Origin of the sequence: Sphingopyxis sp. PAMC25046, assembly GCF_004795895.1 — a bacterium.
In the GTDB taxonomy this organism is placed as follows: Bacteria; Pseudomonadota; Alphaproteobacteria; order Sphingomonadales; family Sphingomonadaceae; genus Sphingopyxis.
In genome coordinates this window covers 2,666,600-2,779,746 of record NZ_CP039250.1, presented here as the reverse complement: position 1 = coordinate 2,779,746, position 113,147 = coordinate 2,666,600, and the positions used below count along the sequence as shown (strand labels likewise).

Here is a 113,147-nt window from a genome sequence, read left to right as displayed (position 1 = left end):
TGCTCCGCGCGCGCGAGGCCATCGCGCCCGAACGCTTCACCTTCCACTCGTCGCGGATGCGGATGAAGAAGGTGACGAAGGAAGAACTCGCGGCGATGGATGCCGATTCCGATCGCTGCGCGCTCGAATTGTCCGACGCCGCGGTCGACGTCTTGGGCTATGCCTGCCTCGTCGCGATCATGAGCATGGGGGAGGGCTATCACCGCGTTTCCGAGGGGCGGTTGCACCAGCGCACGGTCGAAAATGGTCACCCCGCGCCGGTCGTCACCAGCGCCGGTGCGCTGGTCGAAGGGCTGCAAGTCCTGCAAGCGAAACGCATCGCGCTCGTCGCGCCCTATATGAAACCGCTGACCGAGATGGTCGTCGGCTATATCGCAAATGAGGGCGTGGAGGTCGCCGACTGGCTCGCGCTCGAAATCCCCGACAATCTGGAGGTCGCGGCGCAGGATCCGGCGAATCTGCTCGACCATTACAAGCGGCTCGACTTGACCGGCGTCGACGCGCTCGTCCTTTCGGCGTGCGTCCAGATGCCGTCGCTGCCGGCGGTGCAACGGGCCGAGGACGCGATTGGAAAACCCGTGATATCGGCCGCGATTTGCACGGCGCACCAGATGCTTACGCGGCTTGGACTGCGGGCCGAGGTTCCGGGCGCCGGCGCGCTGCTTTCCGGCCGCTATTGAGCCAAAGCCGATATCTGCCGATCCGGCACTTAAACACGGCATTCCACCACCGTAAAATATGCAAAATGCGACATTCACTCTTGCGGAGTGCGCGCGCGTTTTCGGCGTGTGACGACAAAGATGTTAACGATGATCTGCAACATGATTGAATTATATGACTAATTCTAGTATTGCGGTCGCGTGGGGATTGTGTGTTTTGCAGTATAGACAAGCACTTATGCTTGTTCAGCTGCTTCGATAAGGTGGACGGCATGAACCAACATCGCTTCTCGGATCCGGCAGAGGAGCGGGATATCGCCGCCAGCACCGATCGCCGCGAAGGCGATCGCTATCGCACGGTTTGGCGGATCGCCAAGGTGATGCGCAACGGCGATGCGGGTTTGTGGCGGGTCCGCAACATTTCCGACCGCGGCATGATGCTCGCGGCCGACGTCCCCATCGCGATCGGCGAAAAGCTCGAGATCGCGCTTTCCGATACCGTTACGATCCGCGGCGAGGTCGTCTGGTCCGATGCAGGGCGCTGCGGCGTCGCCTTCGACAAGGAAGTCGACGTCGCCGATGTGCTCAAGCAATTGGCGGCCGAGCAGCGCGCCATCGGCTATCGCCAGCCGCGTCTGCCGGTGCATACGAAAGCGCAGGCGGTGACCGATGAGGGCGCGGCGACGCATATCGAACTGGTGGACCTGTCGCAGAACGGCGCGGGCTTCGTCCATGATGGCCATTTCGAGGTCGGCAAGGAATTCGACCTCATACTTGCCGGCGACGTCAAGCGCCGCGCGATCGTACGTTGGTCGCGGGCCGGGCGGGGCGGCCTGTGGCTGACGCAGCCGCTCGACCGCGTCGACCTTGAAAGCATCCGCCGCTTCGAGAGCTGATGCTCAGGCGGCGCCGCGGACGATCTTCGCCCAAGGGTTAAGGTCGGGCTCGGCGATCTTTGTCAGCCGGTTGCGGTCGCGATGGAGGAAGGGCTCACCCCGGCCCTTCACCATCAAGGTCGTGTCGGACACATAGCTCCACGACCCGTCGTCGTGAAAATCGACCGTCAGTTGATAGGCGTCGGTACGAAAGGCGAGTTCGAGGAAGGTCGTCGAGCATATGCCATATTCGGTTTGGCCGCGCTCCGCCTTGACGACGAGTTGTTTCGCATCGGGCGCAGCGTGGCCAGCCGCGATTGCGATCTGGCCGCGGGGGATCGCGAGGGTCTGGAGGATCAGGCCCGTCGATGCTTCGTAGAGCCAGTAACCAACCTGATCGTGGAAGGCGATGTCCTCTTCGCGTGTGTTCACGTGCAGATGATAGCGCAGCCCATAGAAGAGCTGTGGGCCGTTCGCTTGCGGGTCGATCGGCTGCAGTTCGATCCGCTCATAATATTCGCGCGTTTCGGGGCCGTCAGCCTTGGGATTGATGTCGACCCCGCGCTGGCCTTCCCATATACCCGCAAGCCGGCGGAGAGGGCCCAGGTTGGCGAGCGTTTCGGGATCGACGTCCTCGGGCTCGGTGAAGATATCCGCGGGTAATTCCATCGCTTGCCCCCTTGCTGGCGATCAGATGTCCTCGACGAGCCGCCCGTAGAGCTGCGGACGGCGGTCGCGGAAGAAGCCCATGCCGGCGCGGTGCTTCGCAGCGCGGTCGAGGTCGATCGTCTCGACAAGCACCCCGGTTTCGGTGGCACCGAACGCCTGCGTCATGTCGCCCCACTCGTTGGTGATGAAGCTGTGGCCATAGAAATTCGCGTCGCCTTCGGGTCCGATGCGGTTCGCGGCGATCACCGGCATGCAGTTCGACACGGCATGGCCGTGCATCGCGCGGCGCCACATGCGGCTGGTATCGAGGTCGGCGTCATATGGTTCGGACCCGATCGCGGTCGGATAGAAAAGCAGCTCGGCACCCATCAGCGCCATCGCGCGCGCGCATTCGGGATACCATTGGTCCCAGCACACCCCGACGCCTATCCGCGTGCCGAAAACGTCCCAGACCTTGAAGCCGGTGTTGCCGGGGCGGAAATAATATTTTTCTTCATAGCCCGGACCATCGGGAATGTGGCTCTTGCGGTAAGTGCCCATGATGTCGCCGTCGGGGCCGATCATCGCGAGCGTATTGTAATAATGTGGCCCGTCCTTCTCGAAATAGCTCGTCGGGATTGCGACCTTCAGCTCTGCGGCGAGCGCCTGCATCGCGACGACGCTCGGATGGTCGGCCGTCGGGCGCGCGCTCGCAAACAGCTCTTCCTCCTCGACCTGGCAGAAATAAGGGCCCTCGAAGAGCTCGGGCGGCAGGATGATTTGCGCGCCTTGTCCCGCGGCGTCCTCGACGAGCGCGGAAACAGTGTCGATATTCGGTTCGACGGGGCCGGGCAGGGCAAGCTGCAGCGCGGCGACGGTGATGGTGCGGGTCATGCGGCGGAATATAGGGGGCTTCGCGCCTGATGCTAGCTCGGAAGCTGCTGACTCGAGCAATGGAAGCTGCCGCCGCCGACTATGATCCCGCGCGCGGGCACGCCGACCGCGCGGCGGTCGGGAAAGAGCGCGGCGAGGGTATCAATCGCGGCCCGATCGTTGGGAACGCCATAAGTCGGAACAACCACGACGCTGTTGCCGATATAGAAGTTCATATAGCTCGCCGCCGCAATCTCGCCGCCGATCTCGACGCGGCCGGGCGAGGGGAGGTCGACGATCTCGATCCCGCCGAACGCCGCTGTCCGCGCGCGCGCGTCGGCATAGATGGCGGCGTTGGGATCGTCATCGCCCGCCGCGACCGGCAGCGCCAGCCGGCCTTCGCCGACGAAGCGCGCGAGATTGTCGACATGGCCATCGGTGTGGTCGCCGACGAGGCCGTTGCCGAGCCACAGCAGCCGGTCGATGCCGAGCGAATGCTGCAGCCGCACCGCGATGTCCTCGCGCGTAAGCGTCGGGTTGCGGTTCGTATTGAGCAGGCATTCCTCGGTGGTGACGCAAAGGCCGGCGCCGTCGACGTCGATACCGCCGCCCTCGAGCACCCAGTCGAGATGCTGCGTCGGCAGGTTCGCTTGCGCGGCCAGGATCGCCCCGATCTCGCGGTCGCCGGGCATCACGAACTTGTTACCCCACCAGTTGAAGTCGAAATTGCGCGCCTCGCGCTGGGCGCCGGTGCCGACGATGATCGGACCCGTGTCACGCAGCCAGATATCGCCGAAGGGGGCGACGAACAACAGCACGCCCTCATCGACGAGCGCCTCTGCTATATCGGCATTGTCATGGTCGCGAACAAGCAGGTGCACCGTTTCGCCGCGCCCGCCGTCGTGGACGGCGTTCGCGAAGGCCGCGACATCGCGTCGCGCCGCGTCGATCTGGCCCGACCATTCCTCCGCCATGTGCGGAAAGCCGATCCAGACGGCGTCATGGGGTGCCCATTCGGCGGGCATGCGGTGCGTCATCGCGTGATAGTCCTTTGCATCGATGCCCGCGACATCGATCTTCTCGTCCAGAACGCAGCAATCCAGAATGGCCTCTGCCATTCTGGATTGCCGGAACATGGTGCTCCCCGCAACTGCGGAGGAGCGGTTGTCGTCGTTACTTGCCAGCGCGCGACTTGTCGCGGGCGGCGCGGAATTCGTCGCCCTCGACCCAGTTCGGCCATGCGTCGGTCATCGCGAGCATGCGGCCCGCAGCGTAATAGAGGCGCAGGTCCGACATCATGCCGCCCCAGTTGGTGATCGCCTCATATTCGTCGCCCGGCGCGTGATAGCGGTTCTTTTCATAGTCTTCGGCCGCTTTCTTGCCGGCCTCGACACCGCCTTCGACCAGTTCGTCGCCGCTGCCGAAGTTGAACATCGGCACGCCGAGCTTGGCGAAGCTGAAATGGTCCGAACGATAGTAAAAACCCTTTTCGGGCGTCGGTTCGGCCTTGATCGTGCGGCCCTCCATCTTGGCGAGCTTTTCGACATAGGCGTCGAGTTCGGACTTGCCGCCACCGACGACCACAATGTCCTTCGCCGGGCCGATGGCGTTCAACGCGTCCATGTTCACGCCGCCGACCGTCTGCGCGAGCGGGAAGACCGGGTTTTCGGCGTAGAATTTCGAACCGAGAAGGCCCGATTCTTCGGCCGTGACGGCAAGGAAGACGATGCTGCGGTCGGGCGCGCCAGCCTTCTGGAAGGCCTGGGCTAGCGTGACGAGGCCCGCGATACCGCTCGCATTGTCGACCGCGCCGTTGCAGATGTCGTCGCCCGCGACCGGCGTGCAGCGGCCGAGGTGGTCCCAGTGGCCGGTGTAGAGGACATATTCTTGCGCGCGCTTGGCGCCCGGCAGAACGCCGATGACGTTGCGCGACATCTTCTTCGAAATCGCGTTATCGAAGCTGAAGTTCGCCTTCATGCCGGTCAGCGCGACCGGCTTGAACCCCTTCTTCTTCGCGGCTTCGCGCAGCGCATCGAAATCCTGTCCGGCGCTCGCGAACAATTCCTTCGCTTTGGGCAGCTGGATCCAGCCGTTGGCGACAGTTTCCTTGGCGCCGCCGTCCTTGCTCTCGGCGAGATATTGGGTGCCGGTGTTGCTGCTCTCCACGACGTTCCAGCCATAGGCGGCGGGTTCGGTGTCGTGGACGATCAGCACGGCGGCGGCGCCCTGCCGCGCGGCTTCTTCATATTTGTACGACCAGCGGCCGTAATAGGTCATTGCGCGGCCGTTGAACTCGCCCTTGGCTTCCTTGGTCTGCCAGTCGGGGTCGTTGACGAGGACGACGACGGTCTTCCCCTTCACATCGAGCCCGGCATAGTCGTTCCAGCCCTTTTCGGGTGCGTTGATGCCGTAACCGACGAAGACGACGTCGCTGTCCTTGACTTCGGTCTTGGGCTGGACGCGCCAGCTGAACGCGACATAGTCCTTGGCATATTGCGCGGTGACCGGGGTCTTGCCGCCGGTGAAGCTCAGCGGGGTCGCGTTTTTCGCGGTGATCTCGACCAGCGGCACGTCCTGCGTCCACTTGCCGTTGTTCCCGGGCTTCAGCCCCGCTTCCTCATATTTCTTGATGATGTAAGCGACGGTCTTTTCCTCGCCCGCCGTACCCGGCGCGCGGCCCTCATAAGCATCCGACGACAATTCCTTGGTCACGTCCTGAAGCGTCGCGAGCGACAGTTCGGGGATTTCGACATCGGGAATGGCGGTGGCCGACGTGGCCGTCTTGTCCGACGCATTGCACGCGGCAACGGTCAGGAGAACCGCAAGCGCTGCGGTCGATCGGGGGAAACGAAGCATGAAAATTCCTCGGTTTTTCGTATTCGACCGCGGGCTTGTGCCAGCCCCGTGCCGGGGGCGCAAGCGCCGCTTGTGGCACTTTCGGCGCTTGGAAAAGCGGACGCCGGCTTTTAGAGAAGCAAAAGGGGACCGGATAACAGGGGGATGGATATGCGGGGGCGCTGGCTATATTTGCTGGGTTTGGGGATTGCCGCGGGGGCGGCGCAGGCGCAGGAGAATGATCTGGAGCGCCGCTTCGGGGCGCAGGAAGGGGTCGCGCAAGTGAGCCTGTCGCCCGACGGGCAGCAGATTGCATTCGTGGCGCCGAACAAGGGGCTGGCCAACGACCTCTATGTCGTCCGTATCGAGGATGGATCGGCGCCACAGCGTATCCTGCGAGCGAGCGGCGATCCCGAGACGCTCAGATGGTGCCGGTGGGCCACCGACGCTCGCATCGTCTGCCAGGTCGCGGGGAGGGAGAAGATCGGCGAATTCGTCTACGGCTTCACGACATTGATCGCGGTCGATTCCGCTGGCGGCAACGTCAAGACATTGAGCAAACGGCGCGGCGCCAATTCGATCGGCTTCGACGGGCGCGGCGGGAGCGTGATCGACTGGCAGCCTGGAACCCCTGATAGCCTTCTGATCATGCGCAGCAATGTCCGTGAGGCCAATCTCCACTCGGCATCGCTCCTGAAGAAGGATGAGGAAGGGATGGGCGTCGATTTGGTGGACCTGTCCGGAGACCTCATAAAAATTGCCGAAAGGCCCCAGCGTGATGCGGTCGAATATATCACCGATGGCCAAGGCAACATCAGGATCATGGGGGCTTTGACGGCCGCCGGAAGGACGGGCTACCCGACCGACCGGATACGCTATTTCTTTCGGGACGACAAAGGTGGAGACTGGCAATCGCTGTCGGCGTTCGATCTTGTCCGGCACAATGGATTCGACCCCTTTGCCGTCGATGCCGAAAGCAACCGGGCTATTGGTTTGGCAAAGGTTGACGGTCGCGATGCCGTCGTCGCAGTTCAGCTCGACGGAACGGGCAAGGGGCAGACATTGTTCCGGCACCCTCGGGCCGATGTGGATGGACTGGTTCAGGTTGGTCGCGACCAGCGCGTCATCGGTGCGACCTATGTTACCGATCGTCGGCAAATGAAACTGACCGACCCTCGTCTGTCGGATATGGCCCAGTCGCTTTCCAAGGCTTTGGGGGGACGCAGCGTATATTTCATCGACGCATCGGTCGGCGAGGCGCACTGGCTGTTATGGGCGGGCTCCGACACCGATCCGGGCCGTTACTATCGCTATACGCCGGGATTGAAGCAATTGCGGCCACTGCTTGAGGATCGCCCTGCGCTGGCCGATCTGGCGTTATCGCCCGTCCGGCCAGTTCGTTATCCAGCCGCTGACGGGACCATGCTCTCGGCTCATCTGACACTGCCGCCCGGCCGTGCCGATGCGGTGGGGTTGCCCGCGATCGTCATTCCGCATGGCGGATTGGCCGATCGCGACGAATGGGGGTTCAACTGGCTCGCGCAATATTTTGCCCAGCGCGGATATGCGGTGGTGCAGCCCGATTATCGGGGGCTGACGGGTTATAGTGAGCAATGGTTTCGCGACGGAGGTTTTCAATCCTGGCGCACTGCCATTGGCGACGTCAGCGATGCGGGGCGCTGGATCGTGGGAGAGGGCGCCGATCCAAGTAGGCTGTCCATCGTCGGATGGGGTTATGGCGGCTACGCCGCACTGCAATCGGGCGTCGTGGCGCCATCCTTGTTCCGGTCGATCGTGGCGATAGCGCCCATTACCGACCTTCAGAAGCTGAAAGACGCCAGCACCAAGTTCAGCAATAATTTGGTCATGCAGCAACTCCTCGGTTCGGGGCCCCATCTCCGCGAGGGATCTCCGGCACAAAATGCGGAGCGGATTCAGGCTCCGGTGTTGATGGTCGCCGGCGGGCTCGCTCATGACTCCACAATCGACCAGGTTCGCGCCATGCACGGCGCGCTGTCGACGGCCGGAAAAAAAGTCGAGCTCATCGAATATCCGCGCGTAGCCCAGGACATCGGCGACAGCGACGTTCGCGCCGAAATGTTGCGCCGTATCACGCAGTTCCTGCCGCGCTGACGCGCGCAAAGAAAAAGGGCGGCCAGATCGGCCGCCCTTCTGAATTGGTTCTTGGAAAGCCGATCAGCGCGAATAGAATTCGACGACCAGGTTCGGTTCCATCTTCACCGGATAGGGCACTTCGTCGAGCGTCGGAACGCGGACGAAGGTCGACTTGGTGCCGTCGATCGCCAGATATTCGGGCAGGTCGCGCTCGGGCAGGCTCTGCGCTTCGGCGACCAGCGCCATTTCCTGCGCCTTCTTGCCGAGGGTGACTTCGTCGCCCGGCTTCACGAGGCGGCTCGCGACGTTGCACTTCACGCCGTTCACATAGACGTGGCCGTGGCTGACGAGCTGGCGCGCCGAGAAGATCGTCGGGGTGAACTTCGAACGATACACGACCGCATCGAGGCGGCGCTCGAGCAGGCCGATCAGGTTCTGGCCGGTGTCGCCCTTCATGCGCGACGCTTCGAAATAATTCTTCTTGAACTGCTTTTCGGTGATGTCGCCGTAATAGCCCTTCAGCTTCTGCTTCGCGCGGAGCTGGATGCCGAAGTCCGACATCTTGCCCTTGCGGCGCTGACCATGCTGGCCGGGGCCATATTCGCGGCGGTTGACCGGGCTCTTCGGGCGACCCCAGATGTTTTCGCCCATGCGGCGGTCGAGTTTATACTTGGCGCTCTGGCGCTTCGACATATGTCGTCTCCAATATGCTGTTTGCCGAAGGATTTCGGCGGGTCCCGGGTCGCACCATATGGATGTCTCGACAGGCTCGACACCATATGCGACCGCCGCTTCACCGGGGTGCGGGGTCCATTGCGAAGGCGCGCGGTTAGACGGCGATTGGTGCAAAGTCAAGCTTTACAGCCGCTGCTCGACACAGCGGAAAAAGCCGTTAAAGGCAGCGCGCATGACGTCCGCCAAACTTCCCGAACAATGCGAAACGATGACCGAGGTCCGCGCCGGGGTCGATCAGGTCGACCGCGAACTCGTCGCGCTGCTCGTCCGCCGTTTCGGCTATATGGATGCGGCCGCGCGCATCAAGGCCGACCGCGACGCCGTTCGCGACGAGGCGCGCAAGGCCGAGGTGCTCGACAATGTCACGCGCGAGGCCGGGGCGGCCGGACTGGAGCCCGAGCGGCTGCGTGCGGTATGGAACGAACTGGTCGAACAATCGATCGCTTATGAGGCGATCGAATGGGACCGCCTTCGCACCGGCTGACGCGTCGGCGCTTAGTTGGTCGCGCCGGTTTCGGGCTTGTGGTCGGCGGCGTGCGCCTCTTCCTTCTGCGGAGCGGGCTCGGCGACGATACGGCACACGCGTTTCGGCACGGTGCTGCCGGTAACTTCGACTTTGGTGCAGACCTTTTTTGGCTTTGCCGCCTTGGCCGGAGGGGTGTCGGCTCCGTTGGCCGCGGTCGCGGCCAGAGCCAGGGAAAGTATTACGGAAATCATAAAGCTGTTCGCTCCTTGAAGGACCCGGCCTTCTAAAAGCGCGATGCGCCGTTGTCGAGATCAATACTCAACGCGGTCTTGGAGTTCGGCCAAGCGCGGTAATAATGCCGTGCATCATTCGGACGTCATTATAGGACCAGCCCGTCTTGGTCAGCGCGGTGCGCAGGGTGCGCAGCGTCATTTCGCGTCGTTCGGGCGGGAAGAAATAGCCGCTCTTGTCGAGGTCGCGCTCCAGGTGCTGGATGAATTCTTCGAGCACGCCATGCTCCGCCGGGGGATCGAGCGGCACTTCGGGCGGGCTCGCGAGCGCGACGCCTTTGGACCATTCATAGGCGAGCAGGATCACCGCCTGGGCAAGATTGAGCGAAGCGAATTCGGGGTTGATCGGCACGGTGACGATCTTGTGCGCCAGCGTGACGTCGTCGGTTTCGAGCCCCGACCGTTCGGGGCCGAAGACATAGGCCGAGCGTCCCGCGCCGGCATGAACCTCGCGCGCTGCCGCTTCCGGCGTCAGCACCGGCTTGGTGACGCCGCGCTTGCGCACCGTGGTGGCATAGATGGTCGTGCAATCGGCGACGGCGTCGGCGAGCGTATCGAAGACCTGCGCGCCGGAAAGCACAATGTCGGCGCCCGACGCCGCCGGCCCCGCATCGGGGTTGGGCCAGCCGTCGCGCGGGGCGACGAGGCGCAGTTCGGTCAGCCCGAAATTGAGCATCGCGCGCGCCGCCTTGCCGATATTCTCGCCAAGCTGTGGACGGACGAGGACGATGACGGGGGGCGGGGCGGCCGCGGTCATTTGATCGGCCGCGCCGCCTCGGTGATCGTCGAGGCGAATTCCTCGAAATCCTTGGCTTCGGTGAAGTCGCGATAGACGCTGGCGAAGCGGATATAGGCGACATTGTCGAAGCCCTTCAGCGCCTCCATCACCATCGCGCCGATTTGCTGTGCCTGCACTTCGCTTTCGCCGGAGGTTTCGAGCTGGCGCTGGATGCCCGACACCAGCCGCTCGATGCGCGCGCCGTCGATCGGGCGCTTGCGGCACGCGATCTGGACGCTGCGCATCAATTTCTCGCGGTCGAAGGGCTCGCGCGTCCCGCCCGTCTTGAGCACCGCGACTTCGCGCAGCTGGATGCGCTCGAAGGTGGTGAAGCGCGCGCCGCAATCCTCGCACTGACGGCGGCGGCGGATCGCCGCGCCGTCCTCGGTCGGACGGCTGTCCTTCACCTGGCTGTCTTCATGTCCGCAATAGGGGCAGCGCATAGGCTTAGCGTTTCACCCGCGAATAGAGCGCGATGGCGGCGCCAGCGAACAGGCCGACCGGCCAAGTCACGACCGGCAGCACCGCTCCCGCGATCGCGCCGACGACCCCGCCGGTCAGGACGGGACGCGTCGAGGGATGGTCCATCCCCTGCTTGCCCATTGCCTTGACCTCTTCGATCGAGAGCTCGATCAATGTCGGTTCCTCGGGGTGCTGGCGCGCCATCGATTCTATCCCTGATAGATGGGGAAGCGCTCGCATAGCGCGCGGACGCGGCCGCGAACATCCGCTTCGACATCGGCGTCGCCATGCTCGCCCTTGTCGCGCAGCGCCTCGAGCACGTCGGCGACCATGTCGCCGATTTCCTCAAACTCGGCGATGCCGAAGCCGCGCGTCGTGCCCGCGGGCGATCCGACACGGATACCGCTGGTCTTGACCGGGGGCAGCGGGTCGAAGGGAACGCCATTCTTGTTGCAGGTGATCGCGCTGCGCTCGAGCGCCTCGTCGGCGTCGCGGCCGGTGATGCCGAGCGGGCGGAGGTCGATCAGCGCCAGATGCGTGTCGGTGCCGCCCGCGACGACATCGGCGCCGCGCGCCTTGAGCCGATTAGCGAGCGCTTGCGCATTGGCGATGGTCGCCTTGGCGTAATCCTTGAATTCGGGACGCAGCGCTTCGCCGAAGGCGACCGCCTTGGCGGCGATGACGTGCATCAGCGGGCCGCCCTGCAGCCCGGGGAAGACCGCCGAATTGATGCGCTTGGCGATCGCTTCGTCGTTGGTCAGGATCATGCCGCCGCGCGGGCCGCGCAGCGTCTTGTGCGTCGTGGTGGTGACGACATGCGCATGCTCCATCGGCGACGGATGCGCGCCGCCGGCGACAAGGCCGGCAAAGTGGGCCATGTCGACCATCAGCAGCGCGCCGACATCGTCGGCGATTGCGCGGAAGCGTGCGAAATCGAGCGTGCGCGGATAGGCCGAGCCGCCGGCGATGATCAGCGAGGGGCGATGTTCCTTGGCGAGCGCTTCGACCTGATCGAAATCCACGAGATGGTCGTCGGGGCGCACGCCATATTGCACGGCGTTATACCATTTGCCCGACATGGCGGGTGGCGCGCCGTGCGTCAGGTGGCCGCCGGCGTCGAGGCTCATGCCCATGATCGTCGCGCCGGGCTTGGTCAGCGCGAGCATCACCGCGCCATTCGCCTGCGCGCCCGAGTGTGGCTGGACGTTGACGAAACCGGCGTCGAACAGCTGTTTGGCGCGATCGATCGCGAGGGTTTCGACCTCGTCCGACGGCGCGCAGCCCTGATAATAACGCTTGCCCGGATAGCCTTCGGCATATTTGTTGGTGAAAACCGATCCTTGCGCCTCTAGCACCGCCTTCGAAACGATATTCTCCGACGCGATCAGCTCGATCTGATATTGTTCGCGTTCGAGTTCGTGCTTCATCGCCGCCGCGACCGCGGGGTCGACCGTGCCGACGCCGTCGGTGAAATAGCCGGCCGATTTGATGGGCTTGTCGAGCGTGTCTGTGGTCATCGGCTGGTCTCCAGTTGGGCCAAATTGACGGGAGGATTGGAAAGCTTGTCGACGCGGCGCGCGTGACGGTCGCCGGCGAAATCGGTGGTGAGGAACGCGTCGAGGCACGCCTTTGCCATGTCGATGCCCGTCAGGCGCGCGCCCATCGCGATGACGTTCGCGTCATTATGCTCGCGAGCCAGCTTCGCCGACAGCGGTTCGGACACGAGCGCGCAGCGCGCGGCGGGGTTGCGGTTGACCGAAATCGAGATGCCGATGCCCGATCCGCAGAGCGCGACGCCGCGTTCCGCGCGGCCGTTGGCGATCGCTTCGCCGAGCCGGTAGCCATAATCGGGATAGTCGACGCTTTCGGGGCCGTTCGTGCCGAGATCCTCGACTTCGTGGCCGGCTTCGCGAAGCCAATCGGCGAGAGCGGCTTTCAGCTCCCAGGCGGCGTGGTCAGAGGCTATTGCAATGCGCATGATGCGGCTCCCGCGGGGCGATAGGGAATCGATGAGCGCCCTTTAGGCCAAGCCGCGCGGATTGGCCATAAGCGAGGTGGCAAATTTGTGACGCCGCCGATAAAGCCGCCCCATGTCCGACACGATCATGTCCATCCTGATGCTGACCGGCGTGCTGCTCACCGGCGGCGCCGTTTATGTTTTTCGCAAGGGCGACCGACGCCGCGCGCTGTTGATGCTGATCGCCGCGCTGGTGATGTTCGCGAATATCGCGATCTGGCTGGTGCCGGTGAAATAATAAAGATCCTCCCTGCCGCAGTGGTGGAGGGCAGCGACGTTGCGCCATTTGCCCCTCCGTCAGCGGCTGTGCCGGCTGCCACCTCCCCATGGCTTCGCCACAGGGAGGATCATTTCGTCAGCGGATCGGCGAATCGGGCGCGAGCCGCATATCCAGATAATTATCGAGCGACTTCATCAACTGGTCGAGCTCATGCTCGAAGAAATGGTTGGCGCGCGGGATTTCGTCGTGATGGATCGTGATGCCCTTTTGGGTGCGCAGCTTGTCGACCAGCTTCTGCACCGCGCTCGGCGGCACGATCTCGTCCTGCCCGCCCGCGACGATGATGCCCGACGAGGGGCAGGGCGCGAGGAAGCTGAAGTCGTACATGTTAGCGGGCGGCGCGACCGACAGGAAACCTCGGATTTCGGGGCGGCGCATCAAAAGCTGCATGCCGATCCACGCGCCGAAGCTGAAGCCCGCGACCCACGTCGTCTGCGCCTCGGGATGGATCGACTGCACCCAGTCGAGCGCCGATGCGGCGTCGCTAAGCTCGCCGATGCCGTTGTCGAACGTGCCCTGGCTGCGGCCGACGCCACGGAAGTTGAAGCGCAGCACCGCGAAACCGCGCGCGACGAAGCTCTTGTACATCGCTTGCGTGATGCGGTCGTTCATCGTCCCGCCGCCCTGCGGATGCGGGTGGAGGATCAGCGCGACCGGCGCGCGCGGACGCGGCGGGGGCGAGAAACGGCCTTCGATGCGGCCCTCGGGGCCGGGGAAAATGACGTCGGGCATGGGCGCACCTTCTATATGTCTTGGGCTTGCCAGTGATTCGCCGAGGGGCGGGGTGGCGGAGCGGGATTGGCGCCTATATAGAAAATAGGTCTCAACATGCAACTTTTGCGAATCGTTCGCAACAAGGACTTTCGCGCCGGATGATTTACCTCGACTATCAAGCCACTACGCCGCTCGCTCCCGAGGCGCGCGAGGCGATGCTGCGCTGGCTTGAGGGAGCTGGGGAAGGCGATGGTTACGCGAATCCGTCGAGCACGCACAAGGCCGGCCGCGCCGCCGCCGCCGCGGTCGAGGTCGCGCGCGATCAGGTTGCGGCGCTGCTGCCGAAGGGCGGACGCGTCTTCTTCACCTCGGGCGCGACCGAGGCGCTCAACTGGGCGTTGCTGCGCGGGGCCGAGGCGATGCCGGGCGGGGTCGCGGGGCTCAGCATCGAACATGCGGCGTCGCTGCAGTGCCTTGAGCGGCTGAACGCGACGATCCTGCCGGTCGATGAAAAGGGTCTGGCGCTGCCGCCCGATGACGCACTGATACCCGAAAATGGCATCGTCGCGACGATGCTAGTGAACAACGAGGTCGGGACCGTCCAGCCTGTCGCCGATTTCGCCGTTGCGGCGCACGCGAAGAACAGCTTGCTGCTGTGCGACGCCGTGCAGGGCTATGGCCGCGTCGCGATCCCCGACGGCCCCGACCTGATCGCGCTCTCGGCGCACAAGATTCACGGCCCCAAGGGGATCGGCGCGCTCTGGGTCCGGGACGGCGTCGATCTGCCGCCGCTGATGTTCGGTGGCGCGCAGGAACAGGGGATGCGTTCGGGCACCGTCTCGCCCGCACTCTGCGCCGGCTTCGGCGCTGCTGCGGCGCTCGCGGCCGAACGCTTCGACGCTGACGCGGAGCATGTCGAGCGCCTCTGGTCGCTCGCGCTCGACCTGCTGCCCGAATGGACGATCAACGGCGATGCGAACCGTCGCTATCACGGCAATCTTAACGTCCGGCGCGAGGGCGTGAACGGTCTTCGCCTGATGTCCGATGCCCGCGACATCGCCTTCTCGCTCGGCAGCGCGTGCGGCAGCGGGTCGGGCAAGGTCAGCCACGTCCTTCGCGCAATGGGCGTTAGCGAAGCCGACGCGCGCGCGTCGATCCGGCTCGGCTGGGGGCGCTATACAAGCGAGCAGGAATTGCGCGAGGGTCTCGATGCGATCAAGGCGGCCGCGCGCTTGCAGGGCGTCAACTGATGCGCGTCACATTCGTTCACGCCGACGGCAAGGCGCATACCGAGGCCGAGGCCAATCCCGGCGATATCCTGCTCGACGTCGCGCAGGCGCATCTGATGCCACTCGAAGGGACGTGCGAGGGCCAAATGGCCTGCTCGACCTGCCATGTCATCGTTGCCAAAGAGGATTTCGACCGCCTGCCGCCGGCGGGCGAGATGGAAGAGGATATGCTCGACCTCGCCGCCGGGGTGCGCCGCACCAGCCGCCTGTCGTGCCAGATCGTGCTGACCGACGATCTCGACGGGCTGACCGTCCATATCCCGGCCGAGAGCCGCAATATGCAGGGACCGCGCTGACAGCGGCGCTTGCATTTTCTTGCGCGCACCGCCATATGCGCCGCGGAAGTCGGGCGGACGTGGTCTTCGCCAACCCGGTCAGGTCCGGAAGGAAGCAGCCGCAACGAATTCGCCGCGGGTCGTTCCGGCTTCCACCCATTTCCCCCTTCGACAAGACTGCGGCGCGCCCCTAAGACGGGGGCATGGATGATTCCGCCGACGATGATACCCCGATGCTGGGAATGGATTTGCCCGAGACGGTGCCGCAGGCATCGAGCGGACCCTACCGCGTCCTTGCCCGCAAATATCGTCCGCAAACCTTTGCCGAACTGATCGGGCAGGATGCGATGGTGCGCACGCTCGGCAACGCGATTGCGCGCGACCGGCTGGCGCATGCGTTTCTGATGACCGGCGTGCGCGGGGTTGGCAAGACGTCGACCGCGCGTCTGATTGCCAAGGCTTTGAACTGCATCGGACCCGACGGGCAGGGCGGGCCGACGATCGATCCGTGCGGGGTGTGCGAACCGTGCCGCGCGATCACCGAGGGGCGCCATATCGACGTGATCGAGATGGACGCCGCGTCGAACACCGGCGTCGACGATGTGCGCGAGATCATCGAGGCGGTGCGCTATGCCGCGGTGTCGGCGCGCTACAAGATCTATATCATCGACGAAGTGCATATGTTGTCGCGCAACGCGTTCAACGCGCTCTTGAAAACGCTCGAAGAACCGCCGCCACACGTCAAATTCCTGTTCGCGACCACAGAGGTCAACAAGGTGCCGGTGACGGTGCTCTCGCGCTGCCAGCGTTTCGACCTGCGTCGCATCACCCCCGACATGCTGTTCGCGCATTTCAGCGCGATTTTGCAGAAAGAAGGCGTCGAGGCCGAGGCGCCCGCGATCTGGCTGATCGCCAACGCCGCCGAGGGATCGGTGCGCGACGGCCTGTCGATCCTCGACCAGGCGATCGCGCACGCAGACCTCGATGGCGGCGGCAAGATCAGCGCCGATCAGGTTCGCGTGATGCTGGGGCTTTCCGATCGGACCTCGATCGCGCAGTTGATGGCGACGATCCTCGACGGCGACGCGAGCGGTGCGATCGACCTCGCGCGCGGGCAATATGCGCTGGGAATCGAGCCGGTCGCGATGGTGCGCGGGTTGATGGACCTGACGCATGCGATCACGCTGGCAAAAGTCTCGCGCCACGAGGATCCCGCGCTTGCGGCATCGGACCGCGAACGCATCGGCGAATGGGCGCTAAAGCTCGGTTTTGCGCCGCTCAACCGGCTGTGGCAATTGCTGCTCAAGGGGCATGAAGAGGTGCTGCGCGCCAACAATCCGCTCGAACATCTCGAAATGTTGTTGCTGCGCGTGATCTATGCCGCATCGATGCCCGATCCGGGCGAGCTTGCGAAACTGCTCGAAAAGGGCGGCGTGCCGGCGACGCCGATGGTCGCGCCGACGCCGCCGGTACCGCAGGGCGACACCGCCACAGCACCGCCTGCAGAAACGCCGTCGGCCGAAACGCCGGCCTCGGCGCTGACGATCGCACAAATCCACCAGCTCCTCGAAAGCTCGGGTAATCACCAGCTTGCGCGGCAAGTTTATGACGATCTCAAGCTTGTCGAGCTCGAACCCGGGCTGCTTGTCTATGCGCCGGTGCCCGCACTCGACGGCGATTTCGCGCGGCGGCTTGGCGAAGCGCTGCTGAACCAGACCGGCAGCCGCTGGCAGGTTCGCGCGGGTGAGGGCGAGGCACGGCCGAGCCTTGGTCAGGTACGGCAGGCAAAACTCGACGACAATGACGCGCGAATCCGCGAATTGCCCGTTGTGAAGGCCGCCTTGGCCGCTTTTCCCGACGCAAGGCTTGTCGAGGACGACGACAATCGCCATAGGTTGAACCCATGAAATCGATCGAAGAAATGATGAAGGCGGCGCAGGAAGCCGCCGCCACCGTGCAGGCGCAGATGCAGGAGGCGCAGGCGAAGCTCGACAGCGTCGAGGTCGAAGGCGTTTCGGGCGGCGGACTCGTGAAGATCACCGCTACCGCGAAGGGCCGGATCAAGGCGATACACATTGACGATAGCCTGATCGTTCCCGCCGACAAGCAGATGCTCGAGGATTTGCTCGCCGCCGCGTTCAACGACGCGCGCGAAAAGGCCGACGCCGCGAGCAACGAGGAAATGGGCAAGATGACGAGCGGCCTGCCGCTCCCCCCGGGTTTCAAGCTGCCGTTCTGAGCCGGTCCCTAAATCCCTCTGGGACCGCGGCGTTCAGCGCAGCGACATTGAATGCGTGCGAAGTTACGCCATATTAGCGACGAACCACCTATAAGAAGGGCGGTGCGCCCGGTCGCGGCGCCCGTCCAGGAGCCGTAATGACGCAATCTTATCCCCTCCTTCCGCTGCGTGACATCGTCGTTTTCCCGCACATGATCGTGCCGTTGTTCGTCGGCCGCGACCGCTCGGTCGCCGCGCTCGAAACCGCGATGGAAAGCGACAAGGAAATCTTCCTCGTCGCGCAGCTCGATCCGGGCGAAGACGATCCGCAGCGCGACGATCTTTACGACGTCGGCGTGATCGCGACCGTCCTCCAACTGCTCAAGCTGCCCGACGGCACTGTTCGCGTGCTTGTCGAAGGCAAGGAGCGCGCGAAGCTGCTGTCGCTCGCCGACGAAGACAAGGCGGTGATGGCGAGCGTGAAGCCGATCGGCGACACGGTCGACGACAGCGTCGATACCGCCGCGCTGATGCGTTCGGTCGTCGACCAGTTCGAAAATTACGCCAAGCTCAACAAGAAGATGCCGGCCGAAACCGCGGTACAGCTGTCGCAAATCGAAGACGCCTCGCGCCTCGCCGATTCGGTGGCGGGCAATCTCAACATCAAGGTGTCGGACAAGCAGGCCTTGCTCGTCGAAGATGCGCCGTCGAAGCGGCTCGAAATGGTCTTCGCCTTCATGGAAGGCGAACTCGGCGTGCTGCAGGTCGAAAAGAAGATTCGCGGCCGCGTGAAGCGCCAGATGGAAAAGAGCCAGCGCGAATATTATCTCAACGAGCAGTTGAAGGCGATTCAGCGCGAGCTCGGCAACGACAATGGCGAAGGCGGCGACGACCTCGCCGAGCTGCAGCTCAAGATCGACAGCCTCAAAATGTCGAAGGAGGCCAAGGCCAAGGCGAACGCCGAGCTGAAGAAGCTGCGCGCGATGGCACCGATGTCGGCCGAGGCCACCGTCGTGCGCAACTATCTCGACACGCTGATCGGCCTGCCGTGGGGCAAGAAGTCGAAGCTGAAAAAAGACATCGCCAAGGCGCAGGCCGTCCTCGACGACGACCATTATGCGCTCGAAAAGGTCAAAGACCGGATCGTCGAATATCTGGCGGTGCAGGCGCGCACCAACAAGCTGAAGGGCCCGATCCTGTGCCTCGTCGGCCCTCCGGGCGTCGGCAAGACCTCGCTCGGCCGGTCGATCGCGAAAGCCACGGGCCGCGAGTTTGTGCGCCAGTCGCTGGGCGGCGTGCGTGACGAAGCCGAAATCCGCGGCCACCGCCGCACCTATATCGGCTCGCTGCCGGGCAAGATCGTGACCAACCTCAAAAAGGCCGGCACGATGAACCCGCTGTTCCTGCTCGACGAGATCGACAAGCTGGGCCAGGATTTCCGCGGCGATCCGGCGTCGGCGCTGCTCGAGGTGCTCGACCCCGAACAGAATGGCAAGTTCCAGGACCATTATCTGGAGGTCGATGTCGACCTTAGCGACGTGATGTTCGTCACCACCGCCAACTCGCTCAACCTGCCGCAGCCTTTGCTCGACCGCATGGAGATCATCCGGCTCGAAGGCTATACCGAGGACGAGAAGGTCGAGATCGCCAAGCTCCACCTGATCGCGAAGCAGGTCGAGGCGCACGGCCTGAAGGCCGGCGAGTTCGAGCTGACCGAAGAGGGGCTGCGCGACCTCATCCGCTATTACACCCGCGAGGCCGGCGTTCGTACGCTCGAACGCGAGATCGCGCGGCTGGCGCGCAAGGCGCTGCGCCGCATCCTCGAAGGCAAGGCGACCAGCGTTACCGTGACGCCCGAAAACCTGTCCGAATTCGCGGGTGTGCGCAAATTCCGCCACGGGATGGGCGACCTCGAAGACCAGGTCGGTGCGGTCACCGGGCTGGCGTGGACCGAGGTCGGCGGCGAATTGCTGACGATCGAGGCGGTTACCGCGTCGGGCAAGGGCCAGGTGCGCACCACCGGCAAGCTCGGCGAGGTGATGACCGAGTCGGTGCAGGCGGCGCTGTCGTTCGTAAAGGCGCGCGCCCCGGCCTATGGCATCAAGCCCAGCCTGTTCGCGCGCAAGGATATCCACATCCACCTGCCCGAAGGCGCGGTACCGAAGGATGGTCCGTCGGCGGGCGTCGGCATGGTCACCGCGATGATTTCGACGCTGACCGGGATCGCGGTGCGCCGCGATGTCGCGATGACGGGCGAAGTCACTTTGCGCGGCCGCGTCCTCGCGATCGGCGGGCTTAAGGAAAAGCTGCTCGCCGCGCTTCGCGGCGGCATCAAGACCGTGCTGATCCCCGAGGAAAATGAAAAGGACCTCGTCGAAATCCCGGCGAATATCACCGGCGGGCTGAAGATCATCCCCGTCAGCCACGTCGATCAGGTGCTGGCCGAAGCACTGGTGTCGCCGGTGGTGCCGATCGAATGGACCGAGGCCGACGAACTTGCCGCCTCGCCACCGGTGCCGCCAGGAAGCGACCCCGAATCGGCGATTCGGCACTGAGCCGCCGCCGATCGAGGACGTTTCACCCCGAGTTCGTCGCAAAATCGACGTTTTGGGACGTTTTTCGCCCTTTTTTGCTTTGACAAGACAGGGGCAAACATCGTTAGTGGCGCGCCATGGCTTCGGGCCATGAGAATCATTCAACCATAATGCAGGGGTTCCTTAGGCATGAACAAACAAGACCTGATCGCCGCCGTCGCCGATTCGAGCGGCCTGACCAAGGGTGATGCCAGCAAGGCCGTGGAAGCTGTCTTCGACGCGATCACCGGCTCGCTGAAGAAGGGCGGCGAAGTCCGTCTCGTCGGCTTCGGCACCTTCGCGGTCAGCAAGCGCAAGGCATCGACCGGTCGCAACCCGCGCACCGGCGAAACGATGACCATCGCGGCGTCGAACCAGCCGAAGTTCAAGGCCGGCAAGGCCCTCAAGGACGCCGTCAACTAAGTTGGCCCGCGCCTTTTGGTAAAAAACATCTCGGGTCGTGGCGCAAGCTGCGGCCCGATTTGTATTTGCCCGATGGATTGTGCGTGAAGATCGCGCAAATGGGCGTTGCATTCACCGCGCCAGCGGCTATGGACGTCCGGCTTTCGGACGCCGGACTTCGGTCCGCATCGGGACGGGCGCGTAGCTCAGCGGTAGAGCACACCCTTCACACGGGTGGGGTCACAGGTTCAATCCCTGTCGCGCCCACCATGGTCTTCCGGGCCATGGTGGAACCCGAACCGCGGCTGACCCGTCCATTCATCGCCTATTCAATGCTTTCGCGTTAGACAAACGGCCATGACCCGCACCCTGACCCTTTCGCTGATCTCCGCCCTGCTGCTGTCCGCGGGCGCCCCCGCGCTCGCGCGCGGCGATCGCGACCAGGACAATCTGCGTCAGGCGGCCGCGCAGGGGCAGGTGGTTCCGCTCAACAAGCTGGTCGCCGATATCCGTTCGCGCCCGCCCTACAACGACATGACCTATCTGGGCGGACCGCAGTTCGATGCGGGGCGGATGCTCTACAAGCTGAAGTTCATGGACGGCAGCCAGGTCGTTGTCGTCTATGTCGATGCCCGCACCGGCCGGATCGTCGGCCGCAATCCCTGACAATTCCCGGCGACCGCCCATTTCGTCGCAACGAGATTTTGCGATGGGCGTTCGGACTTGATACACAGTCGAAACATGCGGCCGCCCTGTTCGGCGTCGCAAAGGAAAGGCGCCTGAATGCGGATTTTGATTGTCGAGGACGAACCCACGCTGGGCCCGCAGCTCAAGGCGACGCTCGAGGGGGCGGGCTATGCCGTCGACCTTGCGACCGACGGCGAGGACGGCCATTTCCTCGGCTCGACCGAAACCTATGACGCGGCGATCCTCGACCTTGGGCTTCCCGAAATCGACGGGCTGACTGTGCTCGACCGCTGGCGCCGCGAAAAGCGCAATTTCCCGGTGCTCGTGCTGACCGCGCGCGACAGCTGGTCGGACAAGGTCGCGGGGCTCGATGCCGGCGCCGACGACTATCTGGCCAAGCCCTTCCAGACCGAGGAACTGATTGCACGGCTTCGCGCGCTGATCCGCCGCGCGTCGGGCAATGCGTCGAGCGAACTGATCGCGGGCGACGTCCGCCTCGACACGCGGTCGGGACGCGTTACGCTCGCGGGCGAGCCGGTGAAGCTGACCGCGCAGGAATATAAGCTCTTGTCCTACCTGCTCCATCACAAGGGCAAGGTCGTGTCGCGCACCGAGCTGATCGAGCATATCTACGATCAGGATTTCGACCGTGATTCGAACACGATCGAGGTGTTCGTCACGCGCATCCGAAAAAAATTGGGCGCCGACATCATCACGACGATCCGCGGGCTCGGCTATCAACTCGACGATCCGCAATAAACCATGTCGACGGCCGACGTCGCCCCGGAGGTCGAAACCGACCCGGACGCGGCAATCAAGCCCCTAGCCACGTCGGGCCGCATCACCGGCTCGCTGGCGCGGCGCATGATCGCGATCGCGGCCTTGTGGATTTCGGTGCTGCTGATCGGCGGCGGTTTCGCGCTCGATCAGGTGCTGAAGACCGCGATCACGCGTAATTTCGATTCGGGCCTCGAATATGTGCTGATCGCGATGATCCGCTCGTCGGAGATCGGCCCCGATGGCGAGGTGCGGCTGATCGAGCCGCTCGGCGACCAACGCTTTCTCGAACCGTACAGCGGCCTCTATTGGCAGATCAGCGGCGGCAATCAGGAACCCTATCGTTCGCGCTCGCTGTGGGAGCGCACGTTGAGGGCGCCGACCCCCCATGTCGACAACCAGATCCACACCTATGACAGCAACCAGTTTCCCGACGAGGAACTGCGCGTGCTCGAACGCAACGTCATCCTGCCGGGCAGCAGGACCAATTGGCGATACCAGATCGCGCAATCGCGCGAGGCCCTCGATGCGCAGGTCAGCGCGGTACGGCAGACGCTGATTCCCAGCCTCGTGCTACTCGGGCTCGGTCTCATCATCCTCGCGGCGCTCCAGACCTTCTATGGCCTGTGGCCACTGCGCCACATCCGGCGCGCGATCGCCGCGATGCGCGGCGGGCAGAATCGCCGCGTCACCGCGCCGCTGCCGCTCGAGGTGCAGCCGATGGTCGACGAACTCAACGCACTGCTCGCGCATAACGAGAAACAGGCCGAAGAAGCGCGACTTCACGCCGGAAACCTGGCCCACGCGCTGAAAACCCCGCTCACCGTGCTCGTCAACAGCGCGACGAGTTCGGATACCGAACTCGCCGAGACGGTGCGGCGCGAGGCGGCGACGATGCAGCGGCAGGTCGACCATCACCTTGCTCGCGCCCGCGCGGTCGGGCGACGCGGGGCAGCGCAGGCCCGCGCAGTCGTGTGGGACAGCGTCGGCAGCGTATCGCGCGCGGTCGCGGCGCTCTATCCCGATGTGCGGCTCGATGCCGCGGGCGACAAGGGCGTCATCGCGCGCGTCGAGCGGCAGGATCTCGACGAACTCATCGGCAACCTGCTCGAAAATGCCGCCAAATATGGCGGTGGCAGCATCTTCGTGACGATCGGGCGCGACGACAATATGGCCGAGATATTGATCGAGGACGACGGCGCGGGCATCTCGCCCGCCGACCGTTCGCGCATCTTCGACCGCGGCGTGCGGCTCGACAGCGGCAAGCCCGGGACGGGACTGGGCCTCGCGATCGTACGCGACGTGGCGGAGATTTACGGCGGCAATATCACGCTGGAGGAGAGCGAGGATCTGGGCGGGTTGCTGGTGCGGCTAAGACTACCGGCGGGGTAGGGTCAGGTCGTTGTCGGGGTGGTGAGGGGACACTCAAGCATTCGTCATTCCCGCGCCCCCGATCGTCCCGCCAATCGGTATCGTCGCTGCGAACCTTGCCGATAATAACGTCGATTTAATATACTCTTAGGGGGGAAGGAAATAGCATAGGGCATGTTCTGGGGCGACATGAAGCGATACTTTGATGCGCGGGCTTACGTCAAAGAGGTATTGCTGGCGCTTTGTTTTCTTTCGGCATTGCCTGCTATCGTCAATCGCTCTGCCGATCTTGTAGGCCCCGTCCCGCACGCGGGCTATGTGCTTCTCCTGGCCATATTGTGGGGCGGGCTCCTCGGCGCCGCCTACACTCCGCCGGCAATTTTGCGCTGGACCATTGCGTTCCTGCTAGCCGGGGCGGCCTATTACACGATCGTGTTCGAGCGCGTAACGACCGAATTCATGACCTACGACGCCTTCATCAACATGATGAATTCCGCGGCGTTCATCGGCGATGCCCTGGCGCAGAATCGGACGGCGTTTGTCGAAGCGGCGCCCCCCGCGCTGCTCCTGCTGGCGGCCATCGGAATAGCCCCGCGGCGGCACCTTCCGCTACCCCGATGGCTGGTCGCCGCGACGCCTTGGCTGGCTACATGCGCGCTGACGGGCCTGCTTTTCCTTCGCGGCGGCGACGGTGCGCGCGGACAGCCGCCGAGCTTCGCGCCGATCGCTTACCTGACGCTTGCCGGATATGAAAAAGCGACAGGTAACATTGGCGAGCGCCAGTCTGTTCGGCTTCGGCAGGCCCGCCGGCCGCTCAGCCGGAATATCATCCTCATCGTCGACGAAAGCGTCGCCGGCCAATATCTGGACATCAATTCGCCGGCCGGCGTCCCCACGCCACTCTCGAGCACCTGGCCATTCGCCCGCATTTACAACTATGGTCTCGCCGCGTCGGTCACCAATTGCAGCGTCGGCAGCAATGTCACCCTTCGCTACGGCGGCACGCGCAATGACTATCAGCGGATCAACGGCACGCAGCCCTCGATCTGGGCCTATGCCCGCCAAGCCGGACTGCGCACCGTCTATATCGACAGCCAGCGAACCGGCGGCGCGCTGCAAAACATGATGAGCGGTGAAGAGCGCGCGCTGATCGACCACTTCGTCCAATTCGACAATGTGCCCGTGGAACAGCGCGACCGGGCGGCGGCGAGCGAAATCATCCGCGAACTAGCCGATCATCGCCCGAAATTCATTCTCGTGAACAAGGTCGGTGCCCATTTCCCGGTTCATGACAAGTTTCCGGACGCTTACCTGCGCTATGATCCGGTTCTGCCACGCGGGCGATACCGGGATATTTCCGATACCGGCAGCCGCGCGGGCTTCGCCGGCGGAGCGGAGGACTGGGTCCGTTACCGCAATTCCTATCGCAATACGTTGCTGTGGAATGTAGGGGCGTTCTTCGAAACGCTTCGCGACGAGGCCGATTTCTCGCAGACGACGATGATCTACACGTCCGACCATGGCCAGAATCTGCATGAGCGGGGCAATCCCGGACTTTCCACCCATTGCAGCGTCGATCCCGTCCAGGAAGAAGGCGTCGTTCCGCTGGCGGTGATCGACGGCAACCGGGGTTCAGGCGTGGATTGGCACCGGGATGTCGCGCATAACCGTCACCGGTCGAGCCACTATATGATTTTCCCGACCCTTCTGGAACTGATGGGTTATGATCCGGGCGCCGTTGAAAAGCGCTATGGGCGGGCGCTGAACGAAGCTTCGCACGATCCTGTGAGCTTCAACAAGTTGTTCAACGCGCGGCTCAATCGCAAGCCGGAGTGGGTCGCGATCGATCCGGCAAGCGTCGTTCAGCCGCCAAGCGCCGACATTCGCGACAATCCTGATCGCGGTCTGCGGTAAGGTCGGCATGGGCGACGCACGGCCGACTGTTCGGCAGGAATTGGCTCGACATTCGGCTCAAAATTAACCTTATCTTGAATCGCCGCGATTAGTGGCAAACCGCTGACAGACCGAAAGATTGTCCATGACAGTGCGCCTGCTTCTTCTGATCCTTGCAAGCGTCAGCCTTTCGGCACTTGCGCAGCTAGCCCTCAAGATCGGGACCACGGCAGCCGCCGGCGGCCGATCGACGGGCATCGGCGGAGAGATTGGTGGCCTCGCACAATCCCCGATGATCCTTCTGGGCCTCGGTCTATACGGCATCGGAGCGCTGCTCTGGCTCTTCGTCCTCGGCCGCGCACCGCTGTCGCTGGCCTATCCCTTCGTCGGGATCGGCTTCATCCTGACGATGCTTGCGGGCGCCTTCTGGCTGAACGAAAGCATCAGCGTCGCCCGCGTTGCGGGAACCCTGCTGATCGCCATCGGCTGCGTGTTGGTCGCGCGCTCGGCGTAAATCCCGTGACTTCCTCACCCCCAAGTTTTCGGCCCGCGACACTGGAGCTGTCGCCGCGAGCCTGCGTGACCCTGCTCGCCGCGATCATCCTTGTCGCCGTGGCGCTGAGAGCGGCGGGCGCGTGGGTCCTGAAGCATCCGCTCGATAGCGATCCGCTCGCCTATTTCACGATGGCTCAAGGCCTCGCCGAACGCGGCGAACTCGCCGATATGTACGGCCAAAAGGCTTTCTACAGCGCCGGCTACCCCTTGCTGCTGGCTCCCTTTTTCAAGGCTTTGGGCAGTTCGGTCGGCGCGGCGATAGCGGTCAATCTGCTTTTGTGCGCGGTCAGCATCGGGTTGATCTACCGGCTCACGATCGCGCTGTCCGGACATCGCGGCGCGGGACTGATTGCCGCCGCCATCTATGCTTTGTGGTTTCCGGGCATCTGGAACGCGACGATGCTGGCAAAGGAAAATCTCTCGACCCCGTTGCTGCTTGGCATCGCCCTGTGCGCGGTCGGGATCGCGCGCGGCGAACGCCCGAGGGGCACTGCGCTGGTCGCCGGGCTGTTGTGGGGGGCGGCGTTGGTCACGGGCGGTTCGGCACTGCTGCTCTGCTTCGGCGTCGCCGCCGCGCTGCTGATCCTCTGGCGCGCGCGGGGCAGCTTTGCGCCGGCCTTTTTCTCGGGGCTGTGCTTCATCGTCGGCGCGGCGGTGATGCTCGCGCCGTGGCTCTACGCGACCGACCAGATGGTCGGCCGCCCGGTCCTCACCACCAACGCCGCGTTCAACCTGTATCTCGGCAACAACCCCGCTGCGACCGGCAAGTTCGTGAGCATCGCCGACACACCGCTGGCAAGGGATTGGGACGCAATGCGCTTGCGCCTTGGCGAGGTCGACAATGCCGACCGCCTGCAAGCCGAAGCGCTCGACTGGATCGAAGCGAACCCCGGCCGGGCGGCGGAACTGGCCGTGCTCAAACTCGTCTATTTCTGGCAACCCAATCTTCCCGATGCGAACGACTTCGCGGCGTCGAAGGCCATCGCCTCGATGCGGCTCTTCGAGGTTGCGCAATATGGGCTGATCCTGCTGATCGGGCTGCTCGCCTTTCGTTCGCGGCAGGTCGCAAGCGACGGCAAATGGATTTTTGCCGCAATGATCGCCGGCTTCTGGCTGATTCACGCCGCCGCCTATATCATCACCCGCTACCGCGATCCGGCGATTCCGCTGCTGATCGTCATGGCAGCCATACCGGTCGCGGCCTGGATCGAGCGGTTCGCGGCGCAAAGGGCCCTGCGCAATGCTGGATGAACAACCCGACCCCGCTCCCGATAGCGTCAACGAGGCCGTGCCGCTGTTCGTCGACGTCGACGGGACGCTGACGCGCGCGGATATCTCGCTTGAAAGCTTCGTGCGGATCGGGCGATCGGGCATGGCCGCGCTGATCGCGGTGCTGGCGTGGCTGGTCGCGGGCCGCGCCGTCGCCAAGACGATGGCCGCGCGGCGCGACCGCATCGATGCCGCGCGACTGCCTTACCGGCAGGAGGTGCTACATCTCATCGAACAGGCCAAAGCCGAAGGCCGCCCGGTGATCCTCGCGAGCGCCAGCCATTGGCGGCACATCCGTCGCATTGCCGATCATCTGGCGCTTGCGGACCCGGTCATCGCAACGCGTGGTCGCTCCAATCTGAAAGGCGCCGCCAAGCTGGCCGCAATCCGTGCACGCATCGGTCCCGATACGCCGTTCGACTATGTCGGCGACAGCCGCGCCGACGGCTGCCTGTGGCGCGAAGCGCGGCGTGGCTGGTCGGTCGGCCACGTTCCGCCGCGATCGGGGGTCGAACGTCTAGGCGACCCGCGCCCCGGCGCTGCCCGGGCCATTGTCAAAGCCATGCGGCCCCACCAATGGGCCAAGAACGCACTGGTGATCGTTCCCGCGCTGACGTCGGGCGAATTCACGAAACCCGCGGTATTGCTCACGGCGGTGGCCGCCGCTTTGCTCATGTCGCTGATCGCCTCGTCGATCTATTTGTTGAACGACCTGCTCGATATCGACTCCGATCGCGCGCATCGTACCAAATGGAAACGGCCGCTCGCCTATGGCGATCTCCCGATCCCCGCCGCGCTCGGCTTGTCGATGCTTCTCGCGGCCGTCGGTCTTGCCGGGGGATGGCTGTTGGGTGGCCCGGAACTGACCTTCTGGCTCTTGGCCTATATGGCCATCACGACCGCCTATTCGTTTCGGCTGAAGGCGGTGATGGTCGGCGACGCGATCGTCCTCGCCTCGCTCTACACGATCCGTATCTGGATCGGCGCGATCGCGATCGGGGTGGCACTCAGCTTCTGGCTGTTGCTCTTCTCGGTATTCCTGTTCCTGAGCCTCGCCTATCTGAAACGCTATGTCGAGATGCGCGACGCGATCGAACCCGGGCGCCTGCTGAGCGGGCGCGGTTATGTCGGCGGTGATCTGGACGTAGTGATGATGTCCGGAATCTCGGCCGGAATGGTTGCGATCCTCGTGCTCGCTCTGTTCGCGCATGACCCGGAAACGGCCGAACATTATGCGCTGCCTGAAATGCTCTGGCTGCTCTGCCTGCCGCTGATCTACTGGCTGAACCGCATCTGGATGATGGCGCGGCGCGGCGAGGTGGAGGGCGACCCGGTGGCCTTCGCGATAAAGGACAGGCGAAGCCTCTTCGTCGGCGTCGTTATGGCGTGCGTTTTCCTTGGCGCCCTCTACGGACCGGCCGCCGTCCATCTGATCGCCGATTGAGGGCGCAGAATCGAGCCGAGGCTCAAGGGCCTCTCGACGCCTGTTTGATCAACAGCGTATCGATCCCGCGGCTGTAAGCTATCGCATAGCCCCGCAAGCGGGGAACGCTCCCGGCATGGAGTCCCGCGATCCACAATGCGTTGAAATCCGCTTGTGCCATGCTTCTCATTCGCTCGCCGAGGACAAGCCGGTCCGGCGCGTCTTCGGGGCAGCGGACCGGAATGTCCTGCGAACCGTCGAACCAGCCAGCGCGATCCGACGATTGCCGGATTTTCATCAGGTCTGACCCGGGGACCTGGAACAGCGTATTGCTGAAAGCGTCGCGCCGCGTGATCGCATAGGCGCCGAGCTTGCGGTTCGGGGTCAATGTCCAGTTGTCGCACGCCGCTTCTGCCGACAGGAATCCAAGCCGGCTCCCTCGTGGCACGTCATCGAGCAGAGCCAGCCTCTTTTGCAGCGCGCGATCGCCCTGCCACCAATGCACCGATGTCCACCCCACGCGCAATACGAACAGGCTCGCGCCCAGCATGATCAGCAGCCGCTCGCGTTCGGGTCTTTCGGCGGGACGGATCGCCATGATCGTGACCATCATCGCCACGGGTGCCAGGCGCAGGTCCGCACCCCAGCTTCCCAAAACCGTCGTCGGCAGCAAGAGCGTGGCGAACAGCAGCAATCCGCCGCCCGCGGCGAGACGAGGCTCCAGCCGGCGTCCACCCGCCCAGAGGAGTGCAAGGGTCGCGCCGAGGCAGATGCTCGCCGTGATCGCGAGGTCGAACGGCATCGACAGGCCTTTGAGCGCCGTGACGAAATTCATCGCCTTCGCCTGCAGGAGGTGAGGGGCATACCAGAACAAGCGGCCGCCGCCTTCGGCGCGCCAGACCAGGAGCGGAACGATCGGCAAAATCAACGGCGCGCCGCGCAAGGCGCGATGCACCAGATCGCGCCAGCTTCGCACCGTCGCGAGCTCTGCGCCAGCGACCAGGAGGAGCAGGATCGCCCACCCCATGATATGGGCGGTCCACACCGCGAGCGCCCCGAGACCGAAGGCAAGCGAGGCATACAGGCTCATCCGCCGGTTGGCATACCACGCCGCCGCGACAAGCAGCGCCAGCGCCACCGACAGGCAATAATTGAGGAAACCGAACAAAAAGGGCTGCGCGAAAGCGAATGGCAGCGCGAGCATCGCGCCCCCCGTCACACGGCCGTGCGCGGAACGGGACAAGAAGAGGATGCCGGCAACGGTTAGCGGCGCGATCATCGCGCTCACAAGGCGTGTAGCGGGCTCCACCCCAAGCCAGGACGAAAGCGCCAGGACGGGAAGGTCGACGCCAAGATTGCCGACCCAGCGCCAGTCGACGATAAAATAACGGTCGAGTGCCGTTCCCTGTCCGATCGCCGCGAAGATATGGTGACGCGCAAGATGATTGGGATAATCCGATGCTCCGGGCACGGTAACGACCAACATCGGCACGGCGGCGAGAAGGATGAGCAGCGCCGCGCACGAGAGCGGGACCACCTTTTTGCCGATCATCATCCCGCGGCATTCCTTCCGGCAAAGCCCCTATTTCGTGTGTGGCAATTTGTCATGCTGCCGAAAAGCGATTCCTGCCGACGACATGATGAACGTCCATCCGAGAAATTGAAGAGACTGACGGCGTCGAGTTCCCGCCTTTACCAGCCTCACGCCGCTGTTACTTCCAGCCCGCGCTGGACGCCGGGCCGTGCGAGCCCCGCATCGAGCCAGCGCTGGACCTGCGCAAAGCGATCGAAACCGACGATTTCGCGGGCCTCGTAAAAACCGATCAGGTTGCGAACCCAGCCGAGCAGCGAAATATCCGCGATGCTATATTCGTTGCCCATGATCCACGCGCGGCCAGCGAGACGGCCGTCGAGCACGCCGAGGAGCCGCGCGGATTCGGTCGCGTAGCGGTCGCGCGGGCGCTTGTCCTCATATTCGCGCCCGGCGAATTTGTGAAAGAAACCGAGCTGGCCGAACATCGGGCCGACGCCGCCCATTTGCCACATCACCCACTGGATCGTTTCGTAACGCGCCGCCGGATCGGCCGAGAGGAACCGCCCGCTCTTGTCGGCGAGATAGATCAGGATCGCGCCCGATTCAAACAGCGCGAGCGGCTTGCCGCCGGGGCCCTGTGGGTCGTAGATCGCCGGGATCTTGCCGTTAGGGTTGAGCGCGAGGAACGCCGGGTCATGGCTTTCGTTCGCCATGATGTCGATCCGGTGCGGCTCGTAGGGAAGGCCAGTTTCCTCGAGCATGATACCCGCCTTCACTCCGTTCGGCGTCGGCGCGGAAAAAAGCTGGATGCGGTCGGGATGCGCGGCCGGCCAGCGGGCGAAAATCGGGTGGTCGAGGCTCATGCGTCCTGTTCCCGTTTCGCCTGCTGATGGTGGCGGATCACCTCGTCGATGATGAAGCGCAGGAATTTCTCGGTGAAATCGGGGTCGAGGTCGGCGTCGCGGGCGAGCGTACGCAGCCGTTCGATCTGCCGCTCCTCGCGGCCGGGATCGGCGGGGGGCAGGCCTTCGCGCGCCTTGAGTTCGCCGACCGCCTTGGTCACCTTGAACCGTTCGGCGAGCATATAGACGAGCGCCGCGTCGATATTGTCGATGCTCTGGCGGTAACGGCTCAGCTGGTCGTCCATGGGTGCGCGGCTCCTCTTATGTCCGGCACGCTTGGCACCGGCGGGGGGTTGCTGGCAAGCCGAAAGTCGTTGCAAAATCGTGACCGCGCGGCCAAGGGTCGCCGCGTCATGACTGCCGAAATCCATCAGCTGCACGGCGACCGTCCGCCCTCGCTCGACCCGATGATGGCGCTCGTCGCCGCCGACATGAACGAGGTGAATTCGGTCATTCTCGATCGGATGCAGTCCGAAGTCCCGCTGATTCCCGAACTCGCGGGGCACCTGATCGCGGGCGGGGGCAAACGGATGCGGCCGATGCTGACGCTCGCCTGCGGCAAGCTGCTCGATTATCCGGGGCGGCGGCATTGCAAATTGGCGGCGGCGGTCGAATTCATCCACACCGCGACGCTGCTGCACGACGACGTCGTCGACAAGTCGGACCTGCGTCGCGGCCGCAAGACCGCGAACATGATCTGGGGCAACAGCGCGTCGGTGCTCGTCGGCGACTTCCTGTTCAGCCGCGCGTTCGAAGTGATGGTCGAGGATGGGTCGCTGAAGGTTCTCAAGATCCTCAGCCGCGCTTCGGCGGTGATCGCCGAGGGCGAGGTCAACCAGCTCTCCGCCCAGCGCCGGATCGAGACGAGCGAGGACCAGTATCTCGCGATCATCAACGCGAAGACCGCCGAACTGTTCGCCGCGGCGTGCAAGATCGCCGCGGTCGTCGCTGAACGTGACGAGGCGACCGAGGCGGCGCTCGACGCCTATGGCCGCAACCTCGGCATCGCCTTCCAGCTTGTCGACGACGCGATCGATTATGTTTCGGATGCCGAAACGATGGGCAAGGGCGTCGGCGACGATTTCCGCGACGGCAAGGTCACGCTGCCCGTCATCCTCGCCCATGCGCGCGGGTCGTCCGACGAGCGCGAATTCTGGAAACAGGCGATCGTCGGCCACCGCACATCGGACGAGGATCTGGCCTATGCCACCTCCTTGCTGCACAAGCATGATACGATCGCCGATACGCTGGCGCGGGCGCGTCACTACGGCCAGCGCGCGGTCGATGCGATCGGCGGTTTCCGCGCCAGCCAGGCGAAATCGGCGTTGACCGAGGCGGTCGCCTTCGCGGTCGCGCGCGCTTACTGAGCTTTCATGGCGACGATGGGCCCCGCGGCGGACAGCCCTGATGCCTATATCGCGGCGCTGTCGGGCTGGCAGCTGGAACGGTGCCGGATGATGCGCGCGGCGATCATGGCCGCCGCGCCCTTTGAAGAAACGATCAAATGGACCAACCTCGTCTTCATGGCGAACGGCCCGTGCATATTGATCCGCGCCGAAGCGCATCGCGTCCTGCTCGGCTTCTGGCGCGGCAAAAGGCTGCGCGACCTCGAACCCCGGATCAAGGCGAGCGGCAAATATGAGCTCGGCAATCTGGTGCTGACCGAGGCGAGCGAGGTGGGGGGCGGCCAGGTGTCGAAACTCGCCGCCGAGGCTTTCCGTTTGAATGCCGAACTGGGCAACCCGGCAGCGCGCGTATGAGGCAGGCGCTCCCGATCGATCAGGTGCTGCCCGACATCATGGCAGCGCTGGTGCTGAAACCCAATGCGGTCGTTGTAGCACCCCCCGGCGCGGGCAAGACGACGCGCGTCGCCCCGGCGCTGCTCGCCCAGCCATGGTGCACGGGCGCGGTGTGGCTGCTCTCGCCGCGCCGACTCGCGGCGCGCGGCGCTGCTGAGCGCATTGCCGAGGAGATGGGCGAAGCGGTCGGCGGCAGCGTCGGTTATGCGACGCGGCTCGACAGCAAGCAGTCGGCGGCGACGCGGCTGCTCGTGATGACGCCGGGCCTGTTCCGAAATCGCATCCTCGCCGATCCCGAGCTTCAGGGCATATCGGCGGTGCTGTTCGACGAGGTCCACGAACGCAGCCTCGATGGCGACTTCGCACTCGCGCTGGCGATCGACGCGCAGCAGGGGCTGCGCGACGACCTTCGCCTTGTTGCGATGTCGGCGACGCTCGACGGGGCGCGCTTCGGCGCGTTGCTCGGCGACGCGCCCGTCGTGAAAAGCGAAGGCAAGATCTGGCCGCTCGATCTGCGCCATATCAGCCGCCGCGCCGAGGACCGGCTCGAGGCGTCTGTGCTGAGCGCGGTGCGGCAGGCTCTGGCCGACGAGGGAGAGGGCGACATGCTAGCTTTCTTGCCCGGTGCCGCGGACATCGAGCGCGCGGCGACGGCGGTCGAAGAGGCGCGCCTGCCGCTCGCGGTTCACCGCCTGCACGGCCAGATCGACCCGGCGCTCCAGCGCAAGGCGCTCGTCCGCGATCCCGACGGACGGCGCAAGCTGATCCTCGCGACGAGCATTGCCGAAACCAGCCTGACGATCGACGGGGTGCGGATCGTGATCGACGCCGGCCTGTCGCGGCGTCCGCGCTTCGACAAGGCTGCGGGGATCGCGCGGCTCGTCACCGAACGCGCGAGTCAGGCGTCGGCGACCCAGCGCGCAGGCCGCGCCGCGCGGCAGGGACCGGGGGTCGCTTACCGTCTGTGGGAAGCCGCGGCGACCGCGGGCATGCCGCCGTTCGATCCACCCGAAATCCATGAGAACGACCTGATGCCCGTCGTGCTCGACTGCGCCAGCTGGGGCATCGTCGATCCCCGCCAATTGGGCTGGCTCGACCCGCCGTCGCCCGCCGCGATTTCGGAAGCGAAGTCGCGACTCCAGGCGATCGGCGCGCTGGCTGACGACGGCCGCATCACCGCGCATGGCAAGGCGCTCGCTGCGATCCCGCTCCCGGTGCCGCTCGCGCATATGTTGCTCGATGCGGCGCGCGCCGGGGAAGCCGAGATGGCGGGGCGGCTCGCGGTGCTGCTCACCGAACCGGGGCTCGGCGGGCGCGGCGCCGATGTCGAGGCGCGGCTCGGCCGCTGGCGCGGCCAGCGCAACGAGCGGTCCGAAGGCGCGTGGCGGCTCGCGCGGCGGCTCGCCACCATCGGCGAAAAACTGGCGGCGGAGGCCGGTGAGGCCATGCCGCGCTCGATCGGCGGCTGGATTGCGACCGCTTGGCCCGACCGCGTCGCGCGCGGGCGCGCGGGACAGCGCGGCGAATATCTGAGCGTTGGCGGGCGCGCCTATCGCATCGATGCGGTCGACCCGCTCGCCGGCAGCGAATGGCTCGCGATCGCCGATGCGCAGGGTCACGCCGCGGGTGTGCGCATCCTCGCGGCGGCGCCGATCGGGCAGGACGAGGTCGAGGCGCTGTTCGCCGGCCGCATCGCGGCGCGTTCGGCGAGCAGCTATGACGGCGCGAACGACCGCGTCGATCATCGCCGCGAACGGCGGCTCGGCGCGATCGCGCTGACGAGCGGGCAGGCGGCGCGCAGCGAAAAAGTCGAGGACGATATCGCCGTGCGCATGGCCGCGGTACGCGACAAGGGACTCGGCCTGATCGGCTGGGGGCCGGTGTCGCAGGCGTTGCGCCAGCGGGCATCCTTCGCCGGGCTCGATGCGCTCTCGACCAGCGCGCTCGCCGACAGCCTCGACATCTGGCTCGAACCTCTGCTTTCCGGCTGCCGCGGCTTGCGCGACATCGGCGACCGCAGGCTGGCGGACGCGCTGATGACGCTGCTCGACTGGCCCGCGCGGCAATTGCTCGAAAAGCACGCTCCGGCCGATTATGCGACCCCCGCCGGCAGCCGGCATCCGATCGACTATGGCGCCGACGGCGGCCCGACGGTCAACGTGCGCGTGCAGGAATTGTTCGGGCTCGCGCGCCATCCGGCGATCGGCGATCCGCCGGTGCCGTTGATCCTCGCGGTGACGTCGCCCGCGCACCGGCCGATCCAGACGACGCGCGATCTCGTTTCCTTCTGGAACGGCAGTTGGCACGACGTCGCGCGCGAAATGCGTGGACGCTATCCCAAGCATAGCTGGCCCGACGATCCGGCGAACGCGCGCGCCACGCTGATGACGAAGGCGGCGCAGGCGCGGCGCGATGCGCAATAGCCCCCTTTTCGCCGCCTTCGCTTGGCGCTAAGGCGGCGGCTCAGGCCCCGGTTACACAGGACGATCCCGATGAAAGCGCGTATTTTCCAGAAGCCCAAGAATGCCATGCAGTCGGGGCGTGCGGGGACCGGGCGCTGGATGCTCGAATTCGCGCCCGCCGAGGCGCGCAAGGCCGATCCGCTGATGGGCTGGGCGGGCAGCGGCGACACGCAACGCCAGCTTCGCCTCGGCTTCGCGAGCCGCGAAGAGGCGGTCGCTTATGCCGAGAAGAACGGCATCGAGGTCGAAATCACCGCGACGCCTGAGCGCCGGCTCAAGATCCAGGCCTACGCCGACAATTTCCGCTAATTATATCGTCGCCCCCGCGAAGGAGTGAAGGGTCGGGTTGTCCCCCGGACATCCCTTGGACATGCGGGGCATGTCCAACCCTTAACTGGCCGCTGGAAACATTGCGCAAGGCCGACTGCGGCCACCGCCTTCGCGGGGGCGACGGGTTATATTCGAGGTTTACTCTGCGTCGGGCTGCAGCAGCTTGTGCAGGTGGACGACGACATATTTCATTTCGGCATCGTCGACGGTGCGCTGTGCGGCGCTGCGCCATGCCTTTTCGGCCGATTTATAGTCGGGATAGAGGCCGACGACGTCGAGATTGCCGAGGTCGACGAAGTCGAGGCCCTGCGGATCGCTGACGCGTCCTCCGAAGACGAGATGCAATTTGCTCATGACTGCTTTCCTTGCGGATAAACGCTGGTAGGGGAGAAGGCGCGGCCCCTACCAGTGCTTCGCCGTTACGGCAAGTGCAGCTCATTCCTCGTCTTTGCGGGCGCCCTTGGGCAGCAGCGAACCGAGCAGCGCGCCGATCGCGACCGCGCCGGCGACGAGCGTCAGCGGCTGCTTCTCGGCGACATCCTTGAGCTTGCTGTTCGCGCGTTTCGCCTGCGCCTTGCCTTTTTGATAGGCCTCACCGGCGGCGTCGCGCGCGACGCCGGCCTGTTCGCTGGCCTTTGCCGCGAATTCTTCGGTCGCGGCGCGGGCGCGGCCATAGCCGCCCTGGATACGCGCCTTCGCCGCTTCGGCGGTCAGGCGGGCATTTTCCGCGGTCTTCTCAGCAAGTTCACTCGCTTTGGCACGCGTTTCGCGGGCAGTTTCACCGAACGGCTTCATGATCGTCTTCCTCCAGAGTTTCAAATTCATCCTCGTCCGCCGGTTCGTCGGCCGACCGAAAATGATCGGCGACCTCGGTCGCCAGGTCCTGAATCCTGCGCGTCAGTTTCGGCGCATGTTCCTTGATCGGTTCGCGCAGCAACCACAGCGCGCCCGCCGCCGCGGCGATCGCGATCGGCCAGCGATTGTCGCGAAGCTCTTGGCCGACGGCATGCGCGGCATTGTCGACCTTTTCGCCGATCCGGTATTTGCCGCGATCGACGAGCGCCGACGGCCGGAGCGCCTCCTTCGCTACGTCGAGCCGGCGGTAGAGTTCGCCGCGCTGCAGCATCGAGCGCCGCGCCGCGGCGATCAGGCGGTTACGCATCCGCGGCATCGTCGATCCTCTCGTTGGTCAGGTCGCTGCGGAGCGCGGTGCGAATGTCGGCGTAGCTCTTCTGTGCGCGCCAGCCGGCGAACCCGGCCACGGCGAGCAATATGGCGACGACGATCAGAGTCGCGATGAACGGCCCGACATGCGGCGCGAGCGCCAGGATTGCGCCGAATGCGAGTGCCAGCATGGCGATTCCCAAAGCCGAGGCGGCGACCGCGCCCCAACCCGCGGTCCATGACGCGCCGTGCAGCGCCAACTCGGTGCGCGCTTCGAGCAGGGCAAGCTCCGCCTTTGCCGTCGCCGACAGATTGTCGACGACATCGCCGACAATCTTTTCGAGCGGAACGGGGGGCGGGGCGAGCGGGCGCTCGTCCGGCGCATAGCCATGACTTATGCCGTCGAAGCGGCGCTCATCGGACGTTGGCGGAATGTTCGGATCGGAAGATGACAAGCTGCTGTCAATCGTTGGAGCTGCCCTTGAGCATGCGCGCGAGCACGAAGCCGATCACCGTGGCGGCGCCGACGGCGATCGCCGGGTTCTTCTTGACCATGTCGCGCGTCGAAGCCGCGAGTTCGTCGAGATCCTTCTTGTCGAGCGTGGTCGCGAGGCCGGCAACGGTCGATGCGGCCGAGCGGGCATAATCGCCATATTGCTTGCCGAACTTGCTGTCGACGGTGCCGGCGCTGTCCTCAAGCAGCTTGGCAAGGCTGCCCACGGCTTCGGCGGCCTTGTCCTTGCCCTTGGTCGCGGCGTCGCGCGCCTTGGTCGAGGCCTGGTTCTTGAGCGTCGTCGCATCCTGCTTCAGCGACGCCGCCTTTTTGGAGGCTTCGGATTTGATGGTGTCGCGCGTCACGGCGAGCTGGTCGCGGATCGGATGGTCCTTGGCGGCCTTCACGGTGGCGGGCTTACGGGCGGGCGCGGCCTTGGTGGCTGCCGGCTTAGCGGGTGCCTTGGGACGGGGAGCTGCGGCTTTCTTCGTCGCGGGAGTAGCGGCTTTGGCCATCATTTAGTCCTCTTCTGTCGTGTCGGGCGCCGCGCGGGCGGGCAACCTCTCTTGGTCCTGCAAGATATATAGCAAGGCGCGCCTAATGGTTCCATCCCTTGGCAAAATTCCTATGCAGCGGTTGCACTAACGTCACCCTGCCGATAACAGGCGGGCGCCTTTCTCCATCGGCCCGTTCGTGGCCGCCAGCAGGACGATTTTCATGACCGCCATCATCGACATCCACGGCCGCGAAATCCTCGACAGCCGCGGCAATCCGACCGTCGAAGTCGATGTGCTGCTGGAGGATGGCAGCTTCGGCCGCGCCGCGGTGCCCTCGGGCGCCTCGACCGGCGCGCACGAGGCGGTCGAACTGCGCGACGGCGACAAGGCGCGCTACCTCGGCAAGGGCGTGACCAAGGCGGTTGCGGCGGTCAACGGCGACATCGCCGAGGCGCTGATCGGCATCGATGCCGAGGATCAGCGCGAACTCGACATGGCGATGATCGATCTCGACGGCACCGCGAACAAGAGCCGCCTCGGCGCCAATGCGATCCTCGGCGTCAGCCTCGCCGCCGCCAAGGCCGCGGCCGACGCGCGCGGCCTGCCGCTCTATCGCTATGTCGGCGGCGTGTCGGCGCGCACCTTGCCCGTGCCCATGATGAACATCATCAATGGCGGCGAACATGCCGACAATCCGATCGACGTGCAGGAATTCATGATCATGCCCGTCGGCGCGGGCAGCATCGCGGAGGCGGTTCGGTGGGGCAGCGAAATCTTCCACACGCTTAAGAAGGGGCTGTCGGCCAAGGGTCTTGCGACCGCCGTGGGCGATGAGGGCGGCTTCGCGCCGAACCTTGCCTCGACCCGCGCCGCGCTCGACTTCATCGCCGCCTCGGTCGACCAGGCGGGCTTCAAGCTCGGCAGCGACGTCGTGCTCGCGCTCGATTGTGCCGCGACCGAATTCTTCAAGAACGGAAAATATGAGATCAGCGGCGAGGGGCTTTCGCTGAGCCCCGAACAGATGGCCGAATATCTCGCAGCGCTGGTGAACGATTATCCGATCAAGTCGATCGAGGACGGGATGAGCGAAGACGACTTCACCGGCTGGAAGGCGTTGACAGACCTCGTCGGCGACAAGTGCCAGCTCGTCGGCGACGACCTGTTCGTCACCAACCCCGCGCGTCTCGAACAGGGGATCAAGGACGGCCTCGCCAACTCGCTGCTCGTCAAGGTCAACCAGATCGGCACCTTGTCGGAAACGCTCGACGCGGTCGATATGGCGCACCGCGCGCGTTACACCGCCGTCATGTCGCACCGTTCGGGCGAGACCGAGGATTCGACGATCGCCGACCTCGCGGTCGCGACCAACTGCGGCCAGATCAAGACGGGCAGCCTCGCGCGTTCGGACCGGCTCGCCAAGTATAACCAGTTGATCCGTATCGAGGAAGAATTGGGCGACATGGCCCGCTATCCGGGGGCGGCGATTTTTTCATAACATGGGTTATGACCGGGCTTGAATTGCGTAGGTCGATCGACGGAAGCCTGCTAGCTTCCCCTCGGCGGTTGCGGTTTTTCCACCAGATCGGCTTTCCGTGGTCCCGGCTCAATGCCCGCAGTCCTTCCGTTTCATGCGGATAGCCGATCAAAACATGCCGGGAGCCCAGGGTCGCACCAGCTCCCGTCATCCAAGGTATTCGACATGCGGTCCTTTTATATTTTGCTCGAGGATGACTCCTCGGGTCAATCCGAGCGCATTGATTTCCAGGCGGAAAGCCCCGATTTCGCGTTGCAGATCGCGCAGGGTCAAGCGGCCGGTCGCAGCCTCGAGCTGTGGGAGGGCACGATGCGGCTTGGCACCTTCTGCAAATCGGCGCCCCACCTTTGGCGGCTGTCCTGATGCGGTGAACGGTTGAAAACCGGCGCTTGCCGCCTTGACGCCACGAATCAACTCTGATTCAAGGGCCGGAATGACGCAGCGCCACAAATTCCGCAAATCGATGAGCCGGGCTACCGGTCCGGCCATTGCGGTGATGGTCGTGCTGGCGATGGTCGGCTACATCATCTTCGGTCCGACCGGGCTCTATGCCTGGGGCGAATATGGCCAGTCGGTCGAAAAGAAGCGCGTCATCTTAAGCGAGCTCACCAGGAAACAGAACGAACTCCAGAACCGCGTCAACCTGCTCGACCGGCGGCGCGTCGACCCCGATCTCGCCGAAGAATATGTGCGCGAGAAACTGGGCGCCTATCACCCCGACGAGGTGATCATTCCGATGGAGCCCGAGGCGAAGCGCTGAGGCTCTTTTTCGGCGGCTTGGCCGGGCTCATGCTGCATACGTAGGTTGGTGCCGCCTCGCGCCATGGTGGGCGTTGCCAAGTGTGGCGCGGCTCTCCTATAGGGGCCCTTGCCGTAACGGCTAAATGCAAAGGAACCCGTCTTGGCCAAAGCTCCCGCGCGCAAGTCTGCCGCGCCAACAAAGACTGCATCCACCCCAGCCCCCGCGACCAATCGCGAGATGCCTCGCGATCCTGTCCCATATGACGCGACGCCGGCGGAGCTCGAGAAATTCTACCGCGAAATGCTGCTCATCCGCCGTTTCGAGGAGAAGGCAGGGCAGCTTTACGGTCTCGGCCTGATCGGTGGCTTCTGCCACCTCTATATCGGCCAGGAAGCCGTGGCGGTTGGCCTGCAGTCGGCGCTCGACGGCGACAAGGACAGCGTGATCACCGGCTACCGCGACCATGGCCACATGCTCGCCTATGGCATCGATCCCAAGGTCATCATGGCCGAGTTGACGGGACGCCAGGCCGGCATCTCGAAGGGCAAGGGCGGTTCGATGCACATGTTCAGCGTCGAGCATAAATTCTATGGCGGCCACGGCATCGTCGGCGCACAGGTGTCGCTCGGCACCGGGCTTGCCTTCGCGCACAAGTATCGCGGCGACGGCGGCGTGGCGATGGCCTATTTCGGCGACGGCGCCGCGAACCAGGGGCAGGTCTACGAAAGCTTCAACATGGCCGAGCTGTGGAAGCTGCCGATCATCTTCGTGATCGAGAACAACCAGTACGCCATGGGCACGTCGGTCAACCGCGCGTCGGCCGAGGATCAGCTCTATCGTCGCGGCGAAAGCTTCCGCATTCCGGGCATGCAGGTCGACGGCATGGACGTGCTAGCGGTGCGCGGCGCGGCCGAAGCGGCGCTTGAATGGGTGCGCGCGGGCAAGGGCCCGGTGCTGATGGAGCTCAAGACCTATCGCTATCGCGGCCACTCGATGTCCGACCCCGCCAAATATCGCAGCCGCGAGGAAGTGCAGGCGGTACGCGACAAGTCGGACGCGATCGAGCACCTCAAGAAGCTGATGACCGACGCCGGGGTCAGCGAGGACAAGATCAAGGATATCGACAAGGAAATCCGCGCAGTCGTCGCGGAATCGGCCGACTTTGCCGAAAGCGCGCCCGAACCCGAACTGTCCGAACTTTATACCGACGTGCTGGTGGAGCAATATTGAGATGGCCATCGAATTGAAGATGCCGGCGCTGTCGCCGACGATGGAAGAGGGCACGCTCGCCAAGTGGCTCGTCAAGGAAGGCGACACGGTGAAATCGGGCGACATCTTGGCGGAGATCGAGACCGACAAGGCGACGATGGAATTCGAAGCGATCGACGAAGGGACGATCGGCCAGATTCTGGTCGCCGAAGGCACCGACAATGTGAAGGTCGGCACCGTGATCGCGACGATCGCGGGCGAGGGCGAAGAGGCGGCGGCGCCTGCAGCGGCGCCCGCACCTGCGCCCGCTCCGGCCGAAGAGCCCAAGGCCGAAGCACCGGCCCCGGCGCCCGCACCCGCTGCCGAGAAGCCCGCCGCGACCGAGCGCGCTTCCGACCCCGCGATTCCCGAAGGCACCGCGATGGTGAAACTCACCGTTCGCGAAGCGCTGCGCGATGCGATGGCCGAAGAGATGCGGGCGGACGACCGCGTTTTCGTGATGGGCGAGGAAGTCGCCGAATATCAGGGCGCTTACAAGGTCACGCAGGGGCTGCTCCAGGAATTCGGCGCGAGCCGTGTCGTCGATACCCCTATTACCGAATATGGCTTCGCGGGCCTCGGCGCGGGCGCGGCGATGGGCGGGTTGAAGCCGATCATCGAGTTCATGACCTTCAACTTCGCGATGCAGGCGATCGACCACATCATCAACTCGGCGGCGAAGACCAACTATATGTCGGGCGGCCAGATGCGCTGTCCGATCGTCTTCCGCGGCCCCAACGGCGCCGCGGCGCGCGTCGGCGCGCAGCACAGCCAGAATTACGGCCCCTGGTACGCCAGCGTCCCCGGGCTGATCGTGATCGCGCCCTATGACGCCGCCGATGCCAAGGGGCTGATGAAGGCGGCGATCCGTACCGAGGACCCGGTCGTCTTCCTCGAAAACGAGCTGCTCTATGGCCGCAGCTTCGAGGTTCCCGAGATCGAGGATTTCGTCCTGCCGATCGGCAAGGCGCGGATCATGCGGCAGGGCAGCGACGTTACCATTGTCAGCTATTCGATCGGCGTCGGGCTCGCGCTCGAAGCCGCCGACCAGCTGGCGGGCGAGGGGATCGACGCCGAAGTCATCGACCTGCGCACGCTCCGCCCGCTCGACACCGCGACGGTGCTCGCCAGCCTCAAGAAGACGAACCATCTCGTCGTCGTCGAGGAAGGCTGGCCGGTCTGCTCGATCGCCAGCGAGCTTGCGATGGTCGCGATGGAGCATGGCTTCGACGACCTCGACGCGCCGGTCATGCGCGTATGCAACGAGGATGTGCCGCTGCCTTATGCGAATAATCTGGAGAAGGCCGCGCTCGTCGACACGCCGCGCGTCGTGAAGGCGGTAAAGGCGGTCCTCAATCGCTAACCCGTCGCCCCCGCGAAGGAGTGAAGGGCCGGGTTGTCCCCCGGACAACCCTTGAACATGCCGGGGGCATGTTCAACCCTTAGCTGGCCGTTGTCGGCCTTGCCCTTCTATGCCGAGTAAACCGACATCGGCCCCCGCCTTTGCAGGGGCGACAGCTGAGCCGAGCACCTATCCCGACATGCGCGATCCGCGCGTGATGGTAGCGGTGCCCCGCGAGAGGCGCCCGGCGATGGCGGCGCTGTGGAGTCTTGCCGCGCGGCTGACCAAGCTGCTCGCCGACGCACGCGAGCCGCTGATCGGCCAGATCAAGCTCGCCTGGTGGCGCGACATGGCGGCGATGATCGCGAACGATCCCGCGGCGCTGCCGAAAGGCGAACCCTTGCTCGCCGAGCTTCAGGCAAGCTGGGCCGGGCAGGGCGGGCTCGACGCGCTTGTCGATGCGGCGGAGGCGATGTTGCTGGCCGAGAGCGAGGCTGAGCGGCGCGAGGCGTCCGCAAGCTTCGGTGCCCGTCTCTTCGCGCTGTCCGGCGGCACCGAAGTCAGCGGCAAGCGGTGGGGCCTTCTGTGGGGCGCCGCTGTCGTCGAAGCCCAACCCGAAGCACGGGCGTTGCTGGACGATGCCGGAAATTCCGTAACGCCGGCGCGCCGCGATTTCGGCGGCAGCCGCGCGCTGCTGATGCTCGATCGCTGGGCCGGTCTGATCGCGCACCACGAAGGCGATCGGCGGTTGCGTTCCGAAGGCCTGCTCCTGCTTCGCATCGGCCTTTTCGGCCGCTGACGAGGAAAAACGCACCGGGGCTGGAAATGGTGCCTCCCAGCCTCTATCTTGGCTGGAACAAATAGGGTCGCAGGGGACATTGCATGTTCAACGGGCTGGTCGCCTATCTCGATTCGATCAAGGCACGCGATCCCGCACCGCGGTCGCGCTGGGAAATATTGCTCTATCCGGGGCTGCTCGCGGTCGGCATGCACCGCGTCGCGCACTGGCTGTTCGAGGCGCGGCTGTTCTTCCTCGCGCGCTTCATCAATCATTTGTCGCGCTTTCTGACCGCGATCGACATCCATCCGGGTGCGACGATCGGGCGGCATCTCTTCATCGACCATGGCTTCGGCGTCGTGATCGGCGAGACTGCCGAGATCGGCGACAATGTCTCGATCTATCAGGGCGTGACGCTCGGCGGTACCGATCCCGCGAACGGCATCGGCGGCAAGCGCCATCCGACCCTTGCCAATGATGTGATCGTCGGTTCGGGCGCGCAGATACTGGGTCCCGTCACGGTCAACGCGCGAGCGCGCGTCGGCGCCAACGCGGTGGTGACGAAGGATGTGCCCGAGGGCGCGGTGATGGTCGGTATTCCGGCGCGCTCGACCCTGCTCGACGCGACCGAATATGCCCGCGAATTCGTGCCCTATGGTACCCCGTGCAGCGAGACGTTCGACCCCGCGACGCAAAAGGTCGAACTGTTGCAATGCCAGCTTGAGCAGATGCAGAAGCAGCTGAAGGCCTTGCTCGAAGAGCGTGAACTGGCCGCCATCGATAACGAAGCGCCGCGGCGCAAAGGGAGCCGGACCCGCGCCTGATGGGAACGGTCACGCCCCTGCCGTTCAATAATCGGACGGCACCGCTGCAGACTGGCTTCGAACGCCCCGAACTGATGCGCATTCTCGACCTCTATGGCCGCATGGTCGCGGCGGGGCACTGGCGCGACTATGCGATGGATTTCCATCGCGACGCGGCGATCTTCTCGGCCTTTCGCCGCGCTGCCGAGCGCCCCGAATATCGCATCGAAAAACGCCCCGCCTTGCGGAGCCGGCAGGGCATGTGGGCCCTTGTCTCCGAAGCCGGGGCGATTTTGAAGCGCGGGGACGAGCTGTCGAATGTGCTTGCCCCCGTCGAACGCAAGCTGATGAAGCTGGTCGGCGACTGATCCAGTCCTTGGAACGGCGAGTGTGGATCAGGCCTCTCTCTGGTCGCCTGACCCACACCCGTTCCTCCGCCCTTGGGGGGAGCTCTCGATCGGTCAGGCAGTCGCCAGACGCCGCAGCCTTTTGTCGTCGCCCAGCAGCACCGTCGGGCTGCCATGCGCCTTGCGGCGTGCGACCCAGTCGCGCAGCAATTCGGCGCAGCTATGGTCGAGTCCCGAAAGCTGGCCACAGTCGATCGTGACGGCCTTGTCGCGCGGGATCGAACCCAGCGTGTCTTCCAGCTTGGGAAGCTGGACGAAGGTCGCCGCGCCCGACAGGCTGACGCGCGTCCCTTCCGCATTGTCCGAATGATCCACCTTGAGCCGCAGGCGGCGCGCATGGGGGATGAGTTCGACGAGCGAGAAGAGGATGCCGACGATCACGCCGGTCAACAGGTCGACCGCGACCACGAGCACGAGGGTGGTCGCCCAGATGAGCACCGGCAGCACGCCATGGTGCTTGAGCAGTTCGCGGGCATGGTCGAGCTTGACCAGCCGCCAGCCGGTCACGACGAGCACGGCGCCGAGCGTCGCCATCGGCATCGCGCGCATCACCGCGGGCAGCAATGCGACGAACGCGAGAATCCAGACGCCGTGCATGATTGTCGAGCGACGCGACACGGCACCGGCCTGGACGTTCGCCGAGCTGCGGACGATCACGCCCGTCATCGGCAAGGCGCCCGCGCCGCCGCACAGCATGTTGCCGACTCCCTGCGCGCGCAGCTCCTTGTTGAAATCGCTGCGCGGACCATCGTGCATCTTGTCGACCGCCGCCGCCGACAGCAATGTCTCGGCGCTGGCGATGAAGGCGACCGCGATCGCGGCGGCGATGATTTCGGGCGTCAACCAGCTGGCAAAGGCCGTCGGCGGGGTGATCGCGGCGAGGATCGAATCCGGCACCTCGACGCGCGCGACATTCATGCCCATCACGAGCGAAATCACCGTACCCGCGACGACGCCCAGCAGCGCGCCGGGGACGAGGCGCATCGACGCCGGGCGCCATTTTTCCCACGCCACCATGACGCCGATCGTGATGCCGGCGATCAAAAGTGCGAGTTCGGCGCCACCGGGGCTGCTCGCGTTGAGGCCGAGCAGGCGGCCCGGCATCGCGGCGATATTTTCAAGCCCGCTCGCGAGCGGCTTGGCGTCGAACAGGACGTGGAACTGGCCGATGACGATCAGCACGCCGATGCCGGCGAGCATGCCGTGCACGACCGCGGGCGAAATCGCGCGGAACCAGCCGCCGAGTTTCATCACACCGGCGAGGAGCTGGACCGCGCCCGCGATGAGCAGGATCGGGCCGAGCGCCTCCATGCCTTGCGTGCGGACGAGTTCGAACACGATCACCGCGAGGCCGGCGGCGGGGCCGCTGACCTGGAGGGGAGAACCGGCGATCGCGCCGACGACGATCCCGCCGATAATGCCTGTTATCAGGCCTTTTTCCGGCGGGAGTCCCGATGCGACGGCGATGCCCATGCACAGCGGCATCGCGACGAGAAACACGACGATCGACGCCGCGAAATCGCGCGAAAAGCCGCTGGCCGAGCTGGCGGGGAGAGCCTGGCTTGCCATGATCAGGCGGCCTTCGCCTGACCGGCGTGCATCGCGAGCCGCTGCGCGGCGGCGAGCGCGACGGGCAGGGGGTCTTCGGCACGGATCGGAATAAAGCGCCCGGTGGCGCCGTCGAGTCCCATCACGACGCCCTGGTGGATGTCGACGAACCAGCCGTGCAGCGAAATCTCGCCGCGCGCGATGCCCGCGGCGACCGACGGGTGGGTGCGCAGATGCGCAAGCTGGACGACGATATTCTCCAAGCTGGCGGCGCGGACCAGACCCGCGTCGTCGAGGTCGGTGTAGCCCGAACGCACGACATGCTCGGCGGCGTGGCTGTGGCGCAGCCAGGCCGCAACATTGGGCATGCCTTCCATCATGTGCGGGTTCATCAGCGCCTTCATCGCGCCGCAGTCCGAATGGCCGCATACGATGATGTCGCGCACGCCCAGTGCGGCGACGGCATATTCGACCGTCGACGACACGCCGCCATTCTGCGTCGCAAAGGGCGGGACGATGTTGCCGGCGTTGCGGCACACGAACATGTCGCCGGGTTCGGCCTGCATGATATGTTCGGGCACGATGCGGCTGTCGGCGCAGGAGATCATCAGCGCCTTGGGGCTCTGGCCGTCGGCCACGAGCTTGGCGAACAGGTCGTTGCGGCTGGGGAAGACGCGCTTTTCGAAATCGAACACGCGCCCGATCAGATCGTTCATGAAACCACTCCTTGCTGGTTGGTTTCACGCACATGGCGATCGAATTTTGCTGCGGTGCAGCGCCTGTGTAACGAAATGTTTCTCAGGCGGCAGGAAGGTGCAGGCGCGCGGCGAGACCGCCAAGATGGCTCTGCCCGAGTTCGAGCGAGCCGCCGTGCATCCGGGCGATCCGCTCGACGATCGACAGGCCGAGCCCGAAGCCGCCGGTGTCGCGCGCGCGGGCGCTGTCGAGCCGCGCAAAGGGCTGGACGGCCTGCTCGCGAAGATGTTCGGGAATGCCGGGGCCGTCGTCGGCCACTTCGATTTCGATCCGCCGCCCGCCGCTGCGCAGCCGCACCTCGATCTCGTTCCCGAAGCGCAGCGCATTGCCGACGAGGTTGAGCAGCGCGCGCTTGATCGCGATGCCGTGCACGGACAGCACCAGATGATCGGGCCCGGCATAAAGGACGCGATGCCCGCGGTCGCTCGCCTCGTCGGCCGCGGTCGCACACATCACCGCGATGTCGGTCGGCGCCACGGGCTCGGTCGGATCGTCGATGTCGCCCGAAAGATAAGCGAGCAGCGAGTCGATCATGCGCTCCATCTCGCCGATATCCTGCTCCATCGCCGACGCGACCGACGGATCCGCGACGCTGTCGGCACGCAGCCTCAGCCGCGCGAGTGGCGTGCGGAAATCATGCCCCACCGCCGCGAGCGCCTGCGTGCGGTCGGCGATCATCGCCGTGATGCGGTGCTGCATGTCGTTGAAGGCGTCGATGACCTTCCGGACCTCCGCGGGGCCGCGCAACGGAACATCGACGAAATCATGCTTGCCGAGCGTCTCGGCGGCGCGCGTCAGGTCGCGCATCGGGCGGAGCGTATGGCGGATGAGCAGGCTGGCGAGCAGCACGAGCGCGATCGCGGGAACCAGCGTCTGCAAGGTCCGGAACAGCGTCAGGTCGAGTTTGCGGACATGGTCGCGCGCGCTGAAGCTGACCCAGCTCCCGTCGTTGAGGCGGATCGCGCCCGATATCGTGCTGTGCAGCCCCGGCGACTGGAGATAGAGGCGCAGGTCGCGTTTCTGTATCTCGGGCTCCCAGTCGAGGATCTGCCGCGTGATCTGGTTGAGCTTGGGCGAGACCGGCGGCGGATTGACCAGCCGTTCCTGCCACACCAGATGATAACGCGTCGTCGTGAGTTCGGACGCCACCGTGTCGCGCTGCGACCGCGGCGCTTCCTCGATCAGCTTGCCCGAGAGGACGAGATGTTCGGCAAGGCGCCGCGCCTTGTCGCCGTTGATCGAAAACTGGCTCGCGCGCTCATAGAGGAACATGCTCGCGGCGCTTTCGAGCAGGACCGCGGCGAAAAGGATCGCGACGATCTGTCCGAACAGGCCGAAGCCGCGCTTTTCGAACAGGCTCAAAGCCGCTCCACCGGCACGTTCAGCATATAGCCGATGCCGCGAACGGTGACGATCGGCGCCGGCTTGCCAGGGCTCGACAATTTGCGCCGCAGGCGGCTGATCAGCACGTCGATGCTGCGGTCCGAACTGTCGCCAAGCCGCGTGCGCGATAATTCGATCAGCCGCTCGCGCGCGATGACGCGCTGGGCATTGTCGCACAGGCTAACGAGCAGGTCGAATTCGGCACCGGTCAACTCGACCGCAGCGCCATCAGGCGAGGTGAGCTGGCGCCGGGGCAGGTCGGCGGTCCAGTCGTCGAAGCGGATCAGGCCGCGCTCGCGGTCCGCCACCGGCCGCTCGATCGCGTGGCGCCGCAGCACGGCGCGCACGCGCGCGACGAGTTCGCGAACCCCGAACGGCTTCGGTAGATAATCGTCGGCCCCGAGCTCGAGCCCGACGATCCGGTCGGTCTCGGTCCCTTTCGCCGACAGGAAGATGATCGGGATGTCGCTCGTCCGCCGGACTTCGCGGCAGATGTCGATCCCCGACGTGCCGGGCAGCATGATGTCGAGCAGCAACAGGTCGGCGGGCGCCGCCCGGAGCGCGTCCCACATCTGCGGCGCGGTTCCGGCGGTGCGGACGATATAGCCATGTTCCTGCAGCGCGCGCGCGGTCAGGGTTCGGATCGGAGGATCATCCTCCACCATCAAGATGTTCGGCGGTGTCATCGCTTCACCTGGGAGAGTGGCACATTCCTTGGCCCGGACCCGCCCGTCCGCGCCCTGTTACTGGGGTGCAGGAACGCCTTGCCGTTGCGGCTTGGCGAAAGCACGGTCCACAGGATGCTCGGCCCTGCGGATCCGCGCTTCTCTTACCGTGCCTCGCCGTTCAGGCAAGGGGGCGAATCATTTCCGGCGACTGGCGACCGGATGGCGGCGACGAAAAAGGGGCTCCGATCCTTCCGTCGGAGCCCCCGAAAACCGGCTTGAACCGGCTTGTTTTTCCGCGATTTCCTATCCGTGCGCCGCGATGCCGGCGGTGCGGACGGTCGCGGGGAGCTGGTTCGCCAGATCGTTGGGCAGGAAGCCGACAACGACCGCACGGGCGTTTTGCCAGAAAGCCGAAAGCAGGAGCAGCGCCGATCCGATGACAAAGGCGGTCAGCGCGACATTGAGTTCGACCGCGCCGAAGGTGCGGAACAGCTGCGTCATCGCGAAGAGCACATAGGCGAGCGCCGAGACGAGCAGCGCGCGGCGGTCGATCGCGAGCGCGATCAGCCCGAAGAGAATATAGACGCCGATCACCAGCACCGCGGCGCCGCTGCCGATGTCGCTGCCGTCGGTGACGCCGAGCAGATGGAACACCGGATGCGCGATCATCGGCGCCGCGAGCAGGTGGAGCCAGAAAGCGACGTCGCTGCGGCGCGTCTGGCGCACCCGGTCGCTGCGGTCCCACCACATCGCAAGCGCGAAGACGCCGATCCCGGCGATGAGCACGAGCACCATCGGCAGCGTGCCGTCGGGGCTGGGCATTCCGGTGATCGCGAGCACGAGCGCCACCGCCGTCGCGGCGAGCGCGGCGGTGCCGGCGGCGACGGTGATCGGCACCATGAAGCGTTTCCAGTGCGCCCAGGTCGCCGCGGCAGTGATCAGCGCCATCGCGCCGACCAGGATCGCGCCGACGGTTTCGCTGGGGCTATGCCCGAAAATATCCTCGCCATGGCGGACGAGGAACCCGACCATCGTCGCGAAGACGCCGCCCGAAAAGGCGAGGACGAGCACGATGCTGGGCAACGCCATCCGGCGCTTGCGCGTGAAATATTCGGCGAGGAACCACGCCGACGCCGCGACGAAGGCGCCGCCCAGCGCGGTGTGGATCGACGCGCCGATCCAGCCGACCGCGACGAGCAGGATGACCGCCGCGATGCTGACGAAAATATCGTTGAAGCCGGTGATGAGGCGGAATGATTCCTCATCCGCTCCGGGAGCGGCGCGAACCGATGCGATATGCGACCGGAAAGCCGTCGCGGCCTCCGGCGTCAGAACCTTTGCATCGACCGCGGCTTGCAGGTCGCTTTCACTATACATCGGGGTCGTCCTTCTGTCCGATCCCCTTGCCCCGCAGTCCTTATTGCATCAGCGTGTTGCTGTGTCAATACAGTGGAGCGGATGGCGGGGAACCCTTCCCCCTTGATGGGGGAAGGATACGCAGCCTTATCGCGAAGCGATTAGGCGAAGTTGGATGGGGGTGATGGTGCGTCCTTGCGCCGTCGCGTCAGGCCGAAACCGCACCCCCACCACTGCGACTAGCGAACAAGTTCGCTAGTCTCGCTGCCTCCCCCATCAAGCGGGAGGAAAAGTTAGCCCAGTGCCATCAATGCCTTCATGACATTCATCGACTGTTCGCTGCCCGATTGCGGGACGGTCTCGCCGGTGCGGTCGATGATCTTCTCCCACGCCGCGGCGACGCCCTCGGGGGTGCGCTCGCCTTCGGGCAGCGCGACGCCGGGGGTCATCGTGACATAGGCGGCGTGGAACGCGCCCGCGCCCGCGCCGACGATCATGTTGGTCGGCGCATCTTCGCTGACGAGGTAGAGCGCGGCGGGGACGACGTTCTCGGGCGTGAATTTCTCAAACAGCTCGGCGGGGAAAATGTCTTCGGTCATCCGCGTGCCCGCGACCGGCGCGATCGTGTTACAACGGATGTTATATTTCGCGCCTTCGAGGTGAAGCGTCTTGGTCAGCCCGGCGAGGCCCAGCTTGGCCGCGCCGTAGTTGGCTTGCCCGAAATTGCCGTAGAGCCCGGTCGACGAGGCGGTCATCAGGATGCGGCCATAGGCCTGCTCGCGCATCATTTCCCAGCACGCCTTGGTGACATTGGCGCTGCCCGACACATGGACCTTCAGCACCAGGTCGAAATCGGCGGGCTCCATCTTGGCGAAGCTCTTGTCGCGCAGGATGCCGGCGTTGTTGATCAGGACGTGGACGCCGCCCCATTCTTCCTTGGCCTTGGCGACCATTTCGACCATCTGCTCATATTCGGTGACGCTGCCGCCATTCGACATCGCGGTGCCGCCCGCGGCACGGATTTCCTCGACGACCTGCAGCGCGGCGTCCGAATGGCCGGTGCCGTCGCGCGATCCGCCGAGGTCGTTGACCACGACCTTGGCGCCGCGCCGCGCGAGTTCGAGCGCATAGGCGCGGCCAAGGCCGCCGCCGGCGCCGGTGACAATGGCAACGCGGCCGTCAAATTTGATCGTCATGATGGTCTCCCGGAAAAGGCTGAAAAGTTGTCAATGAAAACGCGACCGTCCTTAACCGTTCATCGCGGACAGACAAGGGGGATGCACGCCGCCGAAAAACATCGATTGTCGCTGAATTGTCATGTCAGTGACGCCGGATTGTCATATACCAGCAATAATAGCGCCATCGGACAGTCACCCTTTCGCAATGGAGCTTCGTTCATGCGCCACGCCCTGGTCGCCGCCCTTTTGGCGACGTCGATGTTCAGCCTGCCGGCGACGGCGCATGCACAGGCGATGAGCGCCGAGGAGGCGGCCGCGCTGCGCGCCGAGCTTGCGGCGCTTCGGGCCAAGGTCGAAGCATTGGAAGCGCGCCTCGATCAGGCGCCGCCGCCGCCCGTCGCGATTGCGGCTCCCGCTCCGTCGCCCGCCCCCGAAGCATCGGCAACGCAAATCAAATGGAAGGGCGCGCCCGAGATCAAGACCGCCGACGGCTGGAGTTTCAAGCCGCGCGGCCGTGTCCAGGTCGATGCCGTCCATGTCGGGGCGCCGGGTGCGATCGCCGACCCGGCGCTCGGCTTTTCCAGCGAATTGCGCCGCATCCGCATGGGCTTCGGCGGGACGATCCCCGGCGGCTTCGGATATAAGGTCGAGGCCGATTTCGCCGAAAGCGATGTCGTGCTGCTCGACGCCTTCATGACCTATCAGGACGGGCCGCTGAAGCTGACTGTCGGGCAGCACAATACCTTCCAGGGGCTGGAGGAATTGTCGAGCAGCAACGACACCAGCTTCATCGAGCGTTCGGCCTTTACCGACGCCTTCAACTTCATCCGCCGCGCGGGCGTTTCGGCCGAATATTCGACCGGTGCGCTGCTGTTGCAGGGGGGGGTCTTCACCGACAATTTCACCGCGCTCGACAGCGGCAACGACGGCTACAGCTTCGACGGCCGCGTCGTCTATGCGCCCAAGGCGGGCAAGACCCAGCTGCACTTCGGCGGCTCGGCGCACTGGCGCAAGCTCGGCGATACCGTGCCGACGGTGCGCTACCGCCAGCGCCCGCTCGTTCACAGCGCCGACATTCGCTTCATCGCGACCCCGAATATGGACGCCGATGCAGAGACCGGCTTCGGCGCCGAGACCGCCTTCATCCGCGGCCGCCTGCACGGCGCGGCGGAGGCCTTCTGGCAGTCGGTCGATCGTCCCGGCCTCGCCGATCCGCATTTTTTCGGCGGCTCGGTCGAGGCCGGGCTGTTCCTGACCGACGACACCCGCGCCTACAAGGACGGCATCTTCAAGGAGGTCCATGTCAAGAACCCGGTCAGCGACGGCGGAATCGGCGCCTGGCAGGTCAACTTGCGCTACGATCATCTCGACCTCAACGACGCGGGCATCGTCGGCGGCAAGCAGGACGGCTATATGGCGTCGCTGATCTGGACGCCGATCGATTATGTGCGCTTCATGGTCAACTATGCGCGGCTGCAATATCACGACGCGGTCATCCCCGCCGGCGGCGACCGCGACTATGGCGTCGACAGCGTCGGTGCGCGCGCGCAGATCGTTTTCTGACGAACGTCCGCATTGGGGTGTATTCTGTTGAAAAACTCCCGCTTGCAGTGAGGCGCGAGGAATGATTCAGTTGTTCCGTTATCGGGAGACGGCTGATGATGGGCGAACGAACGGTGATGCAGGAGGCGCTGTTTTACAGCTTCAGCCTTGAGGGTCATGTGCCGGCGGACCACCTGCTGCGCTCGATCGACCGGTTCGTTGATCTGGGCGATCTTCGCGAGCATCTACGCCCCTATTACAGACGGGTCGGCCATCGATCGATCCGGAGCTGATGATCCGGATGCTGATCGTCGGCTATTGCATGGGGATCCGGTCGGAGCGGCGGCTGTGCGAGGAGGTCCATCTAAACCTGGCGTATCGCTGGTTCTGCCGGTTGGGGCTCGATGGCGCGGTTCCCGATCACTCGACCTTCTCGAAGAACCGGCATGGCCGCTTCCGTGACAGCGATCTGCTTCGCGAGCTGTTCGAGATGACGGTGTCGCGCTGCATGGCGGAAGGCCTGGTCGGCGGCGAAGGCTTTGCCGTCGATGCGAGCCTGATCCGGGCCGATGTCTATCGTCGGCGATCTGTGCCGGGGGACGAAGGCCTGCCGCCCGATGTGACGGGCCGCGCGGTTCGCGAATATCTGGAGGTGCTGGACGATGCGGCGTTCGGCGGTTCAACGCCTGTGCAGCCGAAGCGGATCGCGCTAACCGATCCGGCTTCGCGTTGGACGGCGGCCACGCGTGAGCGGGCCTTTTACTCTTACAGCACCAATTATCTGATCGACCTCGATCATGCGGTGATCGTCGATGTCGAGGCGACAACGTCGGTGCGGCAGGCCGAAGTGACAGCACAGCGACGAATGATCGACCGGACACAGGAGCGCTTTGGCATCTGGCCGCATCGGCTTGTAGCGGACGCAGCCTATGGTTCCGCCGCGAACCTGGCATGGCTGGTGGAAGAGAAAGGCATTGAGCCGCATATCCCGGTGTTCGAAAAATCCGGTCGCGATGACGGTAGCTTCGAACGCGCCGACTTCATCTATAACCATGACGACGACAGCTATACCTGCCCGGGTGGCAACCAGTTGCGGCGTTCCAATCGCAACTTCAGTACGCCGCGAACCGGGGTCGATAAAGACGGCTCCATCCGCTACCGCGCGCGTCAGCACGACTGCGAAGGATGTGCCCTAAAGCCGCAATGCACGCCCAATGCGCCCGCCCGCAAGATTACGCGTTCGATCCACGAAGGCGCGCGCGACATGGCCCGCGATATCGCGACAACCGACGCCTATCTTGTGTCGAGCAGAGAGCGAAAGAAGGTCGAAATGCTGTTCGCCCACCTCAAGCGCATCCTGAAACTGGATCGCTTGCGCCTGCGCGGTCCCAATGGTGCCCGTGACGAGTTCCACCTCGCCGCCACAGCCCAAAACCTCCGGAAAATGGCAAAGATCTTCCCGATCCAGCACCTCGCCACCGCCTGATCAACGTGGGGAGGCCGTTCGCCTCCCGTCCGCTTCCACCCTCCGCAGCGTGCCGGGCGACTTCTTCAACAGAATAGGGTGGTGAGCTGTCGTTGCTCTCTTCCACTTCCGTCATCCCGGGCTTGACCCGGGATCCCGCTTTTTGGGGCGTCGACCGGTCTTCGGCATCAAGCGGGACCCCGGATCAAGTCCGGGGTGACGATGAAAGGATGCAGATTCCGGCAGGAAACGGCCCCCGCACACCAATCGCGTTCAGACGCTCTTCCCCGCATCCAGCGCATAGCCCGCCGATCGTACCGTGCGGATGATATCCGCGGTGCCGGGCAGGTTGATCGCTTTCCTCAGCCGCCGGATATGCACGTCGACGGTGCGCAGTTCGATGTCGCTGTCCTGACCCCAGACGCTGTCGAGCAATTGCCCGCGCGAGAAGACACGGCCCGGATGCTCCATGAAATGGCGGAGCAGGCGGAACTCGGTCGGCCCCATCGCCACGATCTGGCCGTTGCGCACCACCTTGTGGGCGACCGAATCGAGCTCGATGTCGGCATAGGTCAGCATCTCGCCGGCAAGCGCGGGGCGAAGGCGGCGGAGCACCGCCGACACCCGCGCGACCAGCTCGCGCGGGCTGAATGGCTTGGTGACATAATCGTCGGCGCCGGTCTCGAGCCCGCGGATGCGGTCCTCTTCCTCGCCGCGCGCGGTGAGCATGATGATCGGGACGTTCGCCGACTTGGGGTTGCGGCGCAGCCGCCGGCAGACCTCGATGCCCGGCAGGCTCTCGATCATCCAGTCCAGCAGGACGATGTCGGGCACGCGTTCCTCGACCAGGACGAGCGCCTGTTCGCCGTCGGGGGTCTGGCGGACCGAGAAACCCTCGCGTGCGAAATGCCAGACGATGAGTTCGGCGATCGCCTCGTCATCCTCGATCAGCAGCAGGTCGGGCTGGGGCATCAGCCTTGCTCCTTCTCCGCCGCTGCGCTTTCCTCGGGGGTTTCCCCGCGCTCGCGTTCCTCCATCCGCTCGCCGGTGACGACATAATAGACCATCTCGGCGATGTTCGTCGCATGGTCGCCCATGCGCTCGAGATTCTTGGCGACGAACAGCAGGTGCGCGCTTTCCGAAATATATTTCGGATTTTCCATCATGAAGGTGACGAGCGTGCGGAAGATGCTGTTGTAGAAATCGTCGACATTCTTGTCGCGCACCGTGACCCGCACCGCGAGTTCGGCGTCGCGCGCGGCAAAGCTGTCGAGCGCGTCGTGGACCAGCTCGACGACGATGTTCGACATCGACATCAGCACCGGGATCGCCTCGATCGACCGCGTCTGGTCCATCAGCGCGACGCGCTTGGCGATATTCTTCGCATAGTCGCCGATGCGCTCGACCACCGACACGATTTTCAGCGCCGCGATCATCTCGCGAAGGTCGTCGGCCATCGGCGCGCGCAGCGCGATCGTCTGAACCGTGAGCTGCTCGACCTCGGCCTCCAGCGCGTCGATCTTCTTGTCGTCGCGCACGACCTGCGCCGCGAGGTCTAGGTCGCCCTTGTTCAACGCCGTCATCGCCTGGAGCAGCGCCTGTTCGGCGCGGCCGCCCATTTCGCTGATCAGCCCGCGAAGCCGGTTCAGATCCTCGTCGAAGGCCTTGACCGTATGATCGTTCGTTAATGCCATCACTCTTGTCCTTTTGGCTGCGGCTTAACCGTAGCGGCCAGTGATATAGTCCTTGGTACGTTCCTGCTTCGGGTTGGTGAAGATGTCGGTGGTTTTGCCGTACTCGACCAAGGTCCCGAGGTGGAAAAAGGCGGTGCGCTGCGACACGCGGGCCGCCTGCTGCATATTGTGGGTGACGATCACGATCGCATATTTGCCGCGCAATTCGTGGATCAGCTCCTCGATCTTCGCGGTCGCGATCGGGTCGAGCGCCGAACAGGGCTCGTCCATCAATATGACTTCTGGATCGACCGCGATCGCGCGCGCGATGCACAGGCGCTGCTGCTGGCCGCCCGACAGCGCGGTGCCGCTTTCGCCCAGCCGGTCCTTGACCTCGTCCCACAGGCCGGCGCGCACCAGCGCGCGCTCGACGATGACGTCGAGTTCGGCCTTCGACGGCGCGAGGCCGTGGATGCGCGGGCCGTAACCGACATTGTCATAGATCGATTTGGGAAAGGGGTTCGGTTTCTGGAACACCATGCCGACGCGGGCGCGCAGCTGCACGACGTCCATTGACGGCGCATAGATATCCTCGCCATCGAGCTCGATCTGGCCCGTCACCTTTGCGCTGGCGACCGTGTCGTTCATGCGATTGAGCGAACGCAGGAAGGTCGACTTGCCGCAGCCCGAGGGGCCGATGAAGGCGGTGACAAGGTCGGTGCCGACGTCGATCGACACATCCTTGATCGCCTGCTTCTCGCCATAGAAGACGTTGACGCCGTGCGCCTTCATCTTCGGGTCGGTAATGGTCAGGTCTTCTTGGGTCATGTTCACCAGCGTTTTTCGAATTTGTTGCGAAGATAGATCGCAAAGGCGTTCATCGACAGCAGCACGATAAGCAGCACGATAATCGCGGCGGAGGTTTTCTCGACAAAGCCCCGGTCGACTTCGTCCGACCAGAGGAAGATCTGCATCGGCAGCACGGTCGAGGGCGAACAGACGCCGCCCGGAACGTCGCCGATAAAGGCGCGCATGCCGACGAGGAGCAGCGGCGCCGTCTCGCCCAGCGCGCGCGCCATGCCGATGATCGTGCCGGTGAGGATGCCGGGCAGCGCGAGCGGCAGGACGTGGTGGAACACCACCTGCACCGGGCTGGCGCCGACACCCAAAGCGGCGTCGCGGATCGACGGCGGCACCGACTTGATCGCGTTGCGGCTCGCGATCACGATCACCGGCATCGTCATCAGCGCGAGCGTCAGCCCGCCGACGAGCGGGCTCGCCTGACAGAGGCCGAACCAGTTGATGAACACCGCAAGCGCAAGCAGGCCGAAGATGATCGAGGGCACCGCGGCGAGGTTGTTGATCGACACTTCGATCAAGTCGGTCCAGCGGTTCTTCGGCGCATATTCTTCCAGATAAAGCGCCGCGAGCACGCCGGTCGGGAAGGCGATGAGGAAGGCGATGAAGATCGTCAGCACCGATCCCTTGAGCGCGCCCCAGATGCCCGCGACCGCGGGGTCGGTGGCGTCGGCGTTCTTGAAGAAGGGCCAGTGGATGCCCGTCGACAGTTTGCCGTCCTTCTCCAGCGCATCGACCCGCGCGCCAAGTTCGCCGCGCGCGCCTTCCTTGGCCATGATGTCGACTTCGGACGCGGCGGGCAGTTCGAACACGGTCTTGCCGTTCAAAAGCTCGGGATCGGCCTTGATCGCGCTGCGCACTTCCTTCCACGCATTTTCGCTGATCAGCTTCGATCCGCCGTCGCCCAGCGCCTCGTCGGCGGCAAAGGCGACGATGTCGGCCAGCCCCGCGTTCGCGATCAGCTGGTCGGCGTCGGGATCGTCGAGGCGCGCGGCGTCGATCGTCAGCGGCGTGCCCACGAAATCGACCGGCACGGCGACATGCGTATACGTAAAGCCGCGCGCGCCGTTGCCGACCATCACGAACAGCAGGAAGGCGAGGAACGCACCCGACAGCAGCACCGCGCCCAGCCCCATCAGCTTGAAGCGGCGCTCGGCGGCATAGCGGCCCGCGATGCGCTTCTGCATCGCCGCGCCTTTCCAGTCGGTCGGGGCGGTGTCCCTATTCATATGCTTCCCGATATTTTTTGACGATGCGCAGCGCGACGATGTTGAGCAGCAGCGTAACGATGAAGAGGACGAGGCCGAGCGCGAAGGCGGCGAGCGTTTTCGCGCTGTCGAACTCCTGATCGCCGGTTAGCAATTTCACGATCTGCGCGGTCACCGTGGTGACGCTGGCGAAGGGGTTGGCGGTCATGTTCGCCGACAGGCCCGCGGCCATCACCACGATCATCGTCTCGCCGATCGCGCGGCTGACCGCGAGCAATATGCCGCCCATCACGCCGGGCAGCGCGGCGGGGATCAGCACCTGGCGGATCGTCTCGTTCGGCGTCGCGCCCAATGCCAGCGACCCGTCGCGCATCGCCTGCGGCACCGCGTTGATGCTGTCGTCGGCCATCGACGACACGAACGGGATGATCATCACCCCCATCACGATGCCCGCCGCCAGCGCGCTTTCGGTCGAGGCGTTGGGGATGCCGATCATCACCGCAAATTCGCGCAGCGCCGGCGCCACCGTCAGCGCGGCGAAATAGCCGTAGACGACCGTCGGCACGCCCGCGAGGATCTCGAGCAGCGGCTTCACCCATTTGCGCACCGCCGGCGCGGCATATTGGGTCAGGTACACCGCGGTCATCATCCCGATGGGAATGGCGACGATCATCGCGATGATCGCGCCGATCAGCACCGTGCCCCAGAACAGCGGAATGCCGCCGAAGGTATCGGCCTGCGGCGCGCCGCTCGTCGGCGCCCAGGTCGTCCCGAACAGCAGTTCGGCGGGCGAGACGAGGCGGAAGAAGCGGATCGATTCGAACAGCAGCGACAGCACGATGCCGAACGTCGTCAGGATCGCGACGAGCGACGCGAGCAGCAGCACCGCCATCACGATCTTCTCGACGCGGCTCCGCGCGCGGAAATCGGGGCGGATGCGCGTGAAGGCATAGAGCCCGCCCGCCAGCGCCAGCGCCAGCATCGCCGCGATGCCGATCCACGCATATTTGTGGCTCGCGTCGGCATAGGGCTTCACCAGCGGCGCCGCGGCGGGCAGCCGCACCTCGGCCTGCTTGCCCTGCGCGACAGAACGGGCATCCGACAATATCGCCCCGCGCTCGAAGCCGAAGGCGGGCAGGCTCTCGGCCGCCTCGCTCGTCAGCACCTGGTTGGTGATCAGCGCCGGCGATACCGACGACCAGACGGCAAGGAAGATCGCCGCGGGGGCGAACAGCCACAGCGCGACATACCAGCCATGATATTGCGGCCGCGAATGGAGCTTCGCCCCCGCGCGGCCCGCAAGCAGGCTCGACCGCGCCCGGCCGGCAAGCCAGCCGATCAGCGCAAGGCCCGCGATCAAAAGCAAAAGGGCGGCGGCGTTGAAGGTCACGTGTCAGCGATTCCCTGTTTTCCATTTGCATCGAGCGAAGTCGAGATGCGTCTGGCGCAACGCTCGCGTGTCTCGACTTCGCTCGACACAAACGGAGGGTAGGCGGTCCAAAAAGCGGCGGCCGGACCGGGCGAACCCGCCCGGCCACCAGCGGGAGGAAACTTACTTCAGCTCGGCGCCGTCCAGCACGGTCATGCCCGTTCCCGCGGCGGTAGCCTTGTCGGCAACATCCTTCGGCGACACGATCAGCCCCTTGGCGTTCAGATAACCGCCGTCGGCCGCGCCCTTCAGGAATTCGGCGACATATTCGGCCAGGCCGGGGACGACGCCGACATGCGCCTTCTTCACATAGATGAACAGCGGGCGCGAACCGGGATAGCTGCCGTCGGCGATCGCCGCATAGGTCGGCGCGACGCCCTGCACCGGCACCGCCTTGATCTTGTCCTTGTTGGCGTCGAGATAGCTGAAGCCGAAGATGCCGAGGCTCGTCGGGTTCTTGTCGAGCTTCGAGATGATGAGGTTATCATTCTCGCCCTGCTCGACATAATAGGGCGAACCGCGCAGCGTCGTGCACACCGCCTCATGCTTGTCCTTGTCGCTGTCCTTCAGCGCCTTCATCTCCGCATTGGCGTCGCAGCCCTTGCCGAGGATCAGCTCCTTGAACGCGTCGTAAGTGCCGCTGGTCGACGGCGGGCCAAAGACCGAGATCGCGACCGCGGGAAGCGCGGGGTTCACGTCCTTCCACGTCTTCGCGGTGTTCGGCTTGCCATAGGGGTTCGCCGCCAGCGCCTTATAGACATCTTCTTCGCTGAGCTTGAAGCCCGGGCCGCGCTGCGCTTCGCCCAGCGCGATGCCGTCGATGCCGACCTGGATTTCGACGATGTCCTTGACGCCGTTCGCGGCGCAGGTGTCGAATTCCTTTTTCTTGATGCGGCGCGATGCGTTCGCGATGTCGGGGGTGTCGCCGCCGACGCCCGAGCAGAAGCGCTCGAAGCCGCCGCCGGTGCCCGTGCTGTCGATCTTCGGCGTCTTGTTGCCCGTCGCCTCGGCGAACTTCTCGCCGACCGCGGTGGCAAAGGGATAGACGGTCGAGGAACCGACCGCGCTGATATAATCGCGCGCGCCGCCGCCCGAAGACGCCTGATCCTGGCACGCGGAAAGCGCCAGCGCGCACGTCGCCGCACCAGCGATAAGACCAAATTTCTGGAACATCGGGGTATCCTGTCGGGGGTCGTTACCGAACCAAGCCACCACCCCCGCGGCGACTCGCTGAGCCGCCAATGGGGGTTTTGTGTGACGTGTTTGTGACAGGGAGTGTCATGGAAGTGTCATGGAGGGCCGTGCTCTACGACCCGACGGCAATTTTCATTAAAGATCGACGCTTTTCAACGACGTCGGCGAAAGCGGTGACCCGAGCGCCGCTATTCCTTGCGTCCTCTGCAATCTCAACCTCACTGCGAAGAACTCGCAGGGCTTTCAAATATTCGTCAGCATCTCGATCACCAAAGATTATTCTATCGCTCTCTGTGCGGATAATGTGTTCCTTGACCGCCTGATTGAAAGCCAAACGCGATCCCTCTACGTCTTTCCCGTCTGCAAGATTGTCAAAAACATCGACAACCGCGGCGTCCAGTTTTGAACCGCTGTCTTTGAATGCCGAGACCTGTTGCATTTGATAGCTGAGTCTCTGGGCTTCCCTCGTTTGCTGGCATTGGGTCAGCCATCCCAAGGATGCCACAATGAACGCTACGACAACCGCGCTGTTGGCGAACTGCCTAATTTGTCTAGATGTCAGTCGGTTAGACATTATTCTTTCAGCGACGAATCGGTTTTTAGCGTCGTCTCATTAGCCGCGCGCACAGCAATTTCACAGGCAGATTGCCACTTTTCGGCGCCCAGTGCTTCTATCACATCTCGGACTTCTTGTCCTACCTGCGCTTTGCATTCCTTCGTGCTGGCGTCGCCAACCGCCGACATGGTTACCTCAGCCTTTAACGCCTGCGCATAGGGAACACCCCCTGCGGCCATCGGATAGATCGCCAAACCTACCAGCGGCGAGCTGGCTATAGCCTTCATAACAATTTCGCCAGGAGAATTGATATTTATAGAAAGATCGCTTCTATCAAGCTCATCCAAGTTTGCTAAATCTATTAGATCGGTTATGGAGTTGGATTTAGTTTTAAGTTTCGCAAATGATAAAGCATCAGGGTTTGCGGCAACATCTACGAATTCCATCCAAGTCGATACGGTTCGATTGTCTCGAGACGTGTATACTTCCTTTTTTGTTCTGTACTTAGCGAAGTTTACGCCATCGTATATATAGCTCCCGTATGCCGCCTGGTAAACGTCTTCTCTCCCAGAATTCCCAGTATCGAAGAAGGCGATAGGTGTTTGCAACCGTTCTACGAACTCGAACGGCAAATCCCGCTTGTTTAAAGTGCCCAGATGCTTGAAGCGGCGGCCAACATACGTGTAATTTCGTCGCCCGTCCTGAGCGACAACGGTCTTAATTTCCCCCGGCTTCGAAGTGAGCTGGGCTATTGTGACGTAGCCATCGGTTCCGGGATGCGGAATTGCGATGATGTCACCTCGGCGGGCCGACAGGAGCAAGCCTTCTACAAGCGTCATATTTAGCTTGTCGGTTGGCGATACGTGCCGGGCCGTTTCGACACCGGTGGAAGCTACTTGCCTTCGCCACCGGTCGATGGAGACGTGTTCGAGCAATTTGCCTTTGTCCCATTTTGCGGGATCGGGCCCGAGTTCATCGAGATTTCTGACATCAATAAATGCTAGTTTGGATTCAAGCATTATTTTCAAGAACTTGTACCCTTCGCCACCGAAGAGTTTCCAGATCTTGTGGTCGTCCGGCAGAACGGTTACGCCCAGATCGACCTTGATCTGATTAGGCATGAATCCCCCTATTAGGTTACGCCAGAAAGTGACAAGTCCTGACGAAGTTTCGTTTGTTTCTGCAACAATAATTTTCTTTTGAACATTTTCAACAAATGGATTTGCTCATGATCCTCATCACCGGCCACGTCATCCTCACCCCCGAGCATCGCGAGCGCATGATCGCGCTCGGCGCCGAGCATAGCGCGCGGTCGCGCTCCGAGCCGGGGTGCCTCGCGCATAATTGCCATATCGATGTCGTCCCTCGACAGGCTCGGGATGGCTCGGCTTATGAATGCCTGACGTTCGTCGAGGAGTGGGAGAGCGTCGACGCGGTCCGCGCCCATTTCGCGCTGCCCGCCGCGCGCGCGTTCGTCGCCGAGATGCGCGCGCTGTCGCCCGCGCCGCCCGCGATCCGCATCTACGCCGCCGAGGATATCACCGCGACGCTGATGGGGTAGGGGCGCGGCGCCGCGCTGCTTTTGCCGTCGCGCCCGTGCCTATCCCTCATCCTCCGTGGCGGGAACGATCGCCGGCTGGACCGCGCCATCCGGCGCCGCCGCATCGCCTTCCGCTTCGCCGCCGCCGCCGCCCGCTGCGCCGGGGTCGGGCGTCACGACCGGCGTTCCGCCGCCCGCTGCGCCGGGGGCAGGGGTCACCACCTGTGCGGTCGCGTCGTCGGGATCGGGTGGGTTCAGGTCGACGTCGGTGCTGCGCAGGATGCGCGCCTCGCGCAGCGCATTCATCTGCGTAATGATCGCCTTGCCTTCCTCCGACGTCCGGCCCGCCGTGCGCAGGTCGCGTTCCAGCCGCGACAATTCGGTGTCGATACGGTTCAGCTTGATCGCCTCTTCATAGGCGGCCTGCTTTTCGACCGCCTCCATCACCAGTTGCAGCCCGGTTCCGAACGAACAGAGCTGGTGATAGGCGTTGACGTCGCGGATCGCCGCGTCGATCGAATATTCTTCCTTCTTTTTCTTCAAATTGGTCAGGATATCGGCCAGCGCCTCGCCGCGCTTGGTGTCGATCGCGGTCGTCACCGTCTGGATGATCTGGTTGCGATAGACATGCGTGTTCACATGGTCGCGCGATCCGCTGGTAAAGGCGGCGCCGCCCGACAATATATTGCTCGCCTGATTGCCCGTCACGATCGTCGACGCCACCGACAGCCCCGTCGTCGCGATACTCAGCCAGCCGTTCACCTCGGCCTGCCGTTCCAGCATCAGCGATTTTTCGACGATGCAGATCGTGTCGGCCTGGCTCAGCAGGACAAAGGCCAGCCGGTTGCGGTCGAGATCGCTCTTCAGCGCCAGCTCATAGGCAAATTCCTTGCCGGGGTTCGACGAGGGGAAACGGAAGCAGTCGAGCGCGATTGCGCCCGGCCGGAGCGACCCGTTCTTGCGCGGGCCGATCCCCGCCGGGTCGGGGCGGTCGACTTCGCAGTTGCGCGCCTTGTCGTACAGCATCACATGCGCGGGCTCGACGCGCGCCGCGCCGCCGCTCGTGCATGCGGACAAGCTGACGGCGAACATGGATATCGCCGCGATTGCCGAATTCGATCTGGTCATTCCGCCCACCCCCGCAAGCAAAGGGCAAGGCTATTCGGCGCGATTGAATAATCAATCGCGATTCGTTCCAATCTGGTTCCATTCCGGCCATCGCGCGGAAGCGAAGGCGGCGCCTTTTTCTGCAAAAAGGCGCGCCGGTTCCGGCTCCGTGGCCGCCGCCCGCGCGGCTTTTCGGTTACCCTGCCAGCAGCGGCGCCAGATATTGTCCGGTGAAGCTGCGCTTTTCCTTCACCACCTGTTCGGGGGTTCCCGCCGCGACGATCTCGCCGCCCTTGACCCCGCCTTCGGGACCGAGGTCGAGGATATAGTCGGCAGTCTTGATGACGTCGAGGTTATGCTCGATCACCACGACGCTGTTGCCCTGATCGACCAGCGCCTGCAGCACTTCGAGCAGCTTGCGGACATCCTCGAAATGCAGGCCGGTGGTCGGCTCGTCGAGGATATAGAGCGTCTGCCCGGTCGAGCGCCGCGACAGTTCCTTGGCGAGCTTCACCCGCTGCGCCTCGCCCCCCGACAAGGTCGTCGCCTGCTGCCCGACCTTGATATAGCCGAGCCCGACGCGGACGAGCATCGCCATCTTGTCGCGGATCGCGGGCACCGCCTTGAAAAACTCGGCCGCATCCTCGACCGTCATGTCGAGCACATCGGCGATGCTCATCCCCTTGAACTTCACCTCCAGCGTTTCGCGGTTATATCGTTTGCCGTGGCACGTCTCGCACGTCACATAGACGTCGGGCAGGAAGTGCATCTCGATCTTGATCAGCCCGTCGCCGGTGCACGTCTCGCAGCGCCCGCCCTTGACGTTGAAGCTGAAACGCCCCGGCTTGTACCCGCGCGCCTGCGCCTCGGGCAGCCCCGCGAACCAGTCGCGGATCACCGTGAAGGCGCCCGTATAAGTGGCGGGGTTCGACCGCGGGGTGCGGCCGATCGGCGACTGGTCGATGTCGATCACCTTGTCGCAATGCTCCAGCCCGGTCAGGCTGTCGTGCGGCCCCGCGACCATCCGCGCGCCGTTGAGCACGCGCGCCGCGCTGGCATAGAGCGTATCGATGATCAGGCTCGACTTGCCGCTGCCCGACAGGCCGGTGACGCAGGTGAAGGTGCCGAGCGGGATCTTCGCGGTGACATTGTTGAGATTGTTCGCGCGCGCGCCCTTCAGCACCAGGTCGAAGCCGTTGCCGGGGCGGCGGTGCGCGGGCACCTCGATCTTCTTCGCGCCGGTCAGATACGCCGCGGTCAGGCTCTTCTTGTTCGCGAGCACCTGTTTCAGCGTGCCCTCGGCGACGATCTCGCCGCCATGGACGCCCGCGCCGGGGCCCATGTCGACGACATAGTCGGCGTGGCGGATCGCATCCTCGTCATGCTCGACGACGATCACCGTGTTGCCGAGGTCGCGGAGGCGCTTGAGCGTCGCGAGCAGCCGGTCGTTGTCGCGCTGATGGAGGCCGATGCTCGGCTCGTCGAGCACATAGAGCACGCCCGACAGGCCGCTGCCGATCTGGCTCGCGAGGCGGATGCGCTGGCTCTCGCCGCCGCTGAGCGTGCCGCTGGTGCGGTTGAGGTTGAGATAGTCGAGCCCGACATTGTTGAGGAAGCCGAGCCGTTCGTTGATCTCTTTCAGGATCGCCTTCGCGATCTGCCGCTGCGTGTCGTTCAGCTTTTCGTCGAGCGTGCTGAACCAATCGAGGGCGTCCGCCACCGACCGCTGCGCCGACATGCTGATGTCCTCGCCCGCGATCTTCACCGCGAGCGGTTCGGGGCGCAGCCGCGCGCCGTGGCACGTTTCGCACGGCTGTGCGGTCTGGTACTTTCCAAGCTCCTCGCGCATCCACGCGCTCTCGGTCTGCAACATCCGGCGGTTGAGGTTGCCGATGACGCCTTCGAACGCCTTGTGCGTCGTATAGGTGCGCTTGCCGTCCTTGAAGGTCAGCTCGACGGGCATGCCGCCGGTGCCGTGGAGGATGATCTGCTGCACCGCGCCGGGCAGGTCCTGCCACGGCGTGTCGAGCCCGAAGTCATAGGCTTTGCCCAGGCTTTCGAGCACTTGCATATAGTAAGGCGAGGGTGGGTTCGATTTCGCCCACGGCACGACCGCGCCTTTTTTCAGGCTCAGCGCATGGTTGGGGACGACGAGCTCGGGGTCGAATTCCAGCCGCTCGCCCAGCCCGTCGCATGCTGGACACGCGCCCTGCGGCGCGTTGAAACTGAACAATCGCGGTTCGATCTCGGCGATCGTGAAGCCAGACACCGGGCAGGCGAATTTTTCGGAGAAGATGAGGCGGTTCGCGGGAATGCCCGCGCCTTTCATTGCGCCGCCGGTGTCTTCCTCCTCGCGCCCCGGCACCGGACCGTCGGCGAGGTCGACATAGGCGAGTCCCTCGGCCAGTTTCAGAGCTGTCTCGAAACTGTCGGCGAGGCGCGTTTCGAGGCCCTCGCGCACCGCGACGCGGTCGACGACGACCTCGATGTCATGCTTGTATTTCTTGTCGAGCGCCGGCGCGTCGCCGATCTCGTAAAACTCGCCGTCGATGCGGACGCGCGTGAAGCCGTCCTTCTGCCACTGCGCGAGTTCCTTCTTATACTCGCCCTTGCGGCCGCGCACAACCGGGGCGAGCAGATAGGCGCGCGTACCCTCGGGCAACTCCATCACCCGGTCGACCATCTGGCTGACCGTCTGCGCCGAAATCGGCTCGCCCGTCGCGGGCGAATAGGGGATGCCGACGCGCGCCCAGAGCAGGCGCATATAGTCGTAGATTTCGGTCACCGTTGCGACGGTTGAGCGCGGGTTTCGCGAAGTCGTCTTCTGCTCGATGCTGATCGCGGGCGACAGGCCGTCGATATGCTCGACGTCGGGCTTCTGCATCATCTCGAGGAACTGGCGCGCATAGGCCGAGAGGCTCTCGACATAGCGCCGCTGGCCTTCGGCGTAGATGGTGTCGAACGCGAGGCTCGATTTGCCCGAACCCGACAGGCCGGTGATGACGATCAGCGCATCGCGCGGCAGGTCGACGTCGACGCCCTTGAGATTATGCTCGCGCGCGCCGCGAACCGAAATATGGGTGAGACTCATGGGAGGGGTATGTTCCAGATTTGTTCTAAAGGCGCAAGAGCGGGTTTGCGCGGATTGTCGTATAGATAGGAGGCCGGATGCAGCGCCGCAATGCGGTCGTTTCCACCAACCCCACAAAGGCTTCGACCAGCGTCGGCCTGCTCGCTTGACCCTCCGGCGCGGCGGGCGGACAAGGATGGCCATGCGCGCCGCGTCCACACGCGGCGCCGGGGAACGGGAGACTGGGGATATGAAGAATTTTTGTTCGAGCGTCGCGGGACTGGCGATTGCGGTGGCGCTGGTCGCGACGCCCGCAACGGCGAATGACGTCGATGCGCGCGAGGCGTTCAAGGCGGCGGCGGAAGCGGGCGGGGGCGATGCCCCGGCGGAAGGTGCGCTGACGGCCCTCACCTTCGGAAAATGGGGTGTCGATTTGGGTGCGCGCGACACTTCGGTGAAACCGGGTGACGATTTCGACAAATATGCGAACGGCGGCTGGTTCGCCCAAACAGAGATTCCGGCCGACCAGGCCTCGGCAGGCGTCGATTATGATGTCTATAATCTGACCCAGCGCCAGCTTCGCCAACTCGTGACGAGCGCGCCCGTAACGAGTCAAGTCGGCGGCCTTTATCAGAGCTTCATGGACGAGGCGCGGGTCGAGGCGCTCGGCACAAAACCGTTGCTGGCGGATATCGCCGCGGTCGCTGCGATCAAGGACAAGAGTGCGATGGCGCGCTTCATGGGCGGCACACAAGGAACATTCGGGTCGACGATCGTCAGCGGCGGGCCGTACGCGGACACCGCCGATCCGACGGTCAACGTTCTGTGGCTGGGTCAGGCGGGGATCGGTCTGCCCGAGCGCGACTATTATCTGAACGACAGCTTCAAGCCGCAGCGCGATGCCTATCGCGCCTATATCGCGCGGACGATGAAGATGGCGGGCAACGCTGATCCCGAAAAGGCCGCCGATGCGATCATGGCGTTCGAGACCGAGATCGCGAAGGTCAGCTGGGCGATCGCCGACCGCCGCGACATCGGCAAGATCAACAACCCGATGTCGTCGGACGAGCTGGCCGCCTATGCGCCGGGACTCGACTGGAAGGCGTGGTTCGAGGGCGCGGGCATCGCGCCGCAGAAACGCATCATCGTCAACGAGAAGACCGCAATTCGCGACATCGCCGCGCTCTATGCCAAGACCCCGCTCGACACGATCAAGCTGTGGCAGCAGTTCCATGTCGCAGACAATGCGGCGCCCTATCTCGACAAGGCGTTCGTCGACAGCCGCTTCGAATATACGAAAGCGCTGAGCGGCGTGGGCGAGCTGCGTCCGCGCTGGAAACGCGGGCTGACGCTCGTCGACGGCAGTCTCGGCGAGCTGGTCGGCGAAACCTATTCGGCGCAATATTTCCCCGCGAGCGCCAAGGCCAAGATGGAGGCGCTCGTCGCGAATCTGAAGCTCGCGATGGGTGATCGCATCCGGGCCAACAGCTGGATGGCTCCCGCCACGAAGGATGCGGCGCTTGCCAAGCTCGCGAAGATGGACGTCATGGTCGGCTATCCCGACAAATGGCGCGACTATTCGGGGCTGAAGATCGACCCCGCCGACCTCTACGGCAATGTGAAGCGTAGCTCGGCCTTTGAATATGCCTATACCCTGTCGGACCTGAACAAGCCGGTCGATCGCAAGAAATGGGCGATGAACCCGCAGACGGTGAATGCTTATAATGGCGGGCTCGAGAACAAGATCGTGTTTCCGGCGGGCATATTGCAGGCGCCCTATTTCAGCGAGAGCGTCGACGATGCGGTCAATTACGGCGCAATCGGCGCGGTGATCGGCCACGAAATCACCCATGGATTCGACGATCAGGGCCGCAAGATCGACGCCGAGGGCGCGGTGCGCGACTGGTGGACGGCTGAAGACGCGGCGCGCTTCGATGCCCAGGCGAAAGCGTTCGGCGCGCAATATGCGACGTACGAAGCGGCGCCTGGCGCTTTCATCAACCCCGACCTGACGATGGGCGAGAATATTGCCGATCTTGCGGGGCTGGAGGTCGCTTATGATGCTTATCACCGGTCGCTTGGCGGCAAGGAAGCGCCGGTGATCGACGGGCTGACCGGCGATCAGCGCTTCTTCCTCGCCTTTGCGCAGGCGTGGCGCGACAAGGCGCGTGAGGATGCGATCAAGCAGCAGGTGGCGAGCGATCCGCACAGCCCTGCGCGCTGGCGCATCATTGGTCCTGTTCGCAATGTCGATGCGTGGTACAAGGCGTTCGGCGTCGACGCGGGCGCCAAATATTATCTGAAGCCCGAAGAACGCACGAAAATCTGGTAGGTTCTGGGACCCCTTTCTCAGGACCGGGCGGGGGCGGCCTCGTGTCGTCCCCGTACCGCCATCGCGAGCAACGAGAGCGCGGCGCCTAGAATGACGAAGAGCGCGGGGAAACCGCCGAGCACCGACATCATGCGGATGCCGTCGATTCCGCCGGCGGCGACGAGGACGGTTCCGACCAGCCCGACGGTCGCGCCCCACACGATCTTGATCGTCAGCGGTGCCTCCGGCGTTTCGGGGGAGATGCCGTGCGTCGAGAGCGCGCTCATCGCCGAGACATTGCTGTCCGCCGCGGTGACATAGGAGATGAAGATCGCGCCGATCAGCAAGGTGAGAACCGGCAGGCCGCCACCGAGCCTGTCGAACAGCCGATAGAGGAGCGGATCGGGGCCGACGCTGGTAAGCACGGTGTAAAGATTGCCGCCCGATTGCTGGTCGAGAGCGACGGTCGTGCCGGCGATGATCGTCATCCATACCGCACCGAACAGCGACGGGAGCAGCAGGTTGAACAGGATGAAAGCGCGAACGGTGTAGCCGACCGCGAGGCGGCCAAGGAAAAGTGCGGTGACCGGGGCCCAGGCGAACCAGTTCCCCCAGTTGAAGATCGTCCATTGCCGGTGCCATTCGGGATCGACGTCAACGCCGAGGCTGCGCGGCAGGAATGTCGCGACGTGATCGGCCGCCCCCGCGATGCCGAGCCCGGCGAGCCTGTCCGTCGGTCCCGCGATCAGCACGAACAACAGAATCGCGAAAAACAGCCAAATATTAAAGAGCGAGAGGCGCGTGATGCCACGCTGGAGGCCGAGCGCGGCCGACAGGATGAAGGTCGCGACAATCGCGCCGGCGATCGTCCAGCGGAGCGGCGCGCCGCCCGTGAAACCGCCGAGCCCTTCGATCCCGCCGGCGAGTGCGAGAACGCCGGCACCGAGTGAGGCGGCCATGCCGGCGACGAGCGCGAAGAGGCAAAGGATATCGATTGCGACGCCCGCTGCGCCGTGGGCGCGCTGGCCGAGCAGCGGGACGAACAGCGACGACAGGCTGAACGGTTCGCGGCGGTTGTAATAGACCAGCGCGAAGGCGAGCCCGGCCACGGTGTAAATGGCGTATGGGGTCAGCGTCCAGTGGAGGAACATCGTCGACATCGCGAAGGTCGCAGCGGCGTCGCTGCCGGGTTCGAGCCCCAGCATCGCGGGCGGATCGTTGAGGTGGAACAGCGGCTCGGCCGCGCCCCAGAAGAGGATGCCGGTCGCGATGGTGGTGCAGAGTGTTACTGCGAACCAGCGCCATCGCGAGAGAATGGGCGTCGCGCCCGTCCCGCCGATGATCCGTCCGCCGAGCGGCGAGAGCGCGATGGCGGCGAGCAGCGCCAGAAAGCCGATTCCGGCCCAGGCGAACAGCGGCGAGAAATTGCGGAGGATCCAGTCGTTGATCGCCGTTTCGGCCGCGACGACGGCGGCGCCTTGCCACAGGCTGAGGATGACTGCGGCGAGCAGCACCGCGAGCGGCGTGAAAAACACCGGACGGTTGAGCGGATGTGTCGAGAGGGCGTGTTTCGGGGGTGCTGGCAAAGGGTCGGCCGATCGGACAGGGTAAACCCCAGCATGGCGGCTGCCCCGCCCGAGGTCAAATCGAGCGGGAACGGTCCACCCGACCAAGCGTTCGACCGCCGGACAGGAATGATTTGCAGGAGTGACTTCGATGACCAGAAGGATTTGGGCGGCGACCGCCGCTTTCGCGCTGCTTTCGTCGGGCCAGGCGATGGCCTGGCAGGCGCCCGAGGCGGCCCCCGCTACCGAACCCGCAGCGACGCCCGCGCCCGGCGCCGAAGAGAAGGCGCCCGACGGCACGACACCGGAAGAGCGCGCGAATACGGCGCGGCTCAACGCCGAACAGGCCGCGCGCGCGCGTTCCGACAACACAACTTATGCACAGGAAGTGTCGGCGGCGCAGCAGCAGGTGGCGCACGACCAGCAGGTCTATGCCGATGAAACCGCAGCCTATGAGGCCGAAAAGGCGCGCGTGGCCGCCATGTCGGCCGAAGAGCGGATTAAATGGGAGGCCGACGTCGCGGCGTGCAAGGCGGGCGATACGACGCGCTGCGCGCCGCCCGCGCCCGTGCCGCCGCAGTAAGGGCGAGCTTCGGTTAGTATATAAGGCCCTCCCCCGAAGGGGAGGGGTTTGATTCCGTCTCGACGTTCGGAGTCTCGATTTCCGGCGCCGGGTCGGGAAAGCGGCCGCCATATTGGTAGCCGTCGTCTGAGGATTCGGGGACCGGTTCGTCTGGCAGCGGCGCGTCGAGGTCGATGGCGCCGAGTTCGCGGAAGGCGCTTTCCATCCTCGGCTCGCGTTCGGCGCGAAGCCGGGCTGCGACGCCATAGCTGTCGGGGCAGGCGAAGCAGGGGGCGGCGGTTTCGCCCTGCGGCAAGCGCGCGTCGGGATTCGCGCTGTACTGCGCATAGGAGGCGGGATCATCGCCGCCACGCGTTGCTGCGAGCGGCTCGGCAATCATTTCGCCCAGCAATAGGCCGGCGAGCGTTCCGGCAAGTGCGAGCAACGCCAAGCGCGCCAGCAATTCGCTGCCGCGCCGATTCGCAACGAAAGATAATTTCCTCGTCACGAACAGATTTGGCCATAGGCGTGCATGCAATACAAGTCCGGCGCCATGATATTATCCCACCGCCGGCCATTCGTCGACGGAGGGACGCACTTCGTCCGTAAATCGAGCGGCTGTTCGCCCCGATCGATCCAAAGATGAATTCCGTGACGTCCAAGGGGTATCACCTGTGTTGCGGGATATCGGAAGACGGTCTCCCCGGTCCGCGATCCGGTATCCCGCATCCCTTGTAGAGAGGACTCCCCCATGGCGAATTTTTCCCTGATGCTGCTGGCAGTGCCGCTGGCGACGGCCGGCGTCGCTGCACCCGCTTTCGCGCAAGAGGACACGCGCAGCGTTACCGTGTCATATGACGATCTGAACCTGTCGAGCGAACGCGGCCGCGAACGGCTGACGACCCGCGTCAAGATGGCTGTCCAGAAGGTTTGCGGATCGCCGAGCCGCGTGACGCTGCGCGAGCGCGTCGCCGAGCGCGAGTGCAAGGCGCACGCGACGCGCGATGCCGAAACGAAGCTTGCCGCGCTGTTCAACGGCGGCGGTACGCGACTGGCCGAGCAGGGGGCGGTGGTCGTCGCCGCTCCCTGACCCTAAAAGGCCGTATGTTGTCCCAAGAGACGGTCATGCCCGACGGCATGGCCGCCTTTTCGTCAGGCGTGCATGATCGCCTTGACGTCGTGCAAATAGGTGCGGCCGATGCGGTGGACGCCGCCTTCGCCCAGATCGACGCTCCACGCGCCGTCGCCATGATGTTTCAATCCGACGATTCCTTCGCGGCGGATCATCTTCGACCGGTGGATACGCATGAACTGGTCGGGGTTCATCCGCGCTTCCAGTGACTTGATCGTCTGGTGAATGAGCCAGCTGCGGCCGCCGACGTGCAGGCGCATATAGTCGCGCTCGGCCTCGATCAGGTCGACCTGGCTCGCGTCGATTCGCAGCATCTCACCGCGGTTCTGGACCCAGAATTCGTTGATCCACTTGCTCTTTTGCGCGGGCGTCCGCTCGGCCATCCGCCATTCGCGGACGCGCGACAGCGCGCGAGCGAGGCGATCGGGCGAGACGGGTTTGAGCAGATAGTCGACCGCGGCGACGTCGAACGCCGCGACGGCATAGCGATCGAAGGCGGTGACGAAGACGACCGCAGGCGGATTGTCCATGGCCTCGATCGCCGCAGCAACTTCCAGCCCGTTGAGGTCGGGCATCGCGATGTCGCAGAGCACGAGGTCGGGCGTGAGCGCGTCGACCATACGCAGCGCCGACGCACCGTCGCTCGCGGTGCCGACGAGTGCGACGCCGTCCTGTTGGCCGGCGAGGATTTGCAGGCGCTCGATCGCGAGCGGTTCGTCATCGACAATAAGTGTACGAAGCGTCTGAAGCATAAGGTCAGCAAGCCTCCCGTGCCAGTGGCAGCCAGAGCGAAACGACAAACCCGCCATCGTCCGATTTGCCCCATTCGCAGCCCGCGGTGGGGCCATAGCGTGTCAGCAGGCGTTCGCGGACATTGCCGAGACCGAGCCCGGTGCCCGAAGCGGGGACAGGCGCCCGGGGGTCGATGTCATTCTCGATGCGAAGGATGAGCAGCCCAAATTCTGCGCTGGCGGCAAGGCGGATCGCGATTTTGCCCTTGCTGGGCGAAACGCCGTATTTGATCGCATTTTCGATGATCGGTTGCAGGATCAGCACCGGCACGCAGGCGTTTTTCAGCTCGTCGGGCATCGTCACCGCGACCTGGAGCCGGTCGGGAAAGCGCGTCTGTTCGATGTCGAGATAGAGGCGCTGCAGCGCGATTTCCTCGTCGAGGCTGACGAGCTGTTCGGGGTCGACCGCCAGGCTTGAGCGGAGGAAGGAGGAGAGGTTCATGATCATCGTCTCGGCCTCGCTTTTCGACCCCTTCAGGACCAGCGTCGACAGCGAGTTCAGCGTGTTGAAGAGGAAATGCGGGTTGACCTGGTAATGGAGCGCGCGGAGCTGCGCGGTTTGCGCTTCCATGCGGAAATGATTGGCGCGCCGTTCGACCGCGCGCATTTCGTTGGCATAGCCGAAAGCGACGTAAAGCGCGGCCCAGACGGCGAAAAAGAAATACCAGCGGATCGAGCTGTCGAGGATCAGCACCATTTCCCACGCGACGGGAAATTTCGACTGCACCTCCTCGATGATCTTCGCAGTGTCGGGTGCGGGAAACCAATAGAAGAAGACGAGCAGGTTGATCGTCGCATAGACGACGACGAGGGGGATGGCAGCGCCCATCGCCGCGGCAAGGCGGGCGCCGAAGCTTTGCGGCTGCGCGCGCTGGAGCAGCTGATAGAGGACGAAGGTGCACAATATGCCCGCGACGACGACGATCGCGCGGCGGCCGGCATAGGACCATTGTTCGGGCGCGCCCGTCAGCATCGCGAGCCCCGTGGTGATCAGGAAATAGATCAGCCACATCGCGATGATCGACCCGATCGCGACGCGCGGGTTGACGCGGGCGTCGGAAGCGCGCCAGTCGGGCGCCGCCGCCAGCATTTTTGCGCGCTGATCGCGCAGCGCGTCCTTGCGGTTTGTCACATTCATTGACGTTGCTTTAGCGGCAAAAGCCGGTCGATGGCTAGCGGGCGCTGGGCCGCCAGTCGAAGCTGCGCGCGCCTTGGTCGAAAGCGGCCGCCGGTCAGCCGGCGGGTTGCGGCAGCGTGCGGCGCCAGTTGCCGCGCCGGTATATCGCCCACGCCATCGCGAGCGAGGCGAGCGACGACAAGGGAAAGCTCCACCAGAGGATGTCGCTGCCCACCGCCGGATAACCGAAATAATAGATGCCGAGACGGATCGGGAACATCGACAGGAACAGGATGACGAGCGGCGGCACGACCGATCCGTTGGCGCGCAGCGTGCTGATCAGCACGATCGTCGTACCGAAAGGCAGGAAGGTCCAGGTCGCGATGAGCTGAATATTGCGCGCAACGTCGATCGCGGGGCTTTCACTGCCAAGGAAGAGCGCGAGCGCGGCGCGGTCGAAGATCAGGAGCAGGACGATCAGCACCCCGGTCATCGCGAGGTTGATCATGATGCCGCTGTTCGTCACCGAAGCGACGCGGTCCCAGCGGTTTGCACCGATATTCTGCGCCGCCATCGAGCTGACCGCCGCGCCGACCGCGAGCGCGGGCATCTGGATATAGTTCCAGAGCTGGAGCGTCGCGCCATAGGCGGCGGCGGTGACGAGCCCTTCGCGGTTGACGAGGCCGACCATCACGAGCCCGGCGCCCGAGATGACGAGCATCTGCGCGCCCATCGGCAGTCCGCGGCCGATGATGAAGCGCAGCTCGGACCATTTGGGATAGAGATAGGCGAGTTCGTGGCCGCGGAGGCGAAGGACGTGGTTCTTCGCATAGAACCAGCCGATCATGCCCGCGAGGCTGATCGCGCCGGCTGCGGCGGTCGCGAGCGCGCTGCCCGCGATGCCGAGGCGCGGGAAGGGGCCGAGGCCGAGGATCAGCACCGGGTTGAAGACGATGTCGAGTACGACCGCCAGGATCATGAAGCGCAAGGGCGTCATCGCATCGCCCGCGCCGCGCGAGGCCATCATCAGCGTGACCGAGAGCATCGAGGCGGGGACGGCGAGGAAGGTAACGCGGAGGTAATCGTGCGCGAGCGCGAAGGCCTCGGGCGGGGTTTCGAGCCAACGCAATATGCGGTCCGAAGCGAACCAGCCCAGAATCGCGATCACGGCCGAGAAGATCAGCGCGAGGCCGACGACGCCGCCAGTCGCGCGGCGTGCGGCGTCGATATCGCCGCGCCCCATCGACTGGCCGATGAGGACGGTCGCCGCCATGCCGAAGCCGAAAAAGGCGCCGAACATCAGGAACATGATGATGTTCGCGTTGGCGGTCGCGGCGAGCGCGCCTTCGCCGAGGAACTGCCCGACCCAGATGGAGTTCACCGACCCCGACAGCGTCTGGAGGATGTTCGACGCGAGCGTTGGCAGCGCAAAAAGAATGAGCGTTTTGGTGATCGGACCTTGGGTGAGGTCCATCCGCCCGCTGTCGCGCGCGGTCTGGCGCGGGGGGACGGGGCTCGCGGCCGGATCGGCGGCCGCCGCGACCGGCGTCGGCGTGACGGGGCTCTCGCCGTCCGTCACCCCAGCCGGGCCAGAGCAGCGGTCAGGCGGTCGGCCTCGGCTTCCTTCGCCGCGTGATCGGCGCGGGCCTTTTCAACGGCTTCGGCCTTGGCACGCTCGACGAACGACGGGTTATTGAGGCGCCCGGCGAGGCCGTCGCGCTCCTTTGCCGCGGCGGCGAGCGCCTTGGTCAGCCGGTCGCGTTCGGCGGTGATGTCGATGACGCCTTCGAGCGGGACGGTGATCGTCTCGCCCTCGACGACGAGCTGCGCCGACGCGCCCGCGGGGGCGGGATCGAAGCTGACGCTTTCGAGACGCGCAAGGCGGTCAAGCTGCGCCGCGAGCTTGTCGGTGCGGGTTTTCAGCGACGCCGGGAAATGCGCGGTCAGGCGTGCGCCCGGCGGCAGGCCGAGCTCGGCCTTCCCGGTGCGCAATTCGCCGACCAGCTTGATGAGCCAGTCGATGTCGGCGCTGGCGTCGGTATCGCGCGTGGCGTTCGGTGCGGGCCATTTCGCGGTGATCAGCGGATAGTCGGGGCGGTCGCCGAGCCCGGTCCACAGCTCTTCGGTGATGAAGGGCATGAAGGGGTGGAGCATGACGAGGATCTGGTCGAGCACCCAGCCGGCAACGGCTTTGGTCTCGTCGTCGATCGCGCCCTTGATCAGCTCGAGATACCAGTCGCAGAAGCGGTCCCACGCGAAGCTGTAGATCGCATTCGCTGCATCGTCGAAGCGGTAGGCGGCGAACGCCTTGTCCATCGCGGCGACGGTCGCGGCGACTTCCCCGATGATCCAGCGGTTGACGGGGAGCGTGGCGGGCGGCGCGTCGAAGCTGGTCGAGGCCGAAATGCCATTGGCTTCGCAGAAGCGCGCGGCATTCCACAGCTTGGTCGCGAAATTTCGATAGCCGGCGAGGCGCGCGTCATCCATCTTGATGTCGCGGCCCTGGCTTTCCATCGCCGACATGAAGAAACGCAGCGCGTCGGCGCCGTACTGGTCGATCAGCCCGAGCGGATCGACGACATTGCCCTTCGACTTCGACATCTTCGCGCCGTCGGGCGCGCGGACGAGACCGTGGAGGTAGAGCGTCTTCCACGGCACGTCGCCCATGAACTCCATCCCCTGCATCGCCATACGCGCATCCCAGAAGAAGAGGATGTCGAAGCCCGAGATCAGCACGTCATTGGGGTAGTGGCGCTTCAGCAGGTCGGTGTTTTCGGGCCAGCCGAGCGTCGCGAAAGGCCAGAGGGCGGAGGAGAACCAGGTGTCAAGCACGTCCTCGTCGCGCGTCAGGGCGACGCCGGCGCCGGCCTCGGCCTGCGCTTCCTCTTCGGTTTCGGCGACGAAGATACGGCCGTCTTCGGCATACCACGCCGGAATCCGGTGGCCCCACCAGAGCTGGCGCGAGACGCACCAGGGCTGGATATTCTCCATCCAGTTGAAGAAGGTCTTTTCCCACGTCTTGGGCACGATGTTGATGCGGCCGTCGCGGACCGCCTGCATCGGCGGCTGCGCGAGCGTCTTGGCGTCGACATACCATTGGTCGGTCAGCATCGGTTCGATCACCACGCCGCCGCGGTCGCCGAACGGCTGCATGATCAGCTTGTCCTCGACCTTGACCATCAGCCCTTCGGCCTCGATGTCCGCCACCACCCGCTTACGGGCTTCGTAGCGGTCGAGTCCGCGATATTCCTCGGGCACGAGGTTGAGCGCGTCGATTTCGGCCGGGGTCGCGGTCGCGCCCTTGGCGATCTCGACGGCGCGCGCGGCGGCTTCGGTATAGGGCGCCCCGTCGGCGCGCATCGCGGCGACCTCGTCCATCAGCCGGTACATCGGAATATTGTTCCGCTGCGCGACGCCATAGTCGTTTTCGTCGTGCGCACCGGTGATCTTGACCGCGCCCGACCCGAAATGCGGATCGGGATATTCGTCGGTGATGATCGGGATCAGGCGGCGATGTTCTTTCGGCCCGACAGGGATTTCGCAATATTTGCCGACGATCGGCCGATAGCGTTCGTCATCGGGGTGCACCGCCACCGCGCCGTCGCCGAGCATCGTTTCGGGGCGCGTCGTCGCGATCGAAATATAGTCGCGCTCTTCTTCCAGCACGACATGGCCGTCGGCGTCGCGCTCGACATAGGTGTAGGTCTCGCCGCCCGCGAGCGGATATTTGAAGTGCCACATATGGCCCGGCACTTCGTGCGATTCGACCTCGAGGTCCGAAATCGCGGTCTTGAGCGCGGGGTCCCAGTTCACGAGGCGCTTGTCGCGGTAGATCAGGCCCTTTTTGTGAAGGTCGACGAACACCTTGACCACGGCCTGCGTGAAATGCGGGTCCATCGTGAACTGCTCGCGGCTCCAGTCCATTGAGCAGCCGAGGCGGCGGAGCTGGCCGGTGATCTGGCCGCCGCTTTCGGCTTTCCATTCCCAGACCTTGTCGACGAATTCGTCGCGCGTGAAATCGGTACGCTTTTGCTGGCGTTCGTTGAGCTGGCGCTCGACGACCATCTGCGTCGCGATGCCGGCATGGTCCATACCGACAACCCAGAGCGCATCCTTGCCGCGCAGGCGTTCGTAGCGGACGAGCACATCCTGCAGCGTGTTGTCGAGCGCATGGCCGATATGGAGCGCGCCGGTGACGTTCGGCGGCGGGTTGACGATCGTAAAAGGTGTCGCGTCGGGACGCGCGGGACGGAAGAGTCCGCGGCTTTCCCACTCATGGGCCCATTTTGCTTCGATAGCGGCGGGATCGAATGTTTTTTCCATCGGCATAGCCGGGCGCCTTTGCCAGCCGGGGCGCGGGGCGGCAAGGGGGTGATTACCCGCGCGTCGTCATGCCGGACTTGATCCGGCATCCATGACCCAGGCGTGGGAGATGGACCCCGGATCAGGTCCGGGGTGACGATGCAGAGAAGAGCGACCTATTTCTTCAGATAGCTGCTCATCCAATTGAACACCGTCTGATGCCACTGCACGCTGTTCGCACCCTTCAGGACCCAGTGATTTTCGTCCGGGAAGACGAGCAGCTGTGATGGAACATTTCGGCGCTGGAGCGCGGTGAAGGCGGCAAGACCCTGGCTGTAGGGGATACGGAAATCCTTTTCGCCCGTGATCACGAGCATCGGGGTTTTCCACTTGTCGACATGATTGACCGGGTTCCACTTTTCGGGGTCGGTGCGTTCCCACCAGGGGCCGCCATGATCCCATTCGTCGAACCAGAGTTCCTCGGTCTCGAACGCCATCGCGCGCAGGTCGAACACGCCGTCGTGCTGGACGAGGCATTTGAAGCCGTCGGTCCACTGGCCTGCGATCCAGTTCATCATATAGCCGCCGTAGGAGGCGCCGAGCGCGCAGGCGTTACCCAAGTCGAGCTGCGCATCCTGCTTGCCCGCGGCGGCGAGGCCGAGCTTCAGGTCTTCGAGCGGCTTGCCGCCCCAATCCTTGTTGATGCTGTCGGTGAAGGCCTGACCATAGCCGGTCGAGCCGTGGAAATCGACGGTGACGACGCCATAACCCTGCTGGGCGAAAAGGCGTGGGTTCCAGCGCGTCGACCAGCTGTTGCCGAAGCTGCTCTGCGGCCCGCCATGGACGATGAAGGCGACCGGCAGCTTTTGGGCTGCGTTCGCGGGCTTGAGGATCATGCCCCACACCGTGTCGCCGTTCGCACCCGCGAACTGGATGCGGTCGAGCTTGACGGGATCGAACTCGGCGAGGCGATCGGCGTTGACCGCGGTGAGCTGACCGACCTTGCCCTTCGCGTCACGCACGAACAGGTCGGTGGGCGCGAGCGCGCTGTTGCGCGAATAGAGGAGCGCGCCGCCGGGGAGCGGGGTGACGTCGCCAATATTGCCTGCGAAGGCGTCGGGCGAGGCCTTCAATTTCTCGACCTTGCCCGTCGCGGCGTCGACGCGGAACACCGGATGTTCGAGCGTGTCCTGCGCGGTGACATAAAGCGACTTGCCGTCGGGAGCCCAAGCGATCGAGCCGACCGAGCGGTCCCACGCGTCGGTGAGCTTCTTCGTCTCGCCGCTTTCGAGGTTGCGCAGCGTCAGCACGAGCCGGTCGGCCTCATAACCCGGGCGCGCCATCGCGACGTAAGCGAGCCATTTGCCGTCGGGCGACGGCGTCGGCAGCGTGTCGGTCGCCTGATTGTCCTGCGTCAGATTGACCGGCGCCATCCGGCTGTCGACGAGCCAGCTGTAGATATCGAGATTGGTCGACATCGGCTCGTTCCGGTCGGCCTTGCGCAAAGTGAAGAAGATGGTGCGGCTGTCGGCGCCCCACGCAAGTTCCTCGCCGCCGCCGAAGGGTTTGGAGGGGGTGTCGCCGATCAGGCCGGCATCGGCGGGGCGCGCGGCGGTCGCCTTGCCGCCTTCGAGGTTGAAGACGAAGGGGCGGCTGTAGGTGCCGGGGGTTTCCCAATGATCCCAGTGGCGGACGAAGCCCGCGCCATCCTTGTAGAGACGGCCGGTGCCGGGACCGGGGAGCGCGCCCTTATCCTTCGCCTCGCAGCCGAAATCGGTGCACTCCTTGGCAATATCGCCCCACGCGAGCAGCTTGGTCGCGTCGGGCGAAATCTTGAATCCGGCGACATCGGCGTGGGTGTCGGTGACCTGCGTCGCGGCGCCGCCCGCCTTCGGGTCGATCCGCCAGACCTGATCCTTGCCCGACGCGTTCGAGAGGAAATAGAGGAAACCGTCCTTGTCGAACGCGGGCGACGTCTCGTTCTTTCCTGCGGCGTCGGCGACCGGCGCCGGCTTTGCGCCCTTCGCCTGACGGTCGACGAGCCAGAGGCCGGTCGATCTTTTGTAAGTCTCGGCTTCGGTCTCGGTCATCTGAAAGACGACCCAGCGGCCGTCGGGCGACGCCGTCGGCGCGGCGACGCGTTTCAAGGTCGCAAGATCGACCTCGGTCATCGGACGGGCGAGGGCGGGGGTTGAAAGGGCGGCGGTGAGCGCGATCGCGCTGGTGAGGAGCATGTTACGCATGGCGGGGGTTTAACGCCGCGACGAGCCGGTTCAAGAGCCTAGCGGCAAATCCAGCTTCTTGCGGACCAATCAAACTTCGCTGGATCGGCCGGCGACGATCGTCCATCGGCGCGATCCGAAGGAGAATCGCTTGTTCCGCGCGCTATCTACCACCACCGTCCGCCTGTTCGTGCCGCTGCTTGCGGGCGCGAGTCTGCGCGACCGCGCGATCGGCAGCGTCGGTGCGCTGATCGGGATCGGTATCGCGGGCGCCGCCTGCTTCATCTTATTTCCTGCCGCGACGCCGTGGATCGTCGCGCCTATCGGCGCATCAGCGGTGTTGCTGTTCGCGGTCCCGGCGAGCCCGCTCGCCCAGCCCTGGTCGATTTTCGGCGGTAATGTTATTTCGGCGGCGTTGGGGATCATCGTCGCCGGGCTGGTGCCCGAACCGGCGCTGGCTGCGGCGTTGGCCGTCGGCGGCGCAATCCTGATGATGTCGCTGCTTCGCTGCCTCCACCCGCCCGGCGGCGCTGCTGCATTGAGCGCAGTGATCGGCGGACATACGCTCGCGTCGGGCCACGCCGGGCACCTGCTGCTGCCTGTCGCCGTCAATTCGCTGATTCTTGTCGCGGCGGGTTGGGTCTTTCACCGTTTTTCGGGTCATAGCTACCCGCACCGCGCGGCACCGGTCGAAGGCAAGCCCGCAGTCGCGGCGGCGCCGGCGGGGCTGCTCATGGATGACATCGACGCGGCGCTCGCCGATCTGGGCGAGACGTTCGACATCGGCCGCGAGGATCTCGCGCTGCTTCTCGCGCGCGCCGAGGTCCATGCCGCGTCGCGGATCGGACGGGCGCAGATCGACGGGGTCAAGAAGGTGCGCGGCAAGAAGGCGGTGCGCGAGGTCGAGCGTAGCTAGAGGCGACCAACGCATACCTGAATCGTCATCCCGGGCTTGGCCCGGGATCCACCCCTCAAGCGACGCGCGAGTGGACCCCGGGTCAAGTCGAATGAGCCGCGTGTCGTTCGAGGGTGAAGATGTTGGAAAGAGGGGACGACTGGAGTGGCCGCAACCGCTCGTCAGCGGATCAGCACGCCGCCCTTCATCACATGGTCGATCTTTTCGAGCACGCCGATGTCAGCGAGCGGGTCGGCCCTGACCGCGACGAAGTCGGCGTAACGCCCTGGGACGATCGCGCCGATGTCGCCGCGCCCCATTTCCTCGGCGGCGCGGCCGGTCGCCGACTGGATCGCTTGCATCGGCGTCATCCCATATTTGACCATATTACGGAACTGCCGCGCGTTGAGCCCGTGCGGATAGACGCCGGCGTCGGTCGCATAGCCGATGTTGACGCCGAGCCCGACCGCGCGGCGGAAGGCGGCGCGCTGCGCGTCGGTCGTCTCGCGGTTCTTGCGCAGATATTCCTCGGGCCAGCCCTCTTTCGTGCCGACCTCGTCGATATAAGTGCCGTTGTAGATGTCCATCGCGAGCCATGTGCCCTGCTTTTTCGCGAGCTGGAGCGCCTCCTCGTCGGCGAGGCTGGCGTGTTCGATGCTGTCGACGCCGGCGCGGATGGCATTCTTGATCCCTTCGGCGCCGTGCGCGTGCGCGGTGACCCTTTTTCCGCGCGCATGTGCGACTTTCACAATCGCGCGGAGCTGTTCGGGCGTCAGTTCGGGCGCGCCGGGTTCGGTGCCGATCGCGAGCACCGCGCCGGTCGCGATCGTCTTGATGAAATCGGCGCCATGGTCGAGCAGATATGCCGTCTTTGCGGCCGCTTCCTCGGGCGTCGCGGCGACGCCGAGGCGCATGTCGAGCGGCAGTTGCTCATTCGGTACAACGCCGTTGAGTTCGCCGCCGCCTTTTGGGATGGTGAGGTAAGCGCCCGCGACCCACATGCGCGGGCCGGGCACGTCGCCGCGGTCGATCGCATTGCGCAGCGCTACATCGGTCAGGCCGCGATAGGTGCCGACGTCGCGGACGCTGGTGAAGCCCGCTTCGAGCGTGACGCGCGCGTTGCGCGCGCCGACGAGCGCGGTTTCGGCAGGCGATGCCTTCATCGGCGCGGCGAGGTCGGCGCTCTGGCCGAGGTCGGCGAGGTGCGTGTGAAGGTCGATCAGGCCGGGGAGGACGGTGAAGCCCGACCAGTCGATGATCGTCGCACCATCGGGCGCCTTTCCGCAGGCGTCGACCGCCTTGATGCGTTCGGTCTCGACAGTGATGCACTGGCCGGTGCGGACTGCGTTCGAGACGCCGTCGATCAGCCGCCCGGCCGCGATATACAGCGTTTCGGCCGAAGCCGGCGATGCCGCCAGAAGAGATGCCGCGAGCGCGGCGCTCAGATGGCGGTATCGAAGGCGTTGCACTGACGCGGATCCCCCGTCTGTAGGCCGCGGCGAAGCCAGCTCATGCGCTGTTCGCTCGTGCCGTGGGTAAAGCTTTCGGGCACCGGGCGCTGGCCTGCGGAGCGCATCAGCGTGTCGTCGCCGATCGCATTGGCCGCGCGCATCGCCTCTTCCATGTCGCCCGGTTCCATCACCGATTGGCCGTCGTTTGTCTTTGCGCGTGCGGCCCAGACGCCGGCGTAGCAATCTGCCTGCAGTTCCATACGGACCTGCAGCGCATTGCCCTCGGCCTGCGACGCGCGTTGTTGTGCTCGGCGCACCTGATCGGAAACGCCGCTGACCGTCTGGATATGATGCCCAACCTCGTGCGCAACGACGTACGCCTGCGCCGCGTCGCCTGCGGCCCCGAACTTTTGGTCGAGTTCGCGGAAGAAGCTGGTGTCGAGGTAGATGCCTTGGTCGGCGGGGCAATAGAAGGGCCCCATCGCCGATTGGGCCGCGCCGCATCCGGAGCGGTTGTTGTCGGTATAGAAACGCAGGCTTGGTTCGCGATAGCCGTTGATCAGGCCACCCCACACCTTGTTGGTCGAACTGAACACGTTGCAGGCAAAACGCTCCGCTTCCGTGTCGCATATGGCGCCGGAAGCGCCCCGGCTGTCGGCCATCGGATCGGCCGAACCGCTGCCGCTGCTCAGCATATTGGCACCGGGGCCGAGCAGGAAAAATGCCACTGCGCCGAGCAGCAGGATCGTCCCGCAGCCCATCTTGCGCCCGAGCAGCATCGGCAGGAACCCAATCAGCAGCCCGCCGATTCCGCCCCCTCCGCCGCCGCCGAAACCGCCGCCGCCTCGGCCCAGATCGCGAATATCGTCTCCGGGATCATAATCGTCGAGGCGCATCGGGCTTCTCCACCATCAAGGACGTTCGGGCGCGAGTGTTACAGCAGCGCCGGGCAATTGGAAGGGGGTTCGCAGCCGACAAGCCATTGCAATGACGCGTGCTGCGGTGCAACATGGGCGCCGCTCCAAGTCAGAGGATTGTCCCCCGAGTCCATGCCCCGCCGAGCCGCCCGCACCGCCTTGCCGCTTCCCGACCTCGTTGTGCTCGTCCTGCAGGGCGGCGGCGCGCTCGGCGCGTTTCAGGCGGGGGTGTATGAGGCGCTGATCGATCTTGGCATCGAACTCGACTGGGTCGCGGGGATTTCGATCGGTGCGGTCAACGCCGCGATCATCGCCGGGAATGAGCGCGATCAGGCGGTCGGCAAGATGCGTGATTTCTGGGAAGGCGCATCATCGGCGCTCCCCTCGCTGCCGACGCCCGACAATGACTGGGCGCGCGAATGGTCGCATATGGCGGCCGCGGGACAGGTGATGGCGTTCGGTGTGCCGGGCTTTTTCACGCCGCGCTTTCCGCCGCCAGCGCTTGCCGAGCGGCAAACGCCCGAGGCGGTCAGCTTCTACGACACCGCGCCGCTGGCGGCGACGCTCGACCGGCTCGTCGACTGGGACCGGGTGAATAATGGCAAGGTGCGGCTGTCGGTCGGCGCGGTCGCGGTCGAGACGGGCAATTTCCGTTATTTCGACACGACGTGCGACACGATCGACGCGCGGCATATATTGGCGTCGGGAGCCCTGCCGCCGGGGCTGCCTCCGGTCGAGATCGACGGGACATGGTATTGGGACGGCGGGCTCGTGTCGAACACCCCGCTCGAACATGTCGTCGCGGCGGCGAACGAGGATATGCTGGTGTTTCAGGTCGATCTGTTCCCAGCGCGCGGAGTGCGGCCGCACGACCTTGAGGAAGCCTGGTCGCGCGAGAAGGATATCCGCTTTTCGAGCCGCACGCGGCGGATTTCGGATGGGCTTGTGCGCCGCCGCAAGGAGCATAGGCTGATCGACCGGATGCTCGCGAAGCTGCCCGAGGAGTTCGCGGACCTTGCCGAAGTGAAGGCGGTGCGGCGGATGGTCGAGTGCAAGGCGCTCAACCTCGTTCAGCTGATCCACGAGCCGCCCGCGTGGCAGACCGGCGCGCGCGATTTCGAATTTTCGCGCTCGACGATGGAGGTCAACTGGGCGCTCGGTCGCGCCGCGGTCGAGGCGGCGATGAAGGACGGCCATCTGCTCGCCGAAAGCATCGCAGAGGGCCGGTCGGACAGCTTTGCCGTGCAGCCCGACGGGCTGAAACCGAAGGCCGGCACCGACCTCGGCTGATTTCTCTCCCCCAAGAAGAAGGACCCCGCACCATGCGCCTTAAAGGAAAGACCGCCCTCGTCACCGGATCGACCTCGGGCATCGGGCTCGGCATAGCCAAGGCCTTTGCCGCTGACGGCGCCGACATCATCATTAATGGTTTCGGCGACGCTGATGCGGTCGAGGCGGAGCGCAAGGGGCTGGAGGCGATCAGCGGCGGCAAGGCCGCCTATGACGGCGCGGACCTGACCCAGCCCGATGCGATTGAGGCGATGTTCGCGCGCGCCGAGCAGGATTTCGGCGGCATCGACATCCTCGTCAACAATGCGGGGATGCAGTTCGTGTCACCTGTCGAGGATTTCCCGCCCGAGAAGTGGGACATGATCATCGCGCTCAACCTGACCGCGGCGTTCCACACGATCCGTCATGCCGTGCCGGGGATGCGGAAGAAGAAATGGGGGCGGATCATCGGCACGGCATCGGCGCACTCGCTCGTCGCCTCGCCGTTTAAATCGGCCTACGTCACCGCGAAGCACGGACTCGCGGGGCTGACGAAGACCGTCGCGCTCGAGGTCGCCGACGCCGGGATCACGGTCAATTGCATCAGCCCCGGCTATGTCTGGACCCCGCTGGTCGAGAACCAGATTCCCGACACGATGAAGGCGCGCGGCATGACGCGCGAGCAGGTGATCAACGACGTGCTGCTTGCGGGGCAGCCGACCAAACAGTTCGTGACGGTCGAGCAGGTCGCGGCGCTCGCGAGTTTCCTGACGCGCGAAGAGGCGGCTAACATTACGGGCGCGAACCTCAGCGTCGATGGCGGCTGGACCGCGGCTTGATCCGCTCCGCCCTTGAGCAATCTCCTTTGCGCTCCTAAGGTTAACCATAGGGGTCGGGGAGAGAAAGAGAATCATGGGTCGCTCCATTTGGGTTTTAACCGCGGCGCTCGGCATCGCGCTCGGCGCCTGCCGCACCGTGCCATCCATTCCGCCATCGTCGGCCGACGCGCCGCCGGCCGAGGAGGCGGGCGGCTGGCGCGCGACCGCGACCGATCCCGACAAACAGCGGATCCGCGGCTGGTACAGCAGTTGGCAGGCGGCGCTCGCCGACGCCCGCGCCAAGGGTTTCGGCGCCGATATCGACCGCGAGGGCGCGCTGCTCCAGCCGATGGCGGCACTGCCCAACCCACATTTGCCTGCGGGCGAATATCGCTGCCGGACGATCAAGGTCGGCGCGCAGGGGCGCGGGGCGCTCGGTTATATCGCCTATGGGTGGTTCCGCTGCCGCGTCGCGCCCGAACAGGGTCTGTCGAGCCTGACCAAGCTGTCGGGATCACAGCGCCCCGTTGGCCTGATCTTTCCCGACAATCTGAAGCGGCAGGTCTTTCTCGGCACGCTCGAACTCGGTGACGAGAAGATGGCGCTCAATTACGGCAGCGACCGGATGCGCGACATGGCGGGGCTGGTCGAACGGATCGGCGACAATCGCTGGCGGCTCGTGCTGCCGGCGCCGGCCTATGAATCGCTGCTCGACGTGATCGAACTGGTCCCGGCGGGCTGAAGAACCGACAAAACAGGGGAAAGATGATGCGGATTTTGTGGACGGGCGCGGCGGCGCTGGCCTTGGCGGTATCGGGCGCGATGCCCGCCGCGGCGCAGGCGCTGCGCGGCGAGGTCGAGCAGCAGATGCCGTCGCTGATGGCGATCTACAAGGATCTGCACGCTCACCCCGAACTCAGCTTCATGGAAGTGCGCTCGGCGGGCATCCTCGCCGCCGAGGCGCGCAAGCTAGGCTTCAAGGTCACCGAAAAGGTGGGCGGAACCGGCATCGTCGCGGTGATGGAGAATGGCCCCGGCCCGGTGGTGATGGTGCGTGCCGACATGGACGGGCTGCCGGTGACCGAGCAGACGGGGCTTCCCGGCGCGTCGAAGGTGCGCGTCACCACCAAGGAAGGCGTCGAAACGGGTGTGATGCACGCGTGCGGCCACGATACGCATATGACGGCGTGGATCGGCGTCGCGCGGCTGATGGCGGCGAACAAGGGTAAATGGTCGGGCACGCTGGTGATGATCGGCCAGCCCGCAGAGGAACGCGGCGCGGGCGCGCGGATGATGCTCGAGGACGGGCTCTATACGCGCTTCCCGAAACCCGAATATGTGCTGGCGTTCCATGACGCGGCACAGTTCCCCGCGGGCAAGATCGGTTATACGCCGGGCTATGCGCTCGCCAATGTCGACAGCGTCGACATATTGGTGAAGGGCGTCGGGGGCCACGGCGCCTATCCGCAGGCGACGAAGGATCCGATCGTGCTGGGGAGCCGGATCGTCGGCGCGCTCCAGACCTTGGTGTCGCGCGAGGTGAGCCCGCTCGACAGCGCGGTGGTGACGGTCGGCAGCTTTCATGCGGGCGCCAAGCACAATATTATTTCGGACGAGGCGCGCCTGCAACTGACGGTGCGCAGCTATACCGACGCGGTGCGTGACCATCTGCTGGACGGCATCGCGCGCATCGCGAAGGGCGAGGCGATCTCGGCGGGGGTGCCGGAGGACCGGATGCCGGTGGTGACGGTGCAACGGGACGAATATACGCCCGCGACCTTTAATACCCCCGAATTCACCGAGGAGATGGCGGCGTTCCTGACGACCAGCTTCGGCGAGGAGCGTGTGGTCAAGATGCCGCCGGTGATGGGCGGCGAGGACTTCGGCCGCTTCGGGCGCGAGGACAAGAGCATCAAGAGCCTGATCGTCTGGGTCGGCGGGGTGCCGCAGGCCGAATATGACGCGGCGAAGAAGGAAGGCCGGACATTGCCGAGCCTCCACTCGCCCTTCTGGGCGCCCGACGCGCCCGCGGTGATCTCGACCGCGACCGAGGCGCTGACCGCGATGACGATGAAGCTGATGGGGAAGAAATAAGGGATCGTCCGCTGACGACCGGAAGCGGGCATTCCCATTACCGTCACCCCGGGCTTGACCCGGGGCCTGCCTTGCCTTTTCGCCGTCGTCAGGAAGAAAAGGCGGGTCCCGGGTCAAGCCCGGGATGACGAAAGTGAGAGCATGCAATGGCAGCCCCCCACCCCAAAGCAGGCATCGCCTAAACAGGTCTTTCCTACATTATCCGGCTGTGCCAGCCTTCATCCGGCTCTTTCATTTGTCGGGTAAAAGCGGTCGCGTGCCGGTGCGACGCGAAGGGGCGTGCCGGGCGCGTCCGGCCCGCCGCAAGGCCCGGTGCGCGCATGGGGCTGAACTTTACTGAACTTTGGACATTATTGATTCGCCAGACGGGATAAGCTGATCAGCGAGCCCCACCGCTTCGCCCCATGCTCGGTCTGGCCCTGCTGCCCTTTCCCAATTAAATTGGGATGGACCTGTTCGTGAGGCTGTGGTGAGCAAAAGACATGTCTGCCAATGAACCCGCTCCCGGTTTGTCTGCATGCCTAACCGACCGGGAAATGGAAATTTTGCGCCTGTTGGTCGCCGGGCATACCGTCAAGACCATCGCAGCGCGTCTGGGCCGTTCGGAAACCTCGATTAACGAGCGTTTGCGCTCCGCCCGCCGGAAAACGGGTATCGGCAGCAGCCGCGAATTGGCGCGGCTTCTGGACCGCCAAAAAACTTGTGACGAAAATATCGATCTTTCGAGCCGCCGCTCCACCGGGAAAGACTTGGCGCACACCGCAACCGTTGGGGTTCGTGGTTCGAAAGGAATGATCGCCATGCTCATTGCAATACCCCTGGCCGCCGCCGGATTAATGTTCGCAGCCGCCCCTTCCGCCGATCAGGCCGGAACAGCCGACGCTGTCCACAGCTCGGAATCCCAGCAACTACCGCTGGCCGGAAGCTGGTCGCTGGACGCATCGGCCATGCCCGAGGACGAACGGCCGCAGCGCGTGACGATGACGTTTCGCGCATCGCAGGACGGCAAATGGACAACGCGGGTAGAAATCGTCGCGCCCGACGGCTCCAGCCGACATGCGGAATCGACCGCCGCGCTCGACGGCGTCCCCGTACCCGTCGCGGGCAACATGGATTTCATCGACAGCGTTGCCTTGCGCCAGCCGGCGCCCGACACGTTGGTGATGACGCTGGGAAAGGCGGGCGCGCGGGTGTCTACGCGCGTCTATACCGTTGCGAAGGATCTGAAATCCATGACCGAAACGATCGTCTGGTCTAGCGACAAGCTTCAAAGGCTGGAAACGACGCACTTTAACCGCGTTTCCTGATCGCTTCCACCACCGGCATCGTGCGGGGCTTCGAAGAAATGCCGGACCTCACGCGTTCGCGGCCTGCAAAGTTGCAGACGTCACGTGCGCAATGCCCCCCTCCCAACCTTCGGCGCCTCGGGCTTGCCCCTGGGGGCCGCCTTTTATGGTTTCTCGGTCATTCCCCCGCGAAAGTCGCAAAACTGCCGCCGCGACCGGCTCCGTCGGTGAAGCGTTTCGCGCCCGCTGCCGCGCCTTCGCGCAAAGGGGCTACGCCGGCGTGCGCTTCGTGCGCCAGCGCTCCTTCGATTTCGAAATCCCATTGGCGGTAGGCACTCAGCCGGTCGCTGTTCATGCAGGTTTGCGGAAAGGCGGCGATCTGTTTCGCGAGTTCGATCGCGGCGGCAACCGCGCTGCCGTCTGCGACGACGCGGTCGGCGAGGCCGATACGGTGGGCTTCGTCGGCGGCGACGGGGCGGCCGGTCAGGATCATGTCGAGCGCGCGGCCTTGCCCTACGATGCGTGGCAGGCGGACCGTGCCGCCGTCGATCAGCGGCACGCCCCAGCGGCGGCAATAGACACCGAAAACGGCGCTTTCCGCTGCGACGCGGAGGTCGCACCAAAGCGCGAGTTCGAGCCCGCCGGCGACCGCATGGCCTTCGACCGCAGCGATCACCGGCTTTTCAAGCAGCATCCGTGTCGGGCCCATCGGTCCGGGGCCGTCGGGGTCGTAGCGCGAGGCGCCGACCGCGCCGAGGTCGAAGCCGGCGCAGAAATGGCCCTCGCTGCCGGTGAGGATCACGACCTTCGCATCCTTGTCGGCCGCGAAGGCGGTGAAGGCGTCGCGCAGGGCGTCGGCGGTCGCGGGGTCGACCGCGTTGCGCTTCGCCGGGCGATCGATCGTGACGATCGTGACAGGTCCGTCCTTCGCGATGGTGACGCTCATCGGGCTTGCTCCTTCATCGGATAGAGCGTGACGCGGGGCGGGGGGACTTGCAAGCGGCGGACGCGCTCCCTAAATAAAAGATATGCGGGCCGGGCCCCTCTGGCGTCGGCGGGACAATTCCCGCCACGTGATGTCGGACCGCATCGGGTGACACCGATGCTTGCGGCCCTTTCTCCCCCCTGTTTTGAGGGTAACAGCATCGGCGTCACCTGCTTGATTTTTCAATCAGGAGGCCCTTTTCGATGACATTTTCTCCCAATTTCTATCGTCTGACCCAGCTCCATCGCCAGCTCGACGATGCAGAGCGGCGCGAGGCGCACCGGCGCGGCGCGGATCCGTTCCGCCTGCTGCGGCTCAAGACGTTGAAGCTCGTGGTCAAGGAGCGGCTTGTGGCGCTGACTTTGCGTTCGCCCGCGTTGCGCCCGGCGCTCGCCCGCTGATCACCGATAATTGACGACCGGAGCGCTGCCGAAAGGCGGCGCTTTCGGTGCATCCAGGGAAAGACATCATGGAATTTCTTTTTGCCGACTGGCTGGGCACCCCGGCGTGGTTCTGGCTCGCCTTCATCGCGCTCGTCATCGCGCTCACCGCCTTCGACCTTGGCATCCTTAACAAGGAGAATAAGGAGATGGGGATCGGCGAGAGTTTGAAGCTCTCGGCGCTCTATATTGGCATCGCGATGGCGTTCGGCGCTTGGGTCTGGGCCGCGAAGGGCGGCGAGGCGGGGCTGCAATATTATACCGGCTTCTTCATCGAGAAGGCGTTGTCGATCGACAATATCTTCGTCATCTCGCTGATCTTCACGACCTTTGCGATCCCGCCGCGCTACCAGTATCGCGCTTTGCTTTGGGGTATCGTCGCGGTGATCGTGCTGCGCGGTATCATGATCGCGGGCGGCGCGGCGCTGGTCACCGAATATGGCTGGGTGCTCTATATTTTCGCGGCCTTCCTCGTTTTTACCGGCGTGAGGATGCTGTTCGCGAGCGATACGCCGATGGATGTGAAGGGCAATCCGGTCGTCAGATGGCTGTCGCGGCACATCCCGCTGACCGACGATCTGCACGGCGAGAAATTTTTCGTGCGCGTGCCCGATACGAAAACGGGCAAGATGGTCATGGCCGCGACGCCGCTGTTCCTTGCGCTGGTCGTGATCAACCTCGCTGATCTGGTGTTCGCGGTCGACAGCGTGCCCGCGATCTTCGCGATCACGACCGATACTTTCATCGTCTATACGTCGAACATCATGGCGATCCTCGGCCTGCGCGCGCTCTATTTCGCGCTATCGGCGATGGTGCACCGTTTCCATTACCTCAAATATGCGCTCGCGCTGGTGCTGGTGTTCATCGGGTCGAAGATCTTCGTCGCCGATTTCATCCTCGGCGGCGACAAATTCCCGCCGCTGGTGAGCCTGGGGGTGACGGTCGCGCTGATCGCGGGCGGGATCATCTGGTCGCTCGTCAAGACGCGTGACGAAGCGGCGGTGCTGCCGCGATAAAAATGTCCGCCGGAAGCCCGTATAAGCTTCCGACGGACAGGCTTTCCTCCCCAGGAAAGCTCGGTAGGCGCGGGGCGGGTCGCGAGCCCCGCGCCAAGATGGGCGACGCGGGGGTTGCAACGGGCCCCCGCGTCTAACTTTTTACGCGGCGAACTGGTTCATCGTATTGTCCTTGCCCGCGGCCTTGAGGGCCGCTTCGCCGGCGAAATATTCCTTGTGATCGTCGCCGATGTCGCTTCCGCTCATGTTCTGGTGCTTCACGCAGGCGATGCCCTGGCGGATTTCGGCGCGCTGGACGCCCTTGACGTAGCCGAGCATCGCTTCTTCGCCGAAATATTCCTTGGCGAGGTTGTCGGTGCTGAGCGCCGCGGTGTGATAGGTCGGCAGCGTGATCAGGTGATGGAAGATGCCCGCCCGCTTCGCCGCGTCGCGCTGGAAGGTGCGGATGCGGTTGTCGGCTTCTTCGCCCAGCGGCGTTGCGTCGTAATCGGCGCTCATCAGCTTGGCGCGGTCATAGGCGCTGACGTCCTTGCCCTCGGCGCTCCACGCGTCGAACACCTGCTGGCGGAAGTTGAGCGTCCAGTTGAAGCTCGGCGAATTATTGTAGGCGAGCTTCGCATTGGGGACGACTTCGCGGATGCGGTCGACCATGCCGGCGATCTGTTCGATGTGCGGCTTTTCGGTCTCGATCCACAGCAGGTCGGCGCCGTTCTGCAGGCTCGCGATGCAGTCCATCACGCAGCGGTCCTCGCCGGTTCCCGAACGGAACTGATAGAGGTTCGAGGGCAGGCGCTTCGGGCGCATCAGCTTGCCGTCGCGGTTGATCAGCACGTCGCCGGGGTTGCCCGCGCCTTCGACCTCTTCGCAGTCGAGGAAGCTGTTATATTGGTCGCCAAGGTCGCCGGGCTCCTTCGAGAAGGCGATCTGCTTGGTCAGGCCCGCGCCGAGGCTGTCGGTGCGCGTCACGATGATGCCGTCCTCGACGCCGAGTTCCATGAAGGCGTAACGGCAGGCACGGATCTTGGCGATAAAGTCCTCGTGCGGCACGGTGACCTTGCCATCCTGATGGCCGCACTGCTTTTCGTCCGAGACCTGATTTTCGATCTGGAGCGCGCACGCGCCGGCCTCGATCATCTTCTTGGCGAGGAGGTACGTCGCCTCGGCGTTGCCGAAGCCGGCGTCGATATCGGCGATGATCGGCACGACATGCGTTTCATGATTGTCGATCGCCGCCTGAACCTGCTTCGCCTTGAGCTCGTCGCCCTCGGCGCGCGCGGCGTCGAGGTCGCGGAACAGCATGCCGAGCTCGCGAGCGTCGGCTTGGCGGAGGAAGGTATAGATTTCCTCGATCAGCGCCGGAACGCTGGTCTTCTCGTGCATCGACTGGTCGGGCAGGGGGCCGAATTCGCTGCGCAGCGCGGCGATCATCCAGCCCGACAGATAGATGTAGCGGCCCTTGACGGTGCCGAAATGCTTCTTGATCGAGATCATCTTCTGCTGCGCGATGAAACCATGCCAGCAGCCCAAGGACTGGGTGTAGTTCGCGGGGTCGGCGTCATAGGCGGCCATGTCGGCGCGCATGATGCGCGCGGTGTAGCGGGCGATGTCGAGGCCGGTGCGGAACTTGTTCTGGGCGCGCATGCGGGCGATGCTCTCGCCGCTGATGCCGTCCCAGGTGCCGTCGTAGTCGCGAATGAGGCGGCCTGCCTGCGCCATATCTTCTTGGTAGCCCATCGTCTTTGTCCTTGAGAGGAGGTGATGGGTGGAAGTTGGCGAAGGTGCCGCGGAAAGTGAAAAGCTTTGTCAATAATATTTGTGAAATATGGGACTTAGGTGTAAATATGCGTGTAAATTAGTAAAGAAAGTTACAAGATGGCGGAGCGACGGGTGTTTGCGGGGCCGGCGGTGCGCAAGGTGCGGCGCGAGGCGGGGATGACGCAGGCGGCGATGGCCGAGGCGCTCGATATTTCGCCGAGCTATCTCAACCTGATCGAACATGGCCAGCGGCCGCTGAGTGCAACGGTGATCGTGCGGCTGGCCGAACGCTTCGGCTTCGACGCAGCGAAGCTGGGGGGGGAGGAAGTGCCGGGCGGGCTGGCGGGGCTGCGGCGGCGGCTGGCCGATCCGCGTTTCGCCGATCTGGGGATCGGGACGCAGGAGGTCGAAGAGTGGCTTCAGACCGCCCCGGCGACCGCCGCGGCCTTTGCGCGACTGTTCGACGCGGCGCCCGAGGGGCGTTCGGAAGGCGAGGGCGACGCGCCCGAAGTTGCCGCGGTGCGACGCGCGATCGAGAAATGGCGCAACCATTTCCCCGATCTCGACGCGCGTGCCGAGGAGCTGGCCGACGAACTGCGGCTGGCGGGCGGCGACCTTTATGGCACGATCTCGGAGCGGCTGCGCACGCGCCATCAGCTCGGCATCCGCATCCTGCCGTCGGACGTGATGCCCGATCGCCTCCGCTGGCTCGACTGGCACGCGCGGCAATTGATGCTGAACGAGCTGCTGCGTCCGGCCTCGCGGACATTTCAGGCGGCGGCGACGCTGGCGCACATCGAGGCGAAGGGCGAGATCGACGCGCTCGTCGCGGGCGCCGAGTTCACCGAGAGCGCAGCGGCGCGGCTGTTCGAGCGGCATCTGATCCAATATTTCGCCGCGGCGCTGATGATGCCCTATGGCCGGTTCCTGCGCGCGTGCGACGCGACCGGATATGACCTGCTGCTGCTCCAGCGGCGCTTCGGCGCGGGCTATGAACAGGTCGCGCACCGGCTGACGACCTTGCAGCGCGTCGGTGCGCGCGGGCTGCCTTTCTTCATGTTGCGCATCGATCGCGCGGGGCAGGGAAGCAAGCGCTATGCCGGGGCGAGCCAGTCGCCGCTGACGGGCGGCGATGCGCGCTGCCCCTTGTGGGGCGTCCACGAGGCCTTTTCGCGCCCGGGCGAGGTGATCGCCGACCTGATCGAACTGGAGGACGGGACACGCTGGTTCACCCAGTCGCGCTCGGTCGCCGCGCCGGGCGCGACGGGCAGCGGGACTCCCGCGCGTTTCGCGGTGTGCGTCGGGGTCGATGCCAAGGTCGCCGCGCCGCTGGTCGCCGCGCGCGGGATCGACCTGATGCGCAGTCCGGCGACGCCGATCGGATTGGGGTGCAGGCGCTGTACGCGCACCGGCTGCGTCCAGCGCTCGATGCCGCCGCTCGGCCGGCCGCTGCGTTTCCGTGAGGGCGAGCGCGGGGTCAGCGCGTTCGATTTTGCGGGCGATTGACCGCGAGCCGCCCGGAGTGCGCTTAAATTGACACGCATCGTGCCGTAATCGGGAGGGTGCGTGCCTATCAGGCGGCCGCAACGGGACCCGAAATGCTTGTACGAATCGAACCACAGGACGTCGAAATCGGCATGTTCGTCCACGCCTTTGAAGGGTCGTGGTTCGATCATCCGTTCTGGCGCCGTTATTTCCGCATCGAGACGCAGGAACAGCTCGACCGCATCCGCAATTCGGCGATCGACGGGCTGCTGATCGACGACCAACTCGGCATCGGGCCGCGCGCGGCTTTGCAGGCGACCGAGCCGGAAAGGTCGCCGGACCCGCGCCGCAAGCGGGTGGCCCGCGGGAGATTCTGGGGCGAAGCCATGGCGCCGCGGACGCGCACGCGCTTTGCGTCTGCGCAGAAGGACGGCGACGTGCCGCGTTCGCGCCGCAGCTATGCCATCGAATGCCGCCGCGCGAAGCAGCTGGTCGACCGGACGCGGGGGGCTGTTACCGACATGTTCGAGGCCGCGCGGCTTGGCCGCGCGGTCGAGGTCAAGCATATGGTGCGCCTCGCGAGCTTGATAGGCGCGTCGATCGAGCGCGACGCCAAGGCGCTGATCAACCTCGTCCGCCTGAAGGAAAAGGACGAATATACCTATCTTCATTCGGTCGCGGTCTGCGCGCTGATGATCAATTTCGCCCGCCACCTCGAGCTCGATCCGCAAGAGGTCGAGGATATGGGGGTTGCGGGGCTGCTCCACGATGTCGGGAAAGTCGCGGTTTCGGACGATATATTGAACAAGCCCGGCGGGCTGTCGAAAGGCGAGATGCGCTCGGTCCGCGAGCATCCCGGCGCGGGCCATCGCCTGCTCGAAAACTCGCCCGGCACGCCGGCGCTGGCGCTCGAACTGTGCCTGCGGCACCATGAGAAGATCGACGGCAGCGGCTATCCCGGCGGGCTGAAAGGCGAGGAACTGTCGCTTGCGGCGCGGATGGGGGCGATCTGCGATGTATATGACGCGGTGACGTCGAACCGTCCGTACAAGGCGGCGTGGACGCCATGCGAGGCGCTGACCGAGATGCGGAAATGGGAGGGGCATTTCGATCCCGCGTTACTCGACCGTTTCGCCGACAGCCTGGGCATCTATGCCAGCGGGACGCTGGTGCGGCTGTCGACGGGCGAACTGGGGATCGTCATCGGCAGCGCGGGCGAGGCGGGCGAGGATGTCGTCGTCCGCGCCTTTTTCGACTGCAACACGCTGGCCGAAATCGACCCCGTCGATCGCGCGATTGCGCCCTCTGCCGAATATCCCCGGATCATCGGCCGCGACAGCCCGACCTTCTGGCGCTTTGCCGACTGGGATGTTTTGCGCCACCGGGTGCTGGCGGCAAATATCCTGCCCGACGCCGAGTCCGATTCACACTGAAAGCGGGATGCGGATCCGTCCGCGTCGCCTGTTCCCGCATCCTTTCGCGCGCCGGACCGTTGATCCTGTCCCGACCCGGGAGGACCAGCATTTGAAACTCACCCCCATTCTGCCGTGCCTGCTGTTGATTGCCGGCTGCAATTCAGCCCCCCAAGATACCGATACCGACCCCAAAGCGGCAGTCGCGGCCGACGCCGACAGCTTGCGATTCGAGGATGCCGAGACCGACGCGGCGCCTTTCGACGCGCCGCCGACGCTTCGTGCGCAGGTCCTGCTCGACCATCTCGGCTTCTCGCCCGGCGTGATCGACGGGAAGGAAGGGGCGTCCTATGTCGCCGCGCTGCGCGGCTTTCAGAAAGCGCGCGGACTCGAAGAAAATGGGAAGCTCGACGCGGCGACCGAAGAGGCGCTGCAACAGGGGCGCGATATTCCCGCGACGCGGATGGTCATCATCCCCGCGGGCTTCGCGAAAGGGCCGTTCGTTCCGGCCTTTCCGAAAGATGCCGCCGATCAGGCCAAATTGCCCGCGCTCGGCTATCGCAATCTGACCGAAGCGCTTGCCGAACGGTTTCATACGACGCCCGAGACGCTGGTCGCGCTCAACAGCCCGTCGACGCTGGTCGGCGCGGGGCGGCCCTTTCGCGTTCCGAACATCCCCGATGTCGATGTGCCGAAAACGGGGGACGACCCGCGCGGCTGGAACGGCACGCTCGAACGGCTGGGCGTCGCGCCCGAGCAGCTTGCCGCCGCGAAGATCGTCGTCGACAAATCGGAGGGCGTCTTGAAAGTCTATGACGACGCCGACCGGCTCGTGGGGCAATTCCCCGCGACGATGGGAAGCCGCCACGACCCGCTGCCGATCGGGAAATGGGAGATAAAGGGCGTCAGCCGCAACCCCGACTTCCACTATAATCCCAAGCTGTTCTGGGATGTGAGCGACAACAAGGAGGCGAAGTTGCTGCAACCCGGCCCGAACAGCCCGGTCGGCGTCGTGTGGATCGATCTCAGCAAACCGCATTACGGCATTCACGGAACGAGCGAACCGCATACGATAGGGCGCGCGGAGAGCCATGGTTGCGTCCGGCTGACCAATTGGGACGCCGCGCGCGTCGCGCAGATGGTCAAACCCGGAACGCCGGCGATCTTTCAGAATTAGAGCGAGCGGCCGCGAAAACCCTTCGCCTGTTCGCGCAGGCGAAGGGTTTTTCGTGGGATCAGGCCTTTTGCGCCGCGGTCCAGCGGGTAATCACCGATTCGAGCACCTCGATCGGCATCGCGCCGGCCGCGAGCGCGGTGTCGTGGAAAGCGCGCAGGTCGAACTTGTCGCCGAGCGCGGCCTTTGCCTGTTCGCGGATGCGGACCCAGCTCGTCTGGCCGACCATGTAGCTCGTCGCCTGGCCCGGCCACACGCAATAGCGCTCGATCTCGGTGATGTTCGACGGTTCGGGGGTGCCCAGCGTCTCGTTATAATATTGGATCGCCTTCTCGCGCGTCCATTTATAGTGGTGGAGGCCGGTGTCGGCGACGAGCCGCGCGGCGCGGAACATATAGGATTGCAGATAGCCGAGGCGGCCCCACGGGTCGTTTTCATAGACGCCCATCTCGTCGGCGAGCTGTTCCGCGTAGAGGCCCCAGCCTTCGGTATAGACCGAGTAGGCGGGGAGGCGGCGGAGGCGGGGAATACCCTCGGCCTCCTGCGCGAGCGCGATCTGGTGGTGATGGCCGGGCGACGCTTCGTGATAGGTGAGCGTGGGCAGCGTCCAGCTCGGATTTTCGGCGGTGTCGCGGAGGTTGATATAATAAGCGCCGGGGCGCGAGCCGTCGAGCGCGGGGATCTGGTAATAGCCGCCGGTCGCGCCATCCTCGATGTCGGCGGGGACGCGGCGGATCTCTACCTTCGCCTTGGGCAGGCGGCCGAAGGCTTCGGGAAGGCGCGCCTGGATCGCCTGCATCTGGGCGTTGAGTTCGGCGATCAGCTTCGCCTTGCCCTCGTCGGTGTTGGGGTAGAGGAAGCGCGGGTCCTTGCCGAGCGCGCGCATCCGTTCGGAGACCGTCCCCTTGGTCATGCCCTGCGCCTTGAAGATCGCGTCGGCGCGCGCGCTCAAATCGGCGACGCGGTCGAGGCCGAGCTTGTGCACCTCCTCGGCCGACATGCCCGTCGTCGTCGCGTAACGCAGCGCATAGGCGTAATATTCGTCGCCCTTCGGCAGGCGCCAGACGCCGGCATCGTGCGTCGCGCGCGGGCGCGCGGCGCGGAGTTCCTCGGCCTGACGGCGCATCGCGGGATAGATTTTGCCTTCGACGATCGCGGCGCAGCGTTTCGCCCAGTCGCCGGGAATATCCTTCGTCTTTGCGGCGAGATTCTTCGTCAGCCCGTTGGCGTCGGGCGCGGGCGCCCAGATGCGGTCGAACTGGCCGAGCGTGCGGTCGATGACGAAATCGGGGGGGATGATGCCGCCCGCATGATCGGCCTTGATGCGCCCGGTCTCGTTGTCGAGTTGCACCGCGAAATCGGCGCAGCGCGCGAGATAGGCCTCGGCATCGGCGGCGTTCGCGATGCTGTGCTGGTTGATCAGGAAATCGGGGATCGAGCGGTAGGTGCCGCTCAATTGCGTAACCGGATGCGGTTCGGGCCAGCTGTGAAGGCCATAATCGAAGGTGTCATACGCCTTGACGGAATGCTCCCACGGGCCGCGGAAGGTTTCGTAGTTGACGAGATCCATGCCCGACAGCTTTGACGCGTCGATCTTTTTGAGTTCGGCGAGGCCGTCGCGATAGAGCTGGTGGCTCTGCTTGATTCCCGCCGGCGAGCGGTCGTCGAGTTTCGCCTTGAGCGGCAGGCGGGCGTCCTTGTCGAGCCCGAGCGCGGTCGCGAATTCGGGGCTTTCGTCGACCATCCGATCGTAGAAGCGATCGTAGATCGCGGTCAGCTTCGCGCCTTCGCCGCTTGCGGTCCGGGCCGTCAGCGCGGCGGCGGGATTTCGGATGCCTGCGAGCGCGGAGGTCGCGGCGAGGGTGGCGATGAGGGTGCGGCGGTCGAGCATGATGGTCTCCAGCGAGGTGTGTTGCCCGGTTGCTACACGCCTAGGTCGGCCGTGTCTTGTATCGATTTGACGTCGGGCACCTTGCGCCGCCACGCGCCTGGCGTCGCGCCGCTGAGCCGCGCGACCGCATGCGTCATATGCGCCTGGTCGGTGAAATGGAGGCGGTGTGCGATATCGGAGAGCGGCTCGCCGCCTGCGCGGATCGCCGCGAGCGCGGCGCGGGCGCGGGCGTCGGCGCGAAACGCCTTGGGGGTGCAGCCATAGGCGGCGCGAAAGCCGCGGCTCAATGTTTCGGCGCGCACGCCCGTGCGCTCGGCCCATTCGCCGAGCCGGATGGGCGCGTGGCCGCAGAGGTCGCGCGCGAGCAGATCGGGCCAGTCGAGCGCGGCGTCGGGGGTGGCGGCAAATTGCTCGGCGAAGGCGGCCGCCGCCGCCTGCGGGTCGCGCGCGGCGATCCGGACGAGCGCGTCGGGATCGCCGACGCGGCCGCGAACATGCGGCGTCGCCGCCAGTTCGGCGGGCAGGCCCAGCACGAGGACGCGCGCGCCCTTCGCCTCGACGCGGTCGAGATGCGATTCGAACGGATGGTGGATCAGCGCATCGCCGGGGCGGACATCGAAACGCCCTTCGTCGCCCGCTTCCTGATAGCCGCCCTCGAGCACCACGGCGACGAAGGCGTCGTCGTGGCAGTGGCGCGCGCGCAGTTCGTGCGGATGATGATCGAGCAGCCCGAGCGGGGCGTCAGCGAAACGGTGTGATCGCATTGGCCTATTCGCGCGCCTTGGCGGCAGCGCGGACTTCCTGCGAGCGTTCGAGCGGAATGACCAAAATGTCGTCGCCGTCGACGATCACCGCAATATTGTCCATGCCGAGGATCGACACGCGCTTGTCGCCGGCGCGGACGAGGTTGCCGCGGCTGTCGTGGAGAAAGGCGTCGCCGGTGACCGCATTGTCGGCGGCATCCTTTTCGGCGAGGGCGTGGATCGTGTGCCAGCAGCCGAGGTCGGACCAGCCCATCGCGACCGGGACGACCGCGACGCGATCATCCTTTTCCATCACGGCATAGTCGATCGAGTCCGACGGCGCCTTCGCGAATTCGATGGCGTCGGCATAGAGCGCGTCACCGTCGCGCATTCCGGCGGCAATCGCCCTGTCGGCCGCTTCGAAGATCGCCCGGCAATGGGTGAGCATCGCGTCGCGCATTCGCGCGGCGCGGAACAGGAAGATACCGGCATTCCAGCTATATCCGCCCGCCGCGAGCATCGCTTCGGCATCGGCGAGCGGGGGCTTTTCGACGAAACGGTCGACCGCGAACCCGTCCTCGCCGAGCGCTTCGCCCGCAGCGATGTAGCCGAAGCCGGTTTCGGGGCTGTCGGGGGTGATACCGAAGGTGACGATCCAGTCCTGCTGCGCGAGGCGCACTCCCTTGGCGATCGCGGCGTGAAAGGCGGGGACGTCGGCGATGACATGGTCGCTCGGCATCACGAGCAGCAGCGTGTCGGCGTCAGCCTGTGCGACGGCTAGGGCGATCGCGGCGGCGGTGTTGCGCGGCATCGGCTCGACGAGGAGCGTCTCTTCGCGGTCGCCCATCTGTTCGCGCACCATCGCGACATGGCCGTCGCCGCACAGCACGACGGGCGGCAGGAAAGCGGGACCCGCAGGGGTGCGCTCGACGGTCTGGCGGAACAGGCTGCGCTGGCCGTGCAGCAGCAGGAACTGCTTGGCGCGGGTGCCGCGCGATTCGGGCCACAGGCGCGTGCCTGCGCCGCCGCACAAGATGACGGGCTGGATCATGGTGCTCATGCGATCGGCCTATCGCACGATATGAAGGAAAAGACACAGGATGATGCGATGGGTGAGTGTAAAATTAACCGACAGTTGACGCCTCGGATGTAGTATTGCGCCCGCGAAAGGTTTGCGATTTTTCCATGTTCCGGCTGTTCAAACATTATGTCCCGCACGCCGTCGTCTGGCTGGCGCTGATTGAATTTTTCGCGCTGCTCGGCTCGGCCGAGGGCGCGTGGCATCTCTATGCGCATCAGGCGGGGTTCGATGCGGGGCCGCTCGCGAGCCGCTGGCTGCCGCTTTTGACCTTCGGCGTTTCCAACTCGCTCGCGATGATGGCGACCGGGATGTACGGGAACGAGGGGCTGCGCTCGATGCGTTTTGCGACCGCGCGCCTGCTCGCCGCCATTTCGCTCGGCGTGATCTTTCTCTCGGTGCTGGGGTTCCTTTTGCCGACGGCGACGCTGTGGCGCGCGAACAGCCTTTATGCGATGGTTTTTGCGATCGGCGCCCTGTTCGTGATCCGTCTTGCGCTGACGCAGTCGGCGGGGACCGAAGCCTTTCGCCGCCGCATCCTGGTGCTCGGCGCCGGACCGCGCGCGGCGCGGCTCGCGGCGCTCGCCGATGCGCCGGGAAGCGGGCTCGAAATGGTCGGCTTCGTCGCAATGAGCGCGAACGAGAAGACGGTGCCGGGGGCTGTTCCGCGCGAGGCGATCACCAATCTTTCAGACCATGTCGTGATGCTGCGCGCGGGCGAGGTCGTGCTCGCGCTCGAGGAGCGGCGCAATGCATTGCCGCTGGGCGACCTGCTCCGCGTCAAGACGACGGGGGTGCATGTCAACGACATCGCGAGTTTCATCGAGCGCGAGACGGGGCGCGTGGACCTGGCGACCACCAACCCGAGCGGCCTCATCTTTTCCGACGGCTTTTCGGCGGGGCAGCGGATTTCGAAGGTCGGCAAGCGCCTGTTCGACATCCTCGCCAGCCTGATCGTGCTCGTCGTGGGGCTCCCGCTGATCATCGTCGCCGGGATCGCAGTCGTGCTCGACAGCCGCGGGCCGGTCTTTTACCGCCAGCCGCGCGTCGGCCTGTTCGGCGAGCCCTACGACATCTTCAAGATCCGTTCGATGCGGACCGATGCCGAAGCATCGGGCAAGGCGGTGTGGGCGAGCGAGAATGATCCGCGCGTCACCCGCGTCGGGCGGATCATCCGCAAACTGCGCATCGACGAACTGCCGCAGACCTGGTGCGTGCTGAAGGGCGACATGAGCTTCGTCGGGCCGCGCCCCGAACGGCCGAGTTTCGTCGAGGAACTGGAAAAGAAGCTTCCCTATTATGCCGAGCGCCACATGGTGAAGCCCGGCCTGACCGGCTGGGCGCAGATCAACTATCCCTATGGCGCGTCGGTCGAGGACGCGCGCGTGAAGCTGGAATATGACCTTTATTACGCCAAAAACTACTCGCCTTTTCTCGACCTCCTGATCCTGCTCCAGACGGTACGCGTCGTGCTGTGGCCGGAGGGAGCGCGCTAGCGTGCTCGCGACCCTGTCGTACATCCTGTGCGTCGCGGCGCTGGCGGGCTTTTCGGGCGCTACCTTGTGGCTCCTGATGCGGTCGCGCGCGCGCATGGCGGCGTTGATGCCCGCGCCGCGTTGGCAGGTGCTGGTGGCGGCGGCGACCGCGCTGTGGTGCGCGGCGCTGACGATCTTTTCGCCCGGATCGTCGGAGGCGCTGGTCGTGCAGATGATCCGCGACGGAGCGATGCTCGGCTGGCTCGGCGCGACATTCTGGTCGCCGCGCGCGCCGATGCCGCGGCCGCTCCGCCTGATCCTGCGCATGCTCGCGACGATCTGCCTCCTCGCCTTCCTGCTCGGCGCGGTAGCGCACCTGCGCGCGGGCGCGGCCGCGGCGCCATGGATGAAGCCGACGCTGACCTTTACCGCGATGATCGTCGCGATAGGCGGGTTGCTGATCATCGACGGCGCCGTCCGCCGCGCGAGCGGCGGGTTACGGATGCCGGTGCTGGCGGTCGCGGGCGGTTTCGCCATGCTGTGGGCCTATGAACTCAACGTCCAGCTGATCGGCGCGCTGACGGGAACGAAGGCCTCGACGCTGATCGCGTTGTTGCCCGCCGTCGCGCTGCTCACCGTACCGATCCATATCGTCGCGGCGATGGACATCGGCCGCGAGCGGATGCGGCTGTCGCGCGCGGCGGCGACGCGATCGCTGATCCTGCTGGGCGCCGCCGCCTATCTGATCCTGATCGCGCTGACCGGTGCGGTCGCGCGCGCGGTCGGGAGCGATTATGCCGAGTTGGCGCAGGCAATCTCGCTGGCGGTCGCGCTGGGCGCGGGAGGCCTGATGCTGGCGTCCGCGCGGTCGCGCGCGTGGCTCGCGGTGATGATCTCCAAGCATTTCTTCGAGCATCGTTACGACTATCGCGCCGAGTGGATGCGGTTCAACGCGACGCTGGCGCACGGCGCCAAGGGGGAGGGGGGCGACGACGACCGCAACCTCTATCGGCGCGTCGCCAAGGCGCTCGCCCAGTTGACCGGCAGCCCGGGCGCCTTGCTGATGCTGCCCGCCGCGTCGGGCGGCTTTCGCGTCGCCGAACAATGGCATTGGCCGGGCGGCGTGGGCGAAGAGGCCGGGCTGTCGCTGCGTTCGGCCTTCATGCTGCAGGAAACGCAACATATCGTCGACCTCGACGCCGAACGGCGAGGCGCTCCGGGCAAGCATCCGGCGGGTGTGGATCTGGCGATCCCCGACTGGCTGCTCGCCGACACGCGCGCTTGGGTCGTGGTGCCGGTCCTGCATTTTCAGCGGATGATCGCAATCGCGGTGCTGCACCGCCCGGCGATGTCGCGGGCGCTCGACTGGGAAGATCTCGATGTGCTGCGCATCGCGGGGCAGCAGGCGGCGAGCTACCTCGCCGAATCGCAGAGCCAACAGGCCTTGTCCGAGGCGCGGCGCTTCGATGAATTCAACCGCCGCTTTGCCTTCATCATGCATGACATCAAGAATTTGGCGAGCCAATTGTCGCTGCTTGCGCGCAACGCCGAACGTCACGCCGACAAACCCGAGTTTCGCGCCGACATGACGCAGACGCTGAAGATTTCGGCGGGGCGGCTGAGCGACCTGCTCGTCCGCTTGTCGCCGCGCGAGCGCGGGCCGGCCGCCGAGCCGGGCCGCACGCTGGTCGAACCGCTGCTGAACGAGGTTGCCGCGGAAATGCGGCCGCGCCGTGCGCTGTTCGTCGGCTGCCAGGCCGGCCTGTCGGCGTGGGCCGAAGCCGGCGCGGTGCGGCAGATCGTCCAGCATCTGGTCGCCAACGCGATCGACGCGTCGGCGCCGGACACGCCGGTTCAGGTGGTCGCGGTCGCCGAGCAGGGACGCGTGCGTATCGACGTGATCGACCAGGGATGCGGCATGACGCGCGAGTTCGTCCGCGACGAGCTGTTCAAGCCCTTCGTGTCGACGAAGGAATCGGGGTTCGGGCTCGGCGCGTTCGAGGCGCTGCAGCTCGCGCAAGGGATGGGCGGGGCGATCGAGGTGACGAGCGAACCGGGCAAGGGCAGCAATTTCACCCTGTGGTTGCCGCTCGCCGACGCGCGCGGCGCGGCGGCAAGCGATGCGCGGGTGATGAAGGCGGGAATGAAATGAGCGAGGGCGGGACCGGATTGCGTAAATTGCTGGTGGTCGAAGACGACGCCGGGCTGCAGACGCAGCTCAAATGGGCCTATGACGATTACCGCGTGTTCGTCGCGGGCGACCATGACGCCGCGATCGAACTGCTGCGCGCGGAGGAGCCCGAGGTGGTGACGCTCGACCTCGGCCTGCCGCCCGATCCCGACGGGACGCGCGAGGGGTTCCGGACGCTGAAGGCGATCCTCGAGGCCAAGCCCGATACCAAGGTGATCGTCGTGTCGGGGCACGGCGAACGCGCGAGCGCGCTGACCGCGATCGCGAGCGGCGCGTGGGATTTCTATCAGAAGCCGATCGACATCGACGAACTGGGGCTGATCGTCGCACGTGCCTTTCACGTTCGCGAACTCGAGGTCGAAAATGCGCGGCTGGCGAGCCAGGGCGCGGGCGATAATCGCGTGCTCGGCGGGATGATTACCGGCGCGCCCGAAATGTTAAAGGTCGCGCGCACGATCGAGCGCGTCGCGAACCTCGACGTGTCGGTGATGCTGCTCGGCGCGAGCGGCACCGGCAAGGAATTGCTCGCGCGCGGGTTGCACGAGGCGAGCGGGCGGCGCGACGGCGCGTTCGTCGCGATCAACTGCGCCGCGATCCCCGAAAACCTGCTCGAAAGCGAGCTGTTCGGGCATGAAAAGGGCGCCTTCACGGGCGCGGTGAAGACGACCGAGGGCAAGATCGAGCTGGCGCATGGCGGCACGCTCTTCCTCGACGAGGTCGGCGACATTCCGCTGCCGCTGCAGGTCAAGCTGCTGCGCTTTTTGCAGGAACGCACGATCGAGCGGATCGGCGGGCGCAAGGCGATTCCGGTCGACACGCGCATCGTCTGCGCGACGCACCGCGACCTCGATGCGATGATCGCCGAGCAGAGCTTTCGCGACGATCTTTATTACCGGCTTGCCGAGATGGTCGTGAAAATCCCGTCGCTCGCCGAGCGGCCGGGTGACGCGGTGGTGCTCGCGCGCCATTTCCTCCACCAATATGCGCCCGAAATGAATCCCGGCGTGCGCGGCTTTGCGCCCGACGCGCTGCAGGCGATCGACGAAGCGCGCTGGCCGGGTAACGTCCGCGAACTTGAAAACCGCATCAAGCGCGCCGTCATCATGGCCGACGGCAAATTGGTGATGCGCGAGGACCTTGATATGGCGGGCGGCGAGGGGGACGAAGGCGACGAAGCGTGGCTCAACCTGCGCAGCGCGCGCGAGGCCGCCGACCGCGTCGCGATCCGCCGCGCGATGACGCAGAGCGAGGGCAATATCTCGCTCGCGGCGAAATTGCTCGGGATCAGCCGGCCGACGCTCTACGACCTGCTCAAACAATATCGGATGCAGGGCTGAATGACCTCCCGCCGCGTCTGGACCGGCGCGCCGCTCGTGGCGGCGCTGCTGCTCGCGGCGTGCGGCGGCGGTGGACCGGACACGCCGCGCCGGGTTCATGAGCAACAGCGCGCGGCGTTGCAGGCGGCGATCGCCGACGATCCGGGCGACATTGCAAGGCGCGTCATGCTGGCGCGCGTCGCGATCCGCCTCGGCGACGGGGTCGGCGCCGAGGCAGCGGTCAAGGGCGCGCTCGGCGCCGGCGCCAAGGATGCGGCGCTGCGGCCGCTGCTCGCCCGCGCCTATGCCTTGCAGGGCGAAGGCGCGCGCGCGCTCGAAACGCTGGAGGGTGGACCGGTCATCCCCGAAATGATGGGCGAGGCGGCATGGGTCGCGGGCGACGTCCATCTGGCGAGCGGCGATCTGGCGGCGGCGCGCGAAGCCTATGACCGGGCGGTGCATGAACTGCCGCGCAATTCGGCCCTATGGGTCGATGTTGCGCGCTTTCGTGAGGCCAATGCCGACACGCTCGGCGCGCGCGACGCGGTCGATTATGCGATCGAACTCGACAAGGCGAACAGCGCGGCATTGGCATTCAAGGCGAATCTGGTGCGCGACCAAGAAGGGCTGGAGGCGTCGCTTGGCTGGTATGCCGGTGCGCTCGAAGCCGACCCCGACAATGCCGACGCGCTGATCGACCAAGCCGCGACGTTCGGCGACCTCGGGCGGTATCGCGACATGTTGGCGGCGCTGCGCCATGCCGCGACGATCGTGCCGCGCGATCCGCGCCTCTATTATCTGCAGGCGGTGCTCGCGGCGCGGGCGGGCCAATATGCGTTGGCGCGTAGCCTGCTCCAGCGCACGCGCGGCGAACTCGACGAACAGCCGTCCTTCATGCTGCTGAGCGCGGTCGTCGAGCTCGAACTTGGGGGCGAGGCGGTCGCGGCGACGTGGGCGGACCGCCTGCTTGCCGAGCAACCGCATAATTTCACCGCGCGGCGTATTCTTGCTGCCGCCGAATGGGCCGACGGCGATGCCGACGCCGCGCGCGAGGCGCTGCTGCCGCTCGTTCGCCGCCCCGACGCCGACAGTTGGTCGCTGATCCTCGCGGCGCGCGCGGCGGCCGAGCTGGGACGCGACATGGAATCGGTGGATTATTTCGGCCGCGCGGCGGCGCTCAGCTCGGGCGAAGCGGTGCCGTTCGCGCTCGACGATGATTATGGGCTGGCGACGATGGCGGCCGACGCCGCGCCGCTCGATCCGGCCAAGGTGATCCCGGCGATCGCCGCCGACCTTGCGAGCGGCAACAGCGCGCGCGCGATCGACCGCGCCGTGCGGCTGCGCGACGCGAACCGCGGCGTTGCCGATGCGCATATCCTGCTCGGCGATGCCGCGCTCGCGGGCGGGCGGTTCGCCCTTGCGGTCGAAGCCTATCGCGCCGCGCGCGCGATCGACGCCGGCGAGCGCACGACGCTCCGCCTCGCCAACGCGCTCTACCGCGCGGGCGATGACGCTGGATCGGGCGCGGCGATCCTCGCGCTGCGCGACGGCCAGCCGTCGAGCATCGCCGCCGACCGGCTTGCCGGGCACCTCGCGATGGATCTCGAACATTGGGACCAGGCGATCGGGCATTTCGAGCGCGTGCGCCGGCGGATCGGCGACCGCGACGTGGTGATCCTGCGCGAACTGGCGCGGGCGTGGGCGGCAAAGGGCGACGATGCGCGCGCGCTGGTGCTGATCGACCGCGCCTATCGGTTGCAGCCGCTCAACGCCGGGATCATGGAATTTTATGCCGCATTGCTCGAAAAGCGCGGAAAAACGCAGGCCGCGGCGGATTTGCGCGACAAGGCGGCGCAGATCGGACGGTAGCTGTCAGGCCTCGGTCAAATCGAGCAATGTCCGCGCGTCGATGCCGATGCGGCGCATCTGCTGCGCGACCGGGGGCCAGACGTTGGCGAGGAAATCGGCGCGCATCAGGTCGCGGAGGCGTTCGGTCGCGCCCTCGGCGACGAACATGCCGACCCCGCGCTTGACCGTGACCAGCCCTTCGTCCTGGAATGTCTGATAGGCTTTGGCGACCGTCAGGGGATTCGCGCCTTCCTCCGCGGCAAGCGAACGCACCGAAGGAAGCATGTCGCCGTCGCGATAGCTGCCGTCGAGAATGGCGTTGGCGATGACGTCGCGCAGGCGCTGGTACACGGGTTTGGACTGATCAAGCATGCCGCCTTAATGCCATAAGACAGCAGCACAGTCAAATTCGGCTAATTACAAACTCGGCTTGCCATTTGAAACTAAATTTCCCAGGCGCGAACGACCTCGTCATATTCGGGGCGGGGTCGTTCGTCGAGGTCGCGCGACGGTGTGCCGAAGAAGAAATAGCCGACAATCTTGTCGCTTTCGCCCGCGCCGAACGCCGCGGCGACCTCCGCACTATACGCCGCCCAACCGGTAAGCCAGCTGCCGACGAAGCCGTGCGCATGCGCGGCGTGGAGCAGGTTCATGCCGACCGCGCCAGCCGACATCTGCTGTTCCCATGCGGGAATCTTGGCGCCGGGGGCGGGCGTGGAAATCAGCACGAGCAGCGATGGCGCCTGACGCGCGAACTGGTCGAGCGCCGAGAGGTCCATGCCCGCCGCGCCGGGGTTTTCGGCGACCCACGCCCGTTTGAGCAGCGCCGCGAAGGCGTCGCGCTGGTCGTCGGCGATCGTGACGACGCGCCACGGCGCGAGCTTGCCATGGTCGGGCGTGCGCAGCGCGAGCGCGATGATGTTCTTGAGCTCCGCCGCGTCGGGGCCGGGCGCGACCATGTCGCGCGCCTTGCCCGAGCGGCGGGTGGCGAGATGGGTGAGGAGCGAAGAGGTGTCGTTGAACATGGGGCGCCATGTGGGCTTTTCCGCGCCCCGGCGCAAGTGTTGCGAGTGATTCGCAACGGATTTCGGCCCGGCTGAACCGGTTTCAGGCGCAATTAGATTCTTCCCATACGCAATTTTCGCGCTACGTTGCCCCATTCGCGCGGCGGGAGGCCGCGCCCACGATAATGGGTAAAAGGGACGCTTTGATGAAAGATATAGGCCTTTGGGACGAAGGCGACTGGATCGCGGTTATCGCGCTGGTCGTTTTGGGGGTGTTCCTGACCGTCGGCGGATTGATCGCCGGCAGCAAGAAGCCCGAATTCGCCGGCCATCCCAAGGGCCTCTATATGCTCTTCTTTGCCGAGATGTGGGAGCGTTTTTCCTATTACGGCATGCGCGCGCTGCTGATCTTCTACCTGACGCAGCACTGGCTGTTTTCGGACGGCAAATCGAACCTGATCTACGGCGCCTACACCAGCCTCGTCTATATCACTCCGGTGCTCGGCGGTTATCTGGCCGACCGTTATCTGGGGCAGCGCAAGGCGGTGCTGTTCGGCGGCGTTCTCCTTGCGCTCGGCCATCTGTTCATGGCGTTCGAGGGCGTCGGCGGGCAGGAGGATGCGACGATCAACGTCTTCTGGCTCGCGCTCGCGCTGATCATCGTCGGTTCGGGTTTCCTCAAGGCCAATATCTCGGTGATGGTCGGCCAGCTTTACCGCCTGACCGACATGCGCCGCGACGCCGCCTATACCATCTTCTACATGGGGATTAACGTCGGTGCCGCGCTCGGCACGATCCTCGTCGGATATCTGGGGCAGAAGATCGGCTGGGCCTATGGCTTCGGCCTTGCGGGCATCGGCATGGTCGCCGGCCTGATCGTCTTCGTTCTCGGCAAGAATGTGCTGCTCGGCGCGGGCGAAGCGCCGGCGCCGCTCCCGCGCAACAAGGAAATGACCATCTATGCCGTCGGCCTCGGCGCCGTCGCGGTGATGTGGGCGCTGGTCCAGTATCAGGACATCATCCAGAACCTGCTGATCATCTCGGGCCTCGCGCTGCTCGGCTATGTGCTTTACGAATCGTTCAAGCTCGACAAGGAGCCGCGCGAGCGCATGTTCGCGATCCTGTTCCTGATCGCATTGAACCCGCTGTTCTGGGGCCTGTTCGAACAGGCCGGCGGCAGCTTCAACCTCTACACCGACCGATATGTCGACAAGGGCGGCGTGCCGGCGTCGGTGTTCCAGTCGATCAACCCCATCTATATCATCCTGTTCGCGCCGGTCTTCGCCGCGCTGTGGCAATGGCTGGGCAAAAAGGGCCTCGAGCCGTCGGCGCCCGCGAAATTCGCGCTGGCGCTCGCACAGGTCGGTCTCGGCTTCCTCGTCTTCGTGTGGGGCGCGAGTAGCGTCGGGCCCGAGGTCGCGACGCCGGTGCTCTTCGTCTTCCTGCTCTATCTCCTCCATACGACCGGCGAGCTTTGCCTGTCGCCGGTCGGGCTGAGCGCGATGAACCGCCTCGCGCCGAGCTTCCTCGCCTCGCTCATCATGGGCGCCTGGTTCTACATGACCGCGGTCGGAAATTTCGTTGCCGGCAAGATCGGCGAGGCGACCGGCGGGCATGACGGCGCGATGACCAAGGACGCCACGCTCGGCATCTATTGGGAAATCGGCCTGATCACCATCGGGGTCAGCATCGTCGTGCTGGCGCTGTCGCCGATCGTGAAGAAGTGGATGCACCTCGACACGCTCGCCGACCGCGAACCGGCCGTTCCGGGCAGCGGCGAACTGGGCGAGCCGCAGGCGGCCGGTACCCATCCCAAAGGGGCGTAATCGATGATCAAGGGTGTGAAGGGCAGCCTGCTGGCTGCGGTGTCGCTGGCGCTCGTTGGTTGTGCGGCGACTGGAAAGGACACGGCCTCGGCGAGCGACAAGCCCGCCGAAAAGCCGGCGAAGTTCAACAAGGATCCTTATCCGTCGACCTATAAGCCTTATCCGGGGCAGGTCACCGCCGTGCGCAACGTCACCATCTTTGACGGCGAGGGCGGGCGGATCGAAAATGGCACCGTGCTGCTGGCGGAAGGCAAGGTCGAGGCGATCGGCGGTCCCGATACGCCGATTCCCGCCGACATCGCGGTCTTTGACGGAACCGGCAAGTTCCTGACCCCGGGCGTTATCGACATCCACAGCCATCTTGGCGACTATCCAAGCCCGAGTGTCGATGCGCATTCGGACGGCAATGAGGCGACGTCGCCGACGACCCCCGAAGTCTGGTCCGAACATAGCGTGTGGCCGCAGGACCCGGGCTTCAGCCGTGCGCTGGCGAATGGCGGCGTAACCAGCCTGCAAATCCTGCCGGGCAGCGCCAATTTGATGGGCGGGCGCTCGATCACGCTCAAGAATGTGCCCTCGCGCACGGTGCAGGGGATGAAATTCCCCGGCGCGCCCTATGGCCTGAAAATGGCGTGCGGCGAGAATCCGAAGCGCGTCTATGGTGGCAAGGGGCGGATGCCCTCGACCCGCATGGGCAATTTCGCGGTCAACCGCGCGACCTGGCAGAAGGCCGCCGCCTACAAGAAGAAGATGGACGACGGAAAGGCCGTCGACCGCGACCTCGCGATGGAGACGCTCGCGGGCGTGCTGTCGGGCGAGATACTCGTCCACAACCATTGCTACCGCGCCGACGAAATGGCGCTCGTCATCGATATGTCGAAGGAGTTCGGCTACAAGGTGTCGACCTTTCACCATGCGGTCGAAAGCTACAAGATCGCCGACATCCTTGCCAAGGAAGGCATCTGCTCGGCGATGTGGGCCGACTGGTGGGGCTTCAAGATGGAAGCCTATGACTCGGTCCCCGAGAATATCCCGCTCGTCTACAAGGCCGGCGCGTGCACGATTGTCCACTCGGACGACGCGAACCAGATCCAGCGGCTGAACCAGGAAGCGGCGAAAGCGCGCGCCGCGGGGCGCCGCATCGGCATCGATGTCAGCGACGAAATGGCGTGGACCTGGCTGTCGTACAATCCGGCGAAGGCGCTGGGGATCGCCGACCGGACGGGCAGCCTGAAGCCCGGCAAGATGGCCGACGTCGTGCTGTGGAACGGCAATCCTTTCAGCGCCTATACGCGCCCCGAAAAGGTGTGGATCGACGGCGCGCTGATGTTCGACGCGATGGATCCCAAGCGGCGGCCCGTGAGCGATTTCGAGCTCGGCCAGCCGGGCGAAGGAGATGTGAAATGATCCGCGCTCTCCTCCTTTCGGCGGCCGCCATCGTTGCGGTTCCCGCCGCGGCGCAGGATGTCGCCATCACCAATGCCAAGCTCGTCATCGGCGACGGCAGCGCGCCGATCGAGGGTGGCACCGTCGTCGTCCGCGCCGGCAAGGTCGTCGCGGCAGGCGCCGGTGTCGCGGTCCCCGCGGGCATCGAGCGCGTCGATGCCGAGGGCAAATATGTGACCCCCGGAATCGTCGCGGCGTTCAGCCGCGTCGGGCTGACCGAGGTCGACGCGGTCAGCGGCACCAACGACCGCTCGGCGCCGCGCACGCGCTTTTCGGCGGGGCTCG

General features: G+C 65.1%; 105 protein-coding genes, 1 tRNA gene, 1 other RNA gene and 1 pseudogene (2 of these 108 running past the window's edge). 55 read left to right on the top strand and 53 right to left on the bottom strand.

Annotation, left to right across the window (positions count from 1 at the left end; all coding sequences use genetic code 11):
- Both E5675_RS13105 and E5675_RS13100 read left to right on the top strand, forming a co-directional pair.
- Window positions 1–680 carry the 3' portion of an Asp/Glu racemase gene (locus E5675_RS13105; RefSeq protein ID WP_281727856.1) on the top strand. 73 nt of this gene lie to the left of the window's left edge, so 680 of the gene's 753 nt are visible here — the last part of the coding sequence; its start codon lies off the left edge, out of view; it ends in the stop codon at window positions 678–680.
- 251 nt (window positions 681–931) lie between these two features.
- Window positions 932–1,555 carry a PilZ domain-containing protein gene (locus E5675_RS13100; protein ID WP_168707857.1) on the top strand — a complete coding sequence of 208 codons (624 nt, stop codon included), beginning with the start codon at window positions 932–934 and terminating at the stop codon, window positions 1,553–1,555.
- Window positions 1,556–1,558: 3 nt separating this feature from the next.
- Here the strand turns inward: E5675_RS13100 and E5675_RS13095 are convergent, their stop codons facing one another.
- The 4 genes from E5675_RS13095 to E5675_RS13080 all read right to left on the bottom strand — a co-directional run bounded on the left by E5675_RS13095 (window position 1,559) and on the right by E5675_RS13080 (window position 5,911).
- Window positions 1,559–2,203 (bottom strand): heme-binding beta-barrel domain-containing protein, encoded by a 645-nt coding sequence (locus tag E5675_RS13095; RefSeq protein ID WP_136174901.1) that lies wholly within the window; start codon window positions 2,201–2,203, stop codon window positions 1,559–1,561.
- Window positions 2,204–2,224: 21 nt separating this feature from the next.
- Window positions 2,225–3,076, bottom strand: coding sequence for an N-carbamoylputrescine amidase (gene aguB, locus E5675_RS13090; RefSeq protein ID WP_136174900.1), 852 nt, complete (start codon window positions 3,074–3,076; stop codon window positions 2,225–2,227).
- 32 nt (window positions 3,077–3,108) lie between these two features.
- Entirely contained in the window at window positions 3,109–4,092 is a 984-nt protein-coding gene (locus tag E5675_RS13085) for an agmatine deiminase family protein (protein ID WP_136176471.1), read from the bottom strand.
- Window positions 4,093–4,228: 136 nt separating this feature from the next.
- Window positions 4,229–5,911, bottom strand: a complete 1,683-nt coding sequence (locus E5675_RS13080) for a M28 family metallopeptidase (RefSeq protein WP_136174899.1) — start codon at window positions 5,909–5,911, stop codon at window positions 4,229–4,231.
- A gap of 150 nt (window positions 5,912–6,061) precedes the next feature.
- On the opposite strand from E5675_RS13080, the gene E5675_RS13075 reads away from it, so the two are divergent.
- A complete protein-coding gene (locus E5675_RS13075) occupies window positions 6,062–8,023 on the top strand; it encodes an alpha/beta fold hydrolase (RefSeq protein WP_168707856.1) in 1,962 nt (653 codons plus the stop codon).
- 63 nt (window positions 8,024–8,086) lie between these two features.
- Here E5675_RS13075 and rpsD read toward each other — a convergent pair whose 3' ends face one another.
- Window positions 8,087–8,698, bottom strand: coding sequence for a 30S ribosomal protein S4 (gene rpsD / locus E5675_RS13070; protein ID WP_136174897.1), 612 nt, complete (start codon window positions 8,696–8,698; stop codon window positions 8,087–8,089).
- A 214-nt stretch (window positions 8,699–8,912) separates the two neighbouring features.
- Between rpsD and E5675_RS13065 the strand changes: the two genes are divergently transcribed.
- Window positions 8,913–9,224 (top strand): chorismate mutase, encoded by a 312-nt coding sequence (locus E5675_RS13065; protein ID WP_136174896.1) that lies wholly within the window; start codon window positions 8,913–8,915, stop codon window positions 9,222–9,224.
- Window positions 9,225–9,235: 11 nt separating this feature from the next.
- Here the strand turns inward: E5675_RS13065 and E5675_RS13060 are convergent, their stop codons facing one another.
- The 6 genes from E5675_RS13060 to rpiB form a co-directional block, all read right to left on the bottom strand.
- Window positions 9,236–9,457, bottom strand: a complete 222-nt coding sequence (locus E5675_RS13060) for a hypothetical protein (RefSeq protein ID WP_136174895.1) — start codon at window positions 9,455–9,457, stop codon at window positions 9,236–9,238.
- Window positions 9,458–9,524: 67 nt separating this feature from the next.
- A complete protein-coding gene (locus E5675_RS13055) occupies window positions 9,525–10,253 on the bottom strand; it encodes an RNA methyltransferase (RefSeq protein ID WP_136174894.1) in 729 nt (242 codons plus the stop codon).
- Window positions 10,250–10,717 carry a transcriptional regulator NrdR gene (gene nrdR / locus E5675_RS13050; protein WP_037557889.1) on the bottom strand — a complete coding sequence of 156 codons (468 nt, stop codon included), beginning with the start codon at window positions 10,715–10,717 and terminating at the stop codon, window positions 10,250–10,252. The genes E5675_RS13055 and nrdR overlap by 4 nt, the downstream gene beginning before the upstream one ends.
- 4 nt (window positions 10,718–10,721) lie before the next feature.
- Window positions 10,722–10,940, bottom strand: a complete 219-nt coding sequence (locus E5675_RS13045) for a hypothetical protein (RefSeq protein WP_136174893.1) — start codon at window positions 10,938–10,940, stop codon at window positions 10,722–10,724.
- A 5-nt stretch (window positions 10,941–10,945) separates the two neighbouring features.
- On the bottom strand, window positions 10,946–12,253 hold the full coding sequence (glyA, locus tag E5675_RS13040) for a serine hydroxymethyltransferase (protein WP_136174892.1): 1,308 nt from the start codon (window positions 12,251–12,253) through the stop codon (window positions 10,946–10,948).
- Window positions 12,250–12,714: a ribose 5-phosphate isomerase B gene (gene rpiB / locus E5675_RS13035; protein ID WP_136174891.1), complete on the bottom strand. Its 465-nt coding sequence runs from the start codon at window positions 12,712–12,714 to the stop codon at window positions 12,250–12,252. Before rpiB ends, glyA begins: the two co-directional genes overlap by 4 nt.
- Before the next feature lie 112 nt (window positions 12,715–12,826).
- Between rpiB and E5675_RS21500 the strand changes: the two genes are divergently transcribed.
- Entirely contained in the window at window positions 12,827–12,991 is a 165-nt protein-coding gene (locus E5675_RS21500; RefSeq protein WP_168707855.1) for a hypothetical protein, read from the top strand.
- Between the two features lie 117 nt (window positions 12,992–13,108).
- On the opposite strand, the gene E5675_RS13030 is transcribed toward E5675_RS21500, so the two are convergent.
- Window positions 13,109–13,765, bottom strand: coding sequence for an alpha/beta hydrolase (locus tag E5675_RS13030; RefSeq protein WP_011541103.1), 657 nt, complete (start codon window positions 13,763–13,765; stop codon window positions 13,109–13,111).
- A 140-nt stretch (window positions 13,766–13,905) separates the two neighbouring features.
- On the opposite strand from E5675_RS13030, the gene E5675_RS13025 reads away from it, so the two are divergent.
- The 15 genes from E5675_RS13025 to E5675_RS12955 all read left to right on the top strand — a co-directional run bounded on the left by E5675_RS13025 (window position 13,906) and on the right by E5675_RS12955 (window position 28,500).
- Window positions 13,906–14,997 (top strand): aminotransferase class V-fold PLP-dependent enzyme, encoded by a 1,092-nt coding sequence (locus E5675_RS13025; protein WP_136174890.1) that lies wholly within the window; start codon window positions 13,906–13,908, stop codon window positions 14,995–14,997.
- The gene (locus E5675_RS13020) at window positions 14,994–15,332 is read left to right on the top strand and encodes a 2Fe-2S iron-sulfur cluster-binding protein (protein ID WP_136174889.1); all 339 of its coding nucleotides are present in this window, start codon (window positions 14,994–14,996) and stop codon (window positions 15,330–15,332) included. Before E5675_RS13025 ends, E5675_RS13020 begins: the two co-directional genes overlap by 4 nt.
- A 41-nt stretch (window positions 15,333–15,373) precedes the next feature.
- Window positions 15,374–15,471, top strand: an RNA gene (gene ffs / locus E5675_RS13015) — signal recognition particle sRNA small type.
- Window positions 15,472–15,553: 82 nt separating this feature from the next.
- The gene (locus E5675_RS13010) at window positions 15,554–17,218 is read left to right on the top strand and encodes a DNA polymerase III subunit gamma/tau (protein ID WP_247594885.1); all 1,665 of its coding nucleotides are present in this window, start codon (window positions 15,554–15,556) and stop codon (window positions 17,216–17,218) included.
- Window positions 17,215–17,550, top strand: a complete 336-nt coding sequence (locus E5675_RS13005) for a YbaB/EbfC family nucleoid-associated protein (RefSeq protein WP_058803723.1) — start codon at window positions 17,215–17,217, stop codon at window positions 17,548–17,550. The genes E5675_RS13010 and E5675_RS13005 overlap by 4 nt, the downstream gene beginning before the upstream one ends.
- Window positions 17,551–17,687: 137 nt before the next feature.
- Entirely contained in the window at window positions 17,688–20,084 is a 2,397-nt protein-coding gene (gene lon / locus E5675_RS13000; RefSeq protein ID WP_136174887.1) for an endopeptidase La, read from the top strand.
- A 168-nt stretch (window positions 20,085–20,252) separates the two neighbouring features.
- Window positions 20,253–20,525: an HU family DNA-binding protein gene (locus E5675_RS12995; RefSeq protein WP_037510426.1), complete on the top strand. Its 273-nt coding sequence runs from the start codon at window positions 20,253–20,255 to the stop codon at window positions 20,523–20,525.
- Between the two features lie 174 nt (window positions 20,526–20,699).
- Window positions 20,700–20,774, top strand: a tRNA-Val gene (locus E5675_RS12990).
- A gap of 87 nt (window positions 20,775–20,861) precedes the next feature.
- On the top strand, window positions 20,862–21,170 hold the full coding sequence (locus tag E5675_RS12985; protein ID WP_136174886.1) for a hypothetical protein: 309 nt from the start codon (window positions 20,862–20,864) through the stop codon (window positions 21,168–21,170).
- Window positions 21,171–21,287: 117 nt separating this feature from the next.
- Window positions 21,288–21,950, top strand: coding sequence for a response regulator transcription factor (locus tag E5675_RS12980; RefSeq protein WP_037557905.1), 663 nt, complete (start codon window positions 21,288–21,290; stop codon window positions 21,948–21,950).
- Between the two features lie 105 nt (window positions 21,951–22,055).
- On the top strand, window positions 22,056–23,360 hold the full coding sequence (locus tag E5675_RS12975; RefSeq protein WP_136176470.1) for a HAMP domain-containing sensor histidine kinase: 1,305 nt from the start codon (window positions 22,056–22,058) through the stop codon (window positions 23,358–23,360).
- 297 nt (window positions 23,361–23,657) lie between these two features.
- Window positions 23,658–25,253, top strand: a complete 1,596-nt coding sequence (locus tag E5675_RS12970) for a sulfatase-like hydrolase/transferase (RefSeq protein ID WP_210727524.1) — start codon at window positions 23,658–23,660, stop codon at window positions 25,251–25,253.
- Between the two features lie 124 nt (window positions 25,254–25,377).
- Entirely contained in the window at window positions 25,378–25,746 is a 369-nt protein-coding gene (locus E5675_RS12965; protein WP_136174885.1) for a small multi-drug resistant family protein, read from the top strand.
- Window positions 25,747–25,811: 65 nt separating this feature from the next.
- Window positions 25,812–27,038, top strand: a complete 1,227-nt coding sequence (locus tag E5675_RS12960) for a hypothetical protein (RefSeq protein ID WP_136174884.1) — start codon at window positions 25,812–25,814, stop codon at window positions 27,036–27,038.
- The gene (locus tag E5675_RS12955; RefSeq protein ID WP_136174883.1) at window positions 27,028–28,500 is read left to right on the top strand and encodes a UbiA family prenyltransferase; all 1,473 of its coding nucleotides are present in this window, start codon (window positions 27,028–27,030) and stop codon (window positions 28,498–28,500) included. Before E5675_RS12960 ends, E5675_RS12955 begins: the two co-directional genes overlap by 11 nt.
- 22 nt (window positions 28,501–28,522) lie before the next feature.
- On the opposite strand, the gene E5675_RS12950 is transcribed toward E5675_RS12955, so the two are convergent.
- The 3 genes from E5675_RS12950 to E5675_RS12940 all read right to left on the bottom strand — a co-directional run bounded on the left by E5675_RS12950 (window position 28,523) and on the right by E5675_RS12940 (window position 31,160).
- Window positions 28,523–30,034 (bottom strand): hypothetical protein, encoded by a 1,512-nt coding sequence (locus E5675_RS12950; protein ID WP_136174882.1) that lies wholly within the window; start codon window positions 30,032–30,034, stop codon window positions 28,523–28,525.
- A 146-nt stretch (window positions 30,035–30,180) separates the two neighbouring features.
- The gene (locus tag E5675_RS12945; protein WP_136174881.1) at window positions 30,181–30,876 is read right to left on the bottom strand and encodes a glutathione S-transferase N-terminal domain-containing protein; all 696 of its coding nucleotides are present in this window, start codon (window positions 30,874–30,876) and stop codon (window positions 30,181–30,183) included.
- Window positions 30,873–31,160, bottom strand: a complete 288-nt coding sequence (locus E5675_RS12940) for a chorismate mutase (protein ID WP_136174880.1) — start codon at window positions 31,158–31,160, stop codon at window positions 30,873–30,875. The genes E5675_RS12945 and E5675_RS12940 overlap by 4 nt, the downstream gene beginning before the upstream one ends.
- Window positions 31,161–31,268: 108 nt before the next feature.
- Between E5675_RS12940 and E5675_RS12935 the strand changes: the two genes are divergently transcribed.
- The 4 genes from E5675_RS12935 to E5675_RS12920 all read left to right on the top strand — a co-directional run bounded on the left by E5675_RS12935 (window position 31,269) and on the right by E5675_RS12920 (window position 35,485).
- Entirely contained in the window at window positions 31,269–32,282 is a 1,014-nt protein-coding gene (locus tag E5675_RS12935) for a polyprenyl synthetase family protein (protein ID WP_136174879.1), read from the top strand.
- Window positions 32,283–32,288: 6 nt separating this feature from the next.
- Window positions 32,289–32,675: a DUF1801 domain-containing protein gene (locus E5675_RS12930; RefSeq protein ID WP_247594612.1), complete on the top strand. Its 387-nt coding sequence runs from the start codon at window positions 32,289–32,291 to the stop codon at window positions 32,673–32,675.
- Window positions 32,672–35,137 carry an ATP-dependent helicase HrpB gene (gene hrpB / locus E5675_RS12925; protein WP_136174878.1) on the top strand — a complete coding sequence of 822 codons (2,466 nt, stop codon included), beginning with the start codon at window positions 32,672–32,674 and terminating at the stop codon, window positions 35,135–35,137. The genes E5675_RS12930 and hrpB overlap by 4 nt, the downstream gene beginning before the upstream one ends.
- A gap of 69 nt (window positions 35,138–35,206) precedes the next feature.
- Window positions 35,207–35,485 carry an ETC complex I subunit gene (locus E5675_RS12920; protein WP_136174877.1) on the top strand — a complete coding sequence of 93 codons (279 nt, stop codon included), beginning with the start codon at window positions 35,207–35,209 and terminating at the stop codon, window positions 35,483–35,485.
- 159 nt (window positions 35,486–35,644) lie between these two features.
- Here the strand turns inward: E5675_RS12920 and E5675_RS12915 are convergent, their stop codons facing one another.
- The 5 genes from E5675_RS12915 to E5675_RS12895 form a co-directional block, all read right to left on the bottom strand.
- The gene (locus E5675_RS12915) at window positions 35,645–35,860 is read right to left on the bottom strand and encodes a DUF4170 domain-containing protein (protein WP_037557917.1); all 216 of its coding nucleotides are present in this window, start codon (window positions 35,858–35,860) and stop codon (window positions 35,645–35,647) included.
- A gap of 81 nt (window positions 35,861–35,941) precedes the next feature.
- On the bottom strand, window positions 35,942–36,301 hold the full coding sequence (locus E5675_RS12910) for a hypothetical protein (RefSeq protein WP_136174876.1): 360 nt from the start codon (window positions 36,299–36,301) through the stop codon (window positions 35,942–35,944).
- Window positions 36,285–36,677 (bottom strand): hypothetical protein, encoded by a 393-nt coding sequence (locus E5675_RS12905; RefSeq protein ID WP_136174875.1) that lies wholly within the window; start codon window positions 36,675–36,677, stop codon window positions 36,285–36,287. The genes E5675_RS12910 and E5675_RS12905 overlap by 17 nt, the downstream gene beginning before the upstream one ends.
- Window positions 36,661–37,125 (bottom strand): phage holin family protein, encoded by a 465-nt coding sequence (locus tag E5675_RS12900; protein ID WP_247594611.1) that lies wholly within the window; start codon window positions 37,123–37,125, stop codon window positions 36,661–36,663. The genes E5675_RS12905 and E5675_RS12900 overlap by 17 nt, the downstream gene beginning before the upstream one ends.
- A gap of 7 nt (window positions 37,126–37,132) precedes the next feature.
- Window positions 37,133–37,681, bottom strand: a complete 549-nt coding sequence (locus tag E5675_RS12895) for a hypothetical protein (protein WP_247594610.1) — start codon at window positions 37,679–37,681, stop codon at window positions 37,133–37,135.
- Between the two features lie 199 nt (window positions 37,682–37,880).
- On the opposite strand from E5675_RS12895, the gene eno reads away from it, so the two are divergent.
- Window positions 37,881–39,155 (top strand): phosphopyruvate hydratase, encoded by a 1,275-nt coding sequence (eno, locus tag E5675_RS12890; protein WP_136174874.1) that lies wholly within the window; start codon window positions 37,881–37,883, stop codon window positions 39,153–39,155.
- A 186-nt stretch (window positions 39,156–39,341) separates the two neighbouring features.
- Here eno and E5675_RS12885 read toward each other — a convergent pair whose 3' ends face one another.
- The gene (locus E5675_RS12885; RefSeq protein ID WP_136174873.1) at window positions 39,342–39,608 is read right to left on the bottom strand and encodes a hypothetical protein; all 267 of its coding nucleotides are present in this window, start codon (window positions 39,606–39,608) and stop codon (window positions 39,342–39,344) included.
- A gap of 19 nt (window positions 39,609–39,627) precedes the next feature.
- On the opposite strand from E5675_RS12885, the gene E5675_RS12880 reads away from it, so the two are divergent.
- The 6 genes from E5675_RS12880 to E5675_RS12855 all read left to right on the top strand — a co-directional run bounded on the left by E5675_RS12880 (window position 39,628) and on the right by E5675_RS12855 (window position 44,475).
- Window positions 39,628–39,954 carry a septum formation initiator family protein gene (locus tag E5675_RS12880; protein ID WP_136174872.1) on the top strand — a complete coding sequence of 109 codons (327 nt, stop codon included), beginning with the start codon at window positions 39,628–39,630 and terminating at the stop codon, window positions 39,952–39,954.
- Window positions 39,955–40,173: 219 nt separating this feature from the next.
- Window positions 40,174–41,166, top strand: coding sequence for a pyruvate dehydrogenase (acetyl-transferring) E1 component subunit alpha (gene pdhA / locus E5675_RS12875; protein ID WP_247594884.1), 993 nt, complete (start codon window positions 40,174–40,176; stop codon window positions 41,164–41,166).
- Window position 41,167: 1 nt separating this feature from the next.
- The gene (locus E5675_RS12870; protein WP_136174870.1) at window positions 41,168–42,547 is read left to right on the top strand and encodes a pyruvate dehydrogenase complex E1 component subunit beta; all 1,380 of its coding nucleotides are present in this window, start codon (window positions 41,168–41,170) and stop codon (window positions 42,545–42,547) included.
- A gap of 178 nt (window positions 42,548–42,725) precedes the next feature.
- Window positions 42,726–43,325, top strand: a complete 600-nt coding sequence (locus tag E5675_RS12865) for a hypothetical protein (RefSeq protein WP_247594609.1) — start codon at window positions 42,726–42,728, stop codon at window positions 43,323–43,325.
- Window positions 43,326–43,408: 83 nt separating this feature from the next.
- A complete protein-coding gene (gene cysE, locus E5675_RS12860) occupies window positions 43,409–44,128 on the top strand; it encodes a serine O-acetyltransferase (protein WP_136174868.1) in 720 nt (239 codons plus the stop codon).
- Window positions 44,128–44,475, top strand: a complete 348-nt coding sequence (locus tag E5675_RS12855; RefSeq protein WP_136174867.1) for a DUF2794 domain-containing protein — start codon at window positions 44,128–44,130, stop codon at window positions 44,473–44,475. The genes cysE and E5675_RS12855 overlap by 1 nt, the downstream gene beginning before the upstream one ends.
- A 93-nt stretch (window positions 44,476–44,568) precedes the next feature.
- Here E5675_RS12855 and E5675_RS12850 read toward each other — a convergent pair whose 3' ends face one another.
- The 6 genes from E5675_RS12850 to E5675_RS12825 all read right to left on the bottom strand — a co-directional run bounded on the left by E5675_RS12850 (window position 44,569) and on the right by E5675_RS12825 (window position 51,421).
- On the bottom strand, window positions 44,569–46,083 hold the full coding sequence (locus E5675_RS12850) for a SulP family inorganic anion transporter (RefSeq protein WP_136174866.1): 1,515 nt from the start codon (window positions 46,081–46,083) through the stop codon (window positions 44,569–44,571).
- Between the two features lie 2 nt (window positions 46,084–46,085).
- Window positions 46,086–46,778 (bottom strand): carbonic anhydrase, encoded by a 693-nt coding sequence (locus E5675_RS12845; protein WP_136174865.1) that lies wholly within the window; start codon window positions 46,776–46,778, stop codon window positions 46,086–46,088.
- A gap of 82 nt (window positions 46,779–46,860) precedes the next feature.
- Window positions 46,861–48,180, bottom strand: coding sequence for an ATP-binding protein (locus tag E5675_RS12840; protein WP_247594608.1), 1,320 nt, complete (start codon window positions 48,178–48,180; stop codon window positions 46,861–46,863).
- On the bottom strand, window positions 48,177–48,887 hold the full coding sequence (locus E5675_RS12835; RefSeq protein WP_136174864.1) for a response regulator transcription factor: 711 nt from the start codon (window positions 48,885–48,887) through the stop codon (window positions 48,177–48,179). Before E5675_RS12835 ends, E5675_RS12840 begins: the two co-directional genes overlap by 4 nt.
- Before the next feature lie 285 nt (window positions 48,888–49,172).
- Entirely contained in the window at window positions 49,173–50,246 is a 1,074-nt protein-coding gene (locus E5675_RS12830) for a hypothetical protein (RefSeq protein WP_136174863.1), read from the bottom strand.
- 272 nt (window positions 50,247–50,518) lie between these two features.
- Window positions 50,519–51,421 (bottom strand): SDR family oxidoreductase, encoded by a 903-nt coding sequence (locus E5675_RS12825; protein ID WP_136174862.1) that lies wholly within the window; start codon window positions 51,419–51,421, stop codon window positions 50,519–50,521.
- A 201-nt stretch (window positions 51,422–51,622) separates the two neighbouring features.
- Between E5675_RS12825 and E5675_RS12820 the strand changes: the two genes are divergently transcribed.
- Together E5675_RS12820 and E5675_RS12815 are read left to right on the top strand one after the other, a co-directional pair.
- Window positions 51,623–52,966: a porin gene (locus tag E5675_RS12820; RefSeq protein WP_136174861.1), complete on the top strand. Its 1,344-nt coding sequence runs from the start codon at window positions 51,623–51,625 to the stop codon at window positions 52,964–52,966.
- A gap of 95 nt (window positions 52,967–53,061) precedes the next feature.
- A pseudogene (locus E5675_RS12815) lies at window positions 53,062–54,431 on the top strand (IS1182 family transposase).
- 252 nt (window positions 54,432–54,683) lie between these two features.
- Here E5675_RS12815 and phoB read toward each other — a convergent pair.
- From phoB to E5675_RS12775, 8 genes are all read right to left on the bottom strand, one after another.
- Window positions 54,684–55,382, bottom strand: coding sequence for a phosphate regulon transcriptional regulator PhoB (gene phoB, locus E5675_RS12810; protein ID WP_136174860.1), 699 nt, complete (start codon window positions 55,380–55,382; stop codon window positions 54,684–54,686).
- Entirely contained in the window at window positions 55,382–56,104 is a 723-nt protein-coding gene (gene phoU, locus E5675_RS12805) for a phosphate signaling complex protein PhoU (RefSeq protein ID WP_136174859.1), read from the bottom strand. Before phoU ends, phoB begins: the two co-directional genes overlap by 1 nt.
- A 24-nt stretch (window positions 56,105–56,128) precedes the next feature.
- The gene (pstB, locus tag E5675_RS12800) at window positions 56,129–56,911 is read right to left on the bottom strand and encodes a phosphate ABC transporter ATP-binding protein PstB (RefSeq protein WP_136176464.1); all 783 of its coding nucleotides are present in this window, start codon (window positions 56,909–56,911) and stop codon (window positions 56,129–56,131) included.
- A 2-nt stretch (window positions 56,912–56,913) separates the two neighbouring features.
- On the bottom strand, window positions 56,914–58,170 hold the full coding sequence (gene pstA, locus E5675_RS12795; RefSeq protein WP_136174858.1) for a phosphate ABC transporter permease PstA: 1,257 nt from the start codon (window positions 58,168–58,170) through the stop codon (window positions 56,914–56,916).
- Window positions 58,163–59,539 (bottom strand): phosphate ABC transporter permease subunit PstC, encoded by a 1,377-nt coding sequence (gene pstC, locus E5675_RS12790; RefSeq protein ID WP_136174857.1) that lies wholly within the window; start codon window positions 59,537–59,539, stop codon window positions 58,163–58,165. The genes pstA and pstC overlap by 8 nt, the downstream gene beginning before the upstream one ends.
- A 162-nt stretch (window positions 59,540–59,701) precedes the next feature.
- Window positions 59,702–60,751 carry a substrate-binding domain-containing protein gene (locus E5675_RS12785; protein WP_136174856.1) on the bottom strand — a complete coding sequence of 350 codons (1,050 nt, stop codon included), beginning with the start codon at window positions 60,749–60,751 and terminating at the stop codon, window positions 59,702–59,704.
- A gap of 133 nt (window positions 60,752–60,884) precedes the next feature.
- Entirely contained in the window at window positions 60,885–61,211 is a 327-nt protein-coding gene (locus E5675_RS12780; protein WP_136174855.1) for a hypothetical protein, read from the bottom strand.
- A 134-nt stretch (window positions 61,212–61,345) separates the two neighbouring features.
- Complete coding sequence (locus E5675_RS12775; protein WP_136174854.1) at window positions 61,346–62,449, bottom strand: hypothetical protein; 1,104 nt, start codon at window positions 62,447–62,449, stop codon at window positions 61,346–61,348.
- Window positions 62,450–62,556: 107 nt separating this feature from the next.
- On the opposite strand from E5675_RS12775, the gene E5675_RS12770 reads away from it, so the two are divergent.
- Complete coding sequence (locus E5675_RS12770; protein WP_136176463.1) at window positions 62,557–62,889, top strand: antibiotic biosynthesis monooxygenase; 333 nt, start codon at window positions 62,557–62,559, stop codon at window positions 62,887–62,889.
- A 39-nt stretch (window positions 62,890–62,928) separates the two neighbouring features.
- Here E5675_RS12770 and E5675_RS12765 read toward each other — a convergent pair whose 3' ends face one another.
- Together E5675_RS12765 and uvrA are read right to left on the bottom strand one after the other, a co-directional pair.
- A complete protein-coding gene (locus E5675_RS12765; protein WP_210727523.1) occupies window positions 62,929–63,996 on the bottom strand; it encodes a hypothetical protein in 1,068 nt (355 codons plus the stop codon).
- A gap of 175 nt (window positions 63,997–64,171) precedes the next feature.
- Window positions 64,172–67,066 carry an excinuclease ABC subunit UvrA gene (gene uvrA, locus E5675_RS12760; protein ID WP_136174853.1) on the bottom strand — a complete coding sequence of 965 codons (2,895 nt, stop codon included), beginning with the start codon at window positions 67,064–67,066 and terminating at the stop codon, window positions 64,172–64,174.
- 229 nt (window positions 67,067–67,295) lie between these two features.
- On the opposite strand from uvrA, the gene E5675_RS12755 reads away from it, so the two are divergent.
- On the top strand, window positions 67,296–69,377 hold the full coding sequence (locus tag E5675_RS12755) for a M13 family metallopeptidase (protein WP_136174852.1): 2,082 nt from the start codon (window positions 67,296–67,298) through the stop codon (window positions 69,375–69,377).
- A 17-nt stretch (window positions 69,378–69,394) separates the two neighbouring features.
- Here the strand turns inward: E5675_RS12755 and E5675_RS12750 are convergent, their stop codons facing one another.
- Window positions 69,395–70,891, bottom strand: coding sequence for a BCCT family transporter (locus tag E5675_RS12750; protein WP_247594607.1), 1,497 nt, complete (start codon window positions 70,889–70,891; stop codon window positions 69,395–69,397).
- Window positions 70,892–71,072: 181 nt separating this feature from the next.
- Between E5675_RS12750 and E5675_RS12745 the strand changes: the two genes are divergently transcribed.
- Complete coding sequence (locus E5675_RS12745) at window positions 71,073–71,504, top strand: hypothetical protein (RefSeq protein WP_136174850.1); 432 nt, start codon at window positions 71,073–71,075, stop codon at window positions 71,502–71,504.
- Between the two features lie 13 nt (window positions 71,505–71,517).
- Here the strand turns inward: E5675_RS12745 and E5675_RS12740 are convergent, their stop codons facing one another.
- Entirely contained in the window at window positions 71,518–71,934 is a 417-nt protein-coding gene (locus tag E5675_RS12740) for a hypothetical protein (protein ID WP_136174849.1), read from the bottom strand.
- A 300-nt stretch (window positions 71,935–72,234) separates the two neighbouring features.
- On the opposite strand from E5675_RS12740, the gene E5675_RS12735 reads away from it, so the two are divergent.
- Entirely contained in the window at window positions 72,235–72,573 is a 339-nt protein-coding gene (locus E5675_RS12735; protein WP_136174848.1) for a UrcA family protein, read from the top strand.
- Between the two features lie 62 nt (window positions 72,574–72,635).
- Here E5675_RS12735 and E5675_RS12730 read toward each other — a convergent pair whose 3' ends face one another.
- The 5 genes from E5675_RS12730 to E5675_RS12710 all read right to left on the bottom strand — a co-directional run bounded on the left by E5675_RS12730 (window position 72,636) and on the right by E5675_RS12710 (window position 81,068).
- The gene (locus E5675_RS12730) at window positions 72,636–73,367 is read right to left on the bottom strand and encodes a response regulator transcription factor (protein WP_136174847.1); all 732 of its coding nucleotides are present in this window, start codon (window positions 73,365–73,367) and stop codon (window positions 72,636–72,638) included.
- Between the two features lie 4 nt (window positions 73,368–73,371).
- A complete protein-coding gene (locus tag E5675_RS12725; protein WP_136174846.1) occupies window positions 73,372–74,544 on the bottom strand; it encodes a histidine kinase in 1,173 nt (390 codons plus the stop codon).
- A gap of 94 nt (window positions 74,545–74,638) precedes the next feature.
- On the bottom strand, window positions 74,639–76,102 hold the full coding sequence (locus E5675_RS12720) for an MATE family efflux transporter (RefSeq protein ID WP_247594606.1): 1,464 nt from the start codon (window positions 76,100–76,102) through the stop codon (window positions 74,639–74,641).
- A complete protein-coding gene (locus E5675_RS12715) occupies window positions 76,099–78,852 on the bottom strand; it encodes a valine--tRNA ligase (RefSeq protein ID WP_136174845.1) in 2,754 nt (917 codons plus the stop codon). The genes E5675_RS12720 and E5675_RS12715 overlap by 4 nt, the downstream gene beginning before the upstream one ends.
- A 149-nt stretch (window positions 78,853–79,001) precedes the next feature.
- Window positions 79,002–81,068 carry a S9 family peptidase gene (locus tag E5675_RS12710; RefSeq protein WP_136174844.1) on the bottom strand — a complete coding sequence of 689 codons (2,067 nt, stop codon included), beginning with the start codon at window positions 81,066–81,068 and terminating at the stop codon, window positions 79,002–79,004.
- 130 nt (window positions 81,069–81,198) lie between these two features.
- On the opposite strand from E5675_RS12710, the gene E5675_RS12705 reads away from it, so the two are divergent.
- Entirely contained in the window at window positions 81,199–81,963 is a 765-nt protein-coding gene (locus tag E5675_RS12705) for an HPP family protein (protein ID WP_136174843.1), read from the top strand.
- A 161-nt stretch (window positions 81,964–82,124) separates the two neighbouring features.
- Here the strand turns inward: E5675_RS12705 and E5675_RS12700 are convergent, their stop codons facing one another.
- Window positions 82,125–83,411 (bottom strand): amidohydrolase family protein, encoded by a 1,287-nt coding sequence (locus tag E5675_RS12700; RefSeq protein ID WP_136174842.1) that lies wholly within the window; start codon window positions 83,409–83,411, stop codon window positions 82,125–82,127.
- Complete coding sequence (locus E5675_RS12695) at window positions 83,384–84,289, bottom strand: neutral zinc metallopeptidase (protein WP_136174841.1); 906 nt, start codon at window positions 84,287–84,289, stop codon at window positions 83,384–83,386. The genes E5675_RS12700 and E5675_RS12695 overlap by 28 nt, the downstream gene beginning before the upstream one ends.
- A gap of 153 nt (window positions 84,290–84,442) precedes the next feature.
- On the opposite strand from E5675_RS12695, the gene E5675_RS12690 reads away from it, so the two are divergent.
- The 5 genes from E5675_RS12690 to E5675_RS12670 all read left to right on the top strand — a co-directional run bounded on the left by E5675_RS12690 (window position 84,443) and on the right by E5675_RS12670 (window position 89,798).
- Window positions 84,443–85,600, top strand: a complete 1,158-nt coding sequence (locus tag E5675_RS12690) for a patatin-like phospholipase family protein (RefSeq protein WP_136174840.1) — start codon at window positions 84,443–84,445, stop codon at window positions 85,598–85,600.
- A 32-nt stretch (window positions 85,601–85,632) separates the two neighbouring features.
- The gene (locus E5675_RS12685) at window positions 85,633–86,418 is read left to right on the top strand and encodes a 3-hydroxybutyrate dehydrogenase (protein ID WP_136174839.1); all 786 of its coding nucleotides are present in this window, start codon (window positions 85,633–85,635) and stop codon (window positions 86,416–86,418) included.
- 73 nt (window positions 86,419–86,491) lie between these two features.
- Window positions 86,492–87,139: a DUF4893 domain-containing protein gene (locus E5675_RS12680; RefSeq protein ID WP_136174838.1), complete on the top strand. Its 648-nt coding sequence runs from the start codon at window positions 86,492–86,494 to the stop codon at window positions 87,137–87,139.
- Between the two features lie 26 nt (window positions 87,140–87,165).
- Complete coding sequence (locus E5675_RS12675; RefSeq protein ID WP_168707971.1) at window positions 87,166–88,491, top strand: amidohydrolase; 1,326 nt, start codon at window positions 87,166–87,168, stop codon at window positions 88,489–88,491.
- 482 nt (window positions 88,492–88,973) lie between these two features.
- Window positions 88,974–89,798 carry a helix-turn-helix transcriptional regulator gene (locus tag E5675_RS12670; protein ID WP_247594605.1) on the top strand — a complete coding sequence of 275 codons (825 nt, stop codon included), beginning with the start codon at window positions 88,974–88,976 and terminating at the stop codon, window positions 89,796–89,798.
- Between the two features lie 157 nt (window positions 89,799–89,955).
- Here E5675_RS12670 and E5675_RS12665 read toward each other — a convergent pair whose 3' ends face one another.
- Entirely contained in the window at window positions 89,956–90,723 is a 768-nt protein-coding gene (locus tag E5675_RS12665; RefSeq protein WP_136174836.1) for a crotonase/enoyl-CoA hydratase family protein, read from the bottom strand.
- A gap of 242 nt (window positions 90,724–90,965) precedes the next feature.
- On the opposite strand from E5675_RS12665, the gene E5675_RS12660 reads away from it, so the two are divergent.
- The gene (locus tag E5675_RS12660) at window positions 90,966–91,163 is read left to right on the top strand and encodes a DUF465 domain-containing protein (protein WP_136174835.1); all 198 of its coding nucleotides are present in this window, start codon (window positions 90,966–90,968) and stop codon (window positions 91,161–91,163) included.
- Window positions 91,164–91,231: 68 nt separating this feature from the next.
- Window positions 91,232–92,218 (top strand): TerC family protein, encoded by a 987-nt coding sequence (locus tag E5675_RS12655; RefSeq protein WP_136174834.1) that lies wholly within the window; start codon window positions 91,232–91,234, stop codon window positions 92,216–92,218.
- Window positions 92,219–92,359: 141 nt separating this feature from the next.
- On the opposite strand, the gene E5675_RS12650 is transcribed toward E5675_RS12655, so the two are convergent.
- On the bottom strand, window positions 92,360–93,952 hold the full coding sequence (locus E5675_RS12650; protein WP_136174833.1) for an isocitrate lyase: 1,593 nt from the start codon (window positions 93,950–93,952) through the stop codon (window positions 92,360–92,362).
- 138 nt (window positions 93,953–94,090) lie between these two features.
- Between E5675_RS12650 and E5675_RS12645 the strand changes: the two genes are divergently transcribed.
- The 3 genes from E5675_RS12645 (at window position 94,091) to E5675_RS12635 (ending at window position 98,047) form a co-directional block, all read left to right on the top strand.
- On the top strand, window positions 94,091–95,479 hold the full coding sequence (locus tag E5675_RS12645) for a short-chain fatty acyl-CoA regulator family protein (RefSeq protein ID WP_136174832.1): 1,389 nt from the start codon (window positions 94,091–94,093) through the stop codon (window positions 95,477–95,479).
- A gap of 92 nt (window positions 95,480–95,571) precedes the next feature.
- Complete coding sequence (locus tag E5675_RS12640; protein WP_136174831.1) at window positions 95,572–96,891, top strand: HD-GYP domain-containing protein; 1,320 nt, start codon at window positions 95,572–95,574, stop codon at window positions 96,889–96,891.
- Window positions 96,892–96,982: 91 nt separating this feature from the next.
- Window positions 96,983–98,047, top strand: coding sequence for a L,D-transpeptidase family protein (locus E5675_RS12635; protein WP_247594604.1), 1,065 nt, complete (start codon window positions 96,983–96,985; stop codon window positions 98,045–98,047).
- A 58-nt stretch (window positions 98,048–98,105) separates the two neighbouring features.
- On the opposite strand, the gene E5675_RS12630 is transcribed toward E5675_RS12635, so the two are convergent.
- From E5675_RS12630 to E5675_RS12620, 3 genes are read right to left on the bottom strand one after another with little or no spacing between them, the layout of a single operon-like run.
- On the bottom strand, window positions 98,106–99,935 hold the full coding sequence (locus tag E5675_RS12630; RefSeq protein WP_136174829.1) for a DUF885 family protein: 1,830 nt from the start codon (window positions 99,933–99,935) through the stop codon (window positions 98,106–98,108).
- A 32-nt stretch (window positions 99,936–99,967) separates the two neighbouring features.
- Complete coding sequence (locus tag E5675_RS12625; RefSeq protein WP_136174828.1) at window positions 99,968–100,699, bottom strand: AraC family transcriptional regulator; 732 nt, start codon at window positions 100,697–100,699, stop codon at window positions 99,968–99,970.
- A gap of 4 nt (window positions 100,700–100,703) precedes the next feature.
- Window positions 100,704–101,738: a sugar phosphate nucleotidyltransferase gene (locus E5675_RS12620; protein WP_136174827.1), complete on the bottom strand. Its 1,035-nt coding sequence runs from the start codon at window positions 101,736–101,738 to the stop codon at window positions 100,704–100,706.
- A gap of 125 nt (window positions 101,739–101,863) precedes the next feature.
- On the opposite strand from E5675_RS12620, the gene E5675_RS12615 reads away from it, so the two are divergent.
- From E5675_RS12615 to E5675_RS12600, 4 genes are read left to right on the top strand one after another with little or no spacing between them, the layout of a single operon-like run.
- Entirely contained in the window at window positions 101,864–103,252 is a 1,389-nt protein-coding gene (locus E5675_RS12615) for a TIGR03013 family XrtA/PEP-CTERM system glycosyltransferase (RefSeq protein WP_136174826.1), read from the top strand.
- Between the two features lies 1 nt (window position 103,253).
- A complete protein-coding gene (gene prsK, locus E5675_RS12610; protein WP_247594603.1) occupies window positions 103,254–105,383 on the top strand; it encodes an XrtA/PEP-CTERM system histidine kinase PrsK in 2,130 nt (709 codons plus the stop codon).
- Entirely contained in the window at window positions 105,380–106,759 is a 1,380-nt protein-coding gene (gene prsR, locus E5675_RS12605) for a PEP-CTERM-box response regulator transcription factor (protein WP_136174825.1), read from the top strand. Before prsK ends, prsR begins: the two co-directional genes overlap by 4 nt.
- A complete protein-coding gene (locus tag E5675_RS12600; protein WP_136174824.1) occupies window positions 106,760–108,607 on the top strand; it encodes a tetratricopeptide repeat protein in 1,848 nt (615 codons plus the stop codon).
- A 3-nt stretch (window positions 108,608–108,610) separates the two neighbouring features.
- On the opposite strand, the gene E5675_RS12595 is transcribed toward E5675_RS12600, so the two are convergent.
- A complete protein-coding gene (locus tag E5675_RS12595) occupies window positions 108,611–108,958 on the bottom strand; it encodes a GntR family transcriptional regulator (RefSeq protein ID WP_136174823.1) in 348 nt (115 codons plus the stop codon).
- Window positions 108,959–109,029: 71 nt separating this feature from the next.
- A complete protein-coding gene (locus E5675_RS12590) occupies window positions 109,030–109,611 on the bottom strand; it encodes a nitroreductase (protein WP_136174822.1) in 582 nt (193 codons plus the stop codon).
- Window positions 109,612–109,796: 185 nt separating this feature from the next.
- Here E5675_RS12590 and E5675_RS12585 point away from each other — a divergent pair, with 185 nt between their 5' ends.
- The 3 genes in view from E5675_RS12585 to E5675_RS12575 are tightly spaced (at most 3 nt apart) and all read left to right on the top strand, a layout consistent with a single transcriptional unit that may run on beyond the window.
- A complete protein-coding gene (locus tag E5675_RS12585) occupies window positions 109,797–111,416 on the top strand; it encodes an oligopeptide:H+ symporter (protein WP_136174821.1) in 1,620 nt (539 codons plus the stop codon).
- Between the two features lie 3 nt (window positions 111,417–111,419).
- Complete coding sequence (locus E5675_RS12580; RefSeq protein WP_136174820.1) at window positions 111,420–112,823, top strand: amidohydrolase; 1,404 nt, start codon at window positions 111,420–111,422, stop codon at window positions 112,821–112,823.
- Window positions 112,820–113,147, top strand: partial view of an amidohydrolase family protein gene (locus E5675_RS12575; RefSeq protein WP_136174819.1) — the start only. The gene runs 974 nt beyond the window's last position; 328 of the gene's 1,302 nt are visible here — the first part of the coding sequence; it begins with the start codon at window positions 112,820–112,822; its stop codon lies beyond the right edge, outside the window. The genes E5675_RS12580 and E5675_RS12575 overlap by 4 nt, the downstream gene beginning before the upstream one ends.

Bases quoted from the DNA above. Each gene is read 5' to 3' on its own strand.
- E5675_RS13100 (WP_168707857.1), top strand. From the start codon at position 932: ATGAACCAACATCGCTTCTCGGATCCGGCAGAGGAGCGGGATATCGCC.
- E5675_RS13095 (WP_136174901.1), bottom strand. From the start codon at position 2,203: ATGGAATTACCCGCGGATATCTTCACCGAGCCCGAGGACGTCGATCCC.
- aguB (WP_136174900.1), bottom strand. From the start codon at position 3,076: ATGACCCGCACCATCACCGTCGCCGCGCTGCAGCTTGCCCTGCCCGGC.
- E5675_RS13085 (WP_136176471.1), bottom strand. From the start codon at position 4,092: ATGACGCACCGCATGCCCGCCGAATGGGCACCCCATGACGCCGTCTGG.
- E5675_RS13080 (WP_136174899.1), bottom strand. From the start codon at position 5,911: ATGCTTCGTTTCCCCCGATCGACCGCAGCGCTTGCGGTTCTCCTGACC.
- E5675_RS13075 (WP_168707856.1), top strand. From the start codon at position 6,062: ATGCGGGGGCGCTGGCTATATTTGCTGGGTTTGGGGATTGCCGCGGGG.
- rpsD (WP_136174897.1), bottom strand. From the start codon at position 8,698: ATGTCGAAGCGCCAGAGCGCCAAGTATAAACTCGACCGCCGCATGGGC.
- E5675_RS13065 (WP_136174896.1), top strand. From the start codon at position 8,913: ATGACGTCCGCCAAACTTCCCGAACAATGCGAAACGATGACCGAGGTC.
- E5675_RS13060 (WP_136174895.1), bottom strand. From the start codon at position 9,457: ATGATTTCCGTAATACTTTCCCTGGCTCTGGCCGCGACCGCGGCCAAC.
- E5675_RS13055 (WP_136174894.1), bottom strand. From the start codon at position 10,253: ATGACCGCGGCCGCCCCGCCCCCCGTCATCGTCCTCGTCCGTCCACAG.
- nrdR (WP_037557889.1), bottom strand. From the start codon at position 10,717: ATGCGCTGCCCCTATTGCGGACATGAAGACAGCCAGGTGAAGGACAGC.
- E5675_RS13045 (WP_136174893.1), bottom strand. From the start codon at position 10,940: ATGGCGCGCCAGCACCCCGAGGAACCGACATTGATCGAGCTCTCGATC.
- glyA (WP_136174892.1), bottom strand. From the start codon at position 12,253: ATGACCACAGACACGCTCGACAAGCCCATCAAATCGGCCGGCTATTTC.
- rpiB (WP_136174891.1), bottom strand. From the start codon at position 12,714: ATGCGCATTGCAATAGCCTCTGACCACGCCGCCTGGGAGCTGAAAGCC.
- E5675_RS21500 (WP_168707855.1), top strand. From the start codon at position 12,827: ATGTCCGACACGATCATGTCCATCCTGATGCTGACCGGCGTGCTGCTC.
- E5675_RS13030 (WP_011541103.1), bottom strand. From the start codon at position 13,765: ATGCCCGACGTCATTTTCCCCGGCCCCGAGGGCCGCATCGAAGGCCGT.
- E5675_RS13025 (WP_136174890.1), top strand. From the start codon at position 13,906: ATGATTTACCTCGACTATCAAGCCACTACGCCGCTCGCTCCCGAGGCG.
- E5675_RS13010 (WP_247594885.1), top strand. From the start codon at position 15,554: ATGGATTTGCCCGAGACGGTGCCGCAGGCATCGAGCGGACCCTACCGC.
- E5675_RS13005 (WP_058803723.1), top strand. From the start codon at position 17,215: ATGAAATCGATCGAAGAAATGATGAAGGCGGCGCAGGAAGCCGCCGCC.
- lon (WP_136174887.1), top strand. From the start codon at position 17,688: ATGACGCAATCTTATCCCCTCCTTCCGCTGCGTGACATCGTCGTTTTC.
- E5675_RS12995 (WP_037510426.1), top strand. From the start codon at position 20,253: ATGAACAAACAAGACCTGATCGCCGCCGTCGCCGATTCGAGCGGCCTG.
- E5675_RS12985 (WP_136174886.1), top strand. From the start codon at position 20,862: ATGACCCGCACCCTGACCCTTTCGCTGATCTCCGCCCTGCTGCTGTCC.
- E5675_RS12980 (WP_037557905.1), top strand. From the start codon at position 21,288: ATGCGGATTTTGATTGTCGAGGACGAACCCACGCTGGGCCCGCAGCTC.
- E5675_RS12975 (WP_136176470.1), top strand. From the start codon at position 22,056: ATGATCGCGATCGCGGCCTTGTGGATTTCGGTGCTGCTGATCGGCGGC.
- E5675_RS12965 (WP_136174885.1), top strand. From the start codon at position 25,378: ATGACAGTGCGCCTGCTTCTTCTGATCCTTGCAAGCGTCAGCCTTTCG.
- E5675_RS12955 (WP_136174883.1), top strand. From the start codon at position 27,028: ATGCTGGATGAACAACCCGACCCCGCTCCCGATAGCGTCAACGAGGCC.
- E5675_RS12950 (WP_136174882.1), bottom strand. From the start codon at position 30,034: ATGATGATCGGCAAAAAGGTGGTCCCGCTCTCGTGCGCGGCGCTGCTC.
- E5675_RS12945 (WP_136174881.1), bottom strand. From the start codon at position 30,876: ATGAGCCTCGACCACCCGATTTTCGCCCGCTGGCCGGCCGCGCATCCC.
- E5675_RS12940 (WP_136174880.1), bottom strand. From the start codon at position 31,160: ATGGACGACCAGCTGAGCCGTTACCGCCAGAGCATCGACAATATCGAC.
- E5675_RS12935 (WP_136174879.1), top strand. From the start codon at position 31,269: ATGACTGCCGAAATCCATCAGCTGCACGGCGACCGTCCGCCCTCGCTC.
- E5675_RS12930 (WP_247594612.1), top strand. From the start codon at position 32,289: ATGGCGACGATGGGCCCCGCGGCGGACAGCCCTGATGCCTATATCGCG.
- hrpB (WP_136174878.1), top strand. From the start codon at position 32,672: ATGAGGCAGGCGCTCCCGATCGATCAGGTGCTGCCCGACATCATGGCA.
- E5675_RS12920 (WP_136174877.1), top strand. From the start codon at position 35,207: ATGAAAGCGCGTATTTTCCAGAAGCCCAAGAATGCCATGCAGTCGGGG.
- E5675_RS12915 (WP_037557917.1), bottom strand. From the start codon at position 35,860: ATGAGCAAATTGCATCTCGTCTTCGGAGGACGCGTCAGCGATCCGCAG.
- E5675_RS12910 (WP_136174876.1), bottom strand. From the start codon at position 36,301: ATGAAGCCGTTCGGTGAAACTGCCCGCGAAACGCGTGCCAAAGCGAGT.
- E5675_RS12905 (WP_136174875.1), bottom strand. From the start codon at position 36,677: ATGCCGCGGATGCGTAACCGCCTGATCGCCGCGGCGCGGCGCTCGATG.
- E5675_RS12895 (WP_247594610.1), bottom strand. From the start codon at position 37,681: ATGATGGCCAAAGCCGCTACTCCCGCGACGAAGAAAGCCGCAGCTCCC.
- eno (WP_136174874.1), top strand. From the start codon at position 37,881: ATGACCGCCATCATCGACATCCACGGCCGCGAAATCCTCGACAGCCGC.
- E5675_RS12880 (WP_136174872.1), top strand. From the start codon at position 39,628: ATGACGCAGCGCCACAAATTCCGCAAATCGATGAGCCGGGCTACCGGT.
- pdhA (WP_247594884.1), top strand. From the start codon at position 40,174: ATGCCTCGCGATCCTGTCCCATATGACGCGACGCCGGCGGAGCTCGAG.
- E5675_RS12870 (WP_136174870.1), top strand. From the start codon at position 41,168: ATGGCCATCGAATTGAAGATGCCGGCGCTGTCGCCGACGATGGAAGAG.
- E5675_RS12865 (WP_247594609.1), top strand. From the start codon at position 42,726: ATGCGCGATCCGCGCGTGATGGTAGCGGTGCCCCGCGAGAGGCGCCCG.
- cysE (WP_136174868.1), top strand. From the start codon at position 43,409: ATGTTCAACGGGCTGGTCGCCTATCTCGATTCGATCAAGGCACGCGAT.
- E5675_RS12855 (WP_136174867.1), top strand. From the start codon at position 44,128: ATGGGAACGGTCACGCCCCTGCCGTTCAATAATCGGACGGCACCGCTG.
- E5675_RS12850 (WP_136174866.1), bottom strand. From the start codon at position 46,083: ATGGCAAGCCAGGCTCTCCCCGCCAGCTCGGCCAGCGGCTTTTCGCGC.
- E5675_RS12845 (WP_136174865.1), bottom strand. From the start codon at position 46,778: ATGAACGATCTGATCGGGCGCGTGTTCGATTTCGAAAAGCGCGTCTTC.
- E5675_RS12835 (WP_136174864.1), bottom strand. From the start codon at position 48,887: ATGACACCGCCGAACATCTTGATGGTGGAGGATGATCCTCCGATCCGA.
- E5675_RS12830 (WP_136174863.1), bottom strand. From the start codon at position 50,246: ATGTATAGTGAAAGCGACCTGCAAGCCGCGGTCGATGCAAAGGTTCTG.
- E5675_RS12825 (WP_136174862.1), bottom strand. From the start codon at position 51,421: ATGACGATCAAATTTGACGGCCGCGTTGCCATTGTCACCGGCGCCGGC.
- E5675_RS12820 (WP_136174861.1), top strand. From the start codon at position 51,623: ATGCGCCACGCCCTGGTCGCCGCCCTTTTGGCGACGTCGATGTTCAGC.
- phoB (WP_136174860.1), bottom strand. From the start codon at position 55,382: ATGCCCCAGCCCGACCTGCTGCTGATCGAGGATGACGAGGCGATCGCC.
- phoU (WP_136174859.1), bottom strand. From the start codon at position 56,104: ATGGCATTAACGAACGATCATACGGTCAAGGCCTTCGACGAGGATCTG.
- pstB (WP_136176464.1), bottom strand. From the start codon at position 56,911: ATGACCCAAGAAGACCTGACCATTACCGACCCGAAGATGAAGGCGCAC.
- pstA (WP_136174858.1), bottom strand. From the start codon at position 58,170: ATGAATAGGGACACCGCCCCGACCGACTGGAAAGGCGCGGCGATGCAG.
- E5675_RS12785 (WP_136174856.1), bottom strand. From the start codon at position 60,751: ATGTTCCAGAAATTTGGTCTTATCGCTGGTGCGGCGACGTGCGCGCTG.
- E5675_RS12780 (WP_136174855.1), bottom strand. From the start codon at position 61,211: ATGCAACAGGTCTCGGCATTCAAAGACAGCGGTTCAAAACTGGACGCC.
- E5675_RS12775 (WP_136174854.1), bottom strand. From the start codon at position 62,449: ATGCCTAATCAGATCAAGGTCGATCTGGGCGTAACCGTTCTGCCGGAC.
- E5675_RS12770 (WP_136176463.1), top strand. From the start codon at position 62,557: ATGATCCTCATCACCGGCCACGTCATCCTCACCCCCGAGCATCGCGAG.
- E5675_RS12765 (WP_210727523.1), bottom strand. From the start codon at position 63,996: ATGACCAGATCGAATTCGGCAATCGCGGCGATATCCATGTTCGCCGTC.
- uvrA (WP_136174853.1), bottom strand. From the start codon at position 67,066: ATGAGTCTCACCCATATTTCGGTTCGCGGCGCGCGCGAGCATAATCTC.
- E5675_RS12755 (WP_136174852.1), top strand. From the start codon at position 67,296: ATGAAGAATTTTTGTTCGAGCGTCGCGGGACTGGCGATTGCGGTGGCG.
- E5675_RS12745 (WP_136174850.1), top strand. From the start codon at position 71,073: ATGACCAGAAGGATTTGGGCGGCGACCGCCGCTTTCGCGCTGCTTTCG.
- E5675_RS12735 (WP_136174848.1), top strand. From the start codon at position 72,235: ATGGCGAATTTTTCCCTGATGCTGCTGGCAGTGCCGCTGGCGACGGCC.
- E5675_RS12730 (WP_136174847.1), bottom strand. From the start codon at position 73,367: ATGCTTCAGACGCTTCGTACACTTATTGTCGATGACGAACCGCTCGCG.
- E5675_RS12725 (WP_136174846.1), bottom strand. From the start codon at position 74,544: ATGAATGTGACAAACCGCAAGGACGCGCTGCGCGATCAGCGCGCAAAA.
- E5675_RS12715 (WP_136174845.1), bottom strand. From the start codon at position 78,852: ATGCCGATGGAAAAAACATTCGATCCCGCCGCTATCGAAGCAAAATGG.
- E5675_RS12710 (WP_136174844.1), bottom strand. From the start codon at position 81,068: ATGCGTAACATGCTCCTCACCAGCGCGATCGCGCTCACCGCCGCCCTT.
- E5675_RS12695 (WP_136174841.1), bottom strand. From the start codon at position 84,289: ATGCGCCTCGACGATTATGATCCCGGAGACGATATTCGCGATCTGGGC.
- E5675_RS12690 (WP_136174840.1), top strand. From the start codon at position 84,443: ATGCCCCGCCGAGCCGCCCGCACCGCCTTGCCGCTTCCCGACCTCGTT.
- E5675_RS12685 (WP_136174839.1), top strand. From the start codon at position 85,633: ATGCGCCTTAAAGGAAAGACCGCCCTCGTCACCGGATCGACCTCGGGC.
- E5675_RS12680 (WP_136174838.1), top strand. From the start codon at position 86,492: ATGGGTCGCTCCATTTGGGTTTTAACCGCGGCGCTCGGCATCGCGCTC.
- E5675_RS12675 (WP_168707971.1), top strand. From the start codon at position 87,166: ATGCGGATTTTGTGGACGGGCGCGGCGGCGCTGGCCTTGGCGGTATCG.
- E5675_RS12670 (WP_247594605.1), top strand. From the start codon at position 88,974: ATGTCTGCCAATGAACCCGCTCCCGGTTTGTCTGCATGCCTAACCGAC.
- E5675_RS12665 (WP_136174836.1), bottom strand. From the start codon at position 90,723: ATGAGCGTCACCATCGCGAAGGACGGACCTGTCACGATCGTCACGATC.
- E5675_RS12660 (WP_136174835.1), top strand. From the start codon at position 90,966: ATGACATTTTCTCCCAATTTCTATCGTCTGACCCAGCTCCATCGCCAG.
- E5675_RS12655 (WP_136174834.1), top strand. From the start codon at position 91,232: ATGGAATTTCTTTTTGCCGACTGGCTGGGCACCCCGGCGTGGTTCTGG.
- E5675_RS12650 (WP_136174833.1), bottom strand. From the start codon at position 93,952: ATGGGCTACCAAGAAGATATGGCGCAGGCAGGCCGCCTCATTCGCGAC.
- E5675_RS12645 (WP_136174832.1), top strand. From the start codon at position 94,091: ATGGCGGAGCGACGGGTGTTTGCGGGGCCGGCGGTGCGCAAGGTGCGG.
- E5675_RS12640 (WP_136174831.1), top strand. From the start codon at position 95,572: ATGCTTGTACGAATCGAACCACAGGACGTCGAAATCGGCATGTTCGTC.
- E5675_RS12630 (WP_136174829.1), bottom strand. From the start codon at position 99,935: ATGCTCGACCGCCGCACCCTCATCGCCACCCTCGCCGCGACCTCCGCG.
- E5675_RS12625 (WP_136174828.1), bottom strand. From the start codon at position 100,699: ATGCGATCACACCGTTTCGCTGACGCCCCGCTCGGGCTGCTCGATCAT.
- E5675_RS12620 (WP_136174827.1), bottom strand. From the start codon at position 101,738: ATGAGCACCATGATCCAGCCCGTCATCTTGTGCGGCGGCGCAGGCACG.
- E5675_RS12615 (WP_136174826.1), top strand. From the start codon at position 101,864: ATGTTCCGGCTGTTCAAACATTATGTCCCGCACGCCGTCGTCTGGCTG.
- prsR (WP_136174825.1), top strand. From the start codon at position 105,380: ATGAGCGAGGGCGGGACCGGATTGCGTAAATTGCTGGTGGTCGAAGAC.
- E5675_RS12600 (WP_136174824.1), top strand. From the start codon at position 106,760: ATGACCTCCCGCCGCGTCTGGACCGGCGCGCCGCTCGTGGCGGCGCTG.
- E5675_RS12595 (WP_136174823.1), bottom strand. From the start codon at position 108,958: ATGCTTGATCAGTCCAAACCCGTGTACCAGCGCCTGCGCGACGTCATC.
- E5675_RS12590 (WP_136174822.1), bottom strand. From the start codon at position 109,611: ATGTTCAACGACACCTCTTCGCTCCTCACCCATCTCGCCACCCGCCGC.
- E5675_RS12585 (WP_136174821.1), top strand. From the start codon at position 109,797: ATGAAAGATATAGGCCTTTGGGACGAAGGCGACTGGATCGCGGTTATC.
- E5675_RS12580 (WP_136174820.1), top strand. From the start codon at position 111,420: ATGATCAAGGGTGTGAAGGGCAGCCTGCTGGCTGCGGTGTCGCTGGCG.